The following is a 107,848-nucleotide window of genomic DNA, read 5'->3' on the forward strand; positions in this document are numbered from 1 at the left end:
TTTAATGTCAACGTTTATTTTCATTTTTTTAAAAGTTTATTTAAAACTTTCAAAACCTGTTAATAACACGTTAAGTTAACTTATTTACTTAAAAAGCACTAAGATAACTTATTAAAACGTCCTGTTGGTTAAGCTTTTTGGCTGAACCCCTTGGAACTGGAGCGCATTGTAGAGAGTTTTCAGAATGGTTCAAGCTTTATTTTCAAGTTTTTGTTTGTTCGCAGATAAATTGAACTAAGTGTCTGTATATCGCTCTACTCTTCGTTGTTGCTTCAGATATTCGCACTATTTTGCAGGTTTTTCATACAGACTGTTTAGCCTCAGAAGGACAAAATAGTTGCACAATGACGAAAGGTGAGTAACATATCAATGTAAATACAATTTTTACGTTGTGTTCTTATAAATAATATTAAAATAATAATTAGGTATCCATTATGAAGTCTCCGAACATTTCAACAGTAGTTATTGCTGCAATTTTAGCTTTAATTACTTTTTTTGTTTTTAGTTATTTTTCTTTCACAGCCCTAGTTGCGGCTATTTTTGTTTTTGTCTGCGCATTAATAACACCGCTAATAAGTACTTCTTCTGATAGTGCCCAACCTAGCACTTCATCTAACAGTACTAGTACTACTAGTACTGGTGAGATAAAAACATTGTACGTTGGGAATTTACCTTACCGTGCTAATGAAACAGCAGTACGAGAGTTATTTGCTAATTATGGAACGGTAGAGTCTGTTAGACTGATGAAAGATAAGCATACTGGGAAGCGAAGAGGCTTTGGTTTTGTTGAAATGTCATCTGGCGATTTAGAAAAAACGATAACGGCCTTAAATGATGTAGAGTTTCAACAACGTACATTAAAAGTGAGAGAAGCTAAAGAGCGTCCTGAAAGAGTGGAGTCAGACAAGTAACTCGATACTGACAAGCCTACTACAGAGTATAGTTCAAACTAAAAGCCCGGCATTAACCGGGTTTTTTTATTCGCGTACTTTACTAATCAACCTTTTATAATAGGATCTGAGCGCTCTTGGCCTAAATATTACGCAAACTTTTCAATAAATTGATTAAATTGAGAAAATAACTGTTGGCTTTGATCAAATTGGGCATTAAATACCGACTCAAGCATGTGATTGAAGTGGTCGCCTTCTTTAGCTAATATCTTATTGGCATTATCTTTTAACGTGTTAAATTCACTTATAAAATCAACAACAGGTTTCACCACATTTTTTAACGCCCCCTCACCACCTTCATTATATCTTGCAACTTGACTATATGCTTGACTAGCGTAACTTGTTTGACTCTGTTTTAAATCTAACGTAAACGAACTTAGTTGTGCTTTGTTATAACCAAGATCGAGCGCTTTAGTAAAAGCTTCCTCAATATTACCAGAGAAAAAGCTATTTTCTATTTTACTAATATCTGTAATCAGTGACTGTATTGCTTCCATTTCATCTTTGTCTATGTCTCCTTGCACCATATAACTAAAATTCATTTGAGATGACTGACCTTGATAACTCAATTTTGCAGCCCCCTGCTCAGAAGAATGTTTTATGGCATCACTCTCCTGGCTTTGTTTTAATGCCTTAAAGGTAATATTAACAATATCACCATCAGTGGTGGTAATTGCTAAATCACTACTCACTGATTGCGCAGTATAATTACTACTATTAATGCTCGTTGTTTGAAGTGTTGAAGAAGCTACATCGTTTGGCATATTAAACGTATTATTAGCTAATGCTTCTTGTGTTTCATCTAAACCGCTATAAATTAAATCTCTTGCTTTTTCTATACCATTACTAAGGTCTTCAGTGAGGACATTCAAGCCGGTTAATTCTTCAATTGCCTCATCAATTCCTTTATTTACGCCCTGGCGTGCTTGACCTAACATTTCTTCTAATTCAGTTGTACTTGCGCCTTTTAATTTAGCAGCACTTAAACCTAAATTAACAAATGACATCACATTTTTAGCGACTGCTTCAAAGTCAAACATAGTTGAATTGGGAGTTTCTGGCTCGGTTATTTCTTTATTAAAACCGTCAATTGATATAAATTTTAATGATATCGACTGATGCAGTGTTTTAAATACAATAGCTGATTTATTACTTAACGAAATATTATCAAGTGGTTTGTGCCCAACGGCGGCTTGTGCTTCAGTGCTGGGGCTATGTTTATTGTTATATTGAGATTGCGGTGAATTTGCCATAGGATTAAACCCAACTGGCTTATTAATATGGTTCATGATCTCTCTCTTTGTTGATTGACTATGCGCGTAATAATTATGTCTATATCGGCTGAGCTGGTGAAAACTTAAACAAAGTTTTTTTACTGTTCTAGCACTCTATACTAGACAAACTCTAATCTGCCGCTAGAATTGCGCACTTCTATGTGCAAGCTTCTTCACATGGCAAAGTGTCTTGGCTTATTTAAGTAGCCTATATTAGTAAACAACAAGGTAAACATTTATGTTTAGTCATATTCATCCCGACAACTACGAACAGCAATTAATTGAGAAAAATCAAGCAATGACTGCTTTATTATCTGATTTTTCGCTGCCCACCGCTGAAGTATTCCGATCAGAGCCTTTACATTATCGTTTACGAGCAGAGTTTAGAGTGTGGCATCAGGGCGATGATCTTTATTACATTATGTTTAACAGTGACACTAAAGAAAAGTTTCGAGTGGATGAGTTTCCTATTGCAAGTCAGTTAATCAATCAAGCAATGAAAGCTTTGCTCACCTCCATTAAAGATATACCAACACTGCGTTATAAGCTATTCCAGGTAGATTTTCTGTCAACCTTAAGTGGGGAGCTACTGATTAGTATGCTCTATCACAAACCATTAGAAGAAAACTGGGAAGAACAAGCTCAGGCACTAAAAAATATACTTTCTGCTATTGCGCCAGTAGATATAATAGGCAGAGCAAGAAAACAGAAAATCATAGTAAACAAAGACTATGTTATGGAAACACTGCAAGTTGGTCAGAAGCAATTTGTTTATCAGCAAGTTGAAAACAGTTTTACGCAACCTAATGGTGGTATAAATGAGAAAATGTTGCTATGGGCGCAACAAGCAACAAACGATACAGGCGGCGACTTAATTGAACTTTATTGCGGTAATGGCAACTTTAGTATTGCGTTAGCTCAAAACTTCACACGTGTTTTAGGCACCGAAATATCTAAAACATCGGTAAAGTCAGCACAAGTCAATATAGCGGCTAATCATATTAACAATATAGATATTGTGCGCATGTCGAGTGAAGAGTTTAGCCAAGCTATGAACGGAGAACGACAGTTTAGACGTTTACAAGGGTTTGACTTAACGGCTTATAACTACGACACCGTATTAGTGGACCCACCGCGGGCTGGGCTAGACCCAGACAGTATAGAACTTGTGCGTCGTTTTAATAAAATTATATATATTTCTTGTAACCCACATACTTTAAAAGACAATTTAGCTGACTTAACGAACACACACACCATTGTACAGTTTGCTTTATTTGATCAATTTCCTTACACCCCACATATTGAAACTGGTATTATATTAATTAGAAAGTAATATTACTAAAAAGTAATACACAGAAGTCTCTTTAAGCTATTTAGTCTTTTTTTGACATTTTTCGTCTATCGCTAAGCTCTGCCGCCCCCCGAGCAATAAATCGCAGTTGTTGGATCGTTTGGTTTGATAACTGTGCTCTTTCTGACTTATCTTCCATATCTAATGCATCAGAGCCAGCACTAAAGACAATAGTTACCGCCGCATTGGCTTGTAAATAGGCAACTTCTGAGTCTAAGTCATTCGCTTGTTGTAAATAGTCACGAAGCTCCATAGTAAAATAGCGAATTTCTCGTATTACTGCTGCTCTAAAAGCTGCTGAAGTACCCGAGCGCTCTCTTAACAATAAACGAAAAACATTCCCATTGCTTTCAATTAACTCCATAAAAGTTTCAACCGATATTTGAATAACCGACCCACCTTTAGCAATGCGTTGCCGTGCTTGGCGCATTAATTGTCTTAACGTTAAACCAGCTTCATCTACAAGTGTTAAGCCAAGCTCATTCATATCGCTAAAATGACGATAAAATGAAGTGGGCGCAAGCCCTGCTTCTTTTGCCACTTCGCGTAAACTTAAACTTGAAAAACTTCGCTCAGCACTTAACTGATTTAGAGCTGCGTCAATGAGTAATCGACGAGTTTTTTCTTTTTGCTGAGCACGAATACCACTCATGATGAGCCTCTTTTATAAAATAGTCGAAAAGGATAACTTATCCTATTGTAACAAAAGGAGTAAAAATATATTAATAATGTCGTATATATAATACCACTTGACTGGTCTAATGTTCTCGTTAAAATACTATGTTAGTGTACACGTGTACACTTAAATGAAAAATTCCGTTATATTTTTAGCCGTGCTCAGTTAGAGAGATAAAATGAAGAAACCCCCTATTGTTTGGCTTAACGTCACCCTATTTGTAATCACCTTTTTGGTGGCTATTATTGCAGTCCCTTATAGAGCCATTACCGCTGGTTTTTCCAATACAGAAATAGTATTTGCTTTAATCTGCTTCATTTATTGCGGCATGTCGATTACTGCGGGCTACCACCGTTTATGGTCACATAAAACATATCAAGCTCATTGGAGTTTACGCTTTATTTTCGCGCTAGGTGGCGCATTTGCATTACAAAATAGTATTTTACACTGGTCTTCTGATCATAGAATTCATCATAAACATGTTGATAACAATGACAAAGATCCTTATTCCGCAAAAAAAGGTTTTTGGTACTCTCATATAGGGTGGATGTGTAGAGAGTATCAAGCGCACCGTTACCATGATTATACCAACGCCCGCGACTTACAAAAAGATAATATAGTAATGTGGCAACATAAACATTACTTATTACTTGCCATTGGCATGAACGTAGGCATACCGATTGCTTTTGGTGTATGGCAGGGCAATTTGCTTATTAGTATTTTATTAGTTGGCTTTTTACGTTTAGTGTTAAGCCATCACACCACCTTTTTTATTAACTCCCTTGCGCACATTTGGGGTAAACAAACCTATACAGACAAAAATACCGCCAGAGACAATGGCTTTTTAGCCTTACTCACTTTTGGTGAAGGCTATCACAATTTTCATCACCTGTTTGAACATGATTATAGAAACGGTATTCGTTGGTGGCAGTTCGACCCAACAAAATGGCTAATTAAAAGTTGTCAGTGGTTAGGCTTAACTACTAAGTTACGCACCAGCCCCGAAGATAAAATCATAAAAATGCGCTTAGCTATGACCCTAAAACGTAGCAAAGATAAGTTAATTCACTTACCCAATCCTGAGCAGGCTTTATTACACCTACAACAAGAGTACGATTTATTGATAACAAAGCTAAATGATTACTACCAAATACGTAAAACCTTACTGGCGGCAAAACGTGAACAAGTTATAGCTGATGTTGAAAAGTCTGACTTGATGAAACAGTATAAAGAATTAAAGCGTAAATTATCACTGCAGCAAAAAAACTGGCAAATGCTAACTGAAAAACTCGCTTAATAATTAATTAAGCCATTTCTAATACAGCTAAGCAGTAAATAATGATCCATTCATTACCATTCCCTCTAAATCCTGCTAAAATTTCACAATAAATGATATTGATAGAAACAGGGTTTAGGGGAGAGTCTTTTGGCTAAAGCGAATACAAAAAAGTTAACCAGTGATAACAAAACATCGACTAAAAATAAATTTGATTATGATGTAATCATTATAGGGACAGGACCTGGTGGCGAGGGTGCTGCGATGAAACTTTCTAAAGAAAATAAAAAAGTCGCTATTATAGAACGTTACAAAGACGTTGGTGGTGGTTGCACTCATTGGGGAACAATACCCTCAAAAGCATTACGCCAAAGTGTTAGCCGTTTAACTGAATACAATGCTAGCCCCTTATTTCGTGGGCATGACAAAGCTAAGCGCTTAACCTGTGCGGAAATTTTAAGTCACGCATCCTCCGTTATCAGCAAACAAGTGCAACTTCGTAGTGGTTTTTATGAACGTAACAAAGTTGAGCTCATTACCGGCGAAGCCTCTTTTATTGATACCAACACCCTGAAAATTATAAAAAGTGATGGTTCAATAGAGACAATAACCGCTGAAAAAATGGTGATAGCAACGGGGTCTCGCCCTTATAGACCCGACGATATTAACTTTAGCCACCCACGCGTGTATGACTCTGACACTATTCTCTCACTTAAGCATGAACCAAGCTCTATTATTATTTATGGTGCTGGGGTTATAGGCTGTGAGTACGCCTCAATATTTCGCGGTTTAGGTGTAAAAGTAGATTTAATTAACACCCGTGAACGCCTGCTTTCATTCTTAGACGATGAAATATCAGACTCCTTAAGTTATCACCTCTGGAATAATGGTGTTGTAATTCGGCATGGGGAACAAATAAAACAAGTGGAAACAAGTGAACACTCAGTCGTTGTTTACTTAGAATCGGGTAAAAAAATGCGAGCCGACTGCTTATTATTTGCTAACGGACGTACTGGCAACACAGCTGATTTAAAATTAGAGAATACAGGGTTACCCGTAGATGGGCGCGGGCAGGTGAAGGTAAATAATAAATACCAAACACAGGTTGACAATATTTATGCGGTAGGTGATGTCATCGGCTACCCAAGCTTAGCCAGTGCTGCTTATGACCAAGGCAGATTAGCAGCTTCTGCAATGATAGACCATCAAAGTACCGCCATGCTCATTGCAGACATTCCAACTGGTATTTATACAATTCCAGAAATTAGCTCTGTAGGCAAAAATGAGCAAGAGCTAACCGAAGCGAAAGTACCTTATGAAGTTGGTAGAGCGCAATTTAAACACTTAGCCAGAGCACAAATTGCTAACAGCTTAGTTGGCTCTTTAAAAATACTCTTTCACCGTGACACTAAAGAAATATTGGGGATTCACTGTTTTGGTGAAAATGCAGCAGAAATTATTCACATTGGCCAAGCCATTATGCAACAAACCAATGGCGGCAATACAATAGAGTACTTTGTTAATACGACTTTTAATTACCCAACAATGGCTGAAGCTTTTCGTGTTGCAGCATTAAATGGGCTCAATAGGTTGTTTTAATAGGTAAGAATACCGTTTCAGTAAAAAAGGTATTGATAATCATCTTATCAATACCTTTTTTATTATAAAACCAACGAGATTATATTATAGAGACATATAGTTCTCTGGCATTGGTAATGCTGCAACACCAGAGTCAACTGCTGCTTGAGCAACCGCTTTCGCCACTGTTGCTAACAAACGAGAATCCATAGGCATAGGGATAATATAGTCTTTACCAAAGCTTAACTCTTTTTTACCACTTGCTGTTAAAACATCAGCAGTTACAGGCTCTTTGGCTAAAGCACGAATCGCATGAACCGCTGCAATCTTCATTTCATCATTAATAATGCGAGCGCGTACATCTAAAGCACCACGAAAAATAAATGGAAAACATAAAACATTATTAACCTGGTTTGGATAATCACTACGGCCTGTCGCAATAATAACATCTTCGCGCGCCGCTAAAGCCACTTCTGGCATTATTTCAGGATCAGGGTTTGAACAAGCAAAAATAACCGGTTTTGGTGCCATTAATTTCACTTGCTCTGGCGATAACAAATCAGGTCCTGATACACCAATAAAAACATCGGCATCTGCAATAGCATCGTCTAATGTACGCTTATCGGTATTATTGGCAAATAGTTTTTTATATTCGTTTAAGTCATCACGACGTGTGTGTATTACACCTTTTGTGTCGAGCATGTAAATTCTTTCACGCTGAGCACCACATTTAACCAATAACTCCATACAAGCAATAGCTGCAGCCCCAGCCCCCAAGCAAATAATATTGGCTTGACTGATTTCTTTACCTTGTATATCTAAAGCATTCATCATGCCTGCTGCGGTAACAATGGCAGTGCCATGTTGGTCATCATGAAACACAGGTATTTTACAGCGCTCAATTAAAGCTTTCTCTATAGCAAAACACTCTGGTGCTTTAATATCTTCAAGGTTAATACCACCAAAACTGTCTGCAATATTCGCCACGGTATTAACAAAATCTTCAACGGTTTTATTTTTTACTTCAATATCATAGGAATCTATATTTGCAAAACGCTTGAATAATAATGACTTACCTTCCATAACCGGTTTTGCTGCCATAGGGCCTAAATTACCTAAACCTAAAATAGCCGTACCATTAGTAATAACGGCTACTGTATTTCCTTTGGCTGTATATTTATAAACATTATCAGGATTTTCTGCTATTTCTCTTACTGGCTCAGCAACACCTGGGCTATACGCCAGTGATAAATCGGCACTTGTTTCTGCTGGGGTTGTTAACGCTACGCTAATTTTCCCTGGGGTTGGCAGTGCGTGATAATCAAGTGCTTGTTGACGAAAATCTGTCATTTTTTATTTTTCCTAGTGCGTTATATGGCTAGTTCGCCAATTGTTTTAAAATCATGATTCTTATTGTTATTTACAGGCTTTATAGTGTATTGCATTGACTGTTATTAGATCAAGGCTCTTTAATACCAAATTGTTATACCAAATTAATTAATAGCAAGTGGGTTAAACTGCATTAAACATAAGCTTTTTTAAACAAAAGATCTCATTACTTACCTAAATGATGAGTATTAGAACGAAATATTAATATAATATTATTGAGCCAGGCATGTTAGGTTGGTGAAAAGTTAGACATAATGTTATTGAGCCACCCATGTTAGATTGGTGAAAAATTAGGCATAACCTACATTGTCAACTACACTTCATTTACCCTCATTAAATTTGGTCATAATTATGCCTAAGCCGCGTTCACAACAAATTAGTTTAGTAGATACCCCGTATTATCATATTTGTAGCCGTACGGTTCGCAAGGCTTTTTTATGCGGGGTAGATAAAGAAACAGGTATAAGCTATGAACATAGACGTGCATGGATTGAAAAACGATTATTTAAATTAGCGCAAGTATTTGCCATTAATATTTGCGCCCATGCCGTAATGCACAATCACCTACACCTTGTGTTGCACGTTGACCATAAGCAAGTAAAAAACTGGACAACTGGCGAGGTATTACAGCGCTGGCACCAGCTATTCAAGGGTACATTGTTAACCCAACAATATTCGAATAAACAACCGCTCGATCAATTTCAACTTGCAATGGTGGAGAGCTCAGCAAATATATATAAGCAGCGTTTAATGGATATTAGCTGGTTTATGCGCTCATTGAATGAGCCAATAGCCAGACGAGCGAACCGTGAAGATCAGTGCAAAGGCCACTTTTGGGAAGGACGCTTTAAATCGCAAGCCTTACTTGATGAAGGTGCGCTACTGTCGTGCATGACATATGTTGACTTAAACCCCATACGCGCAGGCATTTCGCCCACCCCCGAGCAGTCAAACTTTACCAGTATTCAGTTGCGGATCAAAGCGGCAATACGTGGCAAGCAACCTACCAATCTTTTACCCTTTGCAGGCAATGAACACCACGAAAAGCCCACCGGCATTCACTTTAGCTTTCAAGATTACTTAACTTTAATTGATGAAACAGGACGTATATTGCATGAAGGTAAACGTGGTACGATTAACAATAAAGCCGCTAGTATTTTAAAAAGGCTTCATATCAATGATAAAAGCTGGTTAAAATTAACCACAGAGTTTGAACGCATCTTCACTGGCGCAGTAGGTACTGCTGAACATTTAAGTGAATTTAGTCAACATGTTGGATTGCAGCGCACACATGGCTTAGCGAATGCTCATGCCTGCCTAAATAGTGCATAAATACAGCTTAAAACATAAATGAACTGAAGTAGTAATGATTTACAAAGGTTAACCGCTTGAATTACATTTATAAATCAAGCGGTCACTAAAATTGTGAGCTAACATCATAAGCCGGGTTTTGTATCTTCCAAAGGAAGTGACAATCATTCGTCTAGGCCTTAAATCGCTCTAAGGCTCAAGCAACCTACCCGGTTTCCACGCGAGCCACGCTTATATTATTTAAACTGATGTCAAATAATCATGAAACCCTATTTGGTCTTGCTCCAGGTGGAGTTTACCCTGCAATTACTGTTACCAGCAACCCGGTGCGCTCTTACCGCACCCTTTCAGCCTTACCTGTTCTTTTGCTTAAAAAATTAAGAAAGTCATCGGCGGTCTTCTCTCTGCTGCACTTGTCGTCGGCTTGCGCCGCCCAGGTGTTACCTGGCACCCTGCTCATCGGAGCCCGGACTTTCCTCCCCTTGCTAAATAAATTCAGCAAGCAGCGATTGTCTAGTCAACTCGACCTGCATTCTACCTGTTCACTTTATAATGAGCAAGAAAGGTTATTATAAAACGAAAAATATTATTGAGCCACCCATGCTAGATTGGTGAAAACGGCTTAATCTGCCAGCCATGTTAAATAAAGAGGGGTAATATGGCTGGCAAATTTAAAAAGTAAAAGCCAACTTAACGGTTATTATGGCTGGCTTATTAAAAAGGGTATTTAGAGCATTACACTTTAAGGCTTAGCGCAAGGTCATAGAGGGCGTTCTTTTTTACTCCATAAATTTGAGCAACAATAGCGCACGCTTTTTTGGGTTTCATTTCAACAAGTAGTAATTTTAATGTGTTAATTACTTCTGCAGAGATTTCATCTGGGCAAGCTTTATAACCTTCAATAATTAATACCATCTCACCTTTAAGCTGATTAGCGTCTTGTTCAAGCCAGGCGAGTAGGTTGTCAGCGGTGTCAGAATGCACTGTTTCGAAGGTTTTTGTTAACTCACGGGCAATAACCACGTATCGTTCTCCGCCTAAGGTAGCAACTATGTCTTTTATTGTATCAATGGCACGTCTAGGGGCGTCATAAAAAACCATGGTTCTCGGCTCGTTAATTAACGCTAATAAGGTACTTTGTCGTGCGCCTGATTTGGAAGGTAAAAAACCTTCAAAAGAAAACCTGTCGGTTGGTAAGCCCGCAACACTTAAAGCGGCAATCGCAGCACAAGCGCCTGGTATTGGTGACACTGTTAATCCCAAACTACGACAATGCCTAACTAAATGAAAGCCCGGATCACTAATTAACGGGGTCCCCGCATCAGACACCAGAGCAATACTTTTACCTTCTTGCAATAACTGCGCTATATACTCTTGACGTTGGCGTTCGTTATGATCATGCATCGACAATGTCTTATTTTTAATGGCATGGGCTGACATTAATCGTTGCGTATGACGAGTGTCTTCACAAGCAACTATGTCTACTTGAGCCAAAACCGATAAGGCTCTTGCACTTATATCGCCTAAGTTGCCTATAGGTGTAGACACTATATATAAGGTACCGGGAATTATGCTATTTTCACTCATTTCAACTTACTTCTTTAATTGATACAAATATACCCAAACCACCTCAATTGCTCTTTTGAACTGGCTTGGGTATAAAGGTAGAGTATTTAGTTGAGACTCTACGCAATGGCGTTTATTATAACCCTACACAGAGTTAAAAACGCATGGATTTCTTCACTTGAGCCAAACTAATTTTCTAATGTTTAGTCTATTAAAATCAAAGCAGGTTATTATTCCTTTTATTCTGCTGGTATTAATATTATTAATCACCGCTTGTAGCACTAAGCCTACCATAAAAGAACGTGACACCTCATTAGAAACAGTTACCAAAGCAGTAGCCGCTGGCCAAACAGCTGAAAAGAAGCTCGCTGTAGCTCAGTCTTTACTTACAAAAATGCAAAAAGATGCACAGCAACTAACAACTGAGCAACAGCAAGCACAACAAGCGACCATCAGTATGCTGTTAATTGAAGCAGCTCAACTGTATCTCCAACAAGAAAACTTTACAAAAGCATTGTGGCTTGCCAATGAAATTGCAAAAACACCGCAAGACAGCGACCAAAACACATATCAACTACTGCTAATTAAAGCACATAGTTTATTGGAGCTTAGCCTGACTGGGCAGACCTTACCCAAACCGAACTCACTCAACCATAATTTAGTCAACCCTGCCTACTTAGCGCAAGCACAAAAACAATTAGAGCTTGCTAAAAAACTAGTCAACTATACTCATAAACAGCAAAAAACGCCTAGCTTACAGCTAAATTACCATTATTATTTAATCTTAAATAAGCTATTAACCACTCAAGGTAAACACATTTCTGCTCTTGCCGCACAACTCAATGCTTTTGCGTTAACCCCCAAACCAACAAAAGAGAGTGCACAAGCTATTTGGCACAAACTAGCCGTGTTAACGCAATGGCAACTCCAACAACTTATTAACGAAAAACCGCCACTTATCAACGGGTGGGCAAAGCTACTCAATTACAGCCATAGGTTTGGTGCTAATCCAAAGCAGTTTTCTCGCTATTTAGCCTTATGGCAACAACAACACCCAACGCATCCAGCAGCACAGTTAATTGAACAACTACGCTTAGACAATTTAACGCTTCACCAGCGTGTCGAACTAGTGGAAAGTGGCCGCCAAGCTAATGTAGCAAATACAATTCATACCGTTGCAGAAGGTACGCTTGAAAACAAAATTGCTGATAAAGTGGAAGCCACTGTAGCATACAGCGCAAAGACTGGTTTTCTTAAAAAAATTGAAAATGTTGCTATTTTATTACCCCTTAGCGGTAGTCAGCAACAAGCCGGTTTAGCAGCGCAGCAAGGAATATTAGCTGCTTATCAAAACAGTACCCACAATGATACCCAGAGCAATATTTTCTTTATTGATACTAACCAAGTGAACTGGGACAACCTAGCACAGCAATTTACCGACCTTAATATCGATCACCTTATTGGCCCTTTATTAATACCTAATGTGGAAACGTTTTTAACATTAAGTACACAACATGCCTCACTGCAAGTGCCAACCCTGTTGCTTAATTTATCTTCCCAACATCAACTTGCTGCTAACCAAGTTGCTTTGTCAATGCGCCCTGAAGATGAAGCCGTGCAAGCTGCCGCCACCTTAAGCCAACGTCACTATCAAAACCCAATCATTTTAAGCCATAACGACAATGTATCAAAACGCATTGCCTTAGCATTTAGCCAGCAATGGCAAACATCAACCGGCAGCTCGGTCGACATTGTTTATTTTGACCAGGGCACAAAAATGCAAGACAGCTTAAAAGAGAACCTTGACATCAATAGCAGTCAAAACCGCATAAAACAATTAAATAGTCGTCTGAAACACAACATTAAAGCAGAGCCTAGAAACCGTCGTGATATAGACATGATTTACCTGATCGGAAGTGCGGCGCAAACACGCTTAATTAAGCCTTATATCGATGTTAACATTAGCCCTTTTGCCAGCATTATCCCCGTATACGCCAGTTCGCGCAGCCACAGTAGCTTTAATGATAAACATAGCCTAAGCAGCACCAACGATTTACAAGGGTTAACTTTTACCCAAATTCCTTGGTTACTGGCGTCACCCCAGCAAAATGAAGCACTAAACCAACTAAGTAACAGCCTATGGCCTAAACGTTCTGATAGTTTATCCAGAATATTTGCCATGGGGTTTGATAGCTACCAGCTATTAAGCAAGGTAGCGTTAATGGAGCAAGCACCTTATATTCGTCACTTTGGCCAAACAGGTGTACTTACGCTAAATGACAACAATATTCTCACTCGCAGCCTTATTTGGGGACAATACAAAAACAATAAGGTGATCCCAATTGTTATGGAATAATCCCCCTACTAGCCATAGTAAAGGACAAGTTACAGAAGCGCTCGCTAAACAGTATCTAACACAGCAAGGCTTGATATTTGTTGCTAGCAATGTTCATTGCCGACAAGGCGAAATAGACCTTATAATGCAAGATGGCCAAACTTTCGTATTTGTGGAAGTCAAGTATCGTAAAAATAATCACTTTGGCGGAGCAATTGCTGCCGTGTCGCGAACTAAACAACAAAAAATTAAACATTGTGTTGCATTTTTTCTGCATAAAGCCAATTTAAATGAATATAATACCCCATGCAGGTTTGACGTTATTGCCCTAGAAGGAGACATAAACCAGCCGAACATTACTTGGCTTAAAAATGCTTTTTAATTACATACTTTAATACAATATATCAAGTGTTTACTTGAAGTTTACCGCTTTAAATACATACCTTAACAGGCAATGTAAACAATAATACAACCTGGAGTTAGTTACCCTACATGTTAGAACAGATCCAAAACAATTTTACCGAAAGCATTCAAACCCAAATAGCCGCCACAGAAGCGATATCTAGCGCAATTGAGCAAGCAGGTTTAATGATGGTGCAGTGTTTATTAGCAGGAAATAAAATGCTCGCTTGTGGTAATGGTGGCTCGGCAGGACACGCACAGCACTTTTGTTCTCAATTACTGAATCGTTTTGAAGCCGAACGCCCTAGCTTACCGGCGATATCACTTGTCGCTGGTAGCGTGGTTATTACCTCAATAGCCAACGACGCCCAATACGATGATGTGTTTTCCAAACAGGTTCGCGCCTTCGGTAATAACAATGACATATTAATCGCTATTTCAACCAGTGGTAATTCACAAAATGTTATAAAAGCGGTAGAAAGCGCAGTGTCGCGCGATATGCCTATTATTGCGCTAACCGGGCATGACGGTGGCGCCATTGCTGGTTTATTAGGTGAAAATGACATAGAAATTCGTGTGCCCTCTTCTAGAACAGCCCGCATCAATGAGGTTCACTTAATTGTATTGCATTGTTTATGTGAAATTATTGATACCACTTTATTTCCACAATCGGAGTCTTAATTGGCCATGGCTATTACATCTGCAATCAAACAACCTAAGTTCTCTGGCTTCACTAAGCTAATAAGCCTGTTAATGATAATCGGTGTTTTGCAAGGTTGTGCCACAGCCGTTGCTGTGGTTGCTATTACCACGGGTGCAAGCATGGCGACAGATCGCCGTAGTATCGGTAACCAAATCGATGACCAAAGCATTCAGGTGGCAGCTTACAACCAAATAGCAAAAAACAAAACACTGTACAGTAATACTAATTTACACCTTACCAGTGTTAATGGGTCAGTATTAATTGTGGGACAAGCACCTACAACACACCTTAGGGATCAAGCCATTAAGATTATTCATAATATCAATGGTGTGGTCAGGGTTCATAACCAAATTCGCATCGGTAATGTTAGCTCTGTTACTACCAAAACTAATGATATTTGGCTAACGTCTAAAGTAAAAACAGCCCTGTTTGCTAGCAAAAAAATCAATGGCAAAGACATTAAAGTGCTCACTGAAAATGGTGAAGTTTTTTTAATGGGGCTTGTAACAAAGCGTGAAGCAGACGCAGCAGTGAACGTTGCCCGTAACATTAGTGGCGTTAGCAAAGTATTTAAAGCCTTTGAATACCTATAAAAAGTAAAAAATAAAAAGGGGTCAGAGTAAATTGATTTTTAGTAAAAAATCAATTTACTCTGACCCCTTTGATGTACTTACTTAATTACTTTTAAGCTCGCTTTACTTTTAGTCGATTTTTTCGGCTCTATTTTTTTATCACCAGATGAAACACTACTTAAGCTTGGTTTGGCTTTAGGCGTTGCTTTCACCTCATCTTTTGCAGTAAGTTCATCGTCGCTCGGGTGCTCTATTTGAAATGAGGTACCCGCACCATTTTCTTTTGCGTAAATAGCCACTATCGCGCCATAAGGTACTGTCATGTGTTCAAGTTTACCGCCAAAGCGCGCGCTAAACTCAATCGCAGTTTCCCCCATAGCAATACTGCCTACCGCTTGTGCGGCAATATTTAACACTATTTGGCCATCATTGACATAAGACATTGGCACCAAAACACCATAAACACTTACGTCTACTACAATGTAAGGCGTTAAATCATTGTCTGAAATCCAGTCATAAAAAGCCCCGACTAAATAGGGCTTGTTAGAGCTCATTTTCATTGGCGTCTTGGTATCCATTACGCTGGGTGTCCAAAGCGTAATTCGCGCTCTGCTTCAGTTAAGGAAGCTTGGAATGACTCACGCTCAAACAAACGTAACATATAAGTTTTAAGCTCTTTTGAACCTTGACCATCAAGCTCAATACCAAAAGCCGGTAATCGCCATAATAACGGTGCTAAGTAGCAATCAACTAAGCTATATTCTTCACTCATAAAGTAAGGCGCTTCGTTTAAAATAGGTGCAACACTGATCAAGCTCTCTTTCAATTCACCACGTGCTTTAGCCGCTGCGGCAGCATCGCCCGTTAAAATTGTGTCTGCCAAACTATACCAGTCACTTTCAATACGGTGCATCATTAAGCGGCTACGCCCACGTGACACAGGGTAAACAGGCATTAATGGGGGGTGAGGAAAACGTTCATCTAAGTATTCAATAATAATTTTAGCTTCATAAAGGGCTAACTCACGGTCAATTAATGTTGGCACTGTACCGTAAGGGTTTAAATCTAATAAATCTTCGGGTAAGTTTGCTAGGTCAACATAGTTAATATCAACGCCAACGCCTTTTTCTGCCAATACTATACGTGTTTGATGACTATACATGTCATCTGCATGCGAGAATAACGTCATTACTGAACGTTTATTTGCTGCTACGGCCATGGGGCCTCCTATTCTTTAGAAACAAAAACGCGATGACACCCCAAAAATGAGAAGTCATACGCGCTAAAAAACATATAACAATACAAGCGAGATAACATGTCGCCTAAATTGTTATTAACATATTATCAATGTACGTCTTTCCAATATTCTCTTTTAAGGAAATAAGCAAGAATAAAGAATATAAACAAGAAAATAAGGACTTTATAGCCTAGGCTTTGTCGTTCTAATTTACTTGGCTCACCAACGTATTCTAAAAAGTTAGTTAGATCACGTACCACTACATCATACTCTTCTGCCGTTAAGCTACCTCCCATTGCAGGCTCTAAATGGCTCACTTGTGCTTGAGCTTTTATACCTTTTTCTGAATCTGCTGCTATCGCTTCTTGTTCAACCACTTTAATTTGCACACCTTGCAAATCTTGCAGTACATGCGGCATACCAACATCTTTAAATAAAGTATTATTTACGCCAAATGGACGTTTTTCGTCAATATAAAAAGAGCGTAAATAAGTATATATCCAGTCTGGGCTACGTAAGCGTGCAGCTAGGGTTAAGTCAGGTGGCGCAGTACCAAACCAACGTGCCGCTTCTTTTTTAGGCATATTGTTAGTAATGTGGTCACCGGCCTTTTCACCTGTGTACATATAATTAGCAACACCGTCTGCTTCATCAATATCTAAATCAGCAAAGGTACGGTTATAACGTTGATATTCTAATTGGTGACAACCTAGGCAATAGTTAATATAAGTAGTAAAGCCATTTCTTAACGATTCTTTATCGGTTAAATCATTATTGGCTTTGTCTAAGGCCATGCTTGGTCCAGCCGCTAATGCAGACACTGATACCAGCGTTGCCAAACCAAAAGCAAATACTTTAATTAAATTTTTCATTAGTGTGAGATCCTCGTTGGTACAGGCTTACATTTCTCATTCTTAGAATACAACCAAAGTGCAACAAAGAAGCCGAAATAACCAAAGGCAGCAACAATACCAATCATGTTAGCGGTTGGTGTTGCTGGCATAGTACCTAATATGCCCAATACAATAAAACTGATTGAAAATTGAATTAAATTAAGTAAATGTAACTTAGAACGATATTTAACCGACTTCACTACACCACGGTCAAACCAAGGCAACAAGAACAACATAATAATGGCGCCAAACATGGCCAGCGTACCAAATAATGGGTCAGGCACTATACGTAATACCGTGAAGAATGGACCAAAATACCAAACAGGAACAATATGCTCAGGGGTTTTCAAGCCATTAGCTGGCTCAAAGTTTGGCGCTTCAATAAAGTATCCACCGCCTTCAGGGGCAAAAAACATTACCCAACAAAAGATAATAAGGAAACCCGCCACGCCTAAAATATCTTTTACAGAATAGTATGGGTGGAACGGTATCGCATCTACAATATCGTATTTGTCAGTATATTGTTTATGGAAGGTAAATTTACTTTGATCTTCAGGCTTAACACTGCCTTTAGGTTGCTTAACATCAGTACCTTCAGGGTTGTTTGAGCCAACTTCATGTAATGCCAAAATATGCAAAAAGACTAAAATAACCAACACAAGAGGTAGCGCAATGACATGCAAAGCAAAGAATCGGTTTAAAGTAGCTCCTGAAATAACGTAATCACCACGGATCCAAAGTGTTAAGTCATCGCCAATAATTGGAATGGTACCAAACAAGGATATAATTACTTGCGCCCCCCAATACGACATATTACCCCAAGGTAATAAATAGCCCATAAATGCTTCAGCCATTAATACCAAGAAGATCAACATCCCGAAGATCCACAGCAACTCACGCGGTTTTTGATACGAGCCATACATAAGGCCACGCATCATATGCAAATAAACCACAATAAAAAATGCTGACGCGCCCGTTGAGTGCATATAACGTAGCAACCAACCGTAGTCAACGTCACGCATAATGTATTCAACACTGGCAAATGCACCATCACCAGACGGTTCATAACTCATGGTTAACCACACGCCCGTTAAAATTTGGTTCACTAACACCAACATGGCTAACGAGCCAAAAAAGTACCAAAAGTTAAAGTTTTTAGGGGCTGGGTATTGCGCAACATGCTTGTTCCAAGCATCAGTTACTGGCAAACGCTTGTCTATCCAAGCCATAAAGTTTGTAAACATTACGCTTCTCCTTCGCTAATACCAATTAATAACGTGTTGTCATCGGTAAATGAATGCTCAGGAACCATTAAATTCAACGGTGCAGGAACCCCTTGAAATACACGGCCAGCCATATCAAACTTACTACCATGACAAGGGCAGAAGAAACCTTGGCTTACCCCTTCAACAAATTGGTCGAAGTCGCCATTATGGTGTGTAGGTGCACAGCCTAAATGAGTACAAACCCCTAAAGCAACCATATACTCTGGTTTTATAGAGCGATAGGCATTAGTGGCATATTCAGGTTGCTGAGCTTCATCTGAATTAGGATCACGTAGTTGGTCGTCGTGCTTGGCTAAGTTATTAACGGTTTCTTCTGTTCGCTTAACAACATAAACAGGTTTACCACGCCATTCTGCACGGACTAATTGACCAGGCTCTATTTTACCTACATTGACTTCTACTGGAGCACCCGCTGCTTTCGCGCGAGCACTTGGATTCCAAGAACCAATGAAAGGCACAGCCACACCGACCACACCCGCACCACCAACAACAGCAGTTGCTGCCGTTAAGAAGCGTCTGCGGCCGTTATTTACAGGCACATTGCTCATTCACACTCTCCAATTTATTATTGATTACCAAGTAATAAGTTTAAGCTTTATTACCCATACTCTATTCCAGTATGAATGAACAATATGCCTTATATTTACTTGATCAAGTTTATACCAAAGGTACATCGACAAAAATTTTTATGATCATAAAGAAATAGGTCGTTTTTTACAAGGTAAAATGCACGCAAAGTATAGCAGACATTGAATTTTTTTGATGCTTATCATTATAAAGGTAAAGAAGGGTAAAAAAATGACATAAAAAAACCGACACAAGGCCGGTTTTTTGAATTCGCAAAATAAAACGAATTGCATTTTCTAAATGTTCGGTATTTATGCAAGGCGTTTGAGTTATGAGCCCCTGAGTTTAGATTTACTAAATGACTGGGGCGAATAACGATAACAACGCAGCATAAATGCTGAGCATGACGAAAATTAACGTTTTGAGAATTGTGGCTTCTTACGTGCTTTATGTAAGCCCACTTTCTTACGTTCAACTTTACGCGCATCACGGGTAACAAAACCTGCTTGGCGTAAGCCAGAGCGTAATGTTTCGTCAAATTCCATTAACGCACGAGTAATACCGTGACGAATTGCGCCCGCTTGACCAGAAATACCACCGCCTTCTACAGAGATGTTAAAGTCAAACTTTTCTAACATTTCAACTAACTCTAATGGTTGACGAACAACCATACGCGCTGTTTCACGTCCGAAATACTCAGAAATGTCACGTTTGTTAATTGTAATTGCACCGTTACCAGCTTTCATGAACACACGAGCAGTAGAGCTCTTGCGACGACCAGTACCGTAATATTGATTATCAGCCATTGCTTAAAGCTCCAAAAGTTGTGGTTGTTGTGCAGTATGCGTGTGCTCAGCACCGGCATACACTTTTAATTTGCGGAACATTTCGCGACCCAAAGGACCTTTAGGTAACATGCCTTTCACTGCAAATTCAAGAACGCGCTCAGGGGCTTTATCAATTAGCTGTTCAAAGCTAATTTGCTTAAGGCCACCAGGGAATTCAGTATGCGAATAGTAAATTTTACCTTTCGCTTTGTTACCCGTTACTTTTACTTTTTCAGCATTAATAACAACGATGTAATCGCCTGTATCAACATGAGGAGTATATTCTGGTTTATGCTTACCGCGTAAACGGGTTGCAATTTCAGTAGCGATACGGCCTAAAGTTTTATCTTCGGCGTCCACTAAGAACCATTCGCGTTGTACGCTTGCTGGTTTAGCTACAAAAGTTTTCATTAAAAAACCCAATTTATAAAATGTTACTTAAATGACAAAACATACAGGCGTAGCTTATTGCTTTGCTTATATTGGTATTGTCGGTTAATAATAGGCTACGCCATTACCCCTTCGAGTATCGAGCCTAGCGCCTTTTTAATCACCCACATCAAAGGTATAACTATTTGAAAACCAATTAAAATTTAAGTTAATTGCCAAATAAACCAAAGAAACAGACCATTTAAAAGACAGTTTGTAACGTAGGGAGCGCGGATTATACAGAAGAATGAAAACAAAATCACCTGCCTTCTCTAATAAAAAGCAAATAAAAAGTAATTAATGTACTGTGCTATTAACCACATTTAGCAAAAGCGCTTAGCAATGCATGCTATAAAGTCACCCTATGTTAGTTTAGTTTTTGCGCTGTGGGCGCTGCTTTATGTTTTTATACCGTGCTTTGTGCCGTGCTCTGTGCATTACCAACCCGCTTATATTATATACTACTTAGATATAACAAAAACAAAGCAACAAGCGAAAAAACAACAGGTTAAGCCAGCAACGCCCCATTTACATAACCCCCACTGCTGATTAAAACAACACTTATGCGGTAAAAAGGTGCTTTATGATGCAAAACTATTAATATTTATACCTTTCATGCTTTACAAGTGAATTAACTTCGTTATATTTGAGACAGTTTTTTAATTGGCTAATTTACTTAATCAATAGTTACTATTAATTTACGTAATTTTCTCATTAAAAAGCGAAACGAGAATTATTTATTAAATTTCTAGCTTTTTCACCTCTGCTTTGTTAAAAAATGCAAGTTGACTTGTTAACTGAAAGTTAATAATTAATTAAATACCGATAAAAACGAAATAAGCTGCAACAATATTTTACATTTATAAAAAATTGTCGCATATTGACTGCAGTCCCCGAAAATAAATAATGGAATAAACAATATGAAAAACTTAACAACAATGACAAAAAAAGCACAAAAAGGTTTTACGCTAATTGAATTAATGATCGTGGTAGCGATTATCGGTATTTTAGCCGCGGTGGCATTGCCGGCTTATAAAACTTATTCGGATAGAGCAGCATTTGCTGAAGTGGTTTTAGCCGCAACACCAGCTAAAACAGCTATTGACTTATGTGTTCAAACTAGAACAGCTACTACACATAACTGTGGTGCTATTGATGATGGAACAGATGGGAGTACAGCTAATACAAATGGTTGGTCGGATGCTGATCTAGTTAAACATGTAGTAATTAGTGGCACTGCAACGGCTCCTGTTGTCACTGTAACCTCTACAATGCAAAATGATGCAGCTACTGATTTGACTTTCTCATTGACGGGTGCAACAACAACTAATGGCAGTGTAACTTGGACTCGTGGTGGAAACTGCTTAGATGCTGGTCTTTGTTAATCAAATGATCAGATCAAAAAGATAAGATCAAAAAGATAAGATCAAAGGGGTCAGAGTAAGTTGATTTCTTAAATATCAAAACATCTTACCACCTCTATTTGACCTAATTCTAAAGCTCCTTCGGGAGCTTTTTTGTTGCTGGGGAAGGATCAAGAAAAATCAAAGGGGGATTAAAGGGGTCAGGATCAAAGGGGTCAGAGTGAATTGATTTATCTATTTATCCTGATAAGTGTTATTGTTATGTCGATTTTCTACTTAAATATTTCGCCGACTTTCTATCGCCTCCTTTTGGTTTTGGCGATAACTTGCGCCCAACCTTTGCTTCCATTTGCTGCTTGAAATCAAAGGGGTCATGAAATCAAAGGGGTCAGAGTAAGTTGATTTCTTAAATATCTTACCACCTCTATTTTACCTCATAATAAAGCTCCTTCGGGAGCTTTTTTGTTGCTGCATAATCAAAGGGATCAAAGGGGTCAGAGTGAATTGATTTATCTATTTATCCTGATAAGAATCAAAGGGGTCAGATCAAATAGATCAAGAATAATCAAAGGGGTCAGAGTGAATTGATTTATCTATTTATCCTGATAAGTGTTATTCTTATGTCGATTTTCTACTTAAATATTTCGCAGATTTTCTATCGCCTCCTTTTGGTTTTGGCGATAACTTGTGCCCAACCTTTGCTTCCATTTGCTGCTTGAAACCATTACAGCCTAATAGATAACACTTATTAACAGCCTCTCTTATTTCGTTTATTGTTTTTTCATTTAAATATTGTTCACATAACCGCCGATAAGCCTCTTGTCGCAGTTCAGGTGACGTGCCAAGGTTTATATAACACTGATGCTCTGTTAATAGTTTAATTTGTTTGCCAAGTGCATTATGGTGGTAACTTGACCAAGAATATTGTTCCGGCTTTTTTACCATTGCAGCACGCACAGGGTTAAACTCTATATAACGAGTTACAGTTAAAAAATAATTTTCACTATCTACCAAGCAAGACTTAAAACGCCCTTCCCATAGCGTTCCTGAACGCTTATAACTTTGATTAAAATACCTAACATAATAACGACCAAGTGACTGCATCATTAAACTAACACCATTCGGAATTCTTGGCGTTGCAAGTAAATGAACATGGTTTGTCATTAAAACAAAGGCATGAATATCCACTTTATACTTATTACTGTATTCAAGCAATTTTGTAAGGTAAACCTGATAGTCCTGCTCATAATAAAAACAAGCCTGTCTGTTATTGCCACGCTGGATGACATGTTGGGGGATATTATTTAAATTTAAACGAGGTAAACGCGGCATTTTTTATCCTTAAAAAATACAAACTGTTAGACAAGCTTAGCTTATAATTAACTTGCTTGCCTGAATTACGCTTAATCAATTTACTCTGACCCCATTGATTATGAGTAATTATTTTGCCATTTCCTTTCTAATTGCGTTACACTAAAATTTAACATTTTCATTTAGCTTATTCAAAAGGTTATCAGTAGCAGTTATGAAAGGAAGCCATCATCAATCCAGCGTTTTATCTGCTCTTTCTAATGAGCAACTTATTCCCTTAGACAGTGTTGACAGCATTGTGAGTGATTATGCTGGTAAAAATAAATCATTCATACGTTATTTAGTTGATGATAAAAATATTGATGGTAAAAAAATTGCAGCTATTTTGTCTGACACCTTTGGTTACCCTTATATTCAATTAAGTAATTTTGACACCACTTTACTGCCTGAAGGTGTCCGCAATGAAAAATTAATTAGCAAACACAATGCACTGCCGCTATTTTTACGCGGTAAAGTGTTGTTTGTTGCCATGTCTGACCCAACCAACGTTGACGCTTTAGAAGAAATACAATTTAACACTGGCTATAGCACTGAATTAATCTTAACCGATGAATATGGGCTAAATGCCTGCATTGAAAAAATATTAGAAGCTGACAGCGACGCTTTAGATATAAGTGATATTGACTCGGAAGAGCTATCGGGGTTAGACGCATATAACGACACTGATGACGAAGAAGACAACAGTGTTGGCAAAGGAGAAGATGACGCTCCCATTGTAGTGTTTATAAACAAAATTTTATTAGACGCAATTAAAAAAGGCGCGTCTGACTTACACTTTGAACCCTATGAAAAAACCTTTCGTATTCGTTTTCGTATTGACGGCATTTTGTCTGAAATAGCCAAACCCCCAGCCAGTTTGTCAGCCCGAATGTCAGCCCGCCTAAAAGTAATGGCAAAGCTTGATATTGCTGAGCGCAGAGTGCCACAAGATGGCCGCATAAAACTGGCGCTTTCGAAGAAAAAATCTATCGATTTTCGTGTCAGTACCCTACCCACTATGTGGGGAGAGAAAATTGTAATGCGTATTCTCGACTCTTCTAGCGCAATGTTAGGGATTGATATGCTAGGGTATGAGCCGCTCCAAAAAGAAATATACATGGAAGCCTTAGGACAACCTCAAGGGATGATTTTAGTTACGGGCCCTACCGGCTCAGGTAAAACCGTCTCGCTTTACACTGGCCTTAACATTCTAAACACCGAAGAGCGCAACATTTCTACCGCAGAAGACCCCGTAGAAATTAACTTAGAAGGCATTAACCAGGTGCAAATTAATAACCGTGCCGGTTTAACGTTCCCTAGTGCTTTACGCTCGTTTTTACGCCAAGACCCTGACGTAGTCATGGTGGGTGAAATTCGAGATTTAGAAACAGCAGAAATCGCCATAAAAGCTGCCCAAACCGGACACTTGGTTTTGTCAACCTTACATACCAACTCTGCCGCTGAAACCCTGACCCGTTTATTAAATATGGGGGTTCCTTCATACAACGTTGCCAGCTCGGTAACCGTTATTATTGCTCAACGGCTAGCACGTCGTTTATGTCCAAAATGTAGAGTTAGAGAAGAACTTTCAGACATTCAACTTGCTGAACAGGGTTTTCCCGCCGACAAGTTTAGTGACATAACCCTATATAAGCCTGTAGGCTGTGAACACTGTACTGGTGGCTATAAAGGTCGCGTGGGTATTTATGAGGTAATTAAAATAAGCCCAACCATAGCCGCTATTATAATGGAGGGCGGCAACTCATTAGATATTGCCGAGCAGTGTCAAAAAGAGGGATACAACAATTTACGTCAATCTGGTTTAGAAAAAGCCATGAGCGGCATGACTAGCCTTGAAGAAATAAACCGAGTGACAAGTTCGTAAAGAGAGAGGCCTAGGTTTTAGGAATAAGCTGCTAGATACTAGGCTCTAGGTACTAGGCTCTAGGTACTAGGTACTAGGCTCTAGGTATTAGGCTCTAGGTACTAGGGTATAAAAATAAAAATAATCGTGCGAAGACTTTTTCAAATTCTCGCCAATATAAATAAAGAACAGGTGAGGTTATGGCAACAGCAGTAGCAAAAAATAAAACAGTTAAAGTTAAACCTTTAGATGTGTTTACATGGCAAGGAATTAACCGTAAGGGAAAAGCTATTAGCGGTGAACTAGCTGCTAATAATATACTTGAGTTAAAAGCGCAGCTGCGCAAGCAAGGTATTACCCCGAAAAAAGTAAAGAAAAAAGCAAAACCTTTATTTGGTTTAGGTGGCGACAAAGCCATCACCCCTAGCGATATTGCGGTTATATCACGACAAATTGCCACCATGTTAGGCGCTGGTGTTCCTTTAGTACAAACCATTGAAATGATAGGTAAAGGACATAGCAACGGCAAGGTACAAACACTTTTGGGAGAAATAGGCCACAAGCTAGCATCAGGCATTCCCTTGTCTGACTGCTTACGCGAACACCCATTGTATTTTGATGATCTTTACTGTGATTTAGTCGCCTCTGGTGAGCAGTCTGGTGCATTAGAAACTATTTACGACCGTATTGCCACTTACAAAGAAAAAGCTGAAGCATTAAAAGCTAAAATTAAAAAAGCGATGACCTACCCTATTGCCGTATTAGTGATAGCAGCAGTGGTGACTTCAATTTTATTAATTTTTGTGGTGCCTGTGTTTCAAGAAATATTTGCCGGCTTTGGCGCTGAATTACCCGGCTTTACCTTATTTGTTGTTGGTATTTCAGATTTTATGGTGGCCTATTGGTACTTTGCCTTAGGCGCTATTTTTGCTTTTATCTTTTTATTTAAACGAGCCCACAGAAACAGTTTAAAGTTTAGAGACCAAGTAGATAAGAAAATTTTAAAGTTACCGGTGATTGGTGACTTACTTGAAAAGGCCGCTGTTGCCCGTTACGCACGAACACTTTCAACGACCTTTGCCGCCGGCGTCCCTTTAATAGACGCCTTAGACTCCGCTGCTGGCGCTTCGGGTAATGCAGTATTTCGGGATGCCATTTTAGAGGTACGCTCTGAGGTATCATCTGGTATGCAAATGAATTTAGCGATGAAAAATAGTAGCATATTTCCTGATATGGTCATTCAAATGGTAGCAATAGGTGAAGAGTCTGGCGCTGTTGATGAAATGCTGAGTAAAGTTGCCACTGTTTATGAAACCGAAGTTGACAATGCCGTTGACAATTTAACTGCGCTATTAGAGCCCATGATAATGGCTGTATTAGGGGTGGTGATTGGCGGCTTAATTATTGCCATGTATTTGCCTATCTTCCAAATTGGTATGGTTGTGTAGGTACTAGGTACTAGGTACTAGGTACTAGGTACTAGGTACTAGGTACTAGGTACTAGGTACTAGGTACTAGGCACTAGGTACTAGGTTTTTAAAAAGGTTGTTATCCCTGAGGGCGTTAGCAACCTTTATTATTATTTAATTAACCTTATTGTGTTTTTTGTCTTTTTGTCTTTTTCACCGGTATGAGCCCTTATGTTTGAACAAACCTTCGCTTTATTTCAACAGTCGCCAGTGTTTTTCTACCTGTTTGTTACTGTATTCTCCTTACTCATTGGTAGCTTTTTAAATGTTATTGTTTATCGGCTACCGAAAATGATGCATAACGCTTGGTATATGGAGTGTCGTGAGTTTTTAGCTGACGAATTAACTCAAGTGCCCGCTAAAAAAATTAGCCCTTTAAGCTTATCTGTTCCGCACTCAACCTGTCCGCACTGTGCTCATCAAATACGTTTTTATGAAAATATCCCTATTATTAGCTGGCTATTGTTAAAAGGTAAATGTAGCCAATGTAAAAACAGTATTTCTAGCCGCTATCCCAGTGTAGAAGCAGCTACAGCGCTATTAAGCTTACTGGTAGCAACGCAACTTGGTGCTACAGTAGAAGCGTTATTAGTAGTATTGCTCACTTGGGGGTTAATTTGTTTAACCTTAATAGATTTTGACCACATGCTACTACCAGACCAAATTGTTATGCCGCTATTATGGCTTGGCTTGTTAGTGAATATAACCGGTACTTTTGTGCCGCTAACTGATGCTGTTATTGGCGCTGCTGTTGGTTATATGAGTTTATTTACTGTATTTTGGTTATTTAAGTTATTAACCGGTAAAGAAGGCATGGGCCATGGCGACTTTAAATTGTTTGCCTTGTTTGGCGCTTGGATTGGCTGGCAACTATTACCAATTTTAATTTTAATGGCCTCAGTGGTTGGTGCAATTGTTGGTATTGCGCTGATGATTTTTAAAAACCACCAGCGAGAGCAAGCCATACCTTTTGGCCCATACCTAGCCGTTGCTGGTTGGATAACCATCTTATGGGGTGAAAGTATTTGGCTTTGGTATATGGCACAGATAAGTTGAGGAAACACCCAGTATTAGGCTTTCCCTCGCTTCTAGAGCCTTGTCTTTTCCTAGTACTTGTAATGTTAAGGTAATCATGGCGAATTTTATTGTCGGTTTAACCGGTGGCATAGGCAGTGGAAAAACCACAGTCACCAATATTTTTTCTGCACAAGGTATTGATATTATTGATGCCGATATAATTGCGCGTGAAGTTGTTGCACAGGGAAGCCCCGCACTTAGCGCCATTAGCGAACATTTTGGTCACGCATTTATTCAAGCTGACGGCTCATTAAATAGGCCGTTATTGCGGCAACAAATATTTACCAACAAAACCGACCAATTATGGCTTAATAATTTACTGCACCCGCTGATCAGAGAACAAATTGTTACACAAGCGAACACCGCTTCAAGCCCATATTGTATTATAGTAGCACCACTGTTAATTGAGAATAAGCTAACCAGCTTAGTGAACCGTGTTTTGGTTATTGATGTTAAAGAGTCAACACAAATAGCGCGCACAAAGGCACGTGACAACAACTCTACAGCACAAGTACAGGCAATTATCGACAGCCAAGTAAGCAGGCAGGTTAGACAAGACAATGCTGATGACATAATAAATAATGACGGTAGTGATATAAGCAGTTTAAAAGACGCTGTAATAAAATTACACCAACTGTACTTAAGCTTTGCTAAACGTGAAGCACACAAGTAAATGAGTGTAAAAATGAACAATTCGCCATAGCAACTTGCTATCGTTACTTTAGTTTTTGGGTTTTACCCTAGATTTTAAACAATACCATAAACTTAACAGAGATATCACCAATACTTTGCATGACAACGATTTTATATGAACACCCGCTTAATGAGCGCATTCGCAATTACTTAAAGCTTGAACAACTGTTTAAGCATGCGCACAGCTGCGTTGCTGGCGATATTTTTTTGTCTCACCAAGTATTTTTTAATGCTTTGTTCTCTATTGTTGATGCACTAGATCGTAGTGATATTCGCGGTGATTTAATTAAAGATTTAGAAAAACTACAACAAAACCTAGTTATCTGGTCACAAGCGCCTGATATTGACACGAGTGCACTTGAGTCAAATTTAAAAGAAACCGTGGCGTTAATTAGCCAACTAAGAGTAACAGGGCAAAAGTGTAGCCAGTTAAAAGTAGACCCCTTATTGGCAAGCTTAAAACAACGTTTTGCCATTCAAGGTGGGAGTTGTAGCTTTGACCTGCCCCAATTACAATTTTGGCTACACCAAAACAAAACGCGTATTACGCAAGACATTGAACGCTGGTTAGCGCTGTTAAATACTATTGAAAGCTCGCTGGCTTTGGTGCTGAAGTTTTTTCGCCAACGTGCCGCATTTGAAACCATTGAAACAGAAAGCGGTTTTTACCAAGACAGTGGCGAAGGTTTATTACTACTGCGCATTAAAGTCGCCACAAGTGCACAATATTACCCCAGCATTAGTGGCAACAAGTTTCGCTACTCTATACGCTTTATGCTGCCTACTGAGCAGCAAGGTCGCCGGTATTCAAACCAAGCGACTAAGTTTCAATTAGCCCGTTGTTAATAGCTATAGTTGGGGTTAATGAATAAAATGGCTTTCACTTTCTCTCTTTGCCTAATTCACGTATAATTTTGTGACTACATTTTTATTATTGCAAGGTATTAAATTATGACCTTAAAAGTTTCCTGCCCTCACTGTAATACCGAAGTTGCTTGGCAAGCAAGCAATAAGTTTCGTCCTTTTTGTAGCAAACGCTGCCAGTTAATCGATTTAGGAGAATGGGCCGATGAAGGACATAAAATTAGCCAACCTGTGCAAGGTTCAAGCCCGTTAACCGAAGAAATGCTTGACGCTATGGAAGACGAGTTTTTACTTAATAATAAGTTTTTTGTTGAGCCTGAGTAAAACACCCCGCTTTACTTAGCCCCCTACTCCAGTGTTTGCTGCAGTTACTCACCATTGATACCAAGCAACCTGTGCTTAGCAACCCTCTTAAGTAAACACAGCCAAGCAAACAAAAAGCCCCTAATAGTTGTATAAACACAACTATTAGGGGCTTAATAATGCCGCTATGACGCAGTTAAGTGGCTAACTACGCCATAGTTAGGCTGTACCTAAACTATGGCTATAGCGTTATTAGTACATTAAGTTCATTTCTAAGTTTTCTACTACTTCAATTTCACCTGAGTTAGTCCTAGTATTGTTAACAGGCTTTTGACCTTTTTCACCCCAGAGAATGGCAATGGTTTTAACCGGGTTGTTTCTAAAGGTATTGTTAGCAAATGATACTTTAACAATGCCGCGGTTTTTCATTAGTAAACCGCCTTTCACACCCGAATTAGTCACTGTGTTGTTTTCAAAAATTAAGTTACCACCAATCGTCGACTCGTCATAACCACCACGGTGGTAGTCTAAAATCGCGCCGGCAATATTGTCAAACGTAGTGTTTTTAATAATTAAAAACTCTGCGTTGTAATCGCCTTTATCATCAATTTCTTTATTTAGGATAAAGCCGTTTTGGTTATTACGAACACTCGAGTTTTCAATAACAATTTCATCAGCAAACGATGCTTTAGAAACTTCTAACACGCTAATAAAGTTAGTTATTTCTGAGTTTTTAACTGAGATATTATACGCTTTAGACATGTACTTATCTAAGGTTGTGAAAGCATTTTGCTGCTTGTTACCTTTAATAATTACGCTATCTAACTGCAGGTGGCCGTCTGGCTGCATAGAGAATGCAGTAGCCGCTGAAGTGAAGTTAATGACTGATTTTTTGTTTTTATCAGCAGAAACAAAAGTGATTTCTTTATTGATTTCAAGCGCAGCATCCACGGTATATTGTGCAGCAGTAAGCTCTATAATGTCACCAGAGGTTGCATCAGCTAAAGCCTTAGCTAATTCTTTTGCAGTAGCCGCTTTGAAAACAGTGGCTTCTTTAACTGCTTTTTCTGCTACAAACCAGCTAGCACCAAATTCTGAGCGTTCAAATAGTTCAGTACCTTTCGCTACGGGACTAATGATGGCACCCACAGCATTGTTATCCGCTCTTTTATTGCCGAATAAATCTGTGGTGATTTTTTCAAAGTCAAAGCCGTTATACACATCAGTATTATTTTGCTCTGGCGCCATTAAGTATTCTGAGACACGGTTTACTGACATAGCTTGTGTAATAATGCCATTTTTGCCAATCTCGGTTTTATTCTCATTGTTAGAGAAGTTATTTTTAAAGCTTACATCATCCATCTCATCGTCGTAATTGAACGCAGGTTGTTCAGCTTTGGCTGAGTTGTAGATGGTGTTGTTAGCAAAAATAGTTCTGATAGGGCGTGCATCACGAATTTCACTTTTTGGTAAAACTGCACTTTGTGCCACATTTGAACCAACACTAAAATACCAAGGTGTAGGTGTTTCAACAAAGGAGTTGTATGCGACTACTGCATCAGTAACTTGGTTATATCGGTTTTGTGGTGATTTATAAATACCGTTCATTACCGCAATAGGTGCTCTAAACTTTTCACCGTGCAGTTTATAGAAGTAGTTATTAACGATCCAATGGCCGGTGTTCACAACACGGATACCACCAAACTCTTCAGACTTACCATCGCCAATGAAGATATTACCGTCAATGGTGGCGTAGTTGCCGTGGCGTAATACCAGAGAGCCTTCACTTTTAAAGAAAACATTGTTTTTGAATTGGTTGTAGTTTGATTTACTTGAAATAATTTCTACTTCACCGTTACAACGGTCAAAAAGGTTGTTTTCAATATTGGTGTATGAAGGAGTCATTGAAGTGAAACTGTTGCCGATTTGGATTGTTTCGCCGCGAGGCCCACCCTTTCTAGGACGTGGTCCAAAGTGGTTGTTCACTATTTGATGGTGATTTTTGATGTTTTGGTTGCCACCTAACTTCACTACAACCGTTGGTCCGTCGTTAGATTTACCGGCAATATAGTTACTGCTTAGTTCATTGTTACGGCCCCAAAACTCAACCCAATGGTCTTTTACTAGCCTGTCTTTTTGCGTAAACTCTTCAATAACACTATTGGTTACCTTTGAGTTGAAAGCGATTCTGTCATCGTCAATTTTAAAGCGAATAACATTTTTTGTCGGCGTATAACCGTTTCTAAAATGTAAGCCATCAACAACCAGGTAATTACCACCAAGCTCTAAATAAGATTGCCCTTCGATGAACACTTCACCCGCGGTTTCAGCGCTTAATGTGATAGGTTTTTCTTTAGTTCCTTCACCATAAAATTCTATTGCTAGGTTGGTATAAGTGCCGTTTTTAAGCACAATATGATCGCCAGCTTTGGCATTTTCAATGGCATCTTTTAACTGCTTACCATCACTTACTAATACTTTATTGCTTTCTTTAACTTGAAGTTGCGTAGCACCTGCAGAGTTATTTGGCGTTGTTTGAGCACAACCAGCGAGTAATAAAGCTGCACATACGGGTAATAATAATGTTTTCATAATACCTTTCTATTCATTTAATTTTTTGAGCGCTAAAATGTACTATTAGGGTATACCCCTTTATTAAGCTTATCAAGCCTTAAAATAAGACCAATTAACCAAACCTACATTAACAAGCCACCATACCAATAATGGTCGTTTGGTATAGACGCAATCACACCAAGCAATACCACTTTGATTTACTTGCTATAATACAAGCCAACACAATTATTACCAAACTCAGGGTATTGGCATGACCAAGACCATATTAACCAACAGCTATTTTTGCTCCTAAAGCAATAAACAAAGTAAAATTTTTCGAGAAAACAATGTCGGCTAAAGGAACTTGAACCCTCGATGAGTTAACGTGTGGGGTTAACATGGATGTCTTGATAAAACTTTGATAAAACTAGTTAAGTTGAAATGGCGGAATCATCGTGATTGCGGTCGAGATTAAACCAAAGTGTGACTCATTACCGTGGATGTTTTACTAAAAAGATAAAGGGACTTGAGAATGGGGTGGCTAAAGGGACTTGAACCCTCGACAACCGGAATCACAATCCGGGGCTCTACCAACTGAGCTATAGCCACCACTGAGGTGTATTGCTGATTTTATTACTGATTAGAATGCTCTTTTAATCGCATTTTAAATCCTATTGCTTCTGTCTTTGAAACAATGCGCGGATTCTAATGAGTTATCACCCTTTGTGCAAGTAAAAAATGAATTAATCGAAGAGTTTTCTGTTTATTAGTTTTCGACTAATTCATGGCCTACTTATTAATGCGGTTTATAGCCGCTTAATTATACACTTCTTACATGAAAAACATGCTCTACATTAGAGAGGCTTTCAAGTAACGCTGGTGTTGGCTCTTGTTCAATGTCTACTATGGTGTAAGCAATTTCGTCACGACTTTTGTTCACCATATCAAGTACATTAATATTTAAATCAGCCAATAAGTTTAATATTGTCCCTAAAACCTTAGGAATATTATCATTGGCAAAGGTTACTCTATAGCCAGAGGTTCGCTCAAGTGATACGGTGGGAAAATTGACAGAATTAGCAATGTTACCATTATCTAAAAAGTCGATGAGCTGATCAGCTCCCATTTCGGCACAGTTTTCTTCTGCTTCTACCGTGCTGGCACCTAAATGTGGAAACAAAATAGCCTTGTCATGAGCAATTAACGCTTCACTGGGGAAGTCAGCAATGTAATGCGCTAATTTACCTGAGTTTAAGGCTTTAATCACAGCCGCCTCTTCTACTAGTTCACCGCGCGCTAGGTTAATTAAAACCGCGCCGTCTTTAATGGCTGAAAATGCGTCATCGTTCATTAAGCCTTCTGTAGCGGCAAGCATAGGGACATGTAAGGTAACATAGTCAGCGCGTGCTAGCAGTGAGTTTAAGTTTTCTGCACGATTTACTTTCGACGATAACTGCCACGCAGCCTCAACACTAAGTTTAGGGTCGTAGCCAATGACGTTCATGTCTAGGCTTAACGCTAGGTTAGCAATTTTAGCGCCAATGGCACCCAAGCCAACTACGCCTAGGGTTTTACCCTTAAGCTCAGAGCCACCATATTTTTTCTTACCCGCTTCTACTTGTTTATGTAATTCAGCTGGATCTTTTTCTGATGCTAATGAGTCAACATAATTCATACTTTGCGTTATACCACGCGAGCCAAGTAATAAACTAGCGAGTACTAACTCTTTTACTGCATTGGCGTTTGCGCCTGGGGTGTTAAAAACAACAATACCTTTAGGGGTATAATCGGCAACGGGGATATTATTAACGCCAGCGCCAGCACGCGCAATAGCTAATACTGAAGCAGGTAATGTTTCGTTATGTAGTTTATGGCTACGTAATAAAATAGCATCTGGGTCTTCACAAACCGAGTCGACAATGTAACGCTCTACTGGAAATTTATTTAGGCCGGCAGTTGCAATGTTATTGTATGTTCTAATTTTTTTCATATAAAACTCTTTATCGGTGAAGGAAAAATATTAGGCGGTCACTTGTTGGTAAGCCCACGTTAACCAAGGTAGTAAGGCAACAAGGTCTGATTTTTCAACCGTTGCGCCAGCCCAAATGCGTAAACCTGCTGGTGCGTCGCGGTATGCGCCAATATCAAAGGCTACACCTTCATCGTCTAATAACTTCACCATGGCTTTAACTTGCTCTGCATCCGCTTTTAATTCAAAACATACGCTGGTATTTGAACAGGTGGCCGGTGTTTTAGCTAAAAAGCTGATCCAATCATTTTGCCCAACAAAGTCTGTTAGTACTTGCAGGTTCTCTTCACTTTTTGCTATTGCAGCAGTTAAACCACCAATTTCATCAACCCAATTAAGTGCGTCAAGGTAGTCTTCAACACATAACATTGACGGTGTGTTGATGGTAGCGCCTTTGAATATACCGTCAATTAACTTGCCGTTTTTGGTTAAACCGAATACTTTAGGAATTGGCCAAGGGGGAGTGTATGATTCTAATCTTTCTACCGCTCTGGGGCTTAAAATTAACATACCGTGTGCGCCTTCCCCGCCAAGCACTTTTTGCCAGCTAAAGGTAGCAACGTCTATTTTGTCCCAATCAAGTTCCATCGCAAATACCGCACTGGTGGCATCACAAATCGTTAAACCTGTCCGTTGGCTTCTGATCCAGTCAGCGTTTTCAACTTTAACGCCTGAAGTTGTGCCATTCCAAGTGAAGACAATATCGTGCTCTGGGTTCGCTTGTGCAAAGTCTGGTAGTTCACCATAAGCACCGGTAAATAAACGCGCATCGTCTAATTTTAATTGTTTAGCAATGTCTGCCCCCCATCCAGAGCCAAAAGACTCCCAGGCAAACACATCAACCGGACGTTGCCCTAATAATGACCACATTGCCATTTCCATAGCCCCTGTGTCTGATCCTGGCACAATACCAACCTTGTAACCAGCAGGTAAGTTTAATAAACGAGACGTTTCTGTGATGGCTTTAAGTAAACGTTCTTTACCAATAGCGCTCCGGTGAGAACGCCCTAAGCTGTCAGTGTTAAGGGCTGCAAGGCTGTAACCTGGACGTTTTGTACATGGGCCTGATGAAAAGTTAGGATTGGCCGGTTTAGTATTCGGTTTCATTAATGTTCCTTGGTTATTCGGTCGTTATGGCCGGGTTGTTGCTAGCGTTTGTTAGACTTTGCTTGCAAATAGGTTGAAGAAAGTTGACTTCAAAAAAGCTGGATAAATACTGCCTTAATTTGAATATATATTCAATAGTTGTCATTCGCTATTGCGTTAAATTACGATCGAAATCACTTCTTTGTCTATTAGACAAATTTACTGGTATGATTCTTACATATGCTTGTTCACAGGAGAAAGTTATGTCTTCAGGCTCGTCACTTGAGCAGATTACTGCTCAAATAAAAGCACAAGGCGATGCAATACCCCCGGTTGAATTATGGAACCCTGATTATTGTGGTGAAATAGACTTACAAATAAAAGCCAATGGTGATTGGTTTTACGCCGGCACAATTTTTAAACGCCCTGCTTTAGTTAAGCTGTTAGCGTCGGTATTAAAAAAAGAGCAAGATAACTATTTTTTAGTAACACCCGTTGAAAAAATAAAAATTACGGTTGAAGACGCCCCCTTTGTGTTAACCCAATGGCGCTGGCAGGATGAACACCAAACGTGCATGGTAGTTACTAATAACGTGGGTAATGAATTTACTTTAGATCACAACCACCCTATTACGGCCAATGACAACGGTGAACTGTATGTTGTTGTGCGCCAAAACTTACTGGCAAAGGTACACAGAAATGTGTATTACCAGTGGGTAGATTTAGCAACAAAAACACAAACGGATAAAGGCACTGAATTAGGCTTTACTAGCGCTAATTGCCGGTTTGTTTTAGGGCTTATTTAGTTAGGTGCTAGATACTAGGTCCTAGATACTAGGTCCTAGATACTAGGTCCTAGATACTAGGTGCTCGATACTAGGTACTAGGTACTAGGTACTAGGTGCTAGATACTAGGTACTCGATACTAGGGACTAATATCTTTATCTTCCTAGCACCGCGTTTATTTCCTAGCGTCTCATTTGTTTCTAAATTACCCGTGAAAAGCGCTGTTGATTTACGTGTTTTTTCATGTACGCATCAAAACTCATGCAAATATTACGAATAAGCAAGCGCGCTTTTTGGTCTACTTTAATAAAGCTAGCGGCATTTTCTACTAAGCCATCGTCAATAAAAGGATTTAACAGGTCTAAATCTTGGGCAAAATACTGATCGAAGTTAATGGTATATTTTTCACTAATTTTTGTTTTATCAAGATACAGGTTACACATTAGTTCACGTATCACTTCACCACGCAAAATGTCATCATCGCTTAAGCTGACTCCACGTTCAAGTGCATGTTGCTGGTTTTCAATCGCTTGATAATAGCTTTGTAGATCTTTTATATTTTGGCCAAATGAACGGCCTATACTACTAATTGACGAGACACCTAGCCCTAACAAATCACAGCCGCCACGGGTAGTATAACCTTGAAAGTTACGGTGTAATGTGCCGTTGCGTTGGGCAATAGAAAGTTCATCATTTGGTTTAGCAAAGTGGTCCATCCCGATAAAGTCATATCCATAGTCACACAGCGTTTCGATTGATAACTTCATTAAATCAAACTTTAATGCTGCGTTTGGTAGCCATTCATCACGTAACTTGCGTTGCGCAGCAAATCGGCTTGGTATATGGGCGTAACTAAATAATGAAATACGGTCAACATCCCATTCGTGTGCTTTGTCTAAGGTTTTTTTAAAGTTTTCTAATGTTTGGTGTGGTAAGCCGTAAATTAAATCAATATTAATCGACTGAAAGCCAACCGCTTTGGCATGACTGATAAAGTCACCAATAAACTCTGTTGACTGCACGCGGTTTATTGCTTGTTGTACTTTTAAGTCTAAGTCTTGTACACCCAAGCTTAAACGATTGAAACCTAGTGAAAATAAGTGCTCTGCAAGGTTCATATCAATTTCACGTGGGTCGATTTCAATACTCATTTCTAATTCGTCTGAGAAATCAAATTTTTCTTTGAGCAATTCAACTAACGTTGTGATTTGTTTATGTGTTAAAAAACTCGGTGTGCCGCCCCCCCAATGTAACTGTTTAACTTTATACTCTGTGAACGAGGGGGCTTGTAGTGCAATTTCTTGTGCTAAATACTCAAGGTAGGTGTCAGCTTTACTACGGTGGCGAGTTATCACTTTGTTGCAACCACAGTAATAGCAAAGGGTATGACAAAATGGAATATGTACATAAAGCGATAGCTCACGGTTGGGTGAGTCTTTTACCGCTTGAATAAAATCATCATGGGTGAAGTCGTCATGAAACTCTAACGCCGTAGGATATGAAGTGTATCGAGGACCACTGGTGTTATACTTGTTGAGGAGTTTAGGATCAAAAAATTGACTTGCTTGCATGATGTTACCCATAATTTATCAAATTGCTATAAGATCTAACTGTCACTAAGATCTAGCAGCAGTTCTAGCCATTATTATACGGATATTTAGTTAATGTTTATTGATTCATCACAAGCAATGTTAAAAACCTGCTCTAGCCCCAGAGGTAAATTCATTAAGTAAGCAGTTATGCCTTAAGGGAGCTTATTCTTTCTGTGACATATTGCTGAAGTAAACTAAGGTCTGCCACTATGTCATTGTGTAACTGCGCTTCAAGCTTAAGACGTTGATAGTCTTCTTTCATACGTTGTTTTTTTTCTAACTGTTTTCTTTCACCCATAATAGCAAGGTGCTTTATTTGGTTGTATAACTTGTATATTGCAGGGAACTGTTGCGCCAGTTCGCTACTCAATTTTAATGAGTCAAGTAATACCGATAAGCGCCAACACCCTTCGCTAAAGTCACATTGCTCTTCTTGCATGGCTTTTACAATAATTTTTACGCTAGACAGTATTTTTGTATCGTGTTTTGCTAGTGCTTGTTGGCGATCTAACGCTGCCTGTGCCTGCACACGCTTTTGCGCGCTAAGTTGCCTTAACAACTTAGCCGCATAAATCGCTAAACTGATAATAATGACTGCCCCAACAACAAGGGTTGTTAACCAGTATTCATTCATCTGTATTAACCTTATTCCTTTTACATTACACTTTTTATTTACTAGGGTTAGGTATCAAGCTCAGGTACTGAGGCATTGTCTAGCTTATCCCATAAATCATCTTCAGAGCGAGTGTTTGGGCTACTAACGTCTTCTTCCTCATCGCCTAATTGAACACTAATAGCTTCGTGACGCTCCATCATATTATTGAAGTAGTCAACTTCCTCATGTGTTAGGGCAATATCATCGTCTTGTTTAGCTAAAATAACCTGCAGTTGTTCATCGTTTTCAATGTTAGCAAGTTCTTGCGCTAAGCTAATGCCAGCCATAGCTTCACCGCTATGAGTACAGCGCTTGTTATCAGCAGCGCGCAGTGCAGCAATAGGGTCTTGCGTAGATTTTTTCGCTTTGGTGGGGTTAACATTTTCTGTCGACTTGTTTAGCGTTGTTTTAGCGCTGCCACCTAGGTCAATGGGTTTTTTACTACCAATACGAGGGTCTTTATTTGTGTCAACCTGCTGCTTTGCTGTGGTGTTTTGCTGTGCTTCTTGCTGGCGATTACCCGGCTTTTTGCCTGTTTTTTTACGCACTCTTTTTTCAACCTTGGCTAATTCAGCTTTGCTTAATTTAGGTTTGGCGATGGGTGCGCCACCAGGTTTTCTAGATTTTTTTTTACGAGACATGACTATAGTACTTTTTTATCGATTAATAGCGCTATTTTACGCCATTAATCGGTAAATAGTAATGGCTAAGTGTTTAGTTTTGCTAACCACTGATTTTTTAGTTTCGTTATTCATGCAGCCAGGCAGCATGGCGTGGTGCTCGTTTGGTTTTAGACCACTCTTCAACCATGGCATATCCAACATCATTTAGCTGCTTATATTGTTCTGCTGTCCCTGTATTTGCCGCTAGTTCTAACCGATGTCCGTTAGGGTCAAAAAAGTAAATAGAGGTGAACACACCATGATTAACAGGGCCTAAAACATCAACGCCTTTGCTAATTAGCGACTCTTTTGCTGCTGCTAATGCCGAAACACTTGCCACCCGTAAGGCCAAATGTTGCACCCACTCAGGGGTGTTTTCATCTCGCCCCATGGCAGGGGAGTTGGGGACTTCAAAAAAAGCTAAAACGTTTTCATTGCCCGCATCAAGAAATATATGCATGTAAGGGTCGGGCGCTTTAGTGGAAGGAACTTCGTTTTCAGCAATGGCTAAAACTAAATCCATATTGAGCTTATCTTTATACCAGTCTGTGGTTTCTTTAGCGTCTTTACAGCGGTAAGCAACGTGGTGAATTTTTTCAATATTAATCATGTTAAGGCTTCTTAAGCGAATTACCCTCAGCCCGATTTAAGCAAGGTTATAACGAGTTTTGGGTTAACTAAGTCTGCTCTAATTTTAAGCATACCTTAGCCGACTTCGCGAACTTTCGCCGTATTTAAGCCTGTGATTAACGTCAGCAATTCACTACACCTAGCTGTACAAGTATTGTTACGCGGTAGTGGTATAGCAACCGCCAATTGCCCACTTAATGCCAGTTGCTACGTTAGTCGTGGTTGGGCGTTAAGCCAGTATAACTGTTTTATCACCATTTAAGCACACCCGTTGCTCAGCATGAATACGCACTGCATGGCTTAGAGCTGTTGCTTCTAAGTCATGCCCCATGTGAACCATTTGCTCAATAGTAAAAGTGTGGTTAATAGGCTTTACTTCTTGTGCGATAATAGGTCCTTCGTCTAAGTTGGCGGTAACATAATGCGCGGTTGCACCTATCACTTTTACCCCTCGGGCATGCGCTTGGTGGTATGGGCGTGCGCCTTTAAAGCTAGGTAAAAATGAGTGATGAATGTTAATTGCACGCCCTGCCAATTTTTGACATAAGTCGTCTGACAAAATTTGCATGTACCGGGCTAGCACCAGCAGTTCAGCATCACAGTCTTGCATTAAGGCCAGTATCTGTGCCTCTTGTTCAGCTTTAGTGTCTTTAGTAATAGGGAAATGGTAAAAAGGAACACCATGCCAATTAGCTAATGATTGACAGTCTACGTGATTAGAAACAACGGCAACAATATTAATGGGTAGTACACCCGATTTCCATTTTGTTAATAACGACACTAAACAGTGATCATCTTTAGAAACGGCAATAACAACATTAGGCACATCAACTTTATTACGTAGTTTATATTCCATATTCAATGGCTTGGCTAGTTCATCGACCGCTGCAATAAACTCATGCGCAGAGACGGTTAAGTTTCTGTCGTCAAAGGCGATGCGAGAGAAAAATGTTTCTGTGTAAGGGTCACTATATTGTGAGGTTTCAGTGATAAATGCGCCATGCTCAAATAAGCTTTGCGATACTTTAGCTAAAACGCCGGTATTGTCTGGACACTGCCAAGTAAGGATATAGTGATTAGGTGTAGTCATGATATTTTGCTAGTGAGTTAAAAAGAAGCGATATGATTGGCTATTTTAGTTAATTTTTCCAGTATTTTCATATATTTTAACCCGATATTAACCATATTTTTTGTTTTATCGTGATTCGCTTGCTAAATGCTGTTTATTTTTAATGTAAAGCTGTTCTACTTTCTCTCTTGCCCAGGGTGTTTTACGTAAAAACATAAGGCTAGATTGACTTAGTGCTTATTGGAGTAAAAGTGCTAATAAAAAAGGCACTTATCTTTTAAATAAGTGCCTTATTGTTGGTATTAATTAAATGGCTGAGCGCTGCGCTCTAAAACACTACTAGCTTATGCAAAGTGTTTTGCTAGCTCATCTGCGCCGCCAATATGTTTACCGTCAATAAATATTTGCGGAACAGTGTCAGCATTGGTAATGGCGCGCATGGCAGAAATGCTAATTTCTTCTCCTACGGTTAACTCGTCATAAGCTAGCCCTTGCTCTGCTAAAATTGCTTTGGCTCTAGCACAGTGTGGACAACCCGGCTTAGTAAATAAGCTTACGGTCGCTTTTTGAACTGCTTCAGGGTTAATATAAGCTAGCATAGTATCAGCGTCTGACACTTCGAACGGGTCACCTGGTAAATCAGGTTCGATGAACATTTTCTCAATTACGCCATCTTTTACTAGCATAGAATAGCGCCAGCTACGCTTACCAAAACCAAGGTCATTTTTAGCAACTAATAATCCCATCCCCTCGGTGAAGTCGCCATTACCATCAGGAATAAAACTAATATTTTCGGCATGTTGGTCTGCTGCCCAAGCGTTCATTACAAAGGTATCGTTCACTGAAACACAAATTATTTCATCAACACCGTTTTCAGAGAACTTACTTGCTAATTCATTATAACGCGGTAAGTGGCTTGATGAACATGTTGGCGTAAAGGCGCCGGGTAGGGAAAACACTACTACGGTTTTTCCGGCAAATATTTCTTGCGTATCGCGTGTGCTCCAGTCGTCATTAACACGAATAGGGAATGTAACTGAAGGTACTTTTGCACCTTCTATATTTTTAAATTGTGTCGTCATTTTTCTTCCTTATTTGATATAAATTAATTTAACTTGCTTGCTTACGTTTCAATGGAGCTATTATCCAACAAAAAATAAAATAATTAAAATGATTTAAACTGATACTATCAATCTAAAAAACAGATGCACTGCATTGGTAACAATAAGTGAATTACTGATGACCAAGGTAAACGAGTGTTGATAATAAAACAATTATCGCATGTCGCACTCTTAACATAGCTTCAGGTTAAAAAGTACGTTAACAATTAAATTACCTAAAAACTTGCAATTCAATAAAAATATGCTTACTTGGCAAATATTTTAAAAGTTGTTATCAATAATATTTCATAATCACTGTTTTAAAGGGGTCTACTCATGTTAGATACAGCACATGGAAGTTATACTATTGCCCAACAAGATAATATTTTATTAATTGATGCACAAGGCCCCTTTAATGAAAGCATTTCTGAGCAATATCATCAAGACATCAAAACTTTTACTGAAAAAATGGGGAGTGCTCCTTGGGCTGCATTAGTTTCGTTTACCGATAATAGCTTGTTTACACCAGAAGCAGAGCTTGCCTTAATTGAAACAACACAATATCGTGTTGACAATGGTATGGTTGCTGTTGCCGCTGTTATAATTAATAGTGCATATGCAGACATTTTACAAATGCAATTGCAGCGCATTTATCAAAGCTGCGCTATCGAGTTTAACTTTTTTAGTGATATTACACACGCACAGCAGTGGCTAAACAGTTTGATCAATTCATAAGTTCTTGCTTTGTTCATTGTGCTTTTTATCGTAAACTTCGCCTGTTGTTAAATTATATCGAAAAGTACCCATGAAATTACAGCTACAAGCTGCGACGTTAATTAAACGCTATAAGCGTTTTCTAGCCGACGTAACATTAGCAGATCAGTCCATTACCACAATACATGTGGCAAATACCGGTGCCATGACAGGCTGTGCTGAACCTGGTGATATTGTTTGGTATAGCACATCTGACAACCCAAAGCGTAAATACCCTTATAGTTGGGAGTTAACAGAAACTCGCCATAGCCATTATATTTGTGTTAATACTATCCGCGCTAACCAATTAGCCGAAGCTGCTATTTTAAATGGCACTATTAGTGAGCTACAAGGATTTGAACAAGTACAGCGAGAAGTAAAGTATGGTGATGAAAATAGCCGAATAGATATTTTATTACACTACCCTAAACTTAACGACAATAAGCAAGTACAAAAAACAAAGGCTTATATAGAAGTTAAAAGTGTTACCTTACTTGAGGGCGCACAAGGTTATTTTCCTGACGCTGTCACTGTGCGGGGGCAAAAACACTTACGTGAATTAATCAGTATTGTAGAAAGCGGTCATAGGGCAATATTGCTTTTTGCGGTTTTACATACCGGTATTAATAGCGTGCAAGCAGCAGCACACATAGATCCTCTTTATGCACAGCTATTGCAACAGGCCATCAAGGCCGGTGTTGAAGTTTTAGCATACAAGGCTGCGATTAGCCCAGAACATATATTGTTATCTGAGCGCCTCCCGTTTAAATAATAGCCTTTACTACGAGCATGTTTAATGGCTCGTTAACTCATTAATTAATCCTTGGAAAATATATTATGCGCGTTGCCGTTGCCCAGTTTACCACTTGTTCAAATGTTGAAAAAAACTTAGCGCGTTGTATTAGCATAATAAATGATGCTATGGCATGTAAACCAACGTTAATTGTACTACCAGAGTTTTGTAACACCGCTTTTTGTAACAGTACTGTATTACACGATACTGTTTGTCAGACCCAGCCAGGTTACCAGGGGCATAATCATGCATGGGCAGAAGCTGTGTCTCTTAATGGTGATTTTTTACAACAGCTCGCTGAACAAGCAAAACAACATGGCTGCTACCTTGTTGTTAATGTAACTTTACGACGCACAGCGTTATTTAACAGCGAACCCACTATAACCATTACTTCCTGTATATTTTCACCACTTGGTGAGCTTATTCTACAAGTAGATAAGCAAACGTTAACCGAGCATGAAAGAAAGTATTTTACTGGGGCGGATCAAATTAGCGCCAGTAATACAATAACCCCCACTCCCCTGGGCTCTATCGGGTTATTACAAGGCAGTGATAGTATGGTATTTACCCCTGCCCGCCGTTTAGCCTGCCAGGGCGCGCAATTAATATGCCACTCCATGAATGCGTTTACCTTAGATCAAACCAGCTTGCATAACCCAACAAGAGCTTGTGAGAACAATGTTTTTATAGCGTCGGCTAACAAGCTTGGCCATAGCCAAATTTTATCGCCAGAAGGCAATATACTCGCCTGTATTGCCCATGATAAAGCTGGATTTGCGTTTGCTGATCTCGATTTGGTTACGGCAGGCTTATCGAACAAATACCGTCCCGACGGCAGCCAACTTAGCAAACAATTGCGCCCTGCACTTTATCATAAACCAATAAGCACGAGACAAAATATAGCGCAAAAACAACCCAGCGTTGCTCAAAATAAAGTACCCGAAACAGCCAATGTGGCCATATTTGCAACCTATAAAACTAATGAGCAAGCCATTGAAGATGTTTGCTATTACATTGAAAATAATTTAAGTGACATAATTCAATTGCCTGAGTTATTTTTTATTGCAGACAAAGCCATTACTCAGGATGCACTGCAACGCGCTCAAATAGCCCAGTTAAGCCAGCAAGTTATTGAACAAGTGAGTACTGTGTTAAGGCCTTTTCAATACGTTTGTACTAGCTTGGTGATAGATGATATACACCAAGCGGTGATAATCAGTAAAAAGGGAGTATTGGCAAAGCAGGCGCAGTTACATTTTTGCCTACGCTATCAATGGACGGCGCTTGGTAATACAATCAATGTGGTAGAATTGCCCTTAGAGCAAGGCACGATTAAACTAGCTATGCTAACGGCTGATGACGCTAACATAGCTGAAATGGTTAACACTGCCGCTTTACATAATATTCACTTACTATTAGTACCTTTTGATATTCAAGAGGCCTGTGAAGCAACCTATAATTTATTGTCGCGCGCCGTCGAACATAGAGTTTGTATTGTCGCTGCCAGCCGTGAAAAAACATTTGCCTATCATGCCTGCCCTCATCCTTTTGGTGCAACGAGTGGTCACTCAAATACGCAGCATCAACAACCTAAAAAGCAGCCTAAAACGCAAAAGGTTACTGGCTTTGTTGCTAATTTAAACAAAAATTTCCCTTTCGTTTTTGATGGTAAATCAACACAATTACCACAGTATATAAACCTGCCTTTAGTTAAGTGCCAACAAGGAAAAATAACCAAAGCCTTAGTTTACCCTATTGCTGCTTGTTATAAGTCCCCTGGCTATTAATTTTAAAATGGCCCTGTCGTTTGGCTTGGTGTCTGCCAGTAGCTTTTCCAAATATGATTACCGTGTAGATAGTAGATATCATCCGCGTGAAAAATTGCTCTGTCGTCCCAGCCAGAAATATAACTTGGCTCTGACGCCTGCACTGGCGTAACGCTCCCTTTATTTATTAGGGTTGCGCCAGCATCACTGCCAGTAACCTCGATAAGCTGTAAAGCATTAACGCGGCTCCACACGCTCATTTTTTTACCCGTTTCTTGTTCAACCACAGTTTCTGTTAACCATTTTTCAACCGGCAAACCAAAACGATGGCTACCATCAGCCATAGGTAAGTAAGTCAATGCATGGTAATCAAACTCAACGGGGGTATAGCCTTGGGGATAAACAAGCGAATTAATTTCAAGCGGGTTGTGCATATTACTAACATCGAACAAACTAATTTTAGCCCCCTCAATAATAGGCGTTTCATCTGAGCCAATTGATACCTGATCGATAAACATCAACCTATTTGGATCAACGTTTTGACCTATACCCACCAATAAGTCTTCCGATATAGGGTGTAAGTAAGAGGAGTAGCCTGGTATTTCAAGTGCACCAGTGATTTTTAGCTGTGCTTTGTCACTTAGGTCAAGCACGTAGAGTGGGTCAGTATTTAAAAAGGTAACGATAAAGGCTTTGTCTTTGAAAAAGCGCACCGCTTTAATATCTTCTTGCACTATACCCGCGTTATTTAATTTACCTATTTTTTCTGGGTAAGTGTCGTTAGGCAGTTGTGCAACCAGCTTAAGCTCATTGCCCAATGGGCTTAAAATATTAACCTGATGTTCATAACCAATACGTTGGTCTCCTTGTGTGGTAACCACACGTAAATCATCACCTTTTTCACTGAATCTAAGATTTGACAAATGCCAGTTAAAGCGCCCCTTCACAGTGCCCGATGCAACATAATTGATCGCTTGCTTAGCGAGTGAGAATTTATGAATAACCGATGTTTCTGCTGTTTGCCCATTGTTGTATTGATACTTTGTGCCGTATAAATAAACAGACTTTGGCGTGGCATAAAGTCCTGAAACTTGAGTATTAATACAAGTAGAGACGATACTTGCTGGTTTCGTTAAATCAATGGTTGTTAGGGTAACAATACCATTAAAGCCGTCTTTTTCTGTAGACTCTGCGGGTAAATAACAATGCTCTGGCGCGACTAAGTCACTTTTATTGCCTTGTGCATCTTCAATTTGCGGCAGCAGATCACTAATGCTTGATGAAAAAATATTGTGATAGTTTGCTAACTTCTCACTCGCTGTAGTCGCATAGGGAAGGCCGGGAATAAAGGAAGAATAGCTACTGACAATATACAGCACATCATCAACGCGTCGGCTGTCAATAATTGAGCCATCCATGGTATAAGACACGGCAATTTGAGGGCTAGCTTGGTCACTAACATCCAGTAAAGATAGATTAAATTTTTGCGCTACCGGGAAAAAGCTATCAATTGTGCTACCTGACGTTACCATGCTATTAGCAATAGAGTAATTGTGAATATTTGATAAAACCGCGAGTTTACTTTTGCTTAAATATAAACTATTAATTGAAGAGGCTGCTTCATTGACAACCGTATTTGACACTTCGTTAATGCCCCCTTGTGCGTCTCGCTGTAAAATTCGTATTGAATTTTGTGCCTTGGGTGCTGGATAAACCTGGTTTTGCGCGTATTGATAATTGGTGATATACATATATTCACCGTCATATTTTATTCGATCGCCTTCATCAACTCCGGCCTCTTGGGTGATTGTTGAAGAATAATCACCTTGGTCAATGCTGCCATGCCTTATTGCTTCACCTTGGGCAGGTGCATTAACGGCATCTGACTCTAAAATATCGCTTTGTTGGCTACTGTTTAAATACACGCCATTTCTTAAATGCTGTTCAAAGTCTTTAGTGTTGGCAGGTTTTAACGGGGTTAATGCTACAGACATTGCATTGAGTGACGGGACTTCTTTAGGGGGTTCAACTTTTTCTGTACTGGCGCTATCATCACAGCCCATAAGAAGTAAAAAAGAACTGAGAATAATTCTATTTTTCTGTAACATTATTTTGTTCTCCATGTCGTTTATATACGATATTATATAATACTTAACCTTGGAAACTGTTATTAAATGCAACCAAATGTAATTGAATGTAATTGCAACTGGTAATTGTATAAAAGAATGGTAAGTTATACCGTCAGCTATTGTAGCGTATAAACGTTAGCGGTTTTTAATGACGCTATCCTTAAAAATGCCACCCAAATAGCCGGTATTTAAACATCGCAAAGGGCTAACAGCACCCATTCTACACTTAAAGGCAAGGTATTACTTGAGATTTTTTTTAACAATTTTACTATTAATTAGCCTATCTAGCTTTGCTGATTGTGAGCCAACATCTGATCGTTGTGCCCCAGTTGGTGAGTGGCGTTTTTCCGCTGCGCTCGGTATGGGTGTTTATACTAACCCACTCAATGGTGGTGACAACACCCCATTAATTATTATTCCTGAAATAAGCTATTACGGCGAAAATATTTTTTTTGAAAATAATACCTTAGGCTACACCTTGCTCAATAAGCAGCATTTAGTCGTTAGCGCCATTACGCAGCTCAACCATGAGAATGCTTACTTTTCTCGCTGGCATCCTCAAAATGTATTTCTAGAAAGTAGCCTGTCTAATAATATCGACATGGGCGACAAAGATGACGCTGATGCCAATGGTGGGAAATATACTGCAGAAATTAATGTGAATGATGTGTCAAAAAAACGCTGGGCAATAGATGCCGGGCTGCAGTTCAATTGGTTTATCAATCAAGCCACAGATGTTGAAGTACAAGTACTTCACGATGTGAATAATGTTTATAATGGCTTCAATGGGCAGGTACAGTTAACACGTTCTCTAACCGTTCAGCAATTACCTAATACCAATATGTCATATGGCATAGGTGCCAACATTAATAGCAAAGATTTAGTCGATTACTTCTATGGGATACAAGCAAAAGATATCAGGGGAAATAAACAGGTTTATCAAGGTAGGCTCAGTGTTAACCCTTATTTTCGCTTAGCGTTTAGTCATAAATTTTCAAACCATTGGCGTGCAAAATTTAATGTTAAGCGCCTATTCTTAGACAGTGGCACAACCAATAGCCCGTTAGTGAAAGACCATCACATTGATACCATTTTTGCTGGAATCGCATATGACTTCTAGCAACGGGTTATGTCTGATTTTGCTGTTAATACTCATCAGTACACCGCAAGCATTGGCGGCGTCAACCGCGACTAAGTTAATGATTAAACCTGATGTCTGCATGGTAAAAAGCTTGGGTGATAGCTGCCAAATGAAGGTCAGGGTGATTTGGCAAAGTGAGCAATTAATCGACGCTTGCTTGTTTCAAAATGAAACACGCTTAACTTGTTGGCAAAAAGTGCGTGCTATTGATACTACGATTCATATTACTTTAGATAAAAACATGGTGTTTACCTTAAAGAATGCACAAGAAACATTTGCCGAACAGCACATAAGAATTAACACGGCATTACCTAAAAAACACCGTCGGCGTTTGCGTGCCAATTGGAGCTTTTTTTAATGAGTCATATATTACTGGTTGAAGATGATTTACGTTTAGCCAATCTTATTTCTAAATTTTTAAAACAAAATGGCTTTCAAGTCTCTATGCTGCACCGTGGTGACAGTGTGGTTACATTTTTGCAAAAGAATTACCCTGACTTAATCATTTTAGATGTGATGCTACCAGAGCAAGATGGTTTTTCAATATGCCGTAAAATTCGCAACAGCTATATCAACCCTATTATATTTTTAACCGCAAAAGACAGTGATTTTGACCATGTACTTGGGCTAGAAATAGGTGCTGATGATTACATTATAAAACCGGTTGAGCCTCATGTACTACTGGCAAGAATAAACATGTTAATTCGCCGGAAAAAACACAGTGAAAAAATGTCAGTAAATAGTCTAACGTTCGGGCAACTGACAATCAATAAGAACTCACGCCAAGTCACACTGTCGTCACAGAATATTGAGCTAACCAGCCATGAATTTGAGCTGCTTTGGTTATTAGCACTCAACGCAGGTGAGCCACAAAGTAGGGAGTATATTCATAAGCAAATGATAGGCCGTGAGTATGATGGTTTAGACCGAAGTGTTGATGTGCGAGTTTCTCTATTACGTAAAAAGTTAGGCGACTGTACTAAAAACCCTTATCGCATTATTACTGTTTGGGGTAAAGGTTACTTATTTAGCAGCAGTGCTTGGGATGAATAAATATGGCCTTAGCAAACAGCAACCACATAACCTTTAAATTAACCACTGCATTGTGAATCGTTTATTCATCAACTTATACTTTGTGATCATTGTGGCCTTATTGTCTATCAATTGGCTTTCTGAACAGCTATGGTTGCATTTTGTTGAATCAGAAAATACGCCCGAGCAACAATGGCATTACCTAGAAAATGTAGCAAAAAGCTTACCCCAATTAAACGCCCAATATACTCAATCAAATAATGCGCTGTTAAGCCATTTTAGTGCTGCGCTGAATGTGCCAATAACGATAGCGCCGATGAATGATTTTTCTTGGCTCAAAGAGCAAGAAAAAGCATTATTAGCCGGCGAGGTAGTGCAAAATTATGATGAGAAAGACAATGTTATTTTCTACGTGAAGTCATTGGACAATCACAACATTTATCAATTAGGTCCTTTTAATAGAAGCCCTGTATTCACGTCTGGTTATCAAAAAGTAAAGTGGCTTTTTTTAGGTATTTCTTACTTATTACTTGCTGGTATTATTGCCCTCTGGAGTAGGCCGCTATGGCGAGATTTAAACCAATTGACAAAAATGGCTGGCGACATTGCAAACGGCAAGCTAGCTGTTGCTAGTTATACAAACAACCACTCCCCTATTAAGCAAATTGTTATTACTTTCAAAGATATGGCACATAGGATTATCCGTTTATTATCTGATCAAAAACAATTAGTGAATGCTGTTTCTCATGAATTGCGTACACCTTTATCAAGGTTACGTTTCTCCCTGGCAATGCTAGAAGGTGCAAACGAAGAGCAACGCAAAGAAATGGTGCAAGATGTCAGTGAAATTGAAGGCTTAGTGGATGAAATGCTAGGCTATGCTCGTTTAGAAAACATTAATCAAGATTTTGAAAAATCTGCTGTTGATTTAACCGCACTGATCAGCCAGCAAGTCAGTAAGCTCAATAGGCTTTCAATGGTAGAGATTAAATGGCAACAACCAGCGCCTTACCCCTACCATTGTAATGAAAACTTACTTGAGCGTGCCATCCAAAACTTATCAACTAACGCCTTACGCCATGCAAAAAAGACCATTCAAATTAGCTTGGTAACGACCCAAGAACAAGTAAAAATCATAGTAGAAGATGATGGTGCTGGCATTGCAGAGCAGGATCAAGATAAAATTTTTGAGCCCTTTTGCCGGTTAGAGTCGCACCGCAACCGTAGCCAAAACCAACAAAAAGGTGGTTATGGGCTAGGCCTTGCTATTGTGCAAAGAATTTGTGAATGGCACAAAGCAAGTTGTACAGTGCATAACTCTGCTTTAGGCGGATGCCAATTTGTTATCACCTTACCTAAGGAGTGACTTCTCACCGCCCTACGGGGCGAAGGTTTACGGCGAAATGGCTAATTTTCATCTTTCACCGGTTTTAACAAACGAGGTGCAAAACTACGAGTACGCACCTGCAGCGTAAGTTAGCTCGTAGCTGTGGCTGTATATTTCTAGGATATTACCAAATGGGTCTTCCATATAAATCATGCGGTAGGGTTTTTCATTTGGATAATAGTAACGTGGTTTGGCCATGCGTTTTTTCCCCCCCGCTTTAACAATTTTTTCAACGAGCTCTTCAAGATTTGGATCTTGAACGCAAAAATGAAAAATGCCTGTTTTCCAATATTCAAAGTTATTTTTTGGGTTTTCTTGGTTTTTAAACTCAAACAATTCAACACCGATACGATCACCTGTCGACAGGTGTGCTATTTTAAATTTCTCCCAATTTGCACCAAATACATCGGTACACATTTCGCCAATAGGACTACCATCTTCCTCAATTTCTGTTGGCTCCATGATCACGTACCAACCTAAAACCTCAGTATAAAATTTAACGGCTTTTTCTAGGCTAGGGACTGAAATTCCAATGTGTGAAAATACTCTTGGGTAAGCTTTACTCATTTATTTGCTCCTCATTAATTTTAATAGGCAAAGTATATTACGCATGATAAAGTATTAAAAATTATCATTTGTTATTATTATGAGTACATTTTGTAATGATAAATCCACTCTTACTGAAAACCTTTTGTACGCTTGCTGATATAGGACATTTTACCAAAACGGCTGACAGTTTATTTATGACTCAATCGGGCGTGAGTCAGCATATAAAAAAATTAGAGCGGCAATTAGGTACTGCTTTATTAGTAAGGGAAGGAAAGTCATTTTCGCTAACCGATGCGGGACTCAAACTTCACCAGCAGGGCAAAGCGTTACTACACAGCGCTGAGGAACTAGAAGCCGCCATCAAGCAAGATGAAATGTTTGCAGGTGAAATAAAAATAGCTTCCCCAGGTAGTGTCGGCCTAAAGTTATATCCACATTTATTAAGCATTCAGCAACAGCATGCAAAATTAATATTTGACTATAGCTTTGCACCTAATGTTGATATAGCCGAAAAGGTTGCTAAAAGAGAAGTTGATATTGGTTTAGTCACAGCGGTCACTCAAATTAATAATATTAGCTATGAAAAGATCGCGGTTGAACCCTTAGTGCTAGTAACCTCTAATAAAATAACGTCAGTGAACTGGCAGCAATTGTTAGCATTAGGTTTTATACAACACCCCGACGCTGAACACCACAGCCAGCAACTACTCAGTAAAAACTTTAGTGAATTTGAACAGCTAACACAATTTAAACATGCAGGATTTTCTAACCAAATCAGTTTAATTTTGGAGCCTGTTAGCCGCGGCATCGGTTTTACTGTATTACCGTTTCATGCGGTAAATTCTTTTCATAAACAGGCAGCAATTCATATTCACAAGCTAGCACACCAAGTGAATGAAACCATATACCTTTGCAGTAATCGCCATTCGCTAAAAACTAAGCGCACGTCTTATATTAAGTCAGAAATATTTAGTTTTTTAAATAATCTCCCCCAGCCTACGGTGATTTAAAATATAACTGCAGGAGTAAAGCCATACTAGTGGCGTATGGCTAGGATAAATAACATTGTTATTTTTGGTTAGTTTTATACTTTTCAAACCACGCCAGCGTATGCTCTATTTTGGTGATCATTCTAGATGGCTTACCGGCAATACCGTGGTAAGTATCAGGCACTTTCACTAACACTGTGTCTATTTTTCTTAACTTAAGTGCTTGATAATACTGCTCTGTTTGTGCCATGGGAGTGCGTAAGTCTTTTTCGCCGGTGATTAGCATTGTGGGTGTACTGACGTTCCCCACTAGCGACATAGGTGAACGTTCCCAATAGTGTGCAACATGATCCCACGGCATACCTGGAAATTGTGTGGGTATTTGCCCTAAACCGCTGTCTGCTGTTAACACTTTGCTTAACCAGTTAATAACCGGCTTAACAACCACGGCTGCTGCAAATCGGTCTGTTAAACCAATAGCGTATGCGGTTGCAATGCCGCCTGCTGAGCCGCCGGCGATAAATAAATTTTTATCGTCAATAAAGCCTAAGTCAATCATGGCATTGACACCAGAATTATGATCAGCGAAGTCTTCTTTAGAGCTGTATTTATATTTTAATAACATAGCAAAGCGCTCACCATAAGAACTACTGCCGCGATGATTATCATAAAAAACCACGTAACCTTCTGCTGCAAAACGCTGTAATTCTGCAGAAAAGTGTGGTCCATAAGCAAGGTGTGGACCACCATGTATCTCTAAAATAAGTGGGTATTTTTTCTTTGGGTCAAAATTAGGGGGTGTGATATACCAGCCTTGAATCGCCTCATTGTCAAAGGCTGATTTGTAGTTAATTTCATGTACCTGCCCGAGTGTTTTATGGCCTAATAAATCGTCATTAACTTGCGTTAAAACCTGTGGCTTTTTCTTGTGATTGATTACAGCGACATCTGCCGGTCGTAAGGCGCTGCCGCTGGTATATGCCATAACACCGCTGGTTGATGCCGTGAATGTTCCGCTGATATAAGGGCGACCAATTGTCGTACCTGCAAGGGTGTCTGTTAAATCTGTAATGCTGCCTTTGGTGGTAATGCTGGCTAATTTACGTTTACCAAAATCGTCATAGCTAAAGGCTAGGCTATTCTTTGATAACCACTGCTGGTCACGAATTGAACGGTCGAAGTCTTTCGCTATTTCAGTAACTTTTTTCGTTTTCCAATCCATAATATTTAACTTGGCATTACGGTAAGGATTTAGCTCATTTGAGGTAGATAAAAATGAAAGCTTTTTACCATTTTGGGAAAAAACCGGATTAAATTCTCTCCCTGGTGAAGACGTTAGCTCGGTTAACTTACCGCTACCGACCTGTACTTGGTATAAGTTTCCTTCTAAGCGCTTATATTCCCAATCTTCTCTTCTGTTAGCAGAGAACACGATTGAATTTCCGTCATTAGTCCATGCTAATGTACCACTGTGATGAAAGCTGTCTTTAGTCAGTTGGCGTGGTGTACCACCTTCACTTGGTAAAACAAATATTTGCTGATAACCAGGCTTAACTAACCCTTTACCGTCTGCCTGATAATACGCTTGATCAATAACCACAACCGGCTTACTCCATTTAGCACCCTTAGGTTTTTTCGGCATTTTAGTAATAACAGTCGGTTGCCCTGCTACCTTTTGCGTAAATGCTAGCCATTTTCCATCGGGCGACCAGGTTAAGTTGGCAGCCTTTGTTTGTAGTTGACTAACAAGCGCTGTTTTATTTTCTGCTAAATAATGCACATGCACTTGATAACTACCGGTTAAATTACTAATAAAAGCAATTTTTTTACCGTCAGCAGACCAACGAGGTTGTGAGTATTGCTTATCATCTGAAAATAACGGTACTTGCTGTTGTGATTTAATATCAATTAACCATAAATTGCTATTAATGCCATCGGTCATAATGTTATTTGAGTTTCTAACATAAACAACTTGCTTGCCATCCGGTGATATTTGCGGGTCGCTTACATACTCTAAGGAAAAGATATCTTCAGCAGTAAACAACTCACTTGCGTAAGCGCTAAGGGATGAGATAGACAACATAACGAACACAATAAAACGCGGTAATAAAGACATAATTAAACATTAATAAGTACAGTGAATTTACATTAAAAACACTCTTTAACTTTTAATTATATCAAACTGCCATAATTTTGATGACATATAAAGCAAATAAAAGTAACAACGGCCTGAAGGCTAAACTGTAGGTAATATCACTGTTCTCTCTTTGACAAGCCCCTATTCTGGCTATTTTATAGACTAAGGTGTTAAGGTTACCTTACACTTATTCCAAGCAATTACATTCCTTGGTTTTAAAACGACTTATTTTTCGTGTTAACTTTAGATGATTTACTGTCTGAACGTTTTACACTAAGCACTAAAATATAAATGTAATAATTTAGAGTCAATAACTTACATAACAGCGTGTTTTTCTATATTTTTATAAGCATATCAATGTCACTTGCTCTATGATCATTCCTATTGGCACAAAAACCAACCACTGCCGATAAAGTAGCGCACTAAATTAATGTAACTGGCGTAATATCAAGGATAACCTCTGCACTTTATTAGCTATATACTGGTCAGTAACATGTACGTATCAGCACTGTTTATTCTTCGCCTAATAAAATTTCTCTTAAGCGAGTTAAGCCTTTACCTTTATTGGTTATTTTCCAAGCCATAAATAAATCTTGTGGCATGATTTTATCTGTTAATGTTATTTGTGTTAATTGCCCTGAAGCAATATATTGTTGAGCTATATAGTTAGGTAAATAGCCTATACCAATACCGGCAATGATCGCTTCCACTTTATGGCTAACGGTACTAACATAAAAACGCTGACTTCCTTCAATCAAGTTAACCGACCACGGAATTTCGTTTTTGGCCGAATCGTGCGCCACAACACTGCGATATTGGGACAGTTCACTTGTACTGACAGGCAACTGAATTTTTGTTAATGGATGAGATTTGTTCACAACCAAAACATTATTGAGCTGTTTTATTTTTATTGCGCGAATACCTTTTTGAGAAGGTACTGGTGCTGGAGCACCTATCACTAAATCCACTCGGTCTTCAATTAATGCTTCCCATGTACCATTTAATACCTCCTCTTTTACATCTATTTCAATATTTTCATGCTCAGTGAGAAAATGCTCAATACCGGAAAATACTGATTTAATATCGATAATAGAATCACAGGCAATACGAATTTTGGGCTCCCACCCATTAGCAATGGTTTGTGTTTGCTCAGCCAGTGCATTGACGGTAGCTAATACTTTACGCCCTTCAACCATTAAATGCTTGCCCGCAGGTGTAAGCACAGAGCGTCGGCCTTGTCTGGTAAATAGGGTGACGTTTAACTGCTCTTCTAGTTTTTGAACAACATAAGAAAGTGCTGAAGGCACTTTATTTAATTGCTCTGCTGCTGCGGCATAGCTACCACGATGATCAATCGCGTCTAATACCAATAGCGCTTCAATACTGAGCGGTGATGTCTGCATAATATTCATCCAATTTTTTAAGTTATCAGCAATAGTAACTGCTCAAATATTTTGAACATACTAAACAAATAACATAGGTTACTCTTTAACCAATCAAGCTATATAATAAACCTAACTCTTAATTCAACCAAATAGTTTAACTATTAAACTGCCTTAAACAACCTAAAAATGATAGCGATAACGGCCAACATAAAACCTCATTTAATCTGAATAATCTTTATATCGCTATTAAAAACCTGTTCAGTATTGAGCGAACAGAAAACAATTTATACTTTAACTGTAGAGGTAACGACCATGACATTAGTAAAAAACAACTGGAAAAGTAGTATTAAAAATGGTGAATATCAGCGTAAGGAGTCTCAATTTAGAAATTGGATAACGCCAGACGGCAGCGCTGGTATAAGCGGTCGCGGCGGCTTTAAGGCCGAAGCGGATCGTTACCATTTATACGTATCACTAGCTTGCCCATGGGCACATCGCACGCTCGTTTTTCGTCAATTAAAAGGTTTAGAAGATTTAATTACCGTCAGTGTGGTACACCCAGATATGCATGACAAAGGTTGGAGCTTTACACATGATGCTGACTCAGCAGCGCATTATGGTACTACCGGTGATGATTTATATACTGACGGTGTAGATGCAGCACAGTACATTAGCGAAAAGTATTTGGCTCAAGACCCTGACTACAGCGGTGTCAATAGCGTACCAATTTTGTGGGACAAAAAAGATAAAGTGATCGTGAATAATGAATCTTCGGAAATTATTCGAATGTTCAATAGTGCTTTTAATGAGATTACCGGTAACACGCTAGACTTTTACCCTGAAGCTTTGCGCGAAAAGATTGATATCGTCAATGACTTTGTCTATCACAATATTAATAATGGTGTTTACAAAACAGGTTTTGCCACCACGCAAGCAGCCTATGATAATAATATAACCCCATTATTTGCAGCACTTGACCAAATTGAGCTAACGTTATCAAAGCAGCGTTATTTAACCGGCAATGAAATTACCGAAGCCGATTGGCGCTTATGGGTGACTTTAGTACGCTTTGATTCGGTTTACCACACGCACTTTAAATGTAATTTGAAATTAATTGCGCAATATCACAATATTTATAACTTTATGTTAGCCCTTTACCAAATACCTAATATTGCTAAAACGGTTAATCAAGCGCATATAAAGCGTCATTATTATGCTAGCCATTTAGCGCTAAATCCGTTGGGTATTGTACCTATAAGCCATCAGCAAGATTGGACTGTAGCACACGATAGAGACGAGCAGTTTCAGTAACCAACAAATCACTTTGCATAATGCTCGTTTGTTAGTCATTTTAACGTAAGGATCTTTTTTATGCTTAAACATTATCCCTATAAAACCTTAGGTTATGCAAACCATGGTTGGCTTAAGGCAAAGCACCACTTTAGCTTTGCTAATTACTACAACCCTGCACGCATGGGGTTTGGTAAATTGCGTGTGATTAATGATGACTGGATTGAATCTGGCTCTGGCTTTCCACCACATCCACACAAAAACATGGAAATAATTACCTTTGTTCGCTCTGGCGCTATTACACATCAAGATAACGCGGGTAATCAAGGGGTGACTAAAGCGGGGGAAGTGCAAGTGATGAGTGCCGGCACCGGCATTGTGCACTCAGAATATAACCAAACGAAAGAGCCATTAACGCTTTACCAAATTTGGCTTGAAACCAATAAGCATAGTGTATCGCCACGTTGGGAAAGTAAGCAGTTTCCTACGCAACAAGGTACGGCGTTGACCCTACTGGTGTCTGGATATGACGACGATAAAGGCGAAGCACTTTTTATCAACCAAGCAGCACGTATTTATGGCGGAAAGTTAGCCAAAGGAACGGTTATTGAGCATAATATCACTCACCAAGCTTATGTTCTTGCCTCAAGAGGTACCTTTACAGTAGAAGAAAACGCTGGTAGTAACGTGCAAAGCGTCACGATGAACAAAGGCGACGGGCTGGAAGTGACTCAATGCAAGTCAGTTTTGTTAAAAGCCACAACTGATTGTGAAATTATCATTATTGATACCGTTGCTTAATTGCACGTAACTCGGTCACAACGCAGTATATTATAATGCCAAGATAGATTTTTGTTCTGTCTTGGTCATTTTACTCACCACCAAGATAAACGAATTATCGATCATGCGCTCTATTTCGCCTGCGGGAATTGTACCGTCGAGAATGATGGTGTTCCAATAGCGTTTATTCATATGGTAACCTGGAATGACCGCACTAAAAATATCGCGCAAGATAACGGCTTCATCTGGGTCACACTTAACATTAAGGCAATAATAGCCAGCCATTAGGCTGCCACTTCCTTTTTCATTCCCCTTGCCTAACGATAAAGTAGCAAACATGTTATTTTTAACCCGAAACACTTTTACCTCGTCGCCAAATGGGTAATAGAGCGAGGTTGCGGGCTTTGAATACAAGTATTCTTGTACTTGCTCATTCGTTAGGCTGTCATTCATTATAGTGTGCCTATAATCTGAACTTGGTTTAGTGTTTGCTATTTTTTTAATGTTTCTTGCTTAGCTTCTTCAAATAACTGTTTGCTCTGTTCAATAAACTCGTCGACATTCGTACCTGGGGCTATTAAATAGCTTGGCATCATAATTGTCGCGTTGTAGCGCGGTCTAGGATCAAATTCAGGTTTATGGCTGTACTTAACCAAATAATGACCACCAAAAAGTAGTAAGGTCATACTAACAGCAACGATACTACGTCGTTTAACGTTCATTTGAAAACCGATATAGGTGTTCAGCCAAAACAAAGTAAAGGCTAGCGCAACAGAGAGTGCAACAACAAATAACGGTAGCATTGAGCCGGTAGCACTATTAAAGCGAACAATATCTTGTAGAAAGTCATTTAACCACATTAGGTTAAAGAAAATGTAGCTTACCCCTAACTGAGTTAATATACGTGCATCATGCTTACAAAGGTGAGAGACCAAGGCTACAGCTGCTGGCCATAAAGCAAATCCTAACGTTACGCCAATTGTTGGCACCAGCAGCTGAGAGAAGTTTAGCTCTTTCGAGGTGTTTAGGTAAAAATCCCCCCCTTTAATTAAGGTAAATAACACAATACTTAGTAATAAGGCCACAGGATGGCGCATTACGTTAATCAAGCGTTCAAACGAGCTTAATGCCAATGTTGGTGCTACAGGGTGCCCAGTAAACAGTATACGTAACTGGCTTTTACCTAAGGTGATAATATCACCATCATTAATTATATGTTGGTCAGCTGAATGTCGACTTTTATTTTTATTTTCAATATACGAGCCATTGACGGTTTGCTTGTCTAAAATTTTCCATTGCCCATTTTCTTGCTCAATACTTAAGTGGTTTGGGCAAATGTGTGGGTCGGTTAAAATAATATCATTATGGTAATTACGCCCTATACTTATTTGCGGCTGTGATAATTTATGCCGATGTACTAGTTTATGGTTACGGCTAATTTCTTCAATAATTATACTGCCAGCTGTATTTTTTGTCTGCACTGCAGGGGGCACATTATCAGCCACTCCCTCAGTACTTGTCAGCTTAGTGTTTAGAGGCTGGGCCGGCGTTATTTCCATGATACGGCCTCCATAAATTGTCGGGTAAAAGCTAATGCATTCGCCTGGCTAACGCCTGCAATGGTAAAGTGACTAATGATCGCCTGTTTATTTTTGTCTACAGACGCACTTAAATAAAGCACATCGTACAAGCCAAGAAACTTTTTATAGGCTCTAGTACAAAAAATAGTTTTGTTCGTAATACTTTGATTATTAGGGCTAACTAAATCACTATGGCACTGAAACTCGGTAACATTTTCTTTGTCAGCCATGTTCCCCGCGCTTGCTCGATTAATATGTTGTTGGTATAGATAATAAAACTTGGTCGCGCCAATGTCTTTAGCTTGCATCGTTTTAAATTCTATTTCCACTGTCCCGGTGAAAAAGTGAGGAGCAATGTAGGTATTTTCATTGAGTGAACAATTAGCCACGGCAGCTAAAATTAACGCATCAACTTTATCGGCATTTGAATCTCCCCAGCAACGAATAAAAGGTACGTCAATAATAGGAATAACCGCCGCATTACCCAGTGGTTTTGCTTGCCATGGGCTCGTTAACATTGTGCTTATTAGTTTATCTTGACGCAGCATTAATTGCTTGGTCATTTGCTGTGCAATTGAAGGAGGTGGCGATTGTATAAACTCTTGATAAAGCGAGACTAATTTATCATGAGGAACAAGAAAGCCAATAGAATTACCGGAGGTCGCCACATTCACCCCAACCACCTTGGCGGCTTTATTGACTACGGGGCCGCCGCTCATACCTGAATTAATTGAACCGGTAAAATGAATGCGATCATTAAAAGATTCCTTTTTCAAACCGTTATAAGTGCCAGGTACCACAATCATGCCTAAATCATGCGGGTTGCCAAGCGAATACAGTTGTTCACCTTTGTGAGGTACTGTTTTTGACAATGTAAAAAACTGCCTGCTTTGTGCTGTGGTAAGCTGGGTCATATCACGCTTTACCAAAGCAAGGTCGTTAATAATATCAACACTTTGTAAAGACAATTCGCCGCTTTTTCCTTGAAAATCTAGATACTCAATGCGGTATTTTGTTGGGTGTAAGGCATAACTTGAAATAACGTGATAATTCGTAGCAATAATACCATCGCCACTAATTTGAAACCCTGAGCCAATCGATGATTTTTCACCACTGGCCTTATCTATTAGTTTTATTTGATAAAGTGATGGTTGCAACTGGCTAAAAAGCCGCTCGGCTTGTTCAGCGGCAACACCAACCTTACTTAATACAATTACTAATAACAAACAGAGTAAGTTTAAAAAAGCCTTCATTCAGGTTCCTATCAAAAAATCACGACACTATTGTGCCATTGTTAGCGTATTAGTCACTGAATATTTTGTATATTATTATGTCTAAGTTAAACGGCTAACACTGTTAGCCTAGTGCTAGGTAATGCGCGTAGCTACTTGGGAAAGGTGATTAATATGGTAAGAAAAGTAGCCTGTGACTGGTCAACAGTATGATAGTTAGCGAATGGTTTTACCAATCGCTAACTTGCTTATTTACTTAGTAACTAAGCACTATGGGCGTGGAATAAAGCCTACCGCATCATACACTGAGGTTAACACTTTATTAGCGCGCAGCGATGCTTTTTCAGCACCATTTTTCATCACTTGCTCTAAAAAGGTTTGGTCAGCGCGATATTGATGAAATTTTGTTTGTATTGGCGCTAGCATAGCAACCACAGCTTCAGCCACATCACCTTTTAAATGACCATACATTTTATCTTCGTAATCAGGCACTAAGCTGTCAACTGATTTACCTGTTGCACAGGAAAGCAAAGACAACAAATTTGATACTCCAGGCTTTTCCGCTACATTATAGTATATGTTAGCTTGTTCGTCTGAGTCGGTCACTGCACGTTTAATTTTCTTCATGATTTTTTTAGGATCTTCTAATAAACCGATAAAGTTACCCGGGTTATCATCAGATTTAGACATTTTTTTCGTCGGCTCTAACAGGCTCATTACGCGTGCGCCATGCTGGGGAATAAAGGGATCAGGCACGGTGAAAATATCACCATAAATGTTATTAAAACGAGTAGCAATATCACGCGCAAGCTCTAAATGCTGTTTTTGATCATCGCCCACAGGTACACTGTCTGCGCCATATAATAATATGTCAGCTGCCATCAATACGGGGTAAGTAAATAAGCCAGAATTCATATTCGCTTCTGACTTTTGTGACTTATCTTTATATTGCGTCATACGGTTTAACTCGCCCATTTGGGTGTAACAGTTTAACACCCAACTTAATTGAGCATGTGCTGGCACATGTGACTGTATGAAAATAGTACTTTGCTCTGGATCTACACCACAGGCTAAGTATAAAGCTAAACCATCTAAAGTGGCTTGGCGCAGATCTTCTGCTTTAGGACGCACCGTGATCGCATGTTGGTCAACCAACATATAATAGCATTCGTGACTCGATTGCATATTGACCCACTGCTTTAATGCGCCTAAATAATTACCAATAGTTAATTCGCCTGATGGCTGGCAGCCACTTAATACAATGGGTTTACTCATATCTTTCCTTTAAATGCGTTTTTATTAAAAGCAGCTTGATACTGCTCAAAAATGTTTAATTAGTACTATATACTGATAATTTTTTAATTGGCTTAACGGTGTATTTTTACTCAGAATTTCACTCAGTAAGTAAGAGTGTATTGTAATTGAAAAAATCAACTCGCTTATGGCTTATTTAGGCTTAAATTATGTGTCTGCGGCTACTTTTGCAAGCTCAGCGCGCATTTCATCTATCGCTACTTTGTAGTCTACTTTAGAAAATATTGCACTACCTGCAACAAACATATCTGCACCAGCGGCAGCAATATCAGCAATATTGTCAGCGTTAACACCACCATCTACTTCTAAGCGAATATCTCGGCCGCTTTGTTTTATTTTTTCTTTTACTAAGCGTAATTTGTCTAAGGTCGTAGGAATGAATGATTGCCCACCAAAGCCTGGGTTGACAGACATTAATAAAATAACGTCAAGCTTATCCATGACAAAATCTAAACAGCTTAAAGGTGTTGCTGGATTTAATACTAGCCCGGCCTTACAACCCTGATCTTTTATTAACTGTAAAGAGCGATCAATGTGATCACTTGCTTCAGGATGAAAAGTAATAATATCGGCGCCTGCTTTAGCAAATTGCGGTATTAGTGTATCAACAGGCTTAACCATTAAATGTACATCAATAGGTGCTGTAATACCGTAGTCGCGGAGTGACTGACAAATCATCGGCCCAAAGGTTAAGTTAGGTACAAAATGGTTATCCATTACATCAAAGTGAATAACATCTGCACCTGCAGATAAGACTTTAGCAACATCATCACCCAAACGCGCAAAATCAGCTGACAATATAGATGGGGCAATTAAAAAAGAAGACATAACATTAGCTCTATCAAAAATATTACTCTTATTATACCCAAGCCACATAAAAAATACGAGTATCGTGCATGCTCTCAATTCAGTTGTGCCTCCTGCACTTCATTAGTACAAACACGCTTTTTTGCACCAATATAACGCATAGCGTGTGCTAGCTTTTACTTTTTGGGCATAAGGGAAACACCACAAGGCATTGATATAAAACAACTATTCATTTAAGCGCTGTTAATCATCAATACAGGCACTCTCTTTGCAAAATACTTAACAGATTCAATTTTATTCTAATTAAAGAGAGACAAACATGAAAAAATCAATGTTAACTATCGCAATATTGTCAACTTTAGCTACATCAGTGCTTACCTCTAAAGCAGCCTTCGCTGTTGAAGGGTTAAGTGCGAATGTTGCTGCAACGTCTAATTACTTATGGCGTGGTTTAGAGCAAACTAACGGCGCAGCTGCTATCTCAGGTGGCATTGACTATACTGCTAACTCTGGTTTTTATGCAGGGACTTGGGCTTCAAATGCCAGCTGGGGTGACATGAAAACTGAGTTAGACTTTTATGCTGGTTTTGGAGGCGCTATCTCAGCAGACATTTCGTATGACGTAGGGTTTATCTATTATGCATACCCAGACTCCATCAGTGGCGACGCTGATTTTTCTGAAGTATACACTAGCATTTCATTTCAAGCGTTAACCCTGGGTGCTGCCGTATTAACTTCAGGTGAAGGGGCAGACGTTGGGGATACACTTTATATTAGCGCCGATTACGCTATAGCATTAAACAATGAAGCCGAGGTAAATTTACATATTGGGTCATACAGCGGTGATTGGTTAGCAGATGATTCAATTGACTATGGGGTCAGTATTTCAAAATCTGGCTTTACTTTCGGTGCTTCTGCTACTGATTTAGAGGGTGAAGCTGGTGATATTAAAGTATATGTCGCTTACGCTGTTGATATTGACTTGTAAGTTTCTTATAAAGTTAAACACGAATAAAGCCTTAGCTTAGTTTAACTCATTACAAAGCGCTACGAGATCATAGCCTTGTAGCGCTTTTAGCGTTGCTCAAAGTAAACTTGGTATTCTGTCACGATTGCACTATAGTTTTATGGAGAGTTATATTTGTAGTCTCAAGTTTTACTAACCATTTACCTTTACATTGAGTACCAAATGCAAGATAAATCAGATAAAACATCTTCAATAAAAACCACCTTTAAAGGTGTCGCGGCAGCTTTTTTCGGTGTACAAAGCCATAACAACCGAGCAAGAGACTTTTCACAAGGTAAAATTAGTCATTTCATTATTGTTGGGGTCATTTGCGTGCTTATTTTTATTTCGGTGTTAGTGGTGATTGTGAACTTAGTGATACCGGCAGGTTAGCTAACCTGGACTCGGCTTAAATAATTTGCTCACCTTGGTCACCCTAGCGGGATTTGTTGTTATTTATAAAGTGCCATCAACTCGGCAACTTTTTTGCGCGTACTACCTTTGGTGCTAATGGTTCGGGCAACTTCAACTGATTTAATTTTAGCTGCATGTTCGTATATTTTTCGTGTCCAAATCGTATCGTGGTTTGAAATTAAGACAACGGTAGATTTGTTTGAAGATACCTCTTCAGCCGCATTCGCTAAGTCTGCCTGCTCATCTAACCCAAAGCCATTGCCTGAATAACTCGTAAAACTTGCTGTTTTGCTTAACGGTACATAGGGTGGGTCACAATAAATCACATCGTTGCCTTTAGCACGAGTAAAGGTTTTACGGTAGCCTTCGCAAACAAAAGTGGCTTGTTGGGCCTTGTCTGCAAAAAAATTTAATTCAGCTTCAGGGAAGTAAGGACGTTTATATTGACCAAAAGGCACATTATAACCACCAGACTTATTGTAACGGCATAAACCATTATAGCCATGGCGATTCATATATAAGAAAATGAGTGAGCGAAAGTAACTATCGTTACTGTCGTTAAACTCTTTTCTAAATTGATAATAGCGTTCGCTCTTATTGTTTTCTATACTAAAAAGCGCTTTAGAATCTGCGATAAAAGCATCAGGTTTGCGTTGTAATATTTTATAAAGGTTAATTAAGTCTTGATTGATATCATTAAGAATATACTTAGGGTAGTCTGTATTTAAAAAAACAGATCCCGCGCCGACAAACGGCTCTATTAAACAGTCACCTTTTGGAAGCATTTTTGCAATGACATCACTGAGGCTATATTTACCGCCAGCCCACTTTAAAAACGCACGATGTTTATTGCTCATGTTCGCCTAATTCAAATTCGCCTAAATAGGCAACCAATAAAATAAAATTTCATTGTATCTTGATTTGCCCTTTAACGATATTTATTTCTCTTTATCGGGCCTTATTTATGGTTAATTTCTGCCTTAACAAGGGCTAAATCTTTAACCCATACCCCGCTTGCAACAATTGCTTGCGGTAAGGTTTTCATAGCTGCTTTTGCTTGTTCCTGATCAGCAAAGATTTTACTTGTTAACACAATAAAGGTTTGCTCTTGTAATCTCTTTTGATAACTAAAATATTGTAGCTCTGGGTACTCTTTCATAAACCTTTTTAATAAAGCAAAGTCAGTAAAGCCTACAAGCTGTATCACATAGCCTGCTGGTGTATTCAAATAATACTGAGGGGTTAGCGCCAAAGGCAGTTTTTCCTCAGGTGTTTTTTCTATGGATGCTATCGTTTTATTTTCGCGAGGAGTTATTGGGTTTTCAAGTGTGCTTGGTTGTGCTTGTATGGTAATCACAGCGGCTTTAGCTTGGTCGCCAGCAAGTGCTTGTAATATATCAGTCGCTTGTGCCGTTTGTTGAGTTGTTACGGCATTGGCACCTAGTAAAGCGGCATGTATATCTGTTGATTTTGCCTGTTGGTCGGCCGTGGTTGATACCAGCTGCTTAGTATCGAACGCTTGTGCATTACTTAACTCTTTTGGCTTTAATGCTGTAGTCACTGGCTGCGTGGCAGTTAACGGTAAGTTTTCTGTATTATTTATTGCGGGTAATTGCGACAAACTAAAGCTATTAAAATTTATCAACAAAAACCAAGTGATACCAATAAATGCGGTTATTACCACAGCTGTTGCCACCAGTTTAAGCCATAACTTACGGCTAAACAGGGTGTTCTCAATGGTAAACTTTGCATGCTCTAATGGGAATAACTGCCCTGATTTTGCATCAATAATAGACAATTTATTTTTGAATATACTTTTATTGGTTGCAACATTTTGGGCCGCCTGCTCTTGCCCAAATAATGCCACGTTAATTTTGCCTTGCGTTTTATTCGCTACATCAACTAACTGACAAAGTTCATACTTTATTTGTAATGATAAGGCCTGTGCGTGCTCGACTACAATAGTAATGGTTTCATTACTTTGCTTACTTAACTTTAAGATGCTGACAGCCAATGATTTTTCAGGATCAAATAAGGTATTGGCAAACAACTGTTCAATAAAACGACAGCGGATTTGAATATCATTTAACTTAGTAGACGCTGAAACAAAGGCAACGTTAGTATCTACTGTTGATGTTTCTTTGGCAAGGCTACTTAAAAATTGACGCGCAGCTTGTGTATAAATTGCGGCATCTTGGTCAATAACCAAAACAGCTTGCTTAGAGAAGCGTTGAATATAATCGATACGTGCGCTAACACTTATTGAAGTCACTGCGGGCTCACTATTTAATTGCATTGCAGCAATATTAGCCTGATTAATATTTTTATGCGCTGTGGACATATTCAACCCTTTCTACAGTTGCCTACCTAGGTCACTACACCTAAGATAGGGCTAACGAATTATAGAATTTGTTGAAGTAACTCTTGGGTAATATCATCACGTATTTCTGACTGTCCTATCGCGGTAGGAACAATAAAACGTAATTTTCCGCCAATATTTTTCTTGTCTCGGCGCATATGGCGAACAAAGTCTTCACAAGCCATGCTTTCTGGGGCTTGTAATGGTAAGTCAAACGCTGAAATCAGTGACTCTATTCGACAAAGTTCTGGCACTTCAAGCAAATTCATTGCTACAGCTAATTTAGCAGCAAGTACCATGCCAGTAGCAACTGCTTCACCGTGAAGCCAGTTACCATAGCCTTGCTCTGCTTCAATAGCATGGCCAAAAGTATGCCCCAAGTTAAGTAATGCGCGTATTCCTGCTTCTGTTTCGTCACTTGCGACAATATCGGCTTTGCACTGACAGCACTTTTCAATCATGCGCGCTAAGGTTTTTTCATCACCTGTTTTTATTGCATCAATGTTGCCTTCTAACCAAACAAAAAAATCATAGTCACCTAAAATACCGTATTTGATTACTTCAGCCATGCCTGCATTAAATTCACGGGTAGGTAAGCTTACTAGGCTGTTAATGTCTATTACGACAGCTTTAGGTTGGTAAAAGGCGCCTATCATATTTTTACCTAACGGATGATTAACCGCCGTTTTACCGCCTACCGACGAGTCAACTTGTGACAACAAAGTTGTTGGTACTTGAATAAAGTCTATGCCTCGCTGATAGCAGGCAGCGGCAAAACCAGTAATATCGCCTATCACACCACCACCTAGGGCAATTAAGGTAGTATCTCGACCATGTTCATTGGCTAATAAGTGTGACATGATCTGCTCAAAATTAGCTAAGCTTTTTTCAGCTTCGCCATCAGGTAAAATAACTTCATCTAACTCAAAATCACTTAATTTGGCTTTAATTTTATCAAGATATAGCGGTGCAACAACCGTATTCGTAACGATACAAACACGTTTAGCGCGAATGTGACCTGTTAATAATGTTTCATTATCAAACAAGCCTGCTGCAATATAAATGGGATAGCTTCGTTCGCCTAAATCAAGATTAAGAGTTAACATAATAGATGGTACCAGATAGTTTTTGCCGGATAGCGTTTTTACTAGATAGCTATAAACCTAAGTAAAGCCACTTTTGTCAGTGGCTTTGGTTTGAGCACAAAATGGCGCTATTACCTAGAAGTCGAGGCGTTCAATGATTTTATGAGCAACCACTTTTGCGCTTTGATCATCTGTTTTAATTACAACGTCGGCAATCTCTTCATAAAGTGGATTACGTACCACGGCCAATTTTTCTAATACTGTGCGTGGGTTTTCTGACGTTTGCAATAAGGGACGACGACGATCTCTTTGTGTACGGGCAACTTGTTTGTCAATGGTTGTTTCCAAGTACACTACAATGCCTCGTGCCGACAAACGATTACGTACCTGCATGCTAATAACTGAGCCACCACCTGTAGCTAAAACAATACCTTGTTTTTCGCTTAAGTCTTCAATAACATCTTCTTCTCTTTTACGAAAACCTTCTTCGCCTTCAAGATCAAAAACCCAAGCAATATCTGCCCCAGTACGACGTTCAATCTCTTGATCAGAGTCGAAAAATTCAAGATGTAGCCTGTCTGCAAGCTCTCTTCCTATTGTGCTTTTGCCAGCACCCATAGGGCCTATAAGGAAAATGTTACGTTTTTCTGCCATTTGATTTACTTAATACTCGTTTGTTACAGGTATATCAAAAGACCATTATAGCAACAGCCATAGAGCTTTTGATGTCATAGAGGTCTCCCTCGGTAATTTCAAGAGCGCAATTATCGCAATTGTTGGGGTAAGATTGCAAGCAACATTGTTAGTAAGTCAGACAAAAAAGCTAACTTACTAACATTAACACGGTAAAGTGTTGTTAAAAGTGCTCGGTAACAACGCGTGGCGTAACAAAAATGAGTAATTCTTTTTTCTCATTAAATTGACTCGTGTTTCTAAATAACCATCCAAAATAAGGAATATCGCCTAATACCGGCACTTTAGAAACTGAACTGATAATAGATTGTTGATAAATACCACCAAGCACAATAGTTTCACCGTTATTTACTAACACTTGGGTGCCAATACGTTGTGTGTCGATGGCTGGTGCACTGCCACTTTGCACTGTTGAGATAGTATCTTGTGTAACCACTAAATCTAAAATAATTTTATTATCAGGGGTAATATGAGGGGTTACCGTTAAGCTTAACACTGCCTTTTTAAATTGCGTTGCAGTAGCACCACTTGAGGCCGCTTCTTGGTACGGTATTTCAACACCTTGCTCAATATAGGCTTCTTTTTGGTTAGCGGTAGTAATACGCGGACTCGCAATGATTTCGCCTTTACTTTCTTGCTCCATTGCACTTAATTCAAGATCTAATATTGTGCCGTCAGCTAAACGTGCTACTTGAAACGCTAACGCGCCAGCAGGGTTTGCAACCGGTAAATTAACATTTAATCTATCGTTAACTGAAGGGACATTACCTACACCTGGGTTAGCCGCTATATTGTTACCAATAGATGAACCTTCTAGTGAGCCTGATGAGCCAAACTCTCCGTCGGTATTAGTCACCCCCCAACGAATGCCAAGCTCTTCATTAATATTATCTTTAACGGTTACCATGCGCGCTTCAATAACAACTTGGCGCACGGCTACATCTAAAATACTGACCATACGTTTAATGTCTTCAATACTTTTGGCAGTATCGCGAATAAGTAAAGTATTGGTGCGTTCATCAACCGAAACGCTCCCACGCTCAGACAAGATGCTCGTGTCTTCATTTTTAATTAATTCAGCAAACTCGGCCGCTTTAGCATAATTAATTTGAACATACTCAGAGTATAATGGTGCTAATTCTTCTACTTGCTGCTGCGCTTGTAGGTTTTTTGCTTCTCTTGCGGCTAACTCATCGCTCGGTGCTACCATTAAGATATTACCTTGCATGCGTTTGTCTAACCCTTTGACTTTTAAAATAATGTCAAGCGCTTGGTCCCAAGGTACACCATCTAAACGTAAGGTAATATTGCCGGCGACAGTGTCACTGGTAATTAAGTTAAACTCGTTATAGTCTGCAATAATTTGTAGTACGGTTCGTACCGGAATATCTTGAAAATTAAGCGAAATTGAACGTCCGGTAAATTCATCAGTACCCGCTAAGTAACCTGGCACCTTTTTGGCTTTTTCTTTAACAGACAGTACAAACAAGTTACCTTGCTGGTTATGTGAAAAAGTGAAATGAGACTCTACATCAATCACTAACCGCGCATTACGCCCATCTTTAAAAGTTTCAATATTAGAGACGATGGTTCCAAAGTCACTGACATCAAGCTTATATAATAAGTCATCTATGATTTGTGTGTTATGAAACTCAACATTGACTTTGCCTAATTTATCATTTACATCCACAGCAACGGCACTGTCTTTTAAGTAAACCAATACTTCAGCCGCATTGTCTTCACCTAAACGAAAATCAAGTGATTCTATATGGTTAATAAATTGCTCACCTGCCGGGCTAAGTGCTTCTACCACACTCGCTGACTGGCCAGAACTAAGGGTTAAAGAAAAAGTATTGTCTGTTAAAGCAACATCAAAGACTGATAACTTTTTTAGGTTCACTGTTGCTTCCGTGTTGCCTGACGAGTTGTCTAAAAAAATATCAGTCACCCCTGCATGGTTAACCACTGTGTTTTGCAAGCTAGGGTCAAACGTGTCGGCAGCAAAGCTGATTGTTAAAAAGGCTGGGTTCATCGAAGAGTGCACTTCAGGTAGAGCATCTATTTTGTCAGTAAACTCGAACACTAATTCAATTTGATCATCTTGAATTGTATTGTAAGAAATACCTTTTAAATGACTAGTGCTAACCACTTCTGCGCTAATATTTAATGACAAAGTAGCAAATATAAACAAGGTTAAAACGGCCAGTCCGCTTCTCATTAAATTAACTAGTTTCGCAAAGGTTTTATTATAACTTTTTATTTTATTCAATCGCATTATTATTTCCTTACCTTCCTGACACAGGTTGAGCAATTTTAAGTACGGTTTCTCGCTCTACCCAACAACCTGCACCATCCGGTGCTAATTCTACTAACTTCACGCTTTTAGCACTCACTTCTTTAATACGGCCATTAAACAAGCCTAAATAATTACCAACCGATACTCTATGTAAAGTAAAGTCTGATGCTTCCATTAATGCCCAAAGTACGCCGTCATCTCCCATAGTGCCTCGCATAGTAAGGCTGCCCAACGCAAATTTTTCAAGCGGTTGCTTACGACGACGAGGATCAGGACTTAAACAACCCGACATTTGTTGAATTTTTTGCTGAATTGCTTCAGGCTCAGGCAATGAGAAAGGGCTTCTTAAATCAAAAGCCGAGTAAGCATAATGATTAAACGGGTGTACTTCTGGCATAGGGTCTATTCGGCTTGTTGTTGTCGCTTTTACTTGTTCCATGTGCGCACGAATATCGCTGGTATCATCAAAGCAGCCGGTCAGCATCACTAACGTAATTAAGATTATTATTTTCATTATTGTTTAGCCTCCTGCTCTTGGTAGCGATACGTTTTAGCTTCCAGCTTTAAATTTAATCTATCGGTATTGGTTTCAAAAATATCAATTTTAAAATCATGTAAGGTGACAATGCGCGGTAACCCCGCAATTTTACTGACAAAACTGCCAAAAGAATGATAAGAGCCGTTGACTTCAATGTCGATTGGTAGCTCAATGTAAATTTCTTTGACGATTTCAGGTTGCCATTCTAATTTTACAAACTCTAAACCACTGGTGGTACCAACAAAAGTAATATCATCTAATAAGCCCGGAATTTCATAGCTATTAGGTAGGCTTTTTAATTGCGTGGCAAAAACCTCTTCAGCCTCAATCATTTGGGCTCTAAACAGTTCTAGGTTTGCTGCAACATGGTATTTGGCTTGATATGACTCTTTTAAGGTAGCCTCTTCTGCGGTAACACGGTCAAGCTGTTCTATTTTATTTTTAACTAAACCAATGTAACCTAAAAAGAACACCATGCAAGCTAAAAATACAACCAATAAGAGTTTTGGCGCGGCAGGCCATTGACCAATATTTTCTAGGTCAAGGTCTTCAAACTGTGCTTTATCAAACTTCATTTGCCACCTCCTGTCATATTAATGGCCAGGTTGTTGCTGGTAGGCAAGTGTTGAACTCTCACTCTCATTTTAAAGCTGCTAAGTAACTTTAATGAGTCGTCGTCTGAGGTGATTGATTCTGGTGTAGCATCGGTGAATAAGTCAGATAATTCAATCGCTCTAATCATATTCGCTAAATGATTATTCGATTCACTTTTACCTATAATTTCTATGTTATTACCTTGTTTGTGTAATTGGGTGATGTAAATACCATTTGGAATTATTTTTGCTATTTCATCGAGTATTTGCGTACCAACATTACGACTACGCTGTAATTCTTCAACGACATCAATGCGTTTTTGCAAGTTCGCTTTTTTTTCGTTTAGTGTTTTAATTTCTGCTATTTGTATATCAAGTTGTTGAATTTCATTTTTTAAAAAAAGATTACGTGATACCTGACCATCAACGCGCGCTTGAAAATATAGATTGATTATAAAAATTAATAAAAATGAAAACAATCCAACAGCAATTAGCGTGCTAAAATAAGCTTTTTGTTTTGCTTTGAGAACTTCCTCTCGCCAAGGAAGGAGGTTTATATGTGCCATGGCGTAAAACTCCTTAACGCTAATCCTGTCGCCACGGTTAACTGTGAGGCAACCTTATCAAGTTCTTCTTTATTAATAGTTTCTGCTATTGTCATGTTATTAAAAGGATTTGCCACCACAGTATGTACCCCTAACTCTTCAGTTAACAGGTTTTCAAGATCTTGAATAGCGGCTGTTCCCCCAGACACCAGTAGGTAATCTACTTGAGATAAACCACTTGAGGTGAGAAACATTTGAATAGCTCGGCGTATTTGTTGCATTAATATGGTGTGAAACGGGGCTAACACTTCAAAAGTGTAATTAGGCGGTAAATCATTAGTGACTTTAGCTGCTTCCGCATCTTCAAAGGATTTGTTGTAATACGAAACTATGGAGCGGGTGTACTGCTCTCCGCCAAACATTTGGTCACGGCTATAAAGGTGTTTACCCGCTTTTGTCACTGAAAAAAGTGTCATGGTAGCGCCAATATCAACAATAGCGACTATTTTATCTTTAGCGTCATCGGGTAATTGTGATAAGCATAAATCATGAGTACGACTTACCGCATAGGATTCAACATCAATCACTTTGGTGGTGAAACCGCCACTCTCTAACGCAGCAACTCGAGCTTCAATAGACTCTGTACGCGCTGCACTTAGGAGGACATTGACTTTACTCGGATCAGACTCATTTACATCTAAACTTTCAAAGTCTAGGCTTACTTCATCTAACGGATAAGGAATTAAGCTGTCTGCTTCAATTTCAATTTGACTAGCAAGCTCTTCTTCATTGAGGGACACATCCATATAGATTATTTTGGTGATTACGGTTTGCCCTGAAACCGCTGCCGCTGCGTCCGTTGCTTGAGATGGTATTTTTTTACGTATTTTGGCAATAACTTTACCAACAACTTCAATATCTTGAATTTCACGGTCAACAACTGCCCCCCTTACCATAGGTTCAATAGCAAAGTTTTCTAATACATAGCCTTCACTATTTTGGCTAAGTAAAACCGCTTTAACAGCATGAGACCCAATATCGATCCCTACTATCATAGACGTTTTCTTTTTCCATAAATTGTCTAGCATAACGACTCACTAAATTATGTTATTTTAATTATTTTAGATATGATTCCATATAAATACATTTATTACATGCTTTTACAAGATATACTAGCATTATCTAAATATTTCCCCAATAAAAAGAGTGATTACCGTGTTTTCAGTCAAAAAAGTCATAAAATCAACGTTGATTTTAATATTTATCGCTATTTTTGGTGTTTGTATATTGTATTTCAATTTGCGCAGTGAGCTACCTAATATTGACTCTTTAAAAGATGTTCAATGGCAAACACCCATGCAAATTTATAGTCAAGATGGTTTTTTAATTTCACAATTTGGTGAAAAAAAACGTATACCGTTAACTTTTGATGAAATTCCACAACAATTAATTGATGCGTTGTTAGCAACAGAAGACGATAGATTTTATTTTCATTTTGGTGTTGATCCGATTGGCATGGGGCGTGCCATACTAGGTAGGCTTACCGGTAACGATAAAGGCGGCGCTAGCACGATTACAATGCAAGTTGCACGTAACTTTTTTTTAACGAGAGAAGTCACTTATATCCGTAAAATTCGGGAAATATTCTTATCTTTTCATATTGAAAGCTTACTCACTAAAAATGAAATATTGGCGTTATATATTAACAAGATTCCGTTAGGGCATCGCTCTTTCGGTTTTGGGGCAGCTGCACAAGTATATTATGGTAAAGCGCTAAACCAGCTGAATTTAGCGCAAATAGCGGTATTGGCCGGTTTACCTAAAGCGCCCTCTACCTATAACCCTATTAGCCGACCAGACCGCGCTAAAAGCCGTCGTACTACAGTACTGTACCGTATGCTTGTAAGCGGTTATATCACTGATGAAGAGTACCAACAGGCAAAAAATGCGCCCATTACGGGTAAACGACACGGCGCTGAAATAGAACTTAACGCCCCCTATGTAGCTGAAATGGCACATCAAAAAATGATTGAGCTTTATGGTAAAGAGCAAGCTTATACAAGAGGGTTTAAGGTATTTACCACCATTACTAATAAATTACAACAAGCCGCTCACCAGGCTGTTACGCGCAATTTATTAGGTTATGATCAGCGCCATGGCTATCGTGGCGCTATGTTTTCGCTTCGCCCTAACCTAGCTGAAAACTCAGTAAACAATGAAAATACTGCTGAGCAAAATGTAGTACCCCCTTTAACGGAGGAAGAAATCTCAACCGCGCTTAGTCAGGTAAATTATTATCAAAACTTAGTGCCTGCCGTAGTCACTAAGGTAGACGAGCGTGAGGTCACTATTACCTTGCGCAATAAACAACAAGCGATTATCCCTTGGGCTGGTATGGCTTGGGCTCGTCCGTTTATCAATGATGAAAAACAAGGCCCTCCTCCTGCAACTGCCGCTGAAATTATGACTTATGGCGATGTAATTCTGGTAAGCCCGTTGGCCACTAACAAATACCGCCTTAGTCAGTTACCTATTGCAAGTGCCGCCATGGTTTCAATATCACCCGACGACGGTGCAATAAAAGCCGCCGTTGGTGGCTTTAGTTATAAACAGAGTCAATTTAACCGTGTTACCCAAGCTAAACGTCAAGTGGGTTCAAACATTAAACCTTTTATTTATTCCGCTGCATTAGAGCAAGGCATTACACTGGCGACATTGATTAACGATGCCCCTATTAATCAATGGGATAGAAGCACTGGCGTTGTTTGGCGCCCTAAAAACTCACCCGAAACCTATGTTGGACCATTAAGAGTTCGATTAGCTTTGGCACAATCAAAAAACGTGATTGCAGTAAGGTTGCTAAAAAGAATTGGCCTAGATCACGCCATTAATCACCTTTCTTCTTTTGGCTTTGCGCCTGATGAACTGCCTAGAAACGAATCACTTGCTTTGGGCTCTGCTTCATTAACCCCATTAGAAGTTGCGACTGGTTTTGCGACTTTCGCTAATGGTGGCTTTTTAATTGACCCCTATTTAGTAGCACGTGTTGAAACAGCAGAAGGCGAGGTTGTTTTTCAAGTCAATCCTCGTTTAGCTTGTGATCCATGTAAAATAGAAAACTCAGCGATGAGTTCAGCTGAAGTAATAGCCAAGGACACCACTGTGCTAGACAGTGCAGATTTGCCTTCCCCAGCATTAGCATATACTGAGCCCACCACTCAAACGTTGTCAGCACCTCGAGCGATTTCAGCGCAAAATGCTTTTTTAATTACCCAAGCACTGAATAGTGCCATATGGGGAGCTGACTGGTCTGCAGAAAACCCTTGGCAAGGCACCGGTTGGCGCGGTCGCGTATTGAAACGTAAGGATATCGCAGGTAAAACAGGAACAACGAACGAAGGTAAAGATGCTTGGTTTTCTGGTTTTTCTCGCCGTTTAGTGACCACTTCTTGGATAGGCTTTGATGATCCGAGTCGAAGCTTAGGTAGAACAGTTTATAATAGAAACTTAGGGAAAAACCAAATAACTGGAACAGAAGCGGGGGCTAAGTCAGCTCAACCTGCTTGGATAGATTTTATGAAGGTTGCCTTAACTGACATTGACTATGAACCATTTGAGCCCCCAACTGGTATTGTTTCTGTGCGTATTGATAAAAAAACCGGCAAGCTTACAACCAGTACCAATAAGAGTAGTTTATTTGAATACTTTAAAGTAGGTACAGCACCCACCGAGTATGTAAGCGAAGACAATAGTATTGATATTTTTCAACACAACGAGAGCATTAAAACACCAGTCGATGAATTGTTTTAAGCACAGTATTAAGGTGTAGTGTTAAAGTCTTGCAATGGTATCAGGGTTAAGGTGTGGTATTGATCACGCCTTAAACCGTGCGTATAAAAACAAGTGCTGTAACTAATCTTTAGAAGAAGGGAGTCACGTTCAGCTAATATGGTGATTAAGCAATTTAGGCTATTTACGTTTACCCTGGTTCTTCGATTTAACTAATGAACGTGCAATTGCGAGCAAGTCAGGTGAAATATCTTCCGCGCCTGTTTTTATTAATTTAGTCACATCACCTGATGAAAATAATGAGCCACGTTCAGATTTTACCCCTAAAGATCTCACATAATCTTTAGTTTTTCCGGTGCTGCCCGTATCAATATATTTAAAAATAACTTGTTCGTTAAAGCTTTGCGGCGCTTTTTTTAACGTCGCTATTTGCTCGGTAAGGGATACTATTTCTTGTTCTAACGAAGTGATTAATTCTGAAAGGTTTGATGAAGATGTCATTGGTTAACTCTTATAAAGATCGGGCTCGGTAAAACCTTATTGTAGCGCGAATACAACAAGGTATATAGCCTGATATTTTTCAACCGACAAAAGGTGGGCTTATATCTCTTTCATAAATATTTTAGATTTACGCTGAAAGTTATACAATTTCTGTTTGCTTTCGGGGAGCTTATTCATTGGCTGCTCAATAAAACCTTGTTCTTGAAACCAATGCCCACTCACTGTTGTTAACACAAAGATTGACGATAACTGTAATCGTTTAGCTTCTTCTTCTAACGCCGCCATTAACCGACCACCACGGTTGCCTTTGCGATAATCAGGGTGAATGGCAACACAGGCAATTTCGCCTGTTTTTGCATCAGAATAAGGGTAAAGTGCAGCACAAGCGATGATCATCTCTTCTTTTTTAAGCACTATAAATTGATTTATTTCAACTTCAAGCAACTCTCGTGAGCGTTTAACTAAAATTCCTTCTGCCTCAAGGGGGGCGAGTAGTTCTAAAATACCGGCGACATCGTCAATAGTCGCTACCGACACTTGCTCTTTGTGATCTTTAGCAATAAGTGTTCCGGCGCCATCCCGTGTAAATAGCTCTTGAAGTAAGGCTGTATCACTTTGATAGTTCACGCAATGACAGCGCTCTACGCCATTCTCACCGCTTTGGATAATCGCGCGTAATAATAGTTGGCGCACATGGCAGTCTTTGTCATCTAATAAAGTTTTTACTCGGCGTACACTACAGCTTTTAATGAGCTTCCCTGACTCGTCCAGTAAGCCTTCATCTTTAGTTAGAGTGATTAACTTGTCTGCATTTAAGTTAATTGCCGTTTGGGCTGCTACATCTTCTAATGCTAGGTTAAACACTTCACCTGTTGGGGAGTAACCAATAGGGGATAACAACACTATAGAGCCATAATTTAGCTGCATATGTATGCCTTCAGCGTCTATTCTTCGTACTGTGCCGGTATATTTGTAATCAACGCCATCACGTACGCCCATGGGTTTGGCAATAACAAAGTTACCTGTGCTTACTCTAATTTGTGAGCCATGCATGGGTGAGTTAGCAAGACCTGTTGTTAATAAGCCTTCGATGTGCAAACGTAAAGAGCCTGTTGCATCTTTCACGGCGCTAAGTGTGTTGGCATCGGTAACGCGAATATTTTTTTCAATAATACGCTCAATATTACGTTGTGCCATACGCTCTTCAATTTGTGGCCGTGCGCCGTGCACAATAACCAGTTTAACACCTAAACTTCTTAACAATGCAATATCATGAATAATATTGGCAAAATTGGGGTGCAAAACAGCTTCACCTCCAAACATTAATACCACTGTTTTACCGCGGTGAGCATTAATATAGGGTGCGGCGTTTCTAAACCATTTAACGTAATTTTGATCGCTATTATTCATCTATTTATTCTTTCAGTGTAGGGGCTTACTGTTTATTGCGCAGGCAGCTTTTATTGGCCAACTTTTTATTACTTGCTGCTATTTTCCTTGCCCAAGAATATATTCCATAGCAACTTCATCTGCCGGATCTTTATGCGGATTTGGCTCACTGTCTTCAATAATATTTTCAGCTAACGACTGCTTGTCAATCACACTAAAACCTAATTTAGTGAAGTAGCTTGGAATATAAGTTAATACAATGATTTGCTTTAACTCCATTTGATAAGCAAACTCGAGTAAGTATTGGACGAGTGCTTCACCCTGCCCTTGGCTCTGCGCTGCTTTATCCACCACAACAGAGCGAATTTCTGCCAGACCTGGTTGATAAATATAAAGTGATGCACAACCAACAACAACACCGTCTAACTCTGCAACAACAAAGTTTTGTACATCGTGAATAATGTTATCAAGGGTTCGTGGTAATACTTCGCCTTTATCAGCTTGTACATTGACTAATTGATGAATTTTGTCTACGTCTGACATACGCGCTCTACGAACCGACATCGCAGCAGCTCGTTGGGCATTCAAGCGTTGTTTCACCTGCTTAAGCGCTATTTTAATTTGTTGCTTACCTGGTGCGCCGACAACTTGTTCATTTAAGATTTCTTCATTGCCCGTTGCTAATGCTTTTTCTACTTGTGAACGTGAAGTGCCACCTAATGCTTCTCGCTTGTCCAGTGTTGATTCAATGGATAGATGCTGGTAAACATCTTGCTCAATTTTAGTGCTAAATGCTTGCAGTTGAGAAATAGTTAAGTCTTCTAACGGACACCCCTGTGCAATAGCGGCTAAGACAACTTCACCCACGATATGGTGGGCTTCACGGAACGGAATGTCTTTGCCAACTAAATAATCAGCCAGTTCCGTTGCGTTAGCGTAGCCTTGCTGAGCCGCAGCGAGTGTACGGTTTCTATTAACTTTTAAACCGTCTGCTACTAACACTGCCATTTCCATACACTCTTGCCATGTATCAAGCGCGTCAAAGAGCCCTTCTTTGTCTTCTTGCATATCTTTGTTATAAGCAAGTGCCAATGCTTTCATGGTAGTAAGCATGCCGGTTAACGAGCCAAAAACACGTCCTGCTTTGCCGCGAATTAATTCACACGCATCAGGGTTTTTCTTTTGCGGCATTAATGATGAGCCTGAGCTAACTAAGTCGCTCATTTCAACAAAGCCTGCTTCCCCTGAATTGTAAAACACTAAGTCTTCAGCAAAGCGTGACAAATGCACCATTGAAATACTAGCAGTGGACAGCAATTCTATTACGTGATCTCGGTCTGATACCGCATCTAAGCTGTTCATGGTTGCCGTTCTAAAGCCTAAACGACTGGCTAAAGCGTTGCGATCAATCGGGTAAGCAGTACCCGCCAATGCGCCTGAGCCTAAGGGTGATACGTCTAAACGGTAAAGTGCATCTTTTAAACGGCCAATATCACGGTTAAACATTTCTACATAAGCTAAACACCAATGCCCAAAAGTGACTGGTTGAGCCCGCTGTAAGTGGGTGTAGCCGGGCAGTACCGTGTCTTTTTCACGTTCAGCTAGGTTCATCATGGCTTGTTGCAAATTAACCAGGGCGAATAACAATTCGCCACCAGTTTCTTTACACCAAAGCTTTAGGTCAGTGGCGACTTGGTCATTACGACTGCGGCCGGTATGGAGTTTCTTGCCTAAATCACCTGTTTTTTCAATTAGCTGAATTTCAACCCAACTATGGATGTCTTCAGCATCTGACAATAGTATTTGTTTCGGGTTCTCTTCAACCGACACTTTTAACTCGTTCAGTGCTGCGGTTAAACGAACCAGTTCATTGTCATTTAACACACCAACTTCATGAATCGCCTGGGCCCAAGCAATTGAGCCTACAATATCTTGTACTGCCATGCGGTAATCAACAGGTAACGAGTCATTGAATTTTTTAAATTGTACGCTCGCTTTTTCTTTAAAACGTCCACCCCATAATGCCATTACTATTCTGCCTTATCTTTTGAAGAGTTTTTTTGAGAAAGTGCCGTTATACGGCTAGATAAACTGAATAAGCGGATAAAACCTTCTGCATGTTTTTGGTCGTAAACATCATCGGCACCAAAGGTTGCAAACTCTTCAGAATATAAAGAATTAGGCGAACGACGTTGCGTTACTTGTGCCATCCCTTTATACATTTTCACCACAACATCACCCGTTACTTGCTCAGCAAATGATGCCGCTGAGGCTAACTGTGCTTTGGCAAGTGGCGTGAACCAACGTCCATCATAGATTACATGAGAAAATTCAAGCCCTACCGATTCACGGTACTTAAGTGACTCTTTATCTAAAATTAACGATTCTAAGCCTTTATAAGCCGCCATTAATACTGTGCCACCTGGTGTTTCATAACAACCACGCGATTTCATGCCCACTAAACGGTTTTCAACGATATCGATACGGCCAACACCATGTGCTGCGGCCTTCTCATTTAAGTAAACTAAGGCTTCATAAGCACCAGCACCACTTGGCGAGAAGTCTTTCCCGTCTACTGCTACTAATTCACCTTTATCAAAACTTAAGGTTACCTTGCCTGGTTCATCTGGTGCATCCATCGGATCAACAGTCATGGTCCACACTTCTTTCGACGGCTCACACCACGGGTCTTCTAATTCACCACCTTCGTGAGAAATATGCCAAGCGTTAGCGTCACGGCTATAAATTTTAGTCAGTGATGCTGCACAAGGAATGTTACGCTCGGCTAAATAATCAAGTAGATCTTCACGTGATACCATATCCCACTCACGCCATGGTGCTATAACGGTTAGCTCTGGCGCTAATGCAGCAAAGCAAGCTTCAAAACGTACTTGGTCATTACCTTTACCCGTACAACCGTGACAAACAGCGTCAGCACCAACTTTTAACGCAACTTCGATGTGTGCTTTAGCAATAATTGGGCGTGCCATTGACGTGCCAAGTAAATATTGTCCTTCGTATACTGCACCTGTTTTAAGAATGGGATAAATATAGTCTTTAACATATTCTTCTTTTAGGTCGGCTACATAACATTCTGAAGCTCCTGAGGCGATCGCTTTTTCTTTAATACCTTCTAATTCTTCTTCGCCTTGGCCAACGTCAGCACAAAAAGCAACAACTTCACAGTTATCATAGTTTTCTTTTAACCATGGAATAATTGCCGAGGTGTCTAAACCACCCGAATACGCTAATACCACTTTTTTAATTTTTTTCTTTTGAATACTCATGTGTTTTTCTCTAAATTTGGTTAAATCGTGTGTTAATTATTTTTTCAATAAGGTTAATGGGTAAATAAGCTGACTAAAACAGCATTTTGTGCCCACATTCTATTTTCAGCTTGCTGAAAAACCACCGACATTTCGCTGTCAAATAACGCGGTCGTGATCTCTTCTTCTAGGTGTGCTGGTTGGCAATGCATAACGATATTCGCTTGGCTGCTTTGCATTAAGGCATGGTTGACTTGATAAGGGGCAAAGTGGGCTAACACTTGTGCTTTTTTACTGTCGTCTTCATCACCCATAGAAATCCAAGTATCAGTATAAATTATATCTTGCGTGCCAATGGCATTTATATCAGTCGTTATATGTAATTTCGCATTTGACTGCTTAGCAATTGCTTGTGTTTTGTCAATTATATCTGCTTGTGCTTCATAGCCTACAGGGGTCACTAAAGTAAAATCAACCCCTAATGTCGCGGCCATAAGCATTAAAGAATTAGACACATTATTACCATCGCCAACATACGCTAATTTGATCTTGTGTAAATTGGCTGGATCACCTTGGGCACAAAGCTCTGTTAAGGTAACAAAATCAGCTAGTGCCTGGCAGGGGTGATACAAATCACATAGGGCATTGATCACCGGCACTGTTGCATGCTTTGCTAACCCTTGAATTGAATCATGGCTAAATACACGGGCAACGATGGCATCAGCAAAGCATGAAAGGTTTTTAGCATAATCACTCACCCGCTCGCGCTCACCTAATTTACCATTTTGTTGACCTAAATAAAGGGCATGGCCACCGAGTTTATTAATACCCATATCAAAGCTAACGTGCGTTCTTAATGAGGGTTTTTCAAAAATCATCGCAACTGATTTACCCGCTAATGCTTGGTTGTAATTCGCTGGGTTATTTTTAATGTCGATGGCTAGCGCAATTAAAGCGAATAATTGATTTTTATTTAGCTGGTCATCAGCTAAAAAATTAGAAATTTTTACTGCGTTGTTTTGTTGTAACATAGGTTTCTCAATGCAATGAAGCTAAAGCCTGCTTTTTTAGCATAAGGTTAAAAGCAGAGTAACTGCTAAGGGTAACAAAATTGGAGCGTGTTAGCGCATAATATTTACTAAAAAACCCTAGTCGGGCAATATTTGTGTGCCCATACCTTGGCCACTTAATAGGCTAGGGATTTGTTCAGGTAATTGCCAACTCGCCACAGCAATACTTCGTCGTAACTGATTTGCAGCCTGTAAAGCGGCATTCACTTTAGCTGTCATACCGCCGGCAATAACGCCTTGTTCGATGAGTGTTTTTGCTTCACTGCCGCTGAGCGACGTTAAATACTCCCCATCGCTACCCTTTACGCCATTAACATCAGTTAATAATAACAGCTCTGCGTTAAGTAACTGACAGATAGCCACAGCGGCATCGTCAGCATTTACATTCACTAAATCACCATTGGCTAAAGTACCAATGGAAGAAATAACCGGTAAAAAATTGTTGTTTAATAACACATCAAGCAATTGGCTTGATTTAGGTGCTGGTACACCCACTTCACCTAAATCTAACGGCGACTTAGTGCAAGCGATCATATCGCCATCAGCTAAAGATAGACCTACTGCTGGTAAATTCATGCTGCTTGCACTGCCAACAATGGATTTATTTACCGTACCTGCTAAAGCACCGCCAATCAGATCAATTTGTGCTTTGGGGGTTACCCGCAAACCGTGTTTCTTTTGCGTGGTAAAGCCAGCTTGAGCTAACATCTCGTCGACCACACAACCACCACCATGGACTAATACCACTTTAGCATCCGCTTTAAGACCAGCAATGACCACTAACAAGGCATTAAGTGCATCGGCTTTTTCTAAAATAGCGCCGCCAATTTTTATCACTAAAGGATTATGGTTACTCATTTAATTTCTCTTTACTTTTTAGTTTGGGGTCAACACCCAGTGGGTGGTAGTTATCGTTTAGCCGTTACAGTCGAGCACCTAGTAACCGAGCAATTATGGCCTAGCCATTACGCCCAAGCAAACTATATTCACTTGGCAAGCCAAGTGCAATATTAAAACATTGCAATGCCTGTGATGAAGCGCCTTTAAGCAAGTTATCAAGGGCACAACTCACTACCACAACCTGTTTTTCTTCATCAACTTGCCAGTGCACATCTGCAAACGGTGTGTGAGCAACATTATCAATTTGTGGCCACGCCTTAACCAGCCTTACTAGTGGTTGGTTGCTGTAGGCTTGCTCAAATGCTAAGTCAACTTGCTGAGCGGTGACGCCCGCTTTTAACTGCATTGTTACCGTTGCCAATAAACCGCGTTTATAAGGGGCTAAGTGAGGGTTAAAAATAACCTCTGCGCTAGCTTCTTGCGATATTTCAGGTTGGTGTCTGTGTTGTAAAATATTATAAGGTCTTAAGCTTACTTCATTAAAGCTTGTCGCTAGTGTTGCGTTTCTGCCTGCGCCTGTAACGCCACTAATGCCATTTACCACAATTAATGCATTATCAACATGAAGGTTATTACTGGTAATAGGCTTTAAAGAAAGTAAACTTGCGGTTGGGTAACAGCCAGGCACGGCCACTAAGTTTGCTGCTGCAATATCGCTGTGCTGCCATTCTGCTAAACCATACTTTGCTTGCGCCAAGGCGCTAATGTTGGCATGTTCAAAACCATAATATTTAGGGTAATCTGCAGCACTTTTTAATCTAAAGCCACCTGAAAGATCAAACACCTTAATGCCAGCATCAACAAATTTTTGTGCCCAATCAGCACTAAACTCATGGGGAGTAGCAAAAAATACCGCATCTAATGCTTGGCTAGCATTAAGGACATGCTCTTCAAACCACTGTTGTGAAAATGATGCCAAAGGGATATCACACACCCCTTGCCAGCGTCCATGTAATTCACTAAAAAGCGCTCCGTAAGAAGCAGAGTTTTCAGAGACAACTAAGTGTTGTATTGACACTTGATCGTGCTGAGATAATAAACCAACTAATTCTGCCCCTGCGTAACCACTTGCGCCGATAACAGCAACATTTTGAATTTTTAACACTGCATAAACCTTTTTTATTCAAATAATTAATAACGATATGATTTTTAATAGAATAACCATTCTCTTATAACTAAAGCATCCAAGCGATAATAAAATAATTACCTAATCTCGCCCATGTCGTTCTAAGTGGTCACTTCTTTAATGCGGAATGGTATACACTATACCTTTTGAAGTACTGTACCTTTTGAAATACTATGCTTTTTTTAAAGAGCTAGCCTTATTACAGCAGGTTATTTACACTAGAAAAAAGCAATTTACCAGTTACTGGGTAGTTATGCAACTATTAAGCATAACTATTTGGTTTTTTATGCCAATTATTATTTAATCGTGAGGGACGCTTTCTATGCCGCAACTACCTAACTTTACCGACTCTTTAACTCAATTGATTGCTAGTGCATCAATTAGTTCAACTCAGCCAAGTTGGGATCAAGGTAACCTTGATATTATTCAATTGCTTGCCACCTGGTTCGAGCAATTAGGCTTTACCATCCAAATTCAAAAAGTGCCTGAAACAAGTAACAAATATAATTTATTAGCTAAGCTTGGCAGCGGTGAAGGTGGTCTATTATTAGCAGGACATAGCGATACTGTGCCTTTTGACGAAAGCCGCTGGCTAAGTGATCCGATGAGCCTTGTTAACAAAGATGACAAGTTTTATGGCTTAGGTACTTGTGATATGAAAGGCTTTTTTGCTTTTATTTTACAAGCCTGTAAAACGCTAGATCTGAAAAAATTAAAGAAACCTTTATATGTGTTAGCTACCGCAGATGAAGAAACCACTATGGCTGGTGCTCGCTTTTTTGCCCAAAGCCAAGCAATAAAGCCTGATGTTGCTATTGTAGGCGAGCCCACGAATTTAGTCCCGGTGATCATGCATAAAGGTCATATGTCACACCGTATCAGTGTACAAGGTCAATCTGGGCATTCAAGTAAACCAAGCCTAGGGGTGAATGCCATTGAAATTATGTATGAAGTTATTGGCGCATTAATTGAGTTAAAAGAAAAATTTAACCTGAATTATAAAAATAATGCCTTTGACGTCCCCTCACCAACCTTAAACATGGGAGCCATTAAAGGCGGTGATAATTCAAACCGAATTTGTGGGCACTGTGAGTTAGATATTGATTTACGTTCTTTACCTAGCATGAGTGATGATGAATTATTACATTGGCTCAGCGAAGCGTTAAAGCCATTGGCTGAAAAATACCCTGCGCGCATTAGCTTTGAAGAACTACATCCAAGCTCACCTAGCTTTGAACAAGATAAAGACACAACAAGTGATAGCTGTATTGTGTCTATTGCTGAAGAAATCAGCGGTCATTCATGCTGCGCAGTAAACTATGCTACCGAAGCACCCTATATTCAACAGCTGGGCTGTCAAACTATTGTTTTAGGCCCTGGTTCAATAAACCAAGCCCACCAACCGAATGAATTTTTGGCACACAGCGAAATAGAAAAAACTGATAAGTTGTTACTGTCAATGATCCAGCGATATTGTCTTTAATATTGCTAAGCCGCAAGCGATTTTCGTTTGCGGCTTACTTATCTTCTTTATTCCACAGTTTTTGGTTGTTTTTAACAGAAAAATATTCATTGGCGTGCCAACACCGTGGTAACAAGTCGAGCTGTTGTCGCTCTTGGTAGTTTGACGACAGTAACTCAAGAATTTCATTCAAGCGCTCTTTACTTAAGCTAGCAATTTTTTTGGCCATTTGTGGGAAGTACAAATTATTCACTTTTTTTACGGTAACATTGTGGCCATAACCAATGAAGGTAAGCTTTCTGGTCGCATTACGACATAAAGGCTCTTCGGGGTTGGCTGGGTAGAGCCTATTAACAATGGCATACTCATAACAGTCACCTAGTTGCCCCATTTCATCTACTGGCATGTGAATAACACCATACCCTTGAGGAAACATACCGGTAATTTGATACAGCGCATCGACCACTCTTTGAGAGCAAACCCCCAACTCTGCATTTTTGTCTAAAACCTGAAACACTTTAGGTAACACTTTATAGTTATAATTCGCTTTGGTTGAAAAAATAATAGACACATAAATTTGAGGCACTTTTAATAAATTACCTAAGCCTTGCCCAGCTTTAAAACTGGTTTTAATTAACTTTTTTATAAACTGGTGTTTAAGCTGCTCTTCAAGTACAAAGTCATCGCGATCACCTTTGCTGTTTCCTGAATAATGCCGCATGCCAATGCCGTTTGATATATAGCCAAGGGTTTGATTATGATTAATCTGCAGTAATTGCTTTCTTTGATGCGCCTCTAAAGTACGGTTAGGGTCTTCAGTACCATCTGCACCACAGAGAATCGCTTGCGCCTTTGCATGGTGGTGACCTATATCTTGTAGTAAAGCAGCCATAATCAGTGGTACTTTAACAAGCTCTGTAAAGCGAGCTTGTTCTGCTATATTCAGCTCTGCAAAAGACTTTCCTTCAAACTCTGCCAATACCTTCTGAATATACGGATCATTCAACTTATTATCTAACAGCAGTCGGTCAAGTAAACGTAAACATAAAATCGCCTTATACAGCCCTTTACTTTTTTCATTGCTAACCGTTACCTTGTTGCCTTCAGTTGGACTAATTAATTGAATAGTGCCAAGTAGCTGGGCAGACTTTTTATTGCTTTCTTCAAAACTACTCCCTTCCGTTAATTCAATTATAGCATCACATATAGATTGTAAATGGCTATGGCGCTCTGTTTGCTCGAGTTTATGTAAGATTTGGCTGTCAGCATTTACGGTCGCATCGGTCGTAATAAATTCGTGATGCTCAAAATAATTAATAGCACGTTCAAGCACAGAGTCCTTTAACACGCTGCGGCCATAAATTTTTTCAATTAGAATATGGGCCTGGCGGGTGTAGTGTGTTTGGTGTTGAGCACTTGTAGTCATGTATTAAGTTATTTATATAAGCAAGAGGTGAAAGACAATAATGCTAGAAAAAACGCAACTAAGCAACAAATTCAAAAGTAAATACCCTGAATGCTAAAGGGTATTTTATATGTAATCTATGGTTGTTTTTCGCTTGTTTTTAGGGGGATATAATTAATATATAATGCAAGGTTTGCCATAATTCAACTCAGTCACTGAGAGAAACTAGGCCTTTTCAGTGTTATGTATCAACGCAGTAGGCAAGATGCCATTGCGTCAATCTACTGGCCTAATGAGTAAACAAGTTAGTTTATCCCCTTAATGTTAACTTGTTTTTGTTTATGCGCTAATTGCTGACAAATATTAACTAAATCTGAATGGAGTCCACCGGCAGTCACATCTCGCCCTGCGCCTGGCCCCCGTATAATTAACGGGTTTTCTTGATACCACTGACTGGTAATCTGAAAAATATTGTCGCAAGGAGTTAAACCAGCAAAAGCATCATTTTGCGGTAATACTTCCAAGCTTACCTTAGCTTGAATACTGCCTGACTCGTTAACACTTAAACGAGCTACATAACGAATGCAATTCGCTTGCTTTTTCGCCTCATTTAACGCTGTAGCGAAAAAGTCATCTAGTTCATTAGCTCTGGCTAAAAACGCCGCTATACTGAGGCTTTGTAATGCTTCTGGCACTAAGTTAGTGCAATCAATGTCTTCAAGTGATAATTCAAAACCCGCCATACGGGCTAAAATTAATAGTTTTCTTTGAACATCACGCCCTGACAAATCTTCGCGTGGGTCTGGCTCTGTTATGCCTTGTTCCTGTGCTGCTAATAGCAAGGTAGAAAAGGCGGTTGAACCATCATAAGTTTCAAATAACCAAGATAAGGTACCAGAAAAAATACCTGCGATACCGGTAATTTTATCACCACTATTTTTTAAATCTTGAATAGCATAATTAATCGGTAACCCTGCACCTACTGTAGTATTGCCTAACCATACGCTGTTATTTTCATCGGCTATTTTTACTAACTTATTATAGTGCGTGCTGTCTGCTGAAGCGGCCCATTTGTTCGCACCAATTACATGAATACCCAAGGCAAAAAAGTCTTGGTAGAGCAAGCTAAACTGTTCACTGGGTGTAATATCCACTACAACCAATTCGTCGTAAGGGTGATTACTTAACCATGATAATAACTGCTCGTGGTCATAGGGTTTTGCTAATTCATTAAACAATGACAATGCCTGACTTACTTCAATACCATCATTATTAATTAATGCCTTCTTTGACGATAGTAAACCAACAAGGTGAATATTTTCTAGCGCATAAATTCGGTTTAGCTGTGTTGGGAGTAATTCAATAAAGCGCTCGCCAATATTACCTAAGCCGGCAACAACTAACCCAATATGGCGTGAGTCTTTTACCATGTCGTGGTGCACACGATTTAATAGTTCTGTACTACACGGCTGAGATAAAATAGCAATAATACTGTGGTTATTTTCACCCGCAACTAAATGTAAAGGCTGAGCATTTTTTAACGAGCGCTTAAACCGAGCTTTAATGTCACCGCGCTGGGCCACTTTATGGCCAACAGTGGCGATAATTGCCACTGGCTTAAAGCTCACTTCAATGCTGTGGCTTGCTAACCATTGGCTCAGGGCTTTTTGCTGGCTTTGGTCAATAACAACACCATGGACAGCGTCTGCGCAAATAGGAGAAAAGTCGAGTAAAACCTTATTAAAGAGATTACTGCCTAAGCGCCCACCTAAATCGTCTGCTAAATCACTAACAAAACTGTTTGATTGCGCTAAAATTAAATCGTTTAAGTAAGTTACTGACAACTCTTGCTTGGCAATATGGCCAAACCTTCCAATTTCAGTGCCTAATACTTGCGCGTCAAAACTACTGGCAACATGTAAATGGCAGTGGTGAGATAAACTTTCGTTCACCAGAGGTGTTAGGGTTTTTGCATGCAACACAGGATTCCCCAAACGGCCTAATTCTTTGGCAACACCACTAGGTAAACGATGCAACTTTCTAGCATTAGGCACAATGCGGGGGTCGGCACTATAAATACCGTCAACGTCTGTCCATAGGGTTACATGTAAAGCGCCTACCAAAGCAGCGAGAATGGTGGCTGAGTAATCACTCCCATTACGACCTAAAGTACAGGTTTTGCCGCGACTATCTTGGCTAATATAGCCAGTAACTACGGCGAGCTTGCCAAATTGCAGCCGTTTTTTCAGCTGTACACTACTTAATGCATGATCAACTGTGCAGCTTTGCTCGTTATCAATAACGAGAAAATCTCGCGCATCGACTGAGTTACTTGGGCAAATTTTTTCATTGAGCACTGCTGACAATAAACGTGCAGACCACAACTCGCCATAAGCGAGAATGTCATTTCTGTATTGAATGGTACCGCTTGATAACCACTGCGTTAGCTGTGCGATATCTACTGATAGCAGCTGGGTTAGTTGTTGTGCACTTTTCTCATTTAAAACATGGTTGATCAATGATGTTTGTTGCGCTTGTAATGCAGCTAATGCATCTGTTATAGCACTTTTATCTGTTAAAGCCAGTAGTGCAAATAAGCTATCGGTTGTTTTACCATTCGCAGACACAACAATAATATCATTTAACTGACAGTTTTGCCGAATAACCTCAACAACCCGTTCAATGCATGCTGCATTCGCCAACGAGCTACCACCAAATTTATGTACATTAACAGCGTGCTTTTCGAGTTTATTTTCAGGTATTTGTAATTCTGTCATTGTTTTTTCTATCAAATAGTGGCTGTGGTTGCGAAGGTGCAAGTATCATGGGTAATTACTAGAATAATGCAAGTGCCATTAATCCATTTGGCTTTGTGTTAACCCGTGTGCTAAGTCAGCCAAAATGTCATTAATATCTTCAATGCCCACTGAAAGTCTAACTAATGAGTCGGTGATCCCTGCTTCAAGTCTGGCCGGCTCCCCCATACCTGCATGGGTCATGGTGGCTGGGTGACAAATTAAACTTTCTACACCACCTAATGATTGTGCCAACGTAAACAACGCAATATTGTCGAATAATTTTTTCACCGCTTCAACGCCGCCTTTTACATCAAAACTTAACATAGCACCAAAGCCTGATTGCTGTTTTTTCGCGATATCATAACCAGGATGGTCTTCAAAACCAGGGTAATAAACAGTGTCAATTGCGGGGTGCTCTTTAAGAAAGACGGCAACTTGCTGTGCGTTTTCTTGGTGTTGCTTGATACGAATTGGTAATGTTTTTAAGCCTCGTAAAGCCAAGAAACTATCAAAAGCACTACCCGTAACACCAATACAGTTGGCCCACCAAGCTAACTCTTCTCCTAACGCTTGCGCTTTAGTGACTAGCACACCACCAACAACATCACTATGTCCGTTAATATATTTAGTCGTTGAGTGAAAAACAATATCAGCTCCTAAAGTTAAGGGTTGCTGTAAGGCCGGTGATAAAAAAGTGTTATCGACAGCGACTAAAGCACCCACTTCATGACTAGCTTGAGCAATTTTTTCAATATCAACTAAGCGTAATAAGGGGTTGCTTGGGCTTTCTAGTAAAACTAACTTAGGTTTTTGTGCTAATGCTTGAGCTAATGCTTGTTGATCATTTTGGTCAACAACAATTAAGTTAAACTGACCGCGTTTAGCTAGGTGAGTAAACAACCGAAAACTACCACCGTAACAATCATGTGGAATAACCACTAAATCATCAGCGGATAATAGCTGGCATAGTAACAACACCGATGACATCCCTGTGTTAGTTGCTATACCTACTTTGCCTTGCTCTAAATCAGCAATGGTTTGTGCAAATATTTCTCGGGTTGGATTGCCCGTTCGAGAGTAGTCAAATTGTCGTTTTTCATTAAAGCCCTTCATAGAATAAGTGCTTGATAAGTGAATAGGAGCAACAACCGCCCCGTAGTGTTGGTCGATATTAATACCTGCCTGCACTGCCGATGAAGTAATATTATTCGTTTTCATTTTCGACATCTTTTTTCCCTATTCTTGTTAACTAACAGCTTTATTCTTTTGATCCATCCGTTTGGATGTTTGGACGTCTATAACTCTAAAGGTTTTGGTTATTTAGGTCAAGATTTTTTAGACATCTAAACTTCTACTTGACTGAATTTCTACAGCCAGTAGAATTGCATTATTAATAATAAAATAATCTATACTTTTTATTTTAATCAAGCCTTGATGAAATAATACCCTGTAAATACATTTACAGCACCAATATTAACACCCTAATTAACCGCCGATATTAATAGTAACAGAGGAATTTACATGGCTCAGTGGAATGACGAATATATTAATCCCTACGCCGAACATGGTAAAAAGAGTGAGCAAGTTAAAAAAATTACAGTCTCAATTCCTTTGCGTGTTTTAAAGGTATTAACCGATGAACGCACTAGACGCCAAGTAAACAACTTACGTCATGCGACTAATAGTGAGTTGTTGTGCGAAGCATTTTTGCATGCTTTTACTGGCCAACCCTTACCTGATGACGAAGATCTCGCGAAAGATAATAATGAAAAACTACCAGCTAGTGTTCGTCGTATTTTAGAAGAAAAAGGCATTACTGATTTCAGTGCTTATGATCTAGATGAAGATTAAGTAGCACTAAGTGCTAGCCTCTAGAGTCTAGCACTTAGTTTTCTACTTTTTTACAAATGGTATGGCTTACTTAACCGGTGCACCGACTCAATAAAGTGTCCTGCATGCTCAGGGTTCACATCGGGGTGAATACCATGCCCTAGGTTAAATACATGCCCGGTACCATCCTTACCAAAACCTGCGAGTATTTTCTCCACTTCTTGTTCAATGCGCGGTAAGGGTGCATATAACATAGAAGGGTCCATATTTCCTTGTAAAGCTACCTTATCCCCTACACGTGCTTTAGCGTGCTCGATATCAAGCGTCCAATCAAGCCCTATTGCATCACAACCTGTTGCTACAATGTCTTCAAGCCACATACCGCCATTTTTTGTAAACAAAGTTACCGGCACTTGGCGGCCATCATTGTGTCTTGTTAAGCCGTCTACAATTTTATGCATATACTGTAAAGAAAACTCTTTATAGTCTCGTGCTGAGAGTACGCCGCCCCACGTATCAAACACCATGACAGATTGTGCACCGGCAGCAATTTGCGCATTCAAATATGAAATAACTGACTCAGCCAACTTATCAAGTAATAAGTGCAGCGCTTGAGGCTCTGCAAACATCATTTTTTTAATTTTAGTAAAACCTTTAGAGCTGCCACCTTCAATCATATAGGTTGCCAGTGTCCATGGGCTGCCCGAAAAGCCAATAAGTGGCACACTACCATTCAATTCTTTTTTGATAGTACGTACAGCGTTCATTACATATTGTAGTTCGACTTCAGGATCAGGAATACCAATTTTGTCTATGTCTGCTTTGCAGGTGATAGGCCGTTCAAATTTGGGTCCCTCGCCTGTTTCAAAATATAAGCCTAACCCCATGGCGTCAGGGATTGTAAGAATATCACTGAATAAAATAGCGGCATCAAGTGGAAAACGACGTAGCGGTTGAATAGTTACTTCACACGCTAGGTCAGCATCACGACAAACCGACATAAAATCGCCCGCATTTTTGCGTACTTCCTTATATTCCGGCAAATAACGCCCAGCTTGTCTCATCATCCAAACTGGCGTGTAATCCACTGGCTGTTTTAAAAGCGCACGTAAATAAGTATCATTTTTTAATTCTGTCACCAAAAAACCCTCTAATTTATCCATTTGTTAATTTGCTATATTCTTACTCAATAGAATAGGAAGCAATTTATAGTAGCATTCTAGCACTCGCTGTATTTTGAATCTATGCGCTAAATCAATTCCTTTGAATTAGCGCTTATTATCGACCAGGCGAAAAAACATTTCTATTTATTTTATTTTGTTATTTTTTGTTTATTTCACATATTTAATGTAACAATCAGTTACTTAGCTCAAAAATCAGGTCAAATAAGGGCTTGTACGAAAAAAATCGTCGAGTTTATACTCTATTAAAGTTGTTGCAGTGGTGAAATTGCTTTGATATAAAATAGCTGCGCAGCAAAAGAAGCATTGAATAATAATAATAATACTTCTAAAACAATTAATAAGAATCTTGATTAACAAGACCATAAAGCGAGCATTTCAAGCCTTTCTCATTGAGAAAGGCTTTTTTATTGCTTAACGTTTATAATACATACAGGTGCAACAACAAGCCCTTAACGTCATGCTCTAATCAATGATACCTTTAAACAATATTTTACCAGCCACACCTTAAAAATAATGTTTGGTATAAATATTCACTTATCTAGCAGCCTTATAGAATATAGTCACCCTTAACGACAACTTTAACGATGAATTTTTGAGAAAATATAATGAATAAACCTCAACGTAATATAACACTACGATTTTTAGCCGAGCCACAAGATGTTAACTTTGGCGGCAAAGTCCATGGTGGCGCAGTAATGAAATGGATTGATTTAGCAGCCTATGCTTGTGCAGCTGGCTGGAGCGGTTTGTATTGCGTCACTGCCTATGCAGGTGGCATACGTTTTGTTAGCCCTATTCATGTGGGTAATTTAGTTGAGGTCGATGCAAAAGTTATTTACACAGGAAACTCTTCAATACATATAGCCATAGAAGTTAACGCTTGCGATCCAAAATCATTAAGCCGTCGCTTAACAACGCACTGTATTGTAATTATGGTTGCGATGGACCAAGATGGCCAACCAGAAAATGTTCCCAAATGGATCCCCGAAACAGCCGCAGACAAAAAGCAACATGCTACAGCAATTAAACTCATGGAGATGCGTAAAAAAATAGGTAATGAAATGCAAATTTTTGTGGACTAATAGCGCGTTAATAATGAAAAATTTTATTGTTATTTTTGCACTTAGCTGCATTTTTTTAGTCAATAAGCCAAGCTTTGCTATGGGAAAGCTTGGTCATCAACTCGTTTGTCAAATAGCCTTTGAACAGCTTAGCCCCAAGCAACAAAGTAAAGTAAGCACATTGCTTGATACTATTCCTAAGCAACATCGACGCTTAATCAACCAATATAACTACCAACAAAAAGGCCAAGCAATCACCTTTGCTAATGCCTGTACTTGGGCTGATGCCATAAAGCGCTTAAAGCAGTTTAAACCTTACAGCGCTTGGCATTACATGAACGTACCCCGATCACACAGCAAAGTTAGCGCGCATGATTGCCAAAGAAATTGCTTAGCACAAGCCATATTAAAACATCAAGAATCTCTCGCTAGCGCAACCCATAACACATGGCAAAAAGCACAAGCATTAATGTTTCTTGGGCACTGGTTAGGTGATATACATCAACCTTTACATGTGAGCTTTAAAGATGATTTAGGTGGCAATAAAGTAACTTTTTCTCATGCGCAAAACCAATGTAAAAACTTACATAGCTACTGGGACAATTGTATTTTTGATAAAGGAAAGCACAGTAAAGAAAAATGGCTCACTTTAATACGAAATAAATGGTTAGTGGCTGAACGCCAGCAAGAATACCCGAAAAACTGGCAACAAGAGCAGGTTTGGCAATGGGCCAATGAGTCTTTTCAAATAGCAACACAGCCAGATTTTGGCTATTGTATTAACGATCATCAAGGTAGCTGTCAAACGCCTCAAGGCAAATTAACCTTACCGCCAGGTTATCTTGCGCAATACCAACCTGTAATGGCGCAAAGAGTCCTACAAGCCGCACAGCGATTAACCCAGGTATTAGCAGCCTCTTTGTAATATTCTACGCTGCTATGAGGGTTTGTTTTTTTCTGCGATCCATTGCGACATATATTTAGTGCTTTTGTGGTGGTGGTGATTAAGCATACTACCCACAAAATTACGCTGTCGATGCTGCGTTAAACTTTGTAATAATTGGCTTAACCGGTTGGAAAACCTGCTTAAGTGCTGCGCTGGTGAAAACAGCAATGCCGCATTTTTTTTGCCTAAATCACTCGCGTATTGCCAAGTATCTTGCTGTTGGTAAAGCTGCACCGCAGCATCAGCAATACTGTTAGCGTCGTTAGCAACCGCTCCAGCCCAAGGTAACTTAGTTTCCATGCCTTCAATGCCAATATCGGTGGTCACTGACGGTGTAGCGCACAACATAGCCTCTGCTAACTTACCTTTAATACCGGCGCCAAAACGTAAAGGAGCTAAACAAACTTTAGCCTGCTGCATTGTTTGCATGGCATCATCAACCCAGCCTTTCACTAAAAAGCCTGTTTTTTCGTCGTGTAAGTCAGTTGCTTTAGGAGGCGGGTAAGCGCCACAAATATGAATTTCTGCCTTGGGAAGTTGTTTGCGAATTAGCGGCCAAATGTGCTGCTTTAACCATAGTACTGAATCCCAATTAGGGGGATGACGAAAGTTACCAATAGACAAAAATGCGTTTCGTTGCTCATACCCCGGGTTTTTTTGCTGAAAGTACTGTTGCTTAAAAATAAAAGGCACGTAATGCAATAGGGATTTATCTACCTTAAACAAGGTTATTAATAACTCAATTTCTATTGGTGAGATCATTAAGCTGATATCACTACGAAAAATAGCAGCCACCTCACGTTTTGCCAAGTCTGATGTTAACAGGGCTGATATTAATGGTGCTGAGAGAGGTAAATCAGCGATTTCCTGCCCTAATACTGGCTTTAGCTTAGCCTGCTCCTTTACTAACACCGCATTATTTACTTTATGTGCGTCATGTCTGGCATGGCGTAAGCAGAAGAGATCTTCGGTATCTAAAATTCTTAACGCTTGTGGACACTGCTCAATAACACGCCAGCCAAATTGCTCTTCCATCATAAAACGGTCAAATATCACTACATCGGGTGCAAGTGCATGGATAAAGTGATCAAAACTGTCGCAATTTAACTTAATATCAATACTGTCGACATTTAGCGCAGCTAAATCCACCATGTGCTCTGTACGTTGGGCTGGGCTGGCAAATACTATTTGATAACCCTGCTGCTGAAAAAAATCAATTAATTGCAACATACGGCTACCTGCAGCAGAAGAATTTGGCTCTGGCCAAACGTAACCAATAATAAGAAGTGTGCTCATAAATATAAAGTGGCGTTATAGCAAATAAAAAGAGTATACACGGACTTGACCCCGCATGGCACTGGGAAATCACCAAACAGCAGAGGTAAAAAAGCCATCAATCATTGATGATCGATGGCTTTTTATTGCGTTTATAGCCTATTGTAGTTTACACGGGTTGTAACAAACTTATCACTGAGTCTATAACTCAAGCGTAATGATACCCAGTACTCTAAAATCTATTCTCCCGCAGGTGCTTCGCCTACTTGTTGCGCTGGCTCTGCTTGTTGTATTTCTAATAATTCGATTTCAAATTCTAATACTGAATTACCAGGAATACGTGGCGGGTTACCATTAGGACCATAAGCTAAGTCAGCAGGAATAGTAAATTTATATTTAGAGCCAACTGACATTAGTTGAACACCTTCTGTCCAGCCTCGAATAACACGATTCAGTGGGAACACAGCAGGCTCACCACGGTCATAAGAGCTGTCAAAAGTATCACCATTTAAGAAAGTACCTTTGTAATGCACTTTAACAGTGTCTGTCGCGGCAGGCTTATCACCTTCCCCTTCAGTAATGACAACATATTGAATGCCTGAATCAGTAACAGTCACACCTTCTTTTTTAGCATTTTCTTCTAAAAACTGTTGCCCTTGTGCTAAGTTTGCTTCAGCTTCTTGAGCAGCCATTTCTTGCTGTTTTGCCTTCATCGTAGCATCTAAACTTGTTAGTAATACTTTTATTTCTTCTTGGTCGATTACTGATTTGTCATTAATGCTAGCAACAAAGCCTTCAACGATTAACGCTTTATCGAGTGTTAAACCAAGTTTACTATGCTCGTCTAGATTGCGTTGCATATACGTACCAATTGACGCACCTAATCCATAGGCTTGTTTTTGTACTTCGGTTTCTAACACAGGTGCTTTTGCTTCTTCTTTAGCGCCTTCTTGACAGCCAGTAACAGCGAGTAAAGCAACAGCAACTAAAGTGGGTTTAAAAAATTTCATTTATTTCTCCGTAAAAACATCACAATTGGAGAATCCCCCAATCCATCTATAATTTTTTTGCGTCACCTATGGAACAATTAAATCCAAGATAAGGTTAAACAATTCAAAAAAACGTCTTATACTAACGAGAAATGCGCCAATAAAAAAGTACTAATATGTTGCTTAACTTTTCAGAGGGTATAAAACAGCGTTTCAACACTATAAAAGCCCCCGTTTTATATTTATTTTTATTCCTATTTTCACAAGGCTGCAGTCCAGCAAAAGATCTCCCTCTAGCGCGCTTTTTACATGCGGCCAATGGCAGTTATGCTGCCGATATTTCTCATGACGGTAAGTGGAGTGTGGTTTCCTCTATTCATCATGGTATTAGTGTTTGGGATTTAGAAAAAAACACCTTGGTTTATCAATGGGCTCAACAACAAAACAGCAGTGACAACCTGGTTTTAGCCATAGATGTTAGTCATAACAACAGCCACGCAATAACCGCAAGTAGAGAAAACTTTGCTTTATGGAATATTAAAACAGGGCAGTCTGAAGGTTATTGGCAAGTACGAGAGTCAAACATTCGTGACATAGCAATAAGTAATAACGGCAACCACTTACTTATTGGCAAAGGCAATGGCACTGCTGTCCATGTGACTGTTGACACTGGCAGGCGGTTAGAGTTTTTAGGCCATAAAGAAAAAATAAATTCCGTCGATATGCTGCCAAATGGTAGAGTTGCTATATCCGGTGGTAATGATTTTACTGCGTATGTTTGGGATACACTTTCAGGACAAATTATTTATCAATTTAATCATACCAGTAGAGTGTCAAAGGTAGCATTAGACTCACAAGGTCGGTTTGCCTTTTCTGCCGACAGTATGAAATCAGCCCATATTTGGGATTTAACAACGGGCAAGCTAATAACCACGCTGCAAGGCACAAAACGCCAAGAGGTTTTTAGCTCGGCGCAGTTTTCTCCCGATGGTAAAACATTAGTTACAGGCGCAGCTAGCAGTAAAGTCAGTGTGTGGGATCTTGCTACAGGTAAACGCACCGCCAGTTGGCATGTTACCCCTAAAGAAGCAAAAATACCGACAGGTGCCGTTGTTTATAGTCTCGCTTTTAGCGATAATAACACCCTATTAACCGAAAGCTCTTCAGGCTATGCTGAGCTATGGCAAATCCCCAACGAAGCAAATTAAATGACCGTAAGTAATACAGTGAATGACCACATACTTGTACTTGAAGCGCGTATAGACACCCTTGAGTCTCGTAATCTTTTTCAAGATGATGTAATTGAACAACTCAGCAGTGAACTCGCGGTGCACCAACTGCAAATTGCTGAGCTAAAAGAGCAAATTCAATTAGTTGCTAACCGTTTAAAAGATTCAGGCGCCCTTTCTTCAGCAAAAGAAGAAATTGAACCACCACCACCGCATTATTAACCTAGTGAAGCCATCGCACATATTAGCTACGACTCTGCCAACAAAAAAATGCCAATGACTTTTGTTTTATTGTCGCGGATGTTGGCCGAGAATTGGCCGAGAATTTAAAGCCTGTTAAAAAGGCATCCCCCGTACTCAAGGTTTTAGCAATGTTCAGTAGAAAAATACATAAAATATTAGGATTAGTTTTAGTACTTCCCATCATTGCTTGGGTCATTACGGGTATTATTTTTTTTATTAAACCAGGATATCAGGCTGCCTATGAGTCCTTGGCTGTAAAAACCTACCCATTAACGCAATCATTCGTTATACCGCCTACAACAAATTGGCAAGAAGCGAGAATAATAAAAACAATTCTCGGTTATCACTTACTGATCAAAACAAGCAATGGCTTTGAACATTTAGACCCTGTCACCTACCTGCCAAATAAAATGGCTGGCGAATTAGCATTTAATGCCCTTTTAACGGATGCTTTTTCACATAACCCTGAGCGCTATGGTGATATTGTTACAAGCAATGGAAATACAGCAACAACCTCAACTAATGTTGAAGTTACCCTGAATTGGGACCGATTAACGCTGTACCAAAGTGGCACAGACACTCAGTTAATCAATACGTTATATAAAATACATTATTTGCAGTGGACTCCTTTTAAAGAAGTGAATAAATTTTTAGGTTTTATTGGTCTTTTGTTATTACTGTTATTAGCGTTATTGGGTATTAAAGCATACAGGCTAAAAAAGCCTAGCCAATAAAAGCGCGCTATCGCAGTTTCAAAAGCGGCGACTGCTACCCATTGGGTAACAGTCGTCGTTGCATTAATTGCATAACCCTTAGCTTATTAAACTACTTACTTAAATGTTCGGCATGAAAGCGTAAATGTTCATCAATAAATGATGAGATAAAGTAATAACTGTGATCATAACCTTCACGAATATTCAACGCTAAAGGGTAGTTATTCGCTTTTGCTGACGCTTCTAGTGCTTCTGGCATTAACTGCTCGGCTAAGAAATCATCTGCCCCACCTTGGTCAACTTTAGCAGGAATAGGCTGTGTTGCTTTGCGCATTAACTCACTAGCATCATAATTTTGCCAAGTCGCCACGTCTTTACCTAAATAGGCGGTAAAAGCTTTTTTACCCCAAGGCGCTTTTATTGGGTTACAAATAGGACTAAAGGCCGACATAGAGCGGTAACGTTCTGGGTTTAACATCCCAATAGTTAATGCACCATGCCCACCCATTGAATGGCCGCTAATCGCACGCTTGTCTGACACTGGGAATGCTGCTTCAATAATGGCAGGTAACTCATTAACCACATAATCATACATTTGGTAATGGCGATTCCAAGGAGCTTGCGTTGCATTCACATAAAAGCCTGCTCCCATGCCTAAATCATAACCGTCATCATCAGCCACACCCTCGCCTCGCGGACTCGTATCTGGCGCAACAATCGCAATGCCTAATTCAGCTGCCATGCGCATCGCACCAGCTTTATGCATAAAGTTTTCATCGGTACAAGTTAACCCTGAAAGCCAATACAACACGGGTACTTTTTCGCCATTTGATACTTGCGGTGGTAAATATATCGCAAAGCGCATCGCACAATTTAATGTTTTTGACTGGTGGGTATATTGCTTTTGCCAACCACCAAAACTTTTGTTTACACTTATATTTTCTATCGTCATGGTAAAACCTCCATAAAATCACGCCTCTTATACTGATCCCTTTTGTTACATACGTATAAAATGAATAAGCATGAGATGAATAATAAAGCCTTGTTTAACAAAGCTTTATTTAACAACGTTTTATTAATTATCCCAGTGGTGAATTTTATTTGTCAAAATGAATAACGGTACGAATACTTTTCCCTTCATGCATTAAGTCAAATGACTTATTAATGTCTTCTAACGCCATGGTATGGGTAATAAAATCACTTAATTTAAATTCACCTGCTAAATAACGCTCTACGTAATCAGGTAACTCGGTACGGCCTTTTACCCCACCAAAGGCAGAGCCACGCCACACACGACCCGTCACGAGCTGGAACGGACGGGTAGAAATTTCTTGCCCTGCGCCGGCAACACCAATCACAACTGATTCACCCCAACCTTTATGACAACATTCTAAGGCTGAGCGCATTAAATTGACATTACCCACACACTCAAAAGAGTAGTCAACACCGCCATCAGTTAACTCAACAATAACGTCTTGAATAGGCTTGTCATAATCTTTCGGGTTAATGCAATCAGTAGCGCCGAGTTTTTTCGCTAACTCAAATTTACTTTCGTTAATATCAATAGCAATAATACGGCTCGCTTTCGCCATGGTGGCGCCAATAACCGCCGACAACCCGATACCACCAAGACCAAAGATAGCAACAGTTGCGCCCTCTTCAACCTTAGCTGTATTCATTACTGCACCCATACCTGTAGTAACACCACAGCCTAATAAACACACTTCTTCTAATGGCGCTTCTTTATTCACTTTCGCTAATGATATTTCAGGTAATACTGTGTATTCAGAAAAAGTTGAACAGCCCATATAATGGAAAATTGGCTGACCGTCTTTATAAAAACGGGTAGTACCATCAGGCATTAAGCCTTTACCTTGGGTTTCACGAATTTTTTGGCACAGGTTAGTTTTACCCGACAAACAGAATTTACATTCTCCACACTCTGGCGTGTATAATGGAATAACGTGATCACCTACTTGAACACTCGTTACCCCTTCACCAACTTGCTCAACAACACCACCACCTTCATGGCCTAAAATGACAGGGAAAATACCTTCAGGATCTTCACCTGACAAGGTAAAAGCGTCGGTATGACATACACCCGAGGCAAGAATTTTAACCAATACTTCGCCCTTACGCGGTAACATCACATCAACTTCTTCAATAGACAATGGTTGATTGGGCCCCCAAGCAATGGCGGCTTTTGACTTAATAAATTTATCTGACATATTCATTCTCACTTTAAGTTAAGAGATTAGTTGCGGATTACGCTAATCGTTTTAGCGTGAAAGCCAACGTAGTAATGTAGGCTAGTGTACAATAATTACATTTATATGATAATACAGCTGCTTTGTAATTCACTTTTACTCAGTGGTAACAACCACCTGTAATAATGTGATAAAACCCTTACAGTTAAGACCAATAACAGTGATTTATCAACAGCAACTATTTTTAATGCGCATGACCTTGCGAAAGATTGATCATGCCAATGCCTATGGCGACAAACCCCATACCCAACCAAGTGGTTAAATCTAAGTGTTGACGATAAATAACCGTGGATAATAGCGTAACTGTTATAATCGCCAAGCCTGCCCAAAGGGCGTGAACGATACCCACGGGCATACCTTTCATTGCCTGCCCTAAAAACATAAATGCGGCTAAGTGCCCTAATAAAACCAGTGCGCTTGCTAAAGGTTTGGTGAAACCCTCTGTCGATTTTAGTGCAACATGCGACATAGCTTCAGCAACGACGCCTAAAAAAAGGAATAACCAACTCATTTTTATTTCCTATAATGTTATGCGAGCTGTGTCTATATGAGTAACTTTTTCTTATTCTGAGTTTATAACTCATGAATTAATTTAAGCACAGTGCGCTTGTTTTATTGGCTGTTATTATATTTGTTTCCAAAAAAATGATAATATGCTAATTTGGTAAATCACTTATACTCACAGGTAATAATTATGCAGTGGGATGGTATTAGCGAATTTGTTTACGTTGCTGAAAATGAGAGTTTTACCCTAGCGGCAAAAAAAATGGCGATCTCTACCGCGCAAGTGAGCCGCCAGATAAGTGCCTTAGAAAAACGGCTTAATATAAAATTATTTTATCGAACAACCCGAAAAGTTTCATTAACCGAAGAAGGACGTGTGTTTTATCAACATTGTCGTAGTGTACTGGACGGCTTAGACGCAGCAGAGCGTGCTATCACCAATTTACAATCTAAACCGCAAGGTAAAATAAAGCTCACTGCACCAGTGACTTTTGGTGAAAAACAAATATTACCCTTGGTAAATAACTTTATTAAACGCTATAACGAAGTTGAAGTATCGGCTTATTTAAGCAACCGCCAAATTGACATAGTTGATGAAGGCTATGACTTAGCGATCCGCCTTGGTAAGTTAAATGACTCAACAATGATGGCAAAAAGGCTAGGTAAACGAGCAAATTATGTTTGCGCAGCGCCACAGTACATAGAAAAACACGGTATACCCCACTCTATATCAGAGCTTAATAAACACAGCTGCTTATTAGGAACAAACGATTACTGGCACTTTAGCGAGTCTGGTAGAGAAAAAAGCATCCGCGTAACGAGTAGGTTACAATACAATAGTGGCTACAGCTTAACCGATGCCGCACTCAAAGGCTTAGGCATAGTACAACTGCCCGATTACTATGTGCAACAGCATATAAAAAGTGGTGAATTAGTCGCCTTATTAGACAGTTACCGTGCCCCTGACGAAGGTATTTGGGCGGTTTACCCACACAACCGTCACCTATCGCCCAAAATAAGGTTGCTGGTAGATTATTTAGCGGAACAATTAGTTTAGTTTTGGACTGTAATAACTTGTAATCATTGCCATTGACTCACGCTTTGTATTCTCCTGCCAGAGAAAGATACTCAGCCTTATTATCTCTAATTCGGTATAAACTTTTAGAAATAATATCTTTTTTTAATACCGCACCAAAGTATCTGGAGTCGTAGCTATCTTCAAAATTGTCACCTACCAAAAAATATTTTTGTTCCTCTAGAATTTTATGTTTTAATTCACAACTTTCATCATTGTTTGATTTTATTTTTTTCTCACCATTTATTGGGTTAACATTAACGCCATTAACATAAACCAAGTTTTTACATACCGAGATTATATCTTGGGGCATGCCTATCACCCTTTTATTCATTAAAGAGCCCTTTTTAATGAAACCAATCATGTCACCACGCTAGACTTTAAAGTTAAAATGTTTGGAGATGATCAGATCGTTCATTTTTAAGGTTGGGAAATTGGAAAGGCTGTCAACTATGCGATAAGAATAACCCGTAAATTTATCAGAAAATTGATATCCTCCTAATAGAGTCAAACTTGATAGGCAAAAACCGCTAAAAAACACAAATAATTTTTTTTTAGCAAATAGTGGAATTAATAAAACGGTAAAAACCACACTAAGCAATATCATAAAAAATCCAAGCTCAAAAGAACTTACATTATCCCCAAGCTCAAATAGGTAAAAAGTAATGTATGGTATTGCCAGTAGGAAAAGTTGAATTAAAGTCTTATTTATCATTATTTCTCACCTCACCTTACCATTCACCTCCTCATAAAACAGAAGAGGTGAGTGCACATTTAAACCCTAAGGAATACACTGGTATCCATTATCATGATATCGTCCACCGGGACCATTATAGTACTCCCCATTCCCCATTTTAGTAGGTCTCATAAATCGCAGAAACCAACCACCACTGCGGTAAGTTTCAATGAATAAAGCGCCATCATAATCAAGACGGTGATAGCCATTACCCCGTCAACTAAGTTTCAACAAAGCCTGTGGTTATACGTTCGCGTATTTGCGCTAATGAGCCCAAAACGAGAAACAATGTCGCCAATATGGCGTGACTCAAAATAGTTCATTGGCAAACGTAGTAAATGCCTAAGCAGGTTTACCCCCATTTGTATATTAAGCAAGCTAGAAAGACGTAATATTAACCAGCTACGTACTGCATTAGTCACTACAAAAATAATAGCAATTAAAGCAAAGCCTATGGCTAATACGGTAAGTAAAGGCTCATCAAAACTAATTAAAACCTCGTCAACTACCCACTGCATGTAATAAGGGGTCATTAAAGCAAATAGCTGCAACACCAGTGATAAACCAATTAATTTGAAAAGTCATGCCTTTAAACCCGACATTGAACTCCACAACTGCGTGAACTTCATTTGAGCTTGCTCTTGCTTGACTTCAAACTTACTGGTTGACGTAAGCTCTAAACAAATACCGGTAAAATGTTGACTGAATTCTTCTACATTTAACGTGCGTTTACCTATTGCAGGATCATTTATAGAAAATTTAGCGCCTTTAGTTGGGTGAGAACCTTTACCTGCAACTTTCGCTAAAACAACAAAGTGATTTAAATCCCAATGTAAAATACAAGGAATAGCTAATTTATGTACTTCATCAATAAGGCATTGTAAAGCACGACTCGCTAGCCCTAAACTATCACCCAACTCGATAAGTTGTTGAAGATTAATCCCTTTTAAATTAGCAGAAAAACGCTTACGCATAGCAGGCATATCAAGTTGATGACCATGAAAACTAGCAACCATAGCCAATGAGGCTAAGCCGCACTCTGCAATTTCAGATTGTAAAAATAAAGGAACTGATTTAGAAGTATTAAAAGATAGTAATGAATTCATGGAATTTGTCTTAAATTAGTTTTTACAGGTAAATGATATAGCTAAATAGATAATAAATATAAATTTTAATTAAAGAAAACTGTTCGACTATGAATTCTCATTTTTATAATGATTGCTTACGATAACAATCATTATAATTAAAAGCTAAGCAATTAACATTCCGATCATTACCCCAACAGATATGCCAAAGCAAAAACCCGCGAATATTAAATTTATAGTATTTTTAGGTAAAGGTTTCGTTGTGTTTTTAAACATAAGATTCTCCGAAAATACGAGGGAATTGATCCCCCATATTCTCATAATAATTTAGTTTTCCATTATGTAAGAAGCTGTAACAGCTACAGACACTAAAATCAGACCCGCGACAATTCCTACACCTGTTGCAGATAGTGCTAAACCAGTGGTTGCCATCGTAGCAGAAAGTCCTACACCTGTTGTTGCAATTGCAGTATTGACTCCAATGGCAGTACCTTGGTCAACACCACCATTTACTTGTTCAATTTCATTTACGTTTAATTCACGCATTCTGTTATACTCCAGTAATCCGATATTTAATTATCGGGTTGTTATATGCTAACTCAATCATTTGAATTAGCGGTTAATAAGGCTGGCTTTAGTTCTTCTCGCTAAAGTTTGACTAAAGTCAGCCGCTCTATTCTCTGTTTGATTTTTTATAAAAGAAATCAAACAGGTGAATTTTTCTTGCTGTTGGAATAAATACCAAACCACAATATTAAATCGCCCTACTTCGCAGCTATAAATTTGTTCAAATTACCACTCAAGCAGGTAAATTGCTCTTATAAATGTCTACTTATAATTAAGCTTTAACCTCCCTCGTCAGAACAACTCTCGTTTACGTTAACCAATATGCCGTCACTTAATACATAAACTTGCTCGGCCATATTAATGGTTTCTTGTCGGTGAGCGATCATAATACGTGTCATAGCCAAGTGTTGAATTTGCTCACTAATTTTAGCTTCATTGTCTTTATCTAAATGGCTGGTTGCTTCATCCATAAATAGCACACAAGGCGATTGGTAAAGTGCACGGGCAAGTAATAATCGTTGTATTTGACCTCCCGATAAATTAGATCCCATATCACCCACTAACGAGTTATAGCCCATGGTCATTTTGTTTATATCGTCATGAATTGCCGCTAAATGAGCGCATTGTTCTATTTTTAAATAATTAGGTTGGGGGTCAAAAAAGCTAATATTGTCAACGATAGATCCAGCAAGCAGTGTATCGTCCTGCATCACTGCCGCTATTTTTTTACGATAATTTTTCAAACCCACTTGCGTGATATCTTTACCATCAAGAGTGACTTTACCTGAGGTAGGTTGCAATAAACCCAACATAATTTTCATTAAGGTAGTTTTACCTGCGCCTGATGAGCCTGTAATAGCAATAGATTCACCCGCATCAAGTGTTAAATTAACATTATTTAAAATTGGTGCTTGCCCATCACTGTAACTAAAACAAATATTTTCAAGCGTTAATTGGCCTTTTGGCTCTTGACCTTCACTAGTTGAAAAAGTAGCTTCACCTTCTCTATTAGACTCTTGTTCAGTTAATGCAATATCTGCGATACGGTCAAGATGTAAACGCATCATTTTAAATTGAATAATTTGCTCTATAAGGTTGGCAAATCGTTCAGTTAACTGCCCTTTATAGGCGATAAAAGCTAATACCATACCTACAGATAAAGTGTTTGCCATTACCATAATCGCAGCAAAATAAATTACCAAGACATTTTCCAAACCAAATAAGAGTTTATTAAACGAATCAAAACTAATATTTAGTCGCCCTAAACGGATTTCACTATTAATGACTTCAGCATAACGATTTTGCCAAATCCCTTGGCGTTGCGATTCATTTCCAAAAAGCTTAATGGTTTGCATTCCACGAATATTTTCTAAAAAGTTTGATTGCTCTTTCGCTGAGCTTTGGATCATCTCTTCAGTCGCTTGATGCAGCGGACGATATAACGCTAAACGCACTATGGTATATAACGCTATTGCGCCAAGTACCACTGCGGTAAGCTTCAATGAATAAAGCGCCATCATGATAAGTACGGTAATAGCCATGACTCCATCGACCAGTGTTTCAACAAATCCCGTGGTTATACGTTCTCGTATTTGCGCTAATGAGCCAAAACGTGAAACAATGTCACCAATATGCCGTGACTCAAAATAGTTCATTGGTAAACGTAATAAATGCCTAAGCAGGTTTACCCCCATTTGCATATTAAGCAAGCTAGAAAGACGTAATATTAACCAGCTACGTACTGCATTCGTCACCACAGAAATAATAGCAATTAAAGCAAAGCCTATGGCTAATACGGTAAGTAAAGGCTCATCAAAACTAATTAAAACCTCGTCAACTACCCACTGCATGTAATAAGGGGTTATTAAGGCAAATAGCTGTAACACAAGCGATAAGCCAATCAGCTTAAAAAGTCCTGACTTTAAACCAGACATTGAACTCCACAATTGAGTGAACTTCATTTGAGCTTGCTCTTGCTTGACTTCAAACTTACTGGTTGACGTAAGCTCTAAACAAATACCGGTAAAATGTTGACTGAATTCTTCTACATTTAACGTGCGTTTACCTATTGCAGGAT

General features: G+C 39.3%; 99 protein-coding genes, 1 tRNA gene, 1 other RNA gene and 1 pseudogene. 38 read left to right on the forward strand and 64 right to left on the reverse strand.

The annotated features are described in order from the left end of the window. Positions 1–434 precede the first annotated feature (434 nt). Positions 435–911: an RNA recognition motif domain-containing protein gene (locus AC0UA9_RS12190; RefSeq protein WP_475660372.1), complete on the forward strand. Its 477-nt coding sequence runs from the start codon at positions 435–437 to the stop codon at positions 909–911. 128 nt (positions 912–1,039) lie between these two features. Here the strand turns inward: AC0UA9_RS12190 and AC0UA9_RS12195 are convergent, their stop codons facing one another. Continuing rightward, positions 1,040–2,239 carry a DUF5610 domain-containing protein gene (locus tag AC0UA9_RS12195; RefSeq protein ID WP_475660373.1) on the reverse strand — a complete coding sequence of 400 codons (1,200 nt, stop codon included), beginning with the start codon at positions 2,237–2,239 and terminating at the stop codon, positions 1,040–1,042. Positions 2,240–2,462: 223 nt separating this feature from the next. On the opposite strand from AC0UA9_RS12195, the gene trmA reads away from it, so the two are divergent. After that, a complete protein-coding gene (trmA, locus tag AC0UA9_RS12200) occupies positions 2,463–3,557 on the forward strand; it encodes a tRNA (uridine(54)-C5)-methyltransferase TrmA (RefSeq protein ID WP_475660374.1) in 1,095 nt (364 codons plus the stop codon). Between the two features lie 40 nt (positions 3,558–3,597). Here trmA and fabR read toward each other — a convergent pair whose 3' ends face one another. Further along, entirely contained in the window at positions 3,598–4,227 is a 630-nt protein-coding gene (gene fabR / locus AC0UA9_RS12205; protein ID WP_475660375.1) for an HTH-type transcriptional repressor FabR, read from the reverse strand. 202 nt (positions 4,228–4,429) lie between these two features. Here fabR and AC0UA9_RS12210 point away from each other — a divergent pair, with 202 nt between their 5' ends. After that, on the forward strand, positions 4,430–5,548 hold the full coding sequence (locus AC0UA9_RS12210; RefSeq protein WP_475660376.1) for an acyl-CoA desaturase: 1,119 nt from the start codon (positions 4,430–4,432) through the stop codon (positions 5,546–5,548). A gap of 129 nt (positions 5,549–5,677) precedes the next feature. Beyond that, the gene (sthA, locus tag AC0UA9_RS12215; protein WP_475660377.1) at positions 5,678–7,126 is read left to right on the forward strand and encodes a Si-specific NAD(P)(+) transhydrogenase; all 1,449 of its coding nucleotides are present in this window, start codon (positions 5,678–5,680) and stop codon (positions 7,124–7,126) included. Between the two features lie 84 nt (positions 7,127–7,210). Here the strand turns inward: sthA and AC0UA9_RS12220 are convergent, their stop codons facing one another. Beyond that, positions 7,211–8,455, reverse strand: a complete 1,245-nt coding sequence (locus AC0UA9_RS12220; RefSeq protein WP_475660378.1) for a malic enzyme-like NAD(P)-binding protein — start codon at positions 8,453–8,455, stop codon at positions 7,211–7,213. Positions 8,456–8,845: 390 nt separating this feature from the next. On the opposite strand from AC0UA9_RS12220, the gene AC0UA9_RS12225 reads away from it, so the two are divergent. Further along, positions 8,846–9,826, forward strand: a complete 981-nt coding sequence (locus AC0UA9_RS12225) for a transposase (protein ID WP_475660379.1) — start codon at positions 8,846–8,848, stop codon at positions 9,824–9,826. Between the two features lie 90 nt (positions 9,827–9,916). On the opposite strand, the gene rnpB is transcribed toward AC0UA9_RS12225, so the two are convergent. Then, positions 9,917–10,330, reverse strand: an RNA gene (rnpB, locus tag AC0UA9_RS12230) — RNase P RNA component class A. Between the two features lie 210 nt (positions 10,331–10,540). Beyond that, complete coding sequence (rsmI, locus tag AC0UA9_RS12235) at positions 10,541–11,392, reverse strand: 16S rRNA (cytidine(1402)-2'-O)-methyltransferase (RefSeq protein ID WP_475660380.1); 852 nt, start codon at positions 11,390–11,392, stop codon at positions 10,541–10,543. A 157-nt stretch (positions 11,393–11,549) separates the two neighbouring features. Here rsmI and AC0UA9_RS12240 point away from each other — a divergent pair, with 157 nt between their 5' ends. From AC0UA9_RS12240 to AC0UA9_RS12255, 4 genes are all read left to right on the forward strand, one after another. Next, positions 11,550–13,727, forward strand: a complete 2,178-nt coding sequence (locus AC0UA9_RS12240) for a penicillin-binding protein activator (RefSeq protein WP_475660381.1) — start codon at positions 11,550–11,552, stop codon at positions 13,725–13,727. Then, on the forward strand, positions 13,714–14,088 hold the full coding sequence (locus tag AC0UA9_RS12245) for a YraN family protein (protein WP_475660382.1): 375 nt from the start codon (positions 13,714–13,716) through the stop codon (positions 14,086–14,088). The genes AC0UA9_RS12240 and AC0UA9_RS12245 overlap by 14 nt, the downstream gene beginning before the upstream one ends. A gap of 110 nt (positions 14,089–14,198) precedes the next feature. Continuing rightward, a complete protein-coding gene (locus tag AC0UA9_RS12250; protein ID WP_475660383.1) occupies positions 14,199–14,789 on the forward strand; it encodes a phosphoheptose isomerase in 591 nt (196 codons plus the stop codon). Positions 14,790–14,795: 6 nt separating this feature from the next. Then, a complete protein-coding gene (locus tag AC0UA9_RS12255; protein WP_475660384.1) occupies positions 14,796–15,404 on the forward strand; it encodes a BON domain-containing protein in 609 nt (202 codons plus the stop codon). 77 nt (positions 15,405–15,481) lie between these two features. Here the strand turns inward: AC0UA9_RS12255 and AC0UA9_RS12260 are convergent, their stop codons facing one another. The 7 genes from AC0UA9_RS12260 to rplM form a co-directional block, all read right to left on the reverse strand. After that, positions 15,482–15,943 carry a ClpXP protease specificity-enhancing factor gene (locus AC0UA9_RS12260; protein ID WP_475660385.1) on the reverse strand — a complete coding sequence of 154 codons (462 nt, stop codon included), beginning with the start codon at positions 15,941–15,943 and terminating at the stop codon, positions 15,482–15,484. A 17-nt stretch (positions 15,944–15,960) separates the two neighbouring features. Continuing rightward, positions 15,961–16,602, reverse strand: coding sequence for a stringent starvation protein SspA (gene sspA / locus AC0UA9_RS12265; RefSeq protein WP_475660386.1), 642 nt, complete (start codon positions 16,600–16,602; stop codon positions 15,961–15,963). A 125-nt stretch (positions 16,603–16,727) separates the two neighbouring features. Next, positions 16,728–17,492: a cytochrome c1 gene (locus AC0UA9_RS12270; RefSeq protein ID WP_475660387.1), complete on the reverse strand. Its 765-nt coding sequence runs from the start codon at positions 17,490–17,492 to the stop codon at positions 16,728–16,730. Continuing rightward, positions 17,492–18,757, reverse strand: coding sequence for a cytochrome b (locus tag AC0UA9_RS12275; protein WP_475660388.1), 1,266 nt, complete (start codon positions 18,755–18,757; stop codon positions 17,492–17,494). Before AC0UA9_RS12275 ends, AC0UA9_RS12270 begins: the two co-directional genes overlap by 1 nt. Next, positions 18,757–19,347 carry a ubiquinol-cytochrome c reductase iron-sulfur subunit gene (gene petA, locus AC0UA9_RS12280; protein WP_475660389.1) on the reverse strand — a complete coding sequence of 197 codons (591 nt, stop codon included), beginning with the start codon at positions 19,345–19,347 and terminating at the stop codon, positions 18,757–18,759. The genes AC0UA9_RS12275 and petA overlap by 1 nt, the downstream gene beginning before the upstream one ends. Before the next feature lie 432 nt (positions 19,348–19,779). Continuing rightward, a complete protein-coding gene (gene rpsI, locus AC0UA9_RS12285) occupies positions 19,780–20,172 on the reverse strand; it encodes a 30S ribosomal protein S9 (RefSeq protein WP_475660390.1) in 393 nt (130 codons plus the stop codon). A 3-nt stretch (positions 20,173–20,175) separates the two neighbouring features. After that, positions 20,176–20,604, reverse strand: coding sequence for a 50S ribosomal protein L13 (rplM, locus tag AC0UA9_RS12290; RefSeq protein WP_475660391.1), 429 nt, complete (start codon positions 20,602–20,604; stop codon positions 20,176–20,178). A gap of 956 nt (positions 20,605–21,560) precedes the next feature. Here rplM and AC0UA9_RS12295 point away from each other — a divergent pair. Further along, the gene (locus AC0UA9_RS12295) at positions 21,561–22,007 is read left to right on the forward strand and encodes a pilin (protein ID WP_475660488.1); all 447 of its coding nucleotides are present in this window, start codon (positions 21,561–21,563) and stop codon (positions 22,005–22,007) included. Positions 22,008–22,604: 597 nt separating this feature from the next. On the opposite strand, the gene AC0UA9_RS12300 is transcribed toward AC0UA9_RS12295, so the two are convergent. Beyond that, positions 22,605–23,318, reverse strand: coding sequence for a transposase (locus AC0UA9_RS12300; protein WP_475660392.1), 714 nt, complete (start codon positions 23,316–23,318; stop codon positions 22,605–22,607). A 193-nt stretch (positions 23,319–23,511) separates the two neighbouring features. On the opposite strand from AC0UA9_RS12300, the gene pilB reads away from it, so the two are divergent. The 6 genes from pilB (at position 23,512) to yacG (ending at position 29,627) form a co-directional block, all read left to right on the forward strand. After that, positions 23,512–25,221: a type IV-A pilus assembly ATPase PilB gene (gene pilB / locus AC0UA9_RS12305; RefSeq protein ID WP_475660393.1), complete on the forward strand. Its 1,710-nt coding sequence runs from the start codon at positions 23,512–23,514 to the stop codon at positions 25,219–25,221. Between the two features lie 179 nt (positions 25,222–25,400). After that, positions 25,401–26,648 carry a type II secretion system F family protein gene (locus AC0UA9_RS12310; protein WP_475660394.1) on the forward strand — a complete coding sequence of 416 codons (1,248 nt, stop codon included), beginning with the start codon at positions 25,401–25,403 and terminating at the stop codon, positions 26,646–26,648. A gap of 192 nt (positions 26,649–26,840) precedes the next feature. Next, the gene (locus AC0UA9_RS12315) at positions 26,841–27,725 is read left to right on the forward strand and encodes a prepilin peptidase (protein WP_475660395.1); all 885 of its coding nucleotides are present in this window, start codon (positions 26,841–26,843) and stop codon (positions 27,723–27,725) included. A 76-nt stretch (positions 27,726–27,801) separates the two neighbouring features. Further along, positions 27,802–28,419, forward strand: a complete 618-nt coding sequence (gene coaE, locus AC0UA9_RS12320; RefSeq protein WP_475660396.1) for a dephospho-CoA kinase — start codon at positions 27,802–27,804, stop codon at positions 28,417–28,419. 119 nt (positions 28,420–28,538) lie between these two features. Then, positions 28,539–29,285, forward strand: coding sequence for a cell division protein ZapD (gene zapD, locus AC0UA9_RS12325; RefSeq protein WP_475660397.1), 747 nt, complete (start codon positions 28,539–28,541; stop codon positions 29,283–29,285). Between the two features lie 105 nt (positions 29,286–29,390). After that, positions 29,391–29,627, forward strand: coding sequence for a DNA gyrase inhibitor YacG (yacG, locus tag AC0UA9_RS12330; RefSeq protein ID WP_475660398.1), 237 nt, complete (start codon positions 29,391–29,393; stop codon positions 29,625–29,627). A 231-nt stretch (positions 29,628–29,858) separates the two neighbouring features. On the opposite strand, the gene AC0UA9_RS12335 is transcribed toward yacG, so the two are convergent. The 4 genes from AC0UA9_RS12335 to AC0UA9_RS12350 form a co-directional block, all read right to left on the reverse strand. Beyond that, a complete protein-coding gene (locus tag AC0UA9_RS12335; RefSeq protein ID WP_475660399.1) occupies positions 29,859–32,198 on the reverse strand; it encodes a chondroitinase-B domain-containing protein in 2,340 nt (779 codons plus the stop codon). Positions 32,199–32,692: 494 nt separating this feature from the next. Then, a tRNA-His gene (locus AC0UA9_RS12340) sits at positions 32,693–32,768 on the reverse strand. Positions 32,769–32,979: 211 nt separating this feature from the next. Further along, a complete protein-coding gene (locus tag AC0UA9_RS12345; RefSeq protein ID WP_475660400.1) occupies positions 32,980–34,149 on the reverse strand; it encodes a 3-phosphoglycerate dehydrogenase family protein in 1,170 nt (389 codons plus the stop codon). 30 nt (positions 34,150–34,179) lie between these two features. Continuing rightward, on the reverse strand, positions 34,180–35,295 hold the full coding sequence (locus AC0UA9_RS12350; RefSeq protein WP_475660401.1) for a phosphoserine transaminase: 1,116 nt from the start codon (positions 35,293–35,295) through the stop codon (positions 34,180–34,182). 242 nt (positions 35,296–35,537) lie between these two features. On the opposite strand from AC0UA9_RS12350, the gene AC0UA9_RS12355 reads away from it, so the two are divergent. Then, positions 35,538–36,080, forward strand: coding sequence for a DUF1285 domain-containing protein (locus AC0UA9_RS12355; RefSeq protein WP_475660402.1), 543 nt, complete (start codon positions 35,538–35,540; stop codon positions 36,078–36,080). 180 nt (positions 36,081–36,260) lie between these two features. Here AC0UA9_RS12355 and hemN read toward each other — a convergent pair whose 3' ends face one another. From hemN to AC0UA9_RS12390, 7 genes and pseudogenes are all read right to left on the reverse strand, one after another. Further along, the gene (gene hemN / locus AC0UA9_RS12360) at positions 36,261–37,631 is read right to left on the reverse strand and encodes an oxygen-independent coproporphyrinogen III oxidase (protein WP_475660403.1); all 1,371 of its coding nucleotides are present in this window, start codon (positions 37,629–37,631) and stop codon (positions 36,261–36,263) included. A 166-nt stretch (positions 37,632–37,797) separates the two neighbouring features. After that, positions 37,798–38,286 carry a DUF2489 domain-containing protein gene (locus AC0UA9_RS12365; RefSeq protein WP_475660404.1) on the reverse strand — a complete coding sequence of 163 codons (489 nt, stop codon included), beginning with the start codon at positions 38,284–38,286 and terminating at the stop codon, positions 37,798–37,800. 47 nt (positions 38,287–38,333) lie between these two features. After that, on the reverse strand, positions 38,334–38,948 hold the full coding sequence (gene yihI / locus AC0UA9_RS12370; RefSeq protein WP_475660405.1) for a Der GTPase-activating protein YihI: 615 nt from the start codon (positions 38,946–38,948) through the stop codon (positions 38,334–38,336). Between the two features lie 106 nt (positions 38,949–39,054). Further along, a complete protein-coding gene (locus AC0UA9_RS12375; protein ID WP_475660406.1) occupies positions 39,055–39,579 on the reverse strand; it encodes a VOC family protein in 525 nt (174 codons plus the stop codon). A 249-nt stretch (positions 39,580–39,828) separates the two neighbouring features. Beyond that, positions 39,829–40,689 (reverse strand): formyltetrahydrofolate deformylase, encoded by an 861-nt coding sequence (gene purU / locus AC0UA9_RS12380; RefSeq protein WP_475660407.1) that lies wholly within the window; start codon positions 40,687–40,689, stop codon positions 39,829–39,831. A gap of 105 nt (positions 40,690–40,794) precedes the next feature. Continuing rightward, positions 40,795–40,890, reverse strand: a pseudogene (locus tag AC0UA9_RS12385) (VF530 family DNA-binding protein); the annotation flags it as partial. A gap of 122 nt (positions 40,891–41,012) precedes the next feature. Then, the gene (locus AC0UA9_RS12390; protein ID WP_475660408.1) at positions 41,013–41,750 is read right to left on the reverse strand and encodes a glutathione peroxidase; all 738 of its coding nucleotides are present in this window, start codon (positions 41,748–41,750) and stop codon (positions 41,013–41,015) included. A gap of 354 nt (positions 41,751–42,104) precedes the next feature. Here AC0UA9_RS12390 and AC0UA9_RS12395 point away from each other — a divergent pair, with 354 nt between their 5' ends. From AC0UA9_RS12395 to AC0UA9_RS12405, 3 genes are all read left to right on the forward strand, one after another. Continuing rightward, positions 42,105–42,503, forward strand: coding sequence for a hypothetical protein (locus AC0UA9_RS12395; protein ID WP_475660409.1), 399 nt, complete (start codon positions 42,105–42,107; stop codon positions 42,501–42,503). A gap of 70 nt (positions 42,504–42,573) precedes the next feature. Then, positions 42,574–43,293, forward strand: coding sequence for a DNA/RNA nuclease SfsA (gene sfsA / locus AC0UA9_RS12400; protein WP_475660410.1), 720 nt, complete (start codon positions 42,574–42,576; stop codon positions 43,291–43,293). A gap of 65 nt (positions 43,294–43,358) precedes the next feature. Continuing rightward, positions 43,359–45,101, forward strand: coding sequence for a nitrilase-related carbon-nitrogen hydrolase (locus tag AC0UA9_RS12405; protein WP_475660411.1), 1,743 nt, complete (start codon positions 43,359–43,361; stop codon positions 45,099–45,101). A gap of 2 nt (positions 45,102–45,103) precedes the next feature. On the opposite strand, the gene AC0UA9_RS12410 is transcribed toward AC0UA9_RS12405, so the two are convergent. Further along, positions 45,104–47,188, reverse strand: coding sequence for a beta-propeller domain-containing protein (locus tag AC0UA9_RS12410; protein WP_475660412.1), 2,085 nt, complete (start codon positions 47,186–47,188; stop codon positions 45,104–45,106). A gap of 265 nt (positions 47,189–47,453) precedes the next feature. Between AC0UA9_RS12410 and AC0UA9_RS12415 the strand changes: the two genes are divergently transcribed. The 4 genes from AC0UA9_RS12415 to AC0UA9_RS12430 are packed head-to-tail and all read left to right on the forward strand — an operon-like array spanning position 47,454 to position 50,748. After that, a complete protein-coding gene (locus tag AC0UA9_RS12415; RefSeq protein WP_475660413.1) occupies positions 47,454–48,329 on the forward strand; it encodes a MipA/OmpV family protein in 876 nt (291 codons plus the stop codon). Further along, complete coding sequence (locus AC0UA9_RS12420) at positions 48,319–48,708, forward strand: DUF3019 domain-containing protein (RefSeq protein WP_475660414.1); 390 nt, start codon at positions 48,319–48,321, stop codon at positions 48,706–48,708. The genes AC0UA9_RS12415 and AC0UA9_RS12420 overlap by 11 nt, the downstream gene beginning before the upstream one ends. After that, positions 48,708–49,403 carry a response regulator gene (locus AC0UA9_RS12425; RefSeq protein ID WP_475660415.1) on the forward strand — a complete coding sequence of 232 codons (696 nt, stop codon included), beginning with the start codon at positions 48,708–48,710 and terminating at the stop codon, positions 49,401–49,403. The genes AC0UA9_RS12420 and AC0UA9_RS12425 overlap by 1 nt, the downstream gene beginning before the upstream one ends. A gap of 52 nt (positions 49,404–49,455) precedes the next feature. Continuing rightward, positions 49,456–50,748 carry an ATP-binding protein gene (locus tag AC0UA9_RS12430; protein ID WP_475660416.1) on the forward strand — a complete coding sequence of 431 codons (1,293 nt, stop codon included), beginning with the start codon at positions 49,456–49,458 and terminating at the stop codon, positions 50,746–50,748. A gap of 84 nt (positions 50,749–50,832) precedes the next feature. Here the strand turns inward: AC0UA9_RS12430 and AC0UA9_RS12435 are convergent, their stop codons facing one another. Then, the gene (locus tag AC0UA9_RS12435; RefSeq protein ID WP_475660417.1) at positions 50,833–51,336 is read right to left on the reverse strand and encodes a lactoylglutathione lyase family protein; all 504 of its coding nucleotides are present in this window, start codon (positions 51,334–51,336) and stop codon (positions 50,833–50,835) included. Between the two features lie 95 nt (positions 51,337–51,431). Here AC0UA9_RS12435 and AC0UA9_RS12440 point away from each other — a divergent pair, with 95 nt between their 5' ends. Then, complete coding sequence (locus AC0UA9_RS12440; RefSeq protein ID WP_475660418.1) at positions 51,432–52,328, forward strand: LysR family transcriptional regulator; 897 nt, start codon at positions 51,432–51,434, stop codon at positions 52,326–52,328. Between the two features lie 58 nt (positions 52,329–52,386). Here the strand turns inward: AC0UA9_RS12440 and AC0UA9_RS12445 are convergent, their stop codons facing one another. Continuing rightward, positions 52,387–54,390: a S9 family peptidase gene (locus AC0UA9_RS12445; protein WP_475660489.1), complete on the reverse strand. Its 2,004-nt coding sequence runs from the start codon at positions 54,388–54,390 to the stop codon at positions 52,387–52,389. 566 nt (positions 54,391–54,956) lie between these two features. Further along, positions 54,957–55,847, reverse strand: coding sequence for a LysR substrate-binding domain-containing protein (locus tag AC0UA9_RS12450; RefSeq protein WP_475660419.1), 891 nt, complete (start codon positions 55,845–55,847; stop codon positions 54,957–54,959). 294 nt (positions 55,848–56,141) lie between these two features. On the opposite strand from AC0UA9_RS12450, the gene AC0UA9_RS12455 reads away from it, so the two are divergent. Further along, positions 56,142–57,140 carry a glutathione S-transferase family protein gene (locus AC0UA9_RS12455; protein WP_475660420.1) on the forward strand — a complete coding sequence of 333 codons (999 nt, stop codon included), beginning with the start codon at positions 56,142–56,144 and terminating at the stop codon, positions 57,138–57,140. Positions 57,141–57,200: 60 nt separating this feature from the next. Continuing rightward, complete coding sequence (locus tag AC0UA9_RS12460) at positions 57,201–57,920, forward strand: pirin family protein (RefSeq protein WP_475660421.1); 720 nt, start codon at positions 57,201–57,203, stop codon at positions 57,918–57,920. A 30-nt stretch (positions 57,921–57,950) separates the two neighbouring features. Here AC0UA9_RS12460 and AC0UA9_RS12465 read toward each other — a convergent pair whose 3' ends face one another. The 5 genes from AC0UA9_RS12465 to rpe form a co-directional block, all read right to left on the reverse strand. Beyond that, positions 57,951–58,352: an MmcQ/YjbR family DNA-binding protein gene (locus tag AC0UA9_RS12465; RefSeq protein WP_475660422.1), complete on the reverse strand. Its 402-nt coding sequence runs from the start codon at positions 58,350–58,352 to the stop codon at positions 57,951–57,953. A 38-nt stretch (positions 58,353–58,390) separates the two neighbouring features. Then, positions 58,391–59,458 (reverse strand): FHA domain-containing protein, encoded by a 1,068-nt coding sequence (locus AC0UA9_RS12470; RefSeq protein ID WP_475660423.1) that lies wholly within the window; start codon positions 59,456–59,458, stop codon positions 58,391–58,393. Continuing rightward, positions 59,449–60,732, reverse strand: coding sequence for a S1 family peptidase (locus tag AC0UA9_RS12475; protein WP_475660424.1), 1,284 nt, complete (start codon positions 60,730–60,732; stop codon positions 59,449–59,451). The genes AC0UA9_RS12470 and AC0UA9_RS12475 overlap by 10 nt, the downstream gene beginning before the upstream one ends. Positions 60,733–60,981: 249 nt before the next feature. Next, complete coding sequence (gene trpS / locus AC0UA9_RS12480) at positions 60,982–61,986, reverse strand: tryptophan--tRNA ligase (RefSeq protein WP_475660425.1); 1,005 nt, start codon at positions 61,984–61,986, stop codon at positions 60,982–60,984. Positions 61,987–62,172: 186 nt separating this feature from the next. Beyond that, positions 62,173–62,853: a ribulose-phosphate 3-epimerase gene (gene rpe, locus AC0UA9_RS12485; protein WP_475660426.1), complete on the reverse strand. Its 681-nt coding sequence runs from the start codon at positions 62,851–62,853 to the stop codon at positions 62,173–62,175. A 298-nt stretch (positions 62,854–63,151) separates the two neighbouring features. On the opposite strand from rpe, the gene AC0UA9_RS12490 reads away from it, so the two are divergent. Continuing rightward, positions 63,152–63,820: a TorF family putative porin gene (locus AC0UA9_RS12490; RefSeq protein WP_475660427.1), complete on the forward strand. Its 669-nt coding sequence runs from the start codon at positions 63,152–63,154 to the stop codon at positions 63,818–63,820. Between the two features lie 201 nt (positions 63,821–64,021). Beyond that, positions 64,022–64,231: a DUF2970 domain-containing protein gene (locus tag AC0UA9_RS12495; RefSeq protein ID WP_475660428.1), complete on the forward strand. Its 210-nt coding sequence runs from the start codon at positions 64,022–64,024 to the stop codon at positions 64,229–64,231. Positions 64,232–64,290: 59 nt separating this feature from the next. Here the strand turns inward: AC0UA9_RS12495 and AC0UA9_RS12500 are convergent, their stop codons facing one another. From AC0UA9_RS12500 to AC0UA9_RS12540, 9 genes are all read right to left on the reverse strand, one after another. Next, complete coding sequence (locus tag AC0UA9_RS12500; protein ID WP_475660429.1) at positions 64,291–65,109, reverse strand: Dam family site-specific DNA-(adenine-N6)-methyltransferase; 819 nt, start codon at positions 65,107–65,109, stop codon at positions 64,291–64,293. 101 nt (positions 65,110–65,210) lie between these two features. Further along, positions 65,211–66,593, reverse strand: a complete 1,383-nt coding sequence (locus tag AC0UA9_RS12505; protein WP_475660430.1) for a hypothetical protein — start codon at positions 66,591–66,593, stop codon at positions 65,211–65,213. A gap of 59 nt (positions 66,594–66,652) precedes the next feature. Further along, positions 66,653–67,717, reverse strand: coding sequence for a 3-dehydroquinate synthase (gene aroB / locus AC0UA9_RS12510; protein WP_475660431.1), 1,065 nt, complete (start codon positions 67,715–67,717; stop codon positions 66,653–66,655). Positions 67,718–67,831: 114 nt separating this feature from the next. Beyond that, a complete protein-coding gene (gene aroK / locus AC0UA9_RS12515) occupies positions 67,832–68,350 on the reverse strand; it encodes a shikimate kinase AroK (RefSeq protein WP_475660432.1) in 519 nt (172 codons plus the stop codon). 202 nt (positions 68,351–68,552) lie between these two features. Further along, on the reverse strand, positions 68,553–70,664 hold the full coding sequence (locus tag AC0UA9_RS12520) for a type IV pilus secretin PilQ (RefSeq protein WP_475660433.1): 2,112 nt from the start codon (positions 70,662–70,664) through the stop codon (positions 68,553–68,555). A gap of 10 nt (positions 70,665–70,674) precedes the next feature. Continuing rightward, the gene (locus AC0UA9_RS12525; protein ID WP_475660434.1) at positions 70,675–71,199 is read right to left on the reverse strand and encodes a pilus assembly protein PilP; all 525 of its coding nucleotides are present in this window, start codon (positions 71,197–71,199) and stop codon (positions 70,675–70,677) included. Beyond that, entirely contained in the window at positions 71,199–71,798 is a 600-nt protein-coding gene (locus AC0UA9_RS12530) for a type IV pilus inner membrane component PilO (RefSeq protein ID WP_475660435.1), read from the reverse strand. The genes AC0UA9_RS12525 and AC0UA9_RS12530 overlap by 1 nt, the downstream gene beginning before the upstream one ends. Continuing rightward, positions 71,795–72,382, reverse strand: coding sequence for a PilN domain-containing protein (locus AC0UA9_RS12535; RefSeq protein ID WP_475660436.1), 588 nt, complete (start codon positions 72,380–72,382; stop codon positions 71,795–71,797). Before AC0UA9_RS12535 ends, AC0UA9_RS12530 begins: the two co-directional genes overlap by 4 nt. Beyond that, positions 72,370–73,449, reverse strand: coding sequence for a pilus assembly protein PilM (locus tag AC0UA9_RS12540; RefSeq protein WP_475660437.1), 1,080 nt, complete (start codon positions 73,447–73,449; stop codon positions 72,370–72,372). The genes AC0UA9_RS12535 and AC0UA9_RS12540 overlap by 13 nt, the downstream gene beginning before the upstream one ends. A gap of 127 nt (positions 73,450–73,576) precedes the next feature. On the opposite strand from AC0UA9_RS12540, the gene AC0UA9_RS12545 reads away from it, so the two are divergent. After that, positions 73,577–76,171 carry a penicillin-binding protein 1A gene (locus AC0UA9_RS12545; RefSeq protein ID WP_475660438.1) on the forward strand — a complete coding sequence of 865 codons (2,595 nt, stop codon included), beginning with the start codon at positions 73,577–73,579 and terminating at the stop codon, positions 76,169–76,171. 159 nt (positions 76,172–76,330) lie between these two features. On the opposite strand, the gene AC0UA9_RS12550 is transcribed toward AC0UA9_RS12545, so the two are convergent. From AC0UA9_RS12550 to argC, 7 genes are all read right to left on the reverse strand, one after another. Beyond that, on the reverse strand, positions 76,331–76,651 hold the full coding sequence (locus tag AC0UA9_RS12550) for a helix-turn-helix domain-containing protein (protein ID WP_475660439.1): 321 nt from the start codon (positions 76,649–76,651) through the stop codon (positions 76,331–76,333). A gap of 99 nt (positions 76,652–76,750) precedes the next feature. Continuing rightward, positions 76,751–78,061 carry an amino-acid N-acetyltransferase gene (gene argA, locus AC0UA9_RS12555; protein WP_475660440.1) on the reverse strand — a complete coding sequence of 437 codons (1,311 nt, stop codon included), beginning with the start codon at positions 78,059–78,061 and terminating at the stop codon, positions 76,751–76,753. 78 nt (positions 78,062–78,139) lie between these two features. Further along, complete coding sequence (gene argH, locus AC0UA9_RS12560) at positions 78,140–80,068, reverse strand: argininosuccinate lyase (protein WP_475660441.1); 1,929 nt, start codon at positions 80,066–80,068, stop codon at positions 78,140–78,142. 2 nt (positions 80,069–80,070) lie between these two features. After that, complete coding sequence (locus tag AC0UA9_RS12565; RefSeq protein ID WP_475660442.1) at positions 80,071–81,327, reverse strand: argininosuccinate synthase; 1,257 nt, start codon at positions 81,325–81,327, stop codon at positions 80,071–80,073. A 53-nt stretch (positions 81,328–81,380) separates the two neighbouring features. Then, positions 81,381–82,310 carry an ornithine carbamoyltransferase gene (locus tag AC0UA9_RS12570; RefSeq protein WP_475660490.1) on the reverse strand — a complete coding sequence of 310 codons (930 nt, stop codon included), beginning with the start codon at positions 82,308–82,310 and terminating at the stop codon, positions 81,381–81,383. Between the two features lie 144 nt (positions 82,311–82,454). Continuing rightward, the gene (gene argB / locus AC0UA9_RS12575; protein WP_475660443.1) at positions 82,455–83,234 is read right to left on the reverse strand and encodes an acetylglutamate kinase; all 780 of its coding nucleotides are present in this window, start codon (positions 83,232–83,234) and stop codon (positions 82,455–82,457) included. A 100-nt stretch (positions 83,235–83,334) separates the two neighbouring features. After that, positions 83,335–84,381 carry an N-acetyl-gamma-glutamyl-phosphate reductase gene (gene argC / locus AC0UA9_RS12580; protein ID WP_475660444.1) on the reverse strand — a complete coding sequence of 349 codons (1,047 nt, stop codon included), beginning with the start codon at positions 84,379–84,381 and terminating at the stop codon, positions 83,335–83,337. 343 nt (positions 84,382–84,724) lie between these two features. On the opposite strand from argC, the gene argE reads away from it, so the two are divergent. After that, entirely contained in the window at positions 84,725–85,885 is a 1,161-nt protein-coding gene (gene argE, locus AC0UA9_RS12585; RefSeq protein WP_475660445.1) for an acetylornithine deacetylase, read from the forward strand. Positions 85,886–85,919: 34 nt separating this feature from the next. Here argE and AC0UA9_RS12590 read toward each other — a convergent pair whose 3' ends face one another. From AC0UA9_RS12590 to metB, 3 genes are all read right to left on the reverse strand, one after another. Then, positions 85,920–87,290: a hypothetical protein gene (locus AC0UA9_RS12590; protein ID WP_475660446.1), complete on the reverse strand. Its 1,371-nt coding sequence runs from the start codon at positions 87,288–87,290 to the stop codon at positions 85,920–85,922. A gap of 284 nt (positions 87,291–87,574) precedes the next feature. Beyond that, a complete protein-coding gene (gene metL / locus AC0UA9_RS12595; RefSeq protein WP_475660447.1) occupies positions 87,575–90,046 on the reverse strand; it encodes a bifunctional aspartate kinase/homoserine dehydrogenase II in 2,472 nt (823 codons plus the stop codon). 78 nt (positions 90,047–90,124) lie between these two features. Then, a complete protein-coding gene (gene metB / locus AC0UA9_RS12600) occupies positions 90,125–91,285 on the reverse strand; it encodes a cystathionine gamma-synthase (protein ID WP_475660491.1) in 1,161 nt (386 codons plus the stop codon). Between the two features lie 303 nt (positions 91,286–91,588). Here metB and metJ point away from each other — a divergent pair, with 303 nt between their 5' ends. Further along, positions 91,589–91,918, forward strand: a complete 330-nt coding sequence (metJ, locus tag AC0UA9_RS12605; RefSeq protein WP_475660448.1) for a met regulon transcriptional regulator MetJ — start codon at positions 91,589–91,591, stop codon at positions 91,916–91,918. 50 nt (positions 91,919–91,968) lie between these two features. On the opposite strand, the gene hemE is transcribed toward metJ, so the two are convergent. Beyond that, positions 91,969–93,036, reverse strand: a complete 1,068-nt coding sequence (gene hemE, locus AC0UA9_RS12610; RefSeq protein ID WP_475660492.1) for a uroporphyrinogen decarboxylase — start codon at positions 93,034–93,036, stop codon at positions 91,969–91,971. Between the two features lie 650 nt (positions 93,037–93,686). Here hemE and AC0UA9_RS12615 point away from each other — a divergent pair. Together AC0UA9_RS12615 and AC0UA9_RS12620 are read left to right on the forward strand one after the other, a co-directional pair. Further along, complete coding sequence (locus AC0UA9_RS12615; protein WP_475660449.1) at positions 93,687–94,163, forward strand: acyl-CoA thioesterase; 477 nt, start codon at positions 93,687–93,689, stop codon at positions 94,161–94,163. Between the two features lie 13 nt (positions 94,164–94,176). After that, a complete protein-coding gene (locus AC0UA9_RS12620; RefSeq protein ID WP_475660450.1) occupies positions 94,177–95,067 on the forward strand; it encodes a S1/P1 nuclease in 891 nt (296 codons plus the stop codon). A 12-nt stretch (positions 95,068–95,079) separates the two neighbouring features. Here AC0UA9_RS12620 and AC0UA9_RS12625 read toward each other — a convergent pair whose 3' ends face one another. Continuing rightward, the gene (locus AC0UA9_RS12625; RefSeq protein WP_475660451.1) at positions 95,080–96,384 is read right to left on the reverse strand and encodes a glycosyltransferase; all 1,305 of its coding nucleotides are present in this window, start codon (positions 96,382–96,384) and stop codon (positions 95,080–95,082) included. Between the two features lie 218 nt (positions 96,385–96,602). Further along, positions 96,603–97,373, reverse strand: a complete 771-nt coding sequence (gene fkpA / locus AC0UA9_RS12630) for an FKBP-type peptidyl-prolyl cis-trans isomerase (RefSeq protein ID WP_475660452.1) — start codon at positions 97,371–97,373, stop codon at positions 96,603–96,605. A 155-nt stretch (positions 97,374–97,528) separates the two neighbouring features. Between fkpA and AC0UA9_RS12635 the strand changes: the two genes are divergently transcribed. The 3 genes from AC0UA9_RS12635 (at position 97,529) to AC0UA9_RS12645 (ending at position 99,558) form a co-directional block, all read left to right on the forward strand. Beyond that, on the forward strand, positions 97,529–98,560 hold the full coding sequence (locus AC0UA9_RS12635) for a WD40 repeat domain-containing protein (RefSeq protein WP_475660453.1): 1,032 nt from the start codon (positions 97,529–97,531) through the stop codon (positions 98,558–98,560). Continuing rightward, on the forward strand, positions 98,561–98,803 hold the full coding sequence (locus AC0UA9_RS12640; protein WP_475660454.1) for a SlyX family protein: 243 nt from the start codon (positions 98,561–98,563) through the stop codon (positions 98,801–98,803). Between the two features lie 149 nt (positions 98,804–98,952). Further along, positions 98,953–99,558: a PepSY domain-containing protein gene (locus AC0UA9_RS12645; protein ID WP_475660455.1), complete on the forward strand. Its 606-nt coding sequence runs from the start codon at positions 98,953–98,955 to the stop codon at positions 99,556–99,558. Between the two features lie 91 nt (positions 99,559–99,649). On the opposite strand, the gene fghA is transcribed toward AC0UA9_RS12645, so the two are convergent. The 3 genes from fghA to AC0UA9_RS12660 form a co-directional block, all read right to left on the reverse strand. Beyond that, on the reverse strand, positions 99,650–100,489 hold the full coding sequence (gene fghA, locus AC0UA9_RS12650) for an S-formylglutathione hydrolase (RefSeq protein ID WP_475660456.1): 840 nt from the start codon (positions 100,487–100,489) through the stop codon (positions 99,650–99,652). A gap of 145 nt (positions 100,490–100,634) precedes the next feature. Then, positions 100,635–101,765 (reverse strand): S-(hydroxymethyl)glutathione dehydrogenase/class III alcohol dehydrogenase, encoded by a 1,131-nt coding sequence (locus AC0UA9_RS12655; protein ID WP_475660457.1) that lies wholly within the window; start codon positions 101,763–101,765, stop codon positions 100,635–100,637. 223 nt (positions 101,766–101,988) lie between these two features. After that, positions 101,989–102,315, reverse strand: a complete 327-nt coding sequence (locus AC0UA9_RS12660) for a DMT family transporter (protein WP_475660458.1) — start codon at positions 102,313–102,315, stop codon at positions 101,989–101,991. A gap of 183 nt (positions 102,316–102,498) precedes the next feature. On the opposite strand from AC0UA9_RS12660, the gene AC0UA9_RS12665 reads away from it, so the two are divergent. Then, entirely contained in the window at positions 102,499–103,365 is an 867-nt protein-coding gene (locus tag AC0UA9_RS12665; RefSeq protein ID WP_475660459.1) for a LysR family transcriptional regulator, read from the forward strand. A gap of 37 nt (positions 103,366–103,402) precedes the next feature. On the opposite strand, the gene lepB is transcribed toward AC0UA9_RS12665, so the two are convergent. From lepB to AC0UA9_RS12695, 6 genes are all read right to left on the reverse strand, one after another. Next, positions 103,403–103,747, reverse strand: a complete 345-nt coding sequence (gene lepB, locus AC0UA9_RS12670; protein ID WP_475660460.1) for a signal peptidase I — start codon at positions 103,745–103,747, stop codon at positions 103,403–103,405. 9 nt (positions 103,748–103,756) lie between these two features. Then, positions 103,757–104,098, reverse strand: coding sequence for a hypothetical protein (locus tag AC0UA9_RS12675; protein WP_475660461.1), 342 nt, complete (start codon positions 104,096–104,098; stop codon positions 103,757–103,759). Positions 104,099–104,346: 248 nt separating this feature from the next. After that, positions 104,347–104,688, reverse strand: coding sequence for an ABC transporter transmembrane domain-containing protein (locus AC0UA9_RS12680; protein ID WP_475660493.1), 342 nt, complete (start codon positions 104,686–104,688; stop codon positions 104,347–104,349). 12 nt (positions 104,689–104,700) lie between these two features. Beyond that, on the reverse strand, positions 104,701–105,225 hold the full coding sequence (locus AC0UA9_RS12685) for a cysteine peptidase family C39 domain-containing protein (RefSeq protein WP_475660462.1): 525 nt from the start codon (positions 105,223–105,225) through the stop codon (positions 104,701–104,703). Positions 105,226–105,531: 306 nt separating this feature from the next. Further along, complete coding sequence (locus AC0UA9_RS12690) at positions 105,532–105,750, reverse strand: hypothetical protein (protein WP_475660463.1); 219 nt, start codon at positions 105,748–105,750, stop codon at positions 105,532–105,534. A gap of 299 nt (positions 105,751–106,049) precedes the next feature. Next, the coding region (locus tag AC0UA9_RS12695) for a peptidase domain-containing ABC transporter (RefSeq protein WP_475660464.1) at positions 106,050–107,848 on the reverse strand (1,799 nt) is incomplete at its 5' end.

Source organism: Colwellia sp. F1, from assembly GCF_056238625.1.

What these genes read in the sequence shown, in the direction of transcription:
- AC0UA9_RS12520 (WP_475660433.1), bottom strand. Translation starts at nt 70,664, where the DNA reads ATGCGATTGAATAAAATAAAAAGTTATAATAAAACCTTTGCGAAACTA.
- AC0UA9_RS12390 (WP_475660408.1), bottom strand. Translation starts at nt 41,750, where the DNA reads ATGACGACACAATTTAAAAATATAGAAGGTGCAAAAGTACCTTCAGTT.
- metL (WP_475660447.1), bottom strand. Translation starts at nt 90,046, where the DNA reads ATGACAGAATTACAAATACCTGAAAATAAACTCGAAAAGCACGCTGTT.
- AC0UA9_RS12465 (WP_475660422.1), bottom strand. Translation starts at nt 58,352, where the DNA reads ATGAATGACAGCCTAACGAATGAGCAAGTACAAGAATACTTGTATTCA.
- argH (WP_475660441.1), bottom strand. Translation starts at nt 80,068, where the DNA reads ATGGCATTATGGGGTGGACGTTTTAAAGAAAAAGCGAGCGTACAATTT.
- hemN (WP_475660403.1), bottom strand. Translation starts at nt 37,631, where the DNA reads ATGCAAGCAAGTCAATTTTTTGATCCTAAACTCCTCAACAAGTATAAC.
- AC0UA9_RS12255 (WP_475660384.1), top strand. Translation starts at nt 14,796, where the DNA reads ATGGCTATTACATCTGCAATCAAACAACCTAAGTTCTCTGGCTTCACT.
- zapD (WP_475660397.1), top strand. Translation starts at nt 28,539, where the DNA reads ATGACAACGATTTTATATGAACACCCGCTTAATGAGCGCATTCGCAAT.
- AC0UA9_RS12455 (WP_475660420.1), top strand. Translation starts at nt 56,142, where the DNA reads ATGACATTAGTAAAAAACAACTGGAAAAGTAGTATTAAAAATGGTGAA.
- rsmI (WP_475660380.1), bottom strand. Translation starts at nt 11,392, where the DNA reads ATGAGTGAAAATAGCATAATTCCCGGTACCTTATATATAGTGTCTACA.
- sspA (WP_475660386.1), bottom strand. Translation starts at nt 16,602, where the DNA reads ATGGCCGTAGCAGCAAATAAACGTTCAGTAATGACGTTATTCTCGCAT.
- rpsI (WP_475660390.1), bottom strand. Translation starts at nt 20,172, where the DNA reads ATGGCTGATAATCAATATTACGGTACTGGTCGTCGCAAGAGCTCTACT.
- trmA (WP_475660374.1), top strand. Translation starts at nt 2,463, where the DNA reads ATGTTTAGTCATATTCATCCCGACAACTACGAACAGCAATTAATTGAG.
- fghA (WP_475660456.1), bottom strand. Translation starts at nt 100,489, where the DNA reads ATGACGATAGAAAATATAAGTGTAAACAAAAGTTTTGGTGGTTGGCAA.
- AC0UA9_RS12540 (WP_475660437.1), bottom strand. Translation starts at nt 73,449, where the DNA reads ATGCTAGACAATTTATGGAAAAAGAAAACGTCTATGATAGTAGGGATC.
- AC0UA9_RS12620 (WP_475660450.1), top strand. Translation starts at nt 94,177, where the DNA reads ATGAAAAATTTTATTGTTATTTTTGCACTTAGCTGCATTTTTTTAGTC.
- AC0UA9_RS12210 (WP_475660376.1), top strand. Translation starts at nt 4,430, where the DNA reads ATGAAGAAACCCCCTATTGTTTGGCTTAACGTCACCCTATTTGTAATC.
- AC0UA9_RS12500 (WP_475660429.1), bottom strand. Translation starts at nt 65,109, where the DNA reads ATGAGCAATAAACATCGTGCGTTTTTAAAGTGGGCTGGCGGTAAATAT.
- AC0UA9_RS12450 (WP_475660419.1), bottom strand. Translation starts at nt 55,847, where the DNA reads ATGCAGACATCACCGCTCAGTATTGAAGCGCTATTGGTATTAGACGCG.
- AC0UA9_RS12550 (WP_475660439.1), bottom strand. Translation starts at nt 76,651, where the DNA reads ATGACATCTTCATCAAACCTTTCAGAATTAATCACTTCGTTAGAACAA.
- metB (WP_475660491.1), bottom strand. Translation starts at nt 91,285, where the DNA reads ATGAAAACGAATAATATTACTTCATCGGCAGTGCAGGCAGGTATTAAT.
- AC0UA9_RS12470 (WP_475660423.1), bottom strand. Translation starts at nt 59,458, where the DNA reads ATGGAAATAACGCCGGCCCAGCCTCTAAACACTAAGCTGACAAGTACT.
- petA (WP_475660389.1), bottom strand. Translation starts at nt 19,347, where the DNA reads ATGAGCAATGTGCCTGTAAATAACGGCCGCAGACGCTTCTTAACGGCA.
- argA (WP_475660440.1), bottom strand. Translation starts at nt 78,061, where the DNA reads ATGAATAATAGCGATCAAAATTACGTTAAATGGTTTAGAAACGCCGCA.
- AC0UA9_RS12615 (WP_475660449.1), top strand. Translation starts at nt 93,687, where the DNA reads ATGAATAAACCTCAACGTAATATAACACTACGATTTTTAGCCGAGCCA.
- AC0UA9_RS12490 (WP_475660427.1), top strand. Translation starts at nt 63,152, where the DNA reads ATGAAAAAATCAATGTTAACTATCGCAATATTGTCAACTTTAGCTACA.
- AC0UA9_RS12565 (WP_475660442.1), bottom strand. Translation starts at nt 81,327, where the DNA reads ATGAGTATTCAAAAGAAAAAAATTAAAAAAGTGGTATTAGCGTATTCG.
- argB (WP_475660443.1), bottom strand. Translation starts at nt 83,234, where the DNA reads ATGAGTAACCATAATCCTTTAGTGATAAAAATTGGCGGCGCTATTTTA.
- AC0UA9_RS12225 (WP_475660379.1), top strand. Translation starts at nt 8,846, where the DNA reads ATGCCTAAGCCGCGTTCACAACAAATTAGTTTAGTAGATACCCCGTAT.
- AC0UA9_RS12640 (WP_475660454.1), top strand. Translation starts at nt 98,561, where the DNA reads ATGACCGTAAGTAATACAGTGAATGACCACATACTTGTACTTGAAGCG.
- trpS (WP_475660425.1), bottom strand. Translation starts at nt 61,986, where the DNA reads ATGAGTAAACCCATTGTATTAAGTGGCTGCCAGCCATCAGGCGAATTA.
- yihI (WP_475660405.1), bottom strand. Translation starts at nt 38,948, where the DNA reads ATGTCTCGTAAAAAAAAATCTAGAAAACCTGGTGGCGCACCCATCGCC.
- aroK (WP_475660432.1), bottom strand. Translation starts at nt 68,350, where the DNA reads ATGGCAGAAAAACGTAACATTTTCCTTATAGGCCCTATGGGTGCTGGC.
- AC0UA9_RS12315 (WP_475660395.1), top strand. Translation starts at nt 26,841, where the DNA reads ATGTTTGAACAAACCTTCGCTTTATTTCAACAGTCGCCAGTGTTTTTC.
- AC0UA9_RS12675 (WP_475660461.1), bottom strand. Translation starts at nt 104,098, where the DNA reads ATGATAAATAAGACTTTAATTCAACTTTTCCTACTGGCAATACCATAC.
- AC0UA9_RS12645 (WP_475660455.1), top strand. Translation starts at nt 98,953, where the DNA reads ATGTTCAGTAGAAAAATACATAAAATATTAGGATTAGTTTTAGTACTT.
- AC0UA9_RS12505 (WP_475660430.1), bottom strand. Translation starts at nt 66,593, where the DNA reads ATGTCCACAGCGCATAAAAATATTAATCAGGCTAATATTGCTGCAATG.
- AC0UA9_RS12375 (WP_475660406.1), bottom strand. Translation starts at nt 39,579, where the DNA reads ATGATTAATATTGAAAAAATTCACCACGTTGCTTACCGCTGTAAAGAC.
- AC0UA9_RS12445 (WP_475660489.1), bottom strand. Translation starts at nt 54,390, where the DNA reads ATGTTGTCTATCTCATCCCTTAGCGCTTACGCAAGTGAGTTGTTTACT.
- AC0UA9_RS12355 (WP_475660402.1), top strand. Translation starts at nt 35,538, where the DNA reads ATGTCTTCAGGCTCGTCACTTGAGCAGATTACTGCTCAAATAAAAGCA.
- AC0UA9_RS12220 (WP_475660378.1), bottom strand. Translation starts at nt 8,455, where the DNA reads ATGACAGATTTTCGTCAACAAGCACTTGATTATCACGCACTGCCAACC.
- AC0UA9_RS12530 (WP_475660435.1), bottom strand. Translation starts at nt 71,798, where the DNA reads ATGAAGTTTGATAAAGCACAGTTTGAAGACCTTGACCTAGAAAATATT.
- AC0UA9_RS12590 (WP_475660446.1), bottom strand. Translation starts at nt 87,290, where the DNA reads ATGACTACAAGTGCTCAACACCAAACACACTACACCCGCCAGGCCCAT.
- fkpA (WP_475660452.1), bottom strand. Translation starts at nt 97,373, where the DNA reads ATGAAATTTTTTAAACCCACTTTAGTTGCTGTTGCTTTACTCGCTGTT.
- AC0UA9_RS12665 (WP_475660459.1), top strand. Translation starts at nt 102,499, where the DNA reads ATGCAGTGGGATGGTATTAGCGAATTTGTTTACGTTGCTGAAAATGAG.
- AC0UA9_RS12440 (WP_475660418.1), top strand. Translation starts at nt 51,432, where the DNA reads ATGATAAATCCACTCTTACTGAAAACCTTTTGTACGCTTGCTGATATA.
- AC0UA9_RS12350 (WP_475660401.1), bottom strand. Translation starts at nt 35,295, where the DNA reads ATGAAACCGAATACTAAACCGGCCAATCCTAACTTTTCATCAGGCCCA.
- AC0UA9_RS12195 (WP_475660373.1), bottom strand. Translation starts at nt 2,239, where the DNA reads ATGAACCATATTAATAAGCCAGTTGGGTTTAATCCTATGGCAAATTCA.
- AC0UA9_RS12625 (WP_475660451.1), bottom strand. Translation starts at nt 96,384, where the DNA reads ATGAGCACACTTCTTATTATTGGTTACGTTTGGCCAGAGCCAAATTCT.
- aroB (WP_475660431.1), bottom strand. Translation starts at nt 67,717, where the DNA reads ATGTTAACTCTTAATCTTGATTTAGGCGAACGAAGCTATCCCATTTAT.
- AC0UA9_RS12655 (WP_475660457.1), bottom strand. Translation starts at nt 101,765, where the DNA reads ATGTCAGATAAATTTATTAAGTCAAAAGCCGCCATTGCTTGGGGGCCC.
- sfsA (WP_475660410.1), top strand. Translation starts at nt 42,574, where the DNA reads ATGAAATTACAGCTACAAGCTGCGACGTTAATTAAACGCTATAAGCGT.
- AC0UA9_RS12295 (WP_475660488.1), top strand. Translation starts at nt 21,561, where the DNA reads ATGACAAAAAAAGCACAAAAAGGTTTTACGCTAATTGAATTAATGATC.
- AC0UA9_RS12660 (WP_475660458.1), bottom strand. Translation starts at nt 102,315, where the DNA reads ATGAGTTGGTTATTCCTTTTTTTAGGCGTCGTTGCTGAAGCTATGTCG.
- fabR (WP_475660375.1), bottom strand. Translation starts at nt 4,227, where the DNA reads ATGAGTGGTATTCGTGCTCAGCAAAAAGAAAAAACTCGTCGATTACTC.
- AC0UA9_RS12395 (WP_475660409.1), top strand. Translation starts at nt 42,105, where the DNA reads ATGTTAGATACAGCACATGGAAGTTATACTATTGCCCAACAAGATAAT.
- yacG (WP_475660398.1), top strand. Translation starts at nt 29,391, where the DNA reads ATGACCTTAAAAGTTTCCTGCCCTCACTGTAATACCGAAGTTGCTTGG.
- AC0UA9_RS12525 (WP_475660434.1), bottom strand. Translation starts at nt 71,199, where the DNA reads ATGAAAATAATAATCTTAATTACGTTAGTGATGCTGACCGGCTGCTTT.
- AC0UA9_RS12690 (WP_475660463.1), bottom strand. Translation starts at nt 105,750, where the DNA reads ATGCGTGAATTAAACGTAAATGAAATTGAACAAGTAAATGGTGGTGTT.
- AC0UA9_RS12425 (WP_475660415.1), top strand. Translation starts at nt 48,708, where the DNA reads ATGAGTCATATATTACTGGTTGAAGATGATTTACGTTTAGCCAATCTT.
- AC0UA9_RS12250 (WP_475660383.1), top strand. Translation starts at nt 14,199, where the DNA reads ATGTTAGAACAGATCCAAAACAATTTTACCGAAAGCATTCAAACCCAA.
- AC0UA9_RS12310 (WP_475660394.1), top strand. Translation starts at nt 25,401, where the DNA reads ATGGCAACAGCAGTAGCAAAAAATAAAACAGTTAAAGTTAAACCTTTA.
- rpe (WP_475660426.1), bottom strand. Translation starts at nt 62,853, where the DNA reads ATGTCTTCTTTTTTAATTGCCCCATCTATATTGTCAGCTGATTTTGCG.
- purU (WP_475660407.1), bottom strand. Translation starts at nt 40,689, where the DNA reads ATGACTACACCTAATCACTATATCCTTACTTGGCAGTGTCCAGACAAT.
- AC0UA9_RS12420 (WP_475660414.1), top strand. Translation starts at nt 48,319, where the DNA reads ATGACTTCTAGCAACGGGTTATGTCTGATTTTGCTGTTAATACTCATC.
- rplM (WP_475660391.1), bottom strand. Translation starts at nt 20,604, where the DNA reads ATGAAAACTTTTGTAGCTAAACCAGCAAGCGTACAACGCGAATGGTTC.
- AC0UA9_RS12345 (WP_475660400.1), bottom strand. Translation starts at nt 34,149, where the DNA reads ATGAAAAAAATTAGAACATACAATAACATTGCAACTGCCGGCCTAAAT.
- argE (WP_475660445.1), top strand. Translation starts at nt 84,725, where the DNA reads ATGCCGCAACTACCTAACTTTACCGACTCTTTAACTCAATTGATTGCT.
- AC0UA9_RS12410 (WP_475660412.1), bottom strand. Translation starts at nt 47,188, where the DNA reads ATGTTACAGAAAAATAGAATTATTCTCAGTTCTTTTTTACTTCTTATG.
- AC0UA9_RS12365 (WP_475660404.1), bottom strand. Translation starts at nt 38,286, where the DNA reads ATGAATGAATACTGGTTAACAACCCTTGTTGTTGGGGCAGTCATTATT.
- coaE (WP_475660396.1), top strand. Translation starts at nt 27,802, where the DNA reads ATGGCGAATTTTATTGTCGGTTTAACCGGTGGCATAGGCAGTGGAAAA.
- metJ (WP_475660448.1), top strand. Translation starts at nt 91,589, where the DNA reads ATGGCTCAGTGGAATGACGAATATATTAATCCCTACGCCGAACATGGT.
- AC0UA9_RS12270 (WP_475660387.1), bottom strand. Translation starts at nt 17,492, where the DNA reads ATGAAAAATTTAATTAAAGTATTTGCTTTTGGTTTGGCAACGCTGGTA.
- AC0UA9_RS12335 (WP_475660399.1), bottom strand. Translation starts at nt 32,198, where the DNA reads ATGAAAACATTATTATTACCCGTATGTGCAGCTTTATTACTCGCTGGT.
- lepB (WP_475660460.1), bottom strand. Translation starts at nt 103,747, where the DNA reads ATGATTGGTTTCATTAAAAAGGGCTCTTTAATGAATAAAAGGGTGATA.
- AC0UA9_RS12535 (WP_475660436.1), bottom strand. Translation starts at nt 72,382, where the DNA reads ATGGCACATATAAACCTCCTTCCTTGGCGAGAGGAAGTTCTCAAAGCA.
- AC0UA9_RS12275 (WP_475660388.1), bottom strand. Translation starts at nt 18,757, where the DNA reads ATGTTTACAAACTTTATGGCTTGGATAGACAAGCGTTTGCCAGTAACT.
- pilB (WP_475660393.1), top strand. Translation starts at nt 23,512, where the DNA reads ATGAAAGGAAGCCATCATCAATCCAGCGTTTTATCTGCTCTTTCTAAT.
- AC0UA9_RS12190 (WP_475660372.1), top strand. Translation starts at nt 435, where the DNA reads ATGAAGTCTCCGAACATTTCAACAGTAGTTATTGCTGCAATTTTAGCT.
- AC0UA9_RS12495 (WP_475660428.1), top strand. Translation starts at nt 64,022, where the DNA reads ATGCAAGATAAATCAGATAAAACATCTTCAATAAAAACCACCTTTAAA.
- AC0UA9_RS12635 (WP_475660453.1), top strand. Translation starts at nt 97,529, where the DNA reads ATGTTGCTTAACTTTTCAGAGGGTATAAAACAGCGTTTCAACACTATA.
- AC0UA9_RS12435 (WP_475660417.1), bottom strand. Translation starts at nt 51,336, where the DNA reads ATGAGTAAAGCTTACCCAAGAGTATTTTCACACATTGGAATTTCAGTC.
- AC0UA9_RS12405 (WP_475660411.1), top strand. Translation starts at nt 43,359, where the DNA reads ATGCGCGTTGCCGTTGCCCAGTTTACCACTTGTTCAAATGTTGAAAAA.
- AC0UA9_RS12460 (WP_475660421.1), top strand. Translation starts at nt 57,201, where the DNA reads ATGCTTAAACATTATCCCTATAAAACCTTAGGTTATGCAAACCATGGT.
- AC0UA9_RS12300 (WP_475660392.1), bottom strand. Translation starts at nt 23,318, where the DNA reads ATGCCGCGTTTACCTCGTTTAAATTTAAATAATATCCCCCAACATGTC.
- AC0UA9_RS12685 (WP_475660462.1), bottom strand. Translation starts at nt 105,225, where the DNA reads ATGAATTCATTACTATCTTTTAATACTTCTAAATCAGTTCCTTTATTT.
- AC0UA9_RS12260 (WP_475660385.1), bottom strand. Translation starts at nt 15,943, where the DNA reads ATGAAAATGAGCTCTAACAAGCCCTATTTAGTCGGGGCTTTTTATGAC.
- AC0UA9_RS12475 (WP_475660424.1), bottom strand. Translation starts at nt 60,732, where the DNA reads ATGAAGGCTTTTTTAAACTTACTCTGTTTGTTATTAGTAATTGTATTA.